At 38.1% G+C, this 115,343-nt stretch carries 91 protein-coding genes (1 of these 91 running past the window's edge); 47 read left to right on the plus strand and 44 right to left on the minus strand.

Going from position 1 to position 115,343, the window contains the following annotated elements; all coding sequences use genetic code 11:
- Positions 1–95: 95 nt before the first annotated feature.
- From KO513_RS16735 to KO513_RS16780, 10 genes are all read right to left on the minus strand, one after another.
- On the minus strand, positions 96–632 hold the full coding sequence (locus KO513_RS16735) for a conjugal transfer protein TraO (RefSeq protein ID WP_215914412.1): 537 nt from the start codon (positions 630–632) through the stop codon (positions 96–98).
- Entirely contained in the window at positions 629–1,642 is a 1,014-nt protein-coding gene (locus KO513_RS16740) for a DUF4138 domain-containing protein (protein WP_215914413.1), read from the minus strand. The genes KO513_RS16735 and KO513_RS16740 overlap by 4 nt, the downstream gene beginning before the upstream one ends.
- A 922-nt stretch (positions 1,643–2,564) precedes the next feature.
- Positions 2,565–2,867: a hypothetical protein gene (locus KO513_RS16745; protein ID WP_215914414.1), complete on the minus strand. Its 303-nt coding sequence runs from the start codon at positions 2,865–2,867 to the stop codon at positions 2,565–2,567.
- A 490-nt stretch (positions 2,868–3,357) separates the two neighbouring features.
- A complete protein-coding gene (locus KO513_RS16750; protein WP_215914415.1) occupies positions 3,358–3,852 on the minus strand; it encodes a hypothetical protein in 495 nt (164 codons plus the stop codon).
- Entirely contained in the window at positions 3,839–4,801 is a 963-nt protein-coding gene (locus KO513_RS16755; protein WP_215914416.1) for a hypothetical protein, read from the minus strand. Before KO513_RS16755 ends, KO513_RS16750 begins: the two co-directional genes overlap by 14 nt.
- Before the next feature lie 48 nt (positions 4,802–4,849).
- Entirely contained in the window at positions 4,850–5,239 is a 390-nt protein-coding gene (gene tssD, locus KO513_RS16760) for a type VI secretion system tube protein TssD (RefSeq protein ID WP_215914417.1), read from the minus strand.
- A gap of 138 nt (positions 5,240–5,377) precedes the next feature.
- Positions 5,378–6,736, minus strand: coding sequence for a DUF5458 family protein (locus KO513_RS16765; RefSeq protein ID WP_215439443.1), 1,359 nt, complete (start codon positions 6,734–6,736; stop codon positions 5,378–5,380).
- Between the two features lie 6 nt (positions 6,737–6,742).
- Positions 6,743–7,195 carry a hypothetical protein gene (locus tag KO513_RS16770; protein WP_215439441.1) on the minus strand — a complete coding sequence of 151 codons (453 nt, stop codon included), beginning with the start codon at positions 7,193–7,195 and terminating at the stop codon, positions 6,743–6,745.
- Positions 7,196–7,507: 312 nt separating this feature from the next.
- Positions 7,508–7,897, minus strand: coding sequence for a type VI secretion system tube protein TssD (gene tssD / locus KO513_RS16775; RefSeq protein ID WP_215439439.1), 390 nt, complete (start codon positions 7,895–7,897; stop codon positions 7,508–7,510).
- Positions 7,898–8,325: 428 nt separating this feature from the next.
- Positions 8,326–9,345, minus strand: a complete 1,020-nt coding sequence (locus KO513_RS16780) for a PKD domain-containing protein (RefSeq protein ID WP_215914418.1) — start codon at positions 9,343–9,345, stop codon at positions 8,326–8,328.
- A 55-nt stretch (positions 9,346–9,400) separates the two neighbouring features.
- Between KO513_RS16780 and KO513_RS16785 the strand changes: the two genes are divergently transcribed.
- The 20 genes from KO513_RS16785 to KO513_RS16880 all read left to right on the plus strand — a co-directional run bounded on the left by KO513_RS16785 (position 9,401) and on the right by KO513_RS16880 (position 35,872).
- On the plus strand, positions 9,401–10,027 hold the full coding sequence (locus tag KO513_RS16785; protein WP_215439436.1) for a C40 family peptidase: 627 nt from the start codon (positions 9,401–9,403) through the stop codon (positions 10,025–10,027).
- 2 nt (positions 10,028–10,029) lie between these two features.
- Positions 10,030–10,935 carry a hypothetical protein gene (locus KO513_RS16790; protein ID WP_215914419.1) on the plus strand — a complete coding sequence of 302 codons (906 nt, stop codon included), beginning with the start codon at positions 10,030–10,032 and terminating at the stop codon, positions 10,933–10,935.
- Between the two features lie 6 nt (positions 10,936–10,941).
- Entirely contained in the window at positions 10,942–11,808 is an 867-nt protein-coding gene (locus KO513_RS16795; protein ID WP_215914420.1) for a TssN family type VI secretion system protein, read from the plus strand.
- A 10-nt stretch (positions 11,809–11,818) separates the two neighbouring features.
- Positions 11,819–12,961: a hypothetical protein gene (locus tag KO513_RS16800; protein WP_215914421.1), complete on the plus strand. Its 1,143-nt coding sequence runs from the start codon at positions 11,819–11,821 to the stop codon at positions 12,959–12,961.
- An 8-nt stretch (positions 12,962–12,969) separates the two neighbouring features.
- The gene (gene tssO, locus KO513_RS16805; protein ID WP_215439428.1) at positions 12,970–13,479 is read left to right on the plus strand and encodes a type VI secretion system TssO; all 510 of its coding nucleotides are present in this window, start codon (positions 12,970–12,972) and stop codon (positions 13,477–13,479) included.
- 7 nt (positions 13,480–13,486) lie between these two features.
- Positions 13,487–15,952 carry an AAA family ATPase gene (locus tag KO513_RS16810; protein WP_215914422.1) on the plus strand — a complete coding sequence of 822 codons (2,466 nt, stop codon included), beginning with the start codon at positions 13,487–13,489 and terminating at the stop codon, positions 15,950–15,952.
- A 58-nt stretch (positions 15,953–16,010) separates the two neighbouring features.
- The gene (locus KO513_RS16815) at positions 16,011–16,442 is read left to right on the plus strand and encodes a GPW/gp25 family protein (protein WP_215914423.1); all 432 of its coding nucleotides are present in this window, start codon (positions 16,011–16,013) and stop codon (positions 16,440–16,442) included.
- A 62-nt stretch (positions 16,443–16,504) separates the two neighbouring features.
- On the plus strand, positions 16,505–18,364 hold the full coding sequence (locus tag KO513_RS16820) for a type VI secretion system baseplate subunit TssF (protein ID WP_215914424.1): 1,860 nt from the start codon (positions 16,505–16,507) through the stop codon (positions 18,362–18,364).
- Positions 18,365–18,667: 303 nt separating this feature from the next.
- Positions 18,668–20,479 carry a type VI secretion system Vgr family protein gene (locus KO513_RS16825; RefSeq protein ID WP_215914425.1) on the plus strand — a complete coding sequence of 604 codons (1,812 nt, stop codon included), beginning with the start codon at positions 18,668–18,670 and terminating at the stop codon, positions 20,477–20,479.
- A gap of 20 nt (positions 20,480–20,499) precedes the next feature.
- The gene (locus KO513_RS16830; RefSeq protein ID WP_215914426.1) at positions 20,500–22,050 is read left to right on the plus strand and encodes a phospholipase effector Tle1 domain-containing protein; all 1,551 of its coding nucleotides are present in this window, start codon (positions 20,500–20,502) and stop codon (positions 22,048–22,050) included.
- Entirely contained in the window at positions 22,050–23,120 is a 1,071-nt protein-coding gene (locus KO513_RS16835; protein ID WP_215914427.1) for a DUF2931 family protein, read from the plus strand. The genes KO513_RS16830 and KO513_RS16835 overlap by 1 nt, the downstream gene beginning before the upstream one ends.
- 27 nt (positions 23,121–23,147) lie before the next feature.
- Positions 23,148–24,035, plus strand: a complete 888-nt coding sequence (locus tag KO513_RS16840) for a hypothetical protein (protein ID WP_215914428.1) — start codon at positions 23,148–23,150, stop codon at positions 24,033–24,035.
- Entirely contained in the window at positions 24,028–24,717 is a 690-nt protein-coding gene (locus KO513_RS16845; protein ID WP_215914429.1) for a PAAR-like protein, read from the plus strand. The genes KO513_RS16840 and KO513_RS16845 overlap by 8 nt, the downstream gene beginning before the upstream one ends.
- Entirely contained in the window at positions 24,714–26,201 is a 1,488-nt protein-coding gene (locus tag KO513_RS16850; RefSeq protein WP_215914430.1) for a hypothetical protein, read from the plus strand. Before KO513_RS16845 ends, KO513_RS16850 begins: the two co-directional genes overlap by 4 nt.
- 13 nt (positions 26,202–26,214) lie before the next feature.
- Positions 26,215–26,793: a hypothetical protein gene (locus tag KO513_RS16855; protein WP_215914431.1), complete on the plus strand. Its 579-nt coding sequence runs from the start codon at positions 26,215–26,217 to the stop codon at positions 26,791–26,793.
- Between the two features lie 133 nt (positions 26,794–26,926).
- Entirely contained in the window at positions 26,927–27,469 is a 543-nt protein-coding gene (locus KO513_RS16860; protein ID WP_215914432.1) for a hypothetical protein, read from the plus strand.
- A gap of 406 nt (positions 27,470–27,875) precedes the next feature.
- The gene (locus KO513_RS16865) at positions 27,876–29,651 is read left to right on the plus strand and encodes a type VI secretion system Vgr family protein (RefSeq protein WP_215914433.1); all 1,776 of its coding nucleotides are present in this window, start codon (positions 27,876–27,878) and stop codon (positions 29,649–29,651) included.
- A gap of 11 nt (positions 29,652–29,662) precedes the next feature.
- Positions 29,663–30,997 (plus strand): hypothetical protein, encoded by a 1,335-nt coding sequence (locus KO513_RS16870; RefSeq protein WP_215914434.1) that lies wholly within the window; start codon positions 29,663–29,665, stop codon positions 30,995–30,997.
- 152 nt (positions 30,998–31,149) lie between these two features.
- Positions 31,150–35,328, plus strand: a complete 4,179-nt coding sequence (locus KO513_RS16875; protein ID WP_215914435.1) for a DUF6531 domain-containing protein — start codon at positions 31,150–31,152, stop codon at positions 35,326–35,328.
- Position 35,329: 1 nt separating this feature from the next.
- Positions 35,330–35,872, plus strand: coding sequence for an SMI1/KNR4 family protein (locus KO513_RS16880; RefSeq protein WP_215914436.1), 543 nt, complete (start codon positions 35,330–35,332; stop codon positions 35,870–35,872).
- Positions 35,873–36,027: 155 nt separating this feature from the next.
- On the opposite strand, the gene KO513_RS16885 is transcribed toward KO513_RS16880, so the two are convergent.
- Positions 36,028–37,458 (minus strand): right-handed parallel beta-helix repeat-containing protein, encoded by a 1,431-nt coding sequence (locus tag KO513_RS16885; protein WP_215914437.1) that lies wholly within the window; start codon positions 37,456–37,458, stop codon positions 36,028–36,030.
- A gap of 135 nt (positions 37,459–37,593) precedes the next feature.
- On the opposite strand from KO513_RS16885, the gene KO513_RS16890 reads away from it, so the two are divergent.
- A complete protein-coding gene (locus KO513_RS16890) occupies positions 37,594–37,992 on the plus strand; it encodes a DUF3592 domain-containing protein (RefSeq protein WP_215914438.1) in 399 nt (132 codons plus the stop codon).
- 155 nt (positions 37,993–38,147) lie between these two features.
- Here KO513_RS16890 and KO513_RS16895 read toward each other — a convergent pair whose 3' ends face one another.
- A complete protein-coding gene (locus tag KO513_RS16895) occupies positions 38,148–39,143 on the minus strand; it encodes a DUF4138 domain-containing protein (protein ID WP_215914439.1) in 996 nt (331 codons plus the stop codon).
- Between the two features lie 302 nt (positions 39,144–39,445).
- Between KO513_RS16895 and leuC the strand changes: the two genes are divergently transcribed.
- The 5 genes from leuC to leuB all read left to right on the plus strand — a co-directional run bounded on the left by leuC (position 39,446) and on the right by leuB (position 44,679).
- On the plus strand, positions 39,446–40,861 hold the full coding sequence (leuC, locus tag KO513_RS16900) for a 3-isopropylmalate dehydratase large subunit (RefSeq protein ID WP_215914440.1): 1,416 nt from the start codon (positions 39,446–39,448) through the stop codon (positions 40,859–40,861).
- A 39-nt stretch (positions 40,862–40,900) separates the two neighbouring features.
- Entirely contained in the window at positions 40,901–41,497 is a 597-nt protein-coding gene (gene leuD, locus KO513_RS16905) for a 3-isopropylmalate dehydratase small subunit (protein ID WP_215914441.1), read from the plus strand.
- 137 nt (positions 41,498–41,634) lie between these two features.
- On the plus strand, positions 41,635–43,149 hold the full coding sequence (locus KO513_RS16910) for an alpha-isopropylmalate synthase regulatory domain-containing protein (protein ID WP_215914442.1): 1,515 nt from the start codon (positions 41,635–41,637) through the stop codon (positions 43,147–43,149).
- 55 nt (positions 43,150–43,204) lie between these two features.
- Entirely contained in the window at positions 43,205–43,552 is a 348-nt protein-coding gene (locus KO513_RS16915; protein WP_215914443.1) for a four helix bundle protein, read from the plus strand.
- A gap of 71 nt (positions 43,553–43,623) precedes the next feature.
- Positions 43,624–44,679 (plus strand): 3-isopropylmalate dehydrogenase, encoded by a 1,056-nt coding sequence (leuB, locus tag KO513_RS16920; RefSeq protein ID WP_215914444.1) that lies wholly within the window; start codon positions 43,624–43,626, stop codon positions 44,677–44,679.
- A gap of 108 nt (positions 44,680–44,787) precedes the next feature.
- Here leuB and KO513_RS16925 read toward each other — a convergent pair whose 3' ends face one another.
- From KO513_RS16925 to pxpA, 11 genes are all read right to left on the minus strand, one after another.
- Positions 44,788–45,987, minus strand: coding sequence for an MFS transporter (locus KO513_RS16925; RefSeq protein ID WP_215914445.1), 1,200 nt, complete (start codon positions 45,985–45,987; stop codon positions 44,788–44,790).
- Between the two features lie 278 nt (positions 45,988–46,265).
- A complete protein-coding gene (locus KO513_RS16930; protein WP_215914446.1) occupies positions 46,266–47,846 on the minus strand; it encodes an NADP-dependent glyceraldehyde-3-phosphate dehydrogenase in 1,581 nt (526 codons plus the stop codon).
- A gap of 150 nt (positions 47,847–47,996) precedes the next feature.
- Complete coding sequence (gene ilvA / locus KO513_RS16935; RefSeq protein WP_215914447.1) at positions 47,997–49,247, minus strand: threonine ammonia-lyase IlvA; 1,251 nt, start codon at positions 49,245–49,247, stop codon at positions 47,997–47,999.
- Between the two features lie 76 nt (positions 49,248–49,323).
- On the minus strand, positions 49,324–50,799 hold the full coding sequence (gene ilvC, locus KO513_RS16940; RefSeq protein ID WP_215914448.1) for a ketol-acid reductoisomerase: 1,476 nt from the start codon (positions 50,797–50,799) through the stop codon (positions 49,324–49,326).
- A 97-nt stretch (positions 50,800–50,896) separates the two neighbouring features.
- A complete protein-coding gene (ilvN, locus tag KO513_RS16945; protein ID WP_215439386.1) occupies positions 50,897–51,424 on the minus strand; it encodes an acetolactate synthase small subunit in 528 nt (175 codons plus the stop codon).
- Between the two features lie 129 nt (positions 51,425–51,553).
- The gene (locus KO513_RS16950; RefSeq protein WP_371735892.1) at positions 51,554–52,135 is read right to left on the minus strand and encodes an O-methyltransferase; all 582 of its coding nucleotides are present in this window, start codon (positions 52,133–52,135) and stop codon (positions 51,554–51,556) included.
- 44 nt (positions 52,136–52,179) lie between these two features.
- The gene (gene ilvB, locus KO513_RS16955; protein ID WP_215914449.1) at positions 52,180–53,913 is read right to left on the minus strand and encodes a biosynthetic-type acetolactate synthase large subunit; all 1,734 of its coding nucleotides are present in this window, start codon (positions 53,911–53,913) and stop codon (positions 52,180–52,182) included.
- Between the two features lie 88 nt (positions 53,914–54,001).
- The gene (ilvD, locus tag KO513_RS16960) at positions 54,002–55,678 is read right to left on the minus strand and encodes a dihydroxy-acid dehydratase (protein WP_215439383.1); all 1,677 of its coding nucleotides are present in this window, start codon (positions 55,676–55,678) and stop codon (positions 54,002–54,004) included.
- Between the two features lie 435 nt (positions 55,679–56,113).
- Complete coding sequence (locus tag KO513_RS16965; protein WP_215914450.1) at positions 56,114–56,956, minus strand: biotin-dependent carboxyltransferase family protein; 843 nt, start codon at positions 56,954–56,956, stop codon at positions 56,114–56,116.
- Complete coding sequence (gene pxpB, locus KO513_RS16970) at positions 56,949–57,686, minus strand: 5-oxoprolinase subunit PxpB (RefSeq protein WP_215914451.1); 738 nt, start codon at positions 57,684–57,686, stop codon at positions 56,949–56,951. The genes KO513_RS16965 and pxpB overlap by 8 nt, the downstream gene beginning before the upstream one ends.
- A complete protein-coding gene (pxpA, locus tag KO513_RS16975; RefSeq protein WP_215914452.1) occupies positions 57,679–58,425 on the minus strand; it encodes a 5-oxoprolinase subunit PxpA in 747 nt (248 codons plus the stop codon). Before pxpA ends, pxpB begins: the two co-directional genes overlap by 8 nt.
- Before the next feature lie 380 nt (positions 58,426–58,805).
- Here pxpA and KO513_RS16980 point away from each other — a divergent pair, with 380 nt between their 5' ends.
- Both KO513_RS16980 and KO513_RS16985 read left to right on the plus strand, forming a co-directional pair.
- Entirely contained in the window at positions 58,806–59,150 is a 345-nt protein-coding gene (locus KO513_RS16980) for a hypothetical protein (RefSeq protein ID WP_353889258.1), read from the plus strand.
- A gap of 17 nt (positions 59,151–59,167) precedes the next feature.
- Complete coding sequence (locus KO513_RS16985) at positions 59,168–59,728, plus strand: hypothetical protein (RefSeq protein ID WP_215914454.1); 561 nt, start codon at positions 59,168–59,170, stop codon at positions 59,726–59,728.
- An 881-nt stretch (positions 59,729–60,609) separates the two neighbouring features.
- Here KO513_RS16985 and KO513_RS16990 read toward each other — a convergent pair.
- A complete protein-coding gene (locus KO513_RS16990) occupies positions 60,610–62,145 on the minus strand; it encodes a YifB family Mg chelatase-like AAA ATPase (protein WP_215914455.1) in 1,536 nt (511 codons plus the stop codon).
- A gap of 42 nt (positions 62,146–62,187) precedes the next feature.
- Positions 62,188–64,581 carry a penicillin acylase family protein gene (locus KO513_RS16995; RefSeq protein WP_215914456.1) on the minus strand — a complete coding sequence of 798 codons (2,394 nt, stop codon included), beginning with the start codon at positions 64,579–64,581 and terminating at the stop codon, positions 62,188–62,190.
- Between the two features lie 265 nt (positions 64,582–64,846).
- Here KO513_RS16995 and KO513_RS17000 point away from each other — a divergent pair, with 265 nt between their 5' ends.
- On the plus strand, positions 64,847–66,004 hold the full coding sequence (locus KO513_RS17000; protein WP_215914457.1) for a hypothetical protein: 1,158 nt from the start codon (positions 64,847–64,849) through the stop codon (positions 66,002–66,004).
- 82 nt (positions 66,005–66,086) lie between these two features.
- On the opposite strand, the gene KO513_RS17005 is transcribed toward KO513_RS17000, so the two are convergent.
- From KO513_RS17005 to KO513_RS17020, 4 genes are read right to left on the minus strand one after another with little or no spacing between them, the layout of a single operon-like run.
- Positions 66,087–68,054 carry a protein-disulfide reductase DsbD family protein gene (locus KO513_RS17005; RefSeq protein ID WP_215914458.1) on the minus strand — a complete coding sequence of 656 codons (1,968 nt, stop codon included), beginning with the start codon at positions 68,052–68,054 and terminating at the stop codon, positions 66,087–66,089.
- On the minus strand, positions 68,054–69,361 hold the full coding sequence (gene tilS, locus KO513_RS17010; RefSeq protein WP_215914459.1) for a tRNA lysidine(34) synthetase TilS: 1,308 nt from the start codon (positions 69,359–69,361) through the stop codon (positions 68,054–68,056). The genes KO513_RS17005 and tilS overlap by 1 nt, the downstream gene beginning before the upstream one ends.
- A 59-nt stretch (positions 69,362–69,420) precedes the next feature.
- Positions 69,421–70,716 carry an anthranilate synthase component I family protein gene (locus KO513_RS17015; RefSeq protein WP_215914460.1) on the minus strand — a complete coding sequence of 432 codons (1,296 nt, stop codon included), beginning with the start codon at positions 70,714–70,716 and terminating at the stop codon, positions 69,421–69,423.
- A gap of 12 nt (positions 70,717–70,728) precedes the next feature.
- Positions 70,729–71,262 (minus strand): NADPH-dependent FMN reductase, encoded by a 534-nt coding sequence (locus tag KO513_RS17020; protein WP_215914461.1) that lies wholly within the window; start codon positions 71,260–71,262, stop codon positions 70,729–70,731.
- Between the two features lie 218 nt (positions 71,263–71,480).
- Between KO513_RS17020 and KO513_RS17025 the strand changes: the two genes are divergently transcribed.
- Positions 71,481–72,665, plus strand: coding sequence for a heparan-alpha-glucosaminide N-acetyltransferase domain-containing protein (locus KO513_RS17025; protein WP_215914462.1), 1,185 nt, complete (start codon positions 71,481–71,483; stop codon positions 72,663–72,665).
- Between the two features lie 101 nt (positions 72,666–72,766).
- Here KO513_RS17025 and mgrA read toward each other — a convergent pair whose 3' ends face one another.
- On the minus strand, positions 72,767–73,777 hold the full coding sequence (gene mgrA / locus KO513_RS17030) for an L-glyceraldehyde 3-phosphate reductase (RefSeq protein WP_215914463.1): 1,011 nt from the start codon (positions 73,775–73,777) through the stop codon (positions 72,767–72,769).
- A 213-nt stretch (positions 73,778–73,990) separates the two neighbouring features.
- On the opposite strand from mgrA, the gene KO513_RS17035 reads away from it, so the two are divergent.
- Positions 73,991–74,218, plus strand: coding sequence for a CDGSH iron-sulfur domain-containing protein (locus tag KO513_RS17035; RefSeq protein WP_215439353.1), 228 nt, complete (start codon positions 73,991–73,993; stop codon positions 74,216–74,218).
- A gap of 54 nt (positions 74,219–74,272) precedes the next feature.
- Here the strand turns inward: KO513_RS17035 and lpdA are convergent, their stop codons facing one another.
- Positions 74,273–75,679: a dihydrolipoyl dehydrogenase gene (gene lpdA / locus KO513_RS17040; RefSeq protein ID WP_215914464.1), complete on the minus strand. Its 1,407-nt coding sequence runs from the start codon at positions 75,677–75,679 to the stop codon at positions 74,273–74,275.
- Between the two features lie 131 nt (positions 75,680–75,810).
- On the opposite strand from lpdA, the gene nhaC reads away from it, so the two are divergent.
- The 10 genes from nhaC (at position 75,811) to ribB (ending at position 86,187) form a co-directional block, all read left to right on the plus strand.
- Positions 75,811–77,292, plus strand: a complete 1,482-nt coding sequence (nhaC, locus tag KO513_RS17045; RefSeq protein ID WP_215914465.1) for a Na+/H+ antiporter NhaC — start codon at positions 75,811–75,813, stop codon at positions 77,290–77,292.
- 236 nt (positions 77,293–77,528) lie between these two features.
- Positions 77,529–78,173, plus strand: a complete 645-nt coding sequence (locus KO513_RS17050) for a peroxiredoxin (protein ID WP_215439347.1) — start codon at positions 77,529–77,531, stop codon at positions 78,171–78,173.
- Between the two features lie 92 nt (positions 78,174–78,265).
- Positions 78,266–78,580 carry a thioredoxin family protein gene (locus KO513_RS17055; RefSeq protein WP_215439345.1) on the plus strand — a complete coding sequence of 105 codons (315 nt, stop codon included), beginning with the start codon at positions 78,266–78,268 and terminating at the stop codon, positions 78,578–78,580.
- Complete coding sequence (locus KO513_RS17060) at positions 78,561–78,818, plus strand: DUF6952 family protein (protein WP_215439343.1); 258 nt, start codon at positions 78,561–78,563, stop codon at positions 78,816–78,818. The genes KO513_RS17055 and KO513_RS17060 overlap by 20 nt, the downstream gene beginning before the upstream one ends.
- A 175-nt stretch (positions 78,819–78,993) precedes the next feature.
- Positions 78,994–79,500 carry a thiol peroxidase gene (tpx, locus tag KO513_RS17065; RefSeq protein ID WP_215439341.1) on the plus strand — a complete coding sequence of 169 codons (507 nt, stop codon included), beginning with the start codon at positions 78,994–78,996 and terminating at the stop codon, positions 79,498–79,500.
- Positions 79,493–79,861 (plus strand): diacylglycerol kinase, encoded by a 369-nt coding sequence (locus KO513_RS17070; protein WP_215439339.1) that lies wholly within the window; start codon positions 79,493–79,495, stop codon positions 79,859–79,861. Before tpx ends, KO513_RS17070 begins: the two co-directional genes overlap by 8 nt.
- Before the next feature lie 540 nt (positions 79,862–80,401).
- On the plus strand, positions 80,402–82,792 hold the full coding sequence (locus KO513_RS17075; RefSeq protein WP_215914838.1) for a DNA translocase FtsK: 2,391 nt from the start codon (positions 80,402–80,404) through the stop codon (positions 82,790–82,792).
- A gap of 26 nt (positions 82,793–82,818) precedes the next feature.
- Entirely contained in the window at positions 82,819–83,463 is a 645-nt protein-coding gene (locus tag KO513_RS17080; RefSeq protein WP_215914466.1) for a LolA family protein, read from the plus strand.
- 31 nt (positions 83,464–83,494) lie between these two features.
- On the plus strand, positions 83,495–85,048 hold the full coding sequence (locus KO513_RS17085; protein ID WP_371735995.1) for an LptF/LptG family permease: 1,554 nt from the start codon (positions 83,495–83,497) through the stop codon (positions 85,046–85,048).
- A gap of 8 nt (positions 85,049–85,056) precedes the next feature.
- Positions 85,057–86,187 carry a 3,4-dihydroxy-2-butanone-4-phosphate synthase gene (ribB, locus tag KO513_RS17090; protein WP_215914468.1) on the plus strand — a complete coding sequence of 377 codons (1,131 nt, stop codon included), beginning with the start codon at positions 85,057–85,059 and terminating at the stop codon, positions 86,185–86,187.
- A gap of 20 nt (positions 86,188–86,207) precedes the next feature.
- On the opposite strand, the gene KO513_RS17095 is transcribed toward ribB, so the two are convergent.
- The 9 genes from KO513_RS17095 to KO513_RS17135 all read right to left on the minus strand — a co-directional run bounded on the left by KO513_RS17095 (position 86,208) and on the right by KO513_RS17135 (position 104,116).
- Positions 86,208–90,245, minus strand: a complete 4,038-nt coding sequence (locus KO513_RS17095) for a hybrid sensor histidine kinase/response regulator transcription factor (protein ID WP_215914469.1) — start codon at positions 90,243–90,245, stop codon at positions 86,208–86,210.
- 63 nt (positions 90,246–90,308) lie between these two features.
- The gene (locus KO513_RS17100) at positions 90,309–92,618 is read right to left on the minus strand and encodes a GH92 family glycosyl hydrolase (protein ID WP_215914470.1); all 2,310 of its coding nucleotides are present in this window, start codon (positions 92,616–92,618) and stop codon (positions 90,309–90,311) included.
- Positions 92,619–92,631: 13 nt separating this feature from the next.
- On the minus strand, positions 92,632–94,686 hold the full coding sequence (locus KO513_RS17105; RefSeq protein ID WP_215914471.1) for a glycosyl hydrolase 115 family protein: 2,055 nt from the start codon (positions 94,684–94,686) through the stop codon (positions 92,632–92,634).
- A gap of 106 nt (positions 94,687–94,792) precedes the next feature.
- Positions 94,793–96,442, minus strand: coding sequence for a RagB/SusD family nutrient uptake outer membrane protein (locus KO513_RS17110; protein ID WP_215914472.1), 1,650 nt, complete (start codon positions 96,440–96,442; stop codon positions 94,793–94,795).
- Between the two features lie 17 nt (positions 96,443–96,459).
- Positions 96,460–99,504 carry a SusC/RagA family TonB-linked outer membrane protein gene (locus KO513_RS17115; protein ID WP_215914473.1) on the minus strand — a complete coding sequence of 1,015 codons (3,045 nt, stop codon included), beginning with the start codon at positions 99,502–99,504 and terminating at the stop codon, positions 96,460–96,462.
- Positions 99,505–99,883: 379 nt separating this feature from the next.
- The gene (locus KO513_RS17120) at positions 99,884–100,669 is read right to left on the minus strand and encodes a 3-keto-disaccharide hydrolase (protein ID WP_215914474.1); all 786 of its coding nucleotides are present in this window, start codon (positions 100,667–100,669) and stop codon (positions 99,884–99,886) included.
- Between the two features lie 121 nt (positions 100,670–100,790).
- Positions 100,791–101,981 carry a DegT/DnrJ/EryC1/StrS family aminotransferase gene (locus KO513_RS17125; RefSeq protein ID WP_215914475.1) on the minus strand — a complete coding sequence of 397 codons (1,191 nt, stop codon included), beginning with the start codon at positions 101,979–101,981 and terminating at the stop codon, positions 100,791–100,793.
- Positions 101,982–102,032: 51 nt separating this feature from the next.
- Positions 102,033–102,665, minus strand: a complete 633-nt coding sequence (locus tag KO513_RS17130; RefSeq protein ID WP_215914476.1) for a nitroreductase family protein — start codon at positions 102,663–102,665, stop codon at positions 102,033–102,035.
- 152 nt (positions 102,666–102,817) lie between these two features.
- On the minus strand, positions 102,818–104,116 hold the full coding sequence (locus KO513_RS17135; protein WP_215914477.1) for a DUF2254 domain-containing protein: 1,299 nt from the start codon (positions 104,114–104,116) through the stop codon (positions 102,818–102,820).
- A 172-nt stretch (positions 104,117–104,288) separates the two neighbouring features.
- Between KO513_RS17135 and rlmF the strand changes: the two genes are divergently transcribed.
- Both rlmF and lpxD read left to right on the plus strand, forming a co-directional pair.
- Positions 104,289–105,242 carry a 23S rRNA (adenine(1618)-N(6))-methyltransferase RlmF gene (gene rlmF, locus KO513_RS17140; RefSeq protein WP_215914478.1) on the plus strand — a complete coding sequence of 318 codons (954 nt, stop codon included), beginning with the start codon at positions 104,289–104,291 and terminating at the stop codon, positions 105,240–105,242.
- Between the two features lie 282 nt (positions 105,243–105,524).
- Positions 105,525–106,520, plus strand: a complete 996-nt coding sequence (gene lpxD, locus KO513_RS17145; protein ID WP_215914479.1) for a UDP-3-O-(3-hydroxymyristoyl)glucosamine N-acyltransferase — start codon at positions 105,525–105,527, stop codon at positions 106,518–106,520.
- 140 nt (positions 106,521–106,660) lie between these two features.
- On the opposite strand, the gene KO513_RS17150 is transcribed toward lpxD, so the two are convergent.
- The 3 genes from KO513_RS17150 to KO513_RS17160 all read right to left on the minus strand — a co-directional run bounded on the left by KO513_RS17150 (position 106,661) and on the right by KO513_RS17160 (position 111,322).
- Positions 106,661–107,302 carry a response regulator transcription factor gene (locus KO513_RS17150; protein WP_215439307.1) on the minus strand — a complete coding sequence of 214 codons (642 nt, stop codon included), beginning with the start codon at positions 107,300–107,302 and terminating at the stop codon, positions 106,661–106,663.
- A gap of 725 nt (positions 107,303–108,027) precedes the next feature.
- A complete protein-coding gene (locus tag KO513_RS17155) occupies positions 108,028–109,887 on the minus strand; it encodes a PorP/SprF family type IX secretion system membrane protein (protein ID WP_252735934.1) in 1,860 nt (619 codons plus the stop codon).
- A 172-nt stretch (positions 109,888–110,059) separates the two neighbouring features.
- On the minus strand, positions 110,060–111,322 hold the full coding sequence (locus KO513_RS17160) for a cell envelope biogenesis protein OmpA (protein ID WP_215914480.1): 1,263 nt from the start codon (positions 111,320–111,322) through the stop codon (positions 110,060–110,062).
- 367 nt (positions 111,323–111,689) lie between these two features.
- Between KO513_RS17160 and KO513_RS17165 the strand changes: the two genes are divergently transcribed.
- The 4 genes from KO513_RS17165 to KO513_RS17180 all read left to right on the plus strand — a co-directional run bounded on the left by KO513_RS17165 (position 111,690) and on the right by KO513_RS17180 (position 115,160).
- On the plus strand, positions 111,690–112,250 hold the full coding sequence (locus KO513_RS17165) for a TetR/AcrR family transcriptional regulator (RefSeq protein WP_215914481.1): 561 nt from the start codon (positions 111,690–111,692) through the stop codon (positions 112,248–112,250).
- Positions 112,251–112,304: 54 nt separating this feature from the next.
- Positions 112,305–112,751, plus strand: coding sequence for a DUF1348 family protein (locus KO513_RS17170; RefSeq protein WP_215439303.1), 447 nt, complete (start codon positions 112,305–112,307; stop codon positions 112,749–112,751).
- 202 nt (positions 112,752–112,953) lie between these two features.
- Positions 112,954–113,943 (plus strand): type I glyceraldehyde-3-phosphate dehydrogenase, encoded by a 990-nt coding sequence (gene gap / locus KO513_RS17175; protein ID WP_215914482.1) that lies wholly within the window; start codon positions 112,954–112,956, stop codon positions 113,941–113,943.
- Between the two features lie 122 nt (positions 113,944–114,065).
- Positions 114,066–115,160: an aldose epimerase family protein gene (locus tag KO513_RS17180; protein ID WP_215914483.1), complete on the plus strand. Its 1,095-nt coding sequence runs from the start codon at positions 114,066–114,068 to the stop codon at positions 115,158–115,160.
- Positions 115,161–115,186: 26 nt separating this feature from the next.
- Here KO513_RS17180 and KO513_RS17185 read toward each other — a convergent pair whose 3' ends face one another.
- A protein-coding gene (locus tag KO513_RS17185) for an SDR family oxidoreductase (protein WP_215914484.1) crosses the window boundary here: on the minus strand, positions 115,187–115,343 show its 3' portion. It continues 692 nt past the right edge of the window; only the last 157 of its 849 coding nucleotides appear in the window; its start codon lies off the right edge, out of view; it ends in the stop codon at positions 115,187–115,189.

A 115,343-nucleotide genomic window follows, 5' to 3' on the forward strand; every position in this document is an offset into this window, starting at 1 on the left:
GCATAACCAAGGAACTTTTTTGATAATGAACAACGATGAAACGTATCCTTTCTTGGATAAGACGAAAATAAAGTCTAAATCCATACCGCTCTAGATCAGTTGAAATAGTAACGGATACCCAAACCACTATAGTTCGTAAGATTACCGAAATCACTATTAACATGATAGAACTCAGAGGTCTTTATCAATAACGAAAGATGTTCCGTAAGTATAATGTCCAAATCTGCCGTAACTACACCGCCGTATATAAACTTGCTCTCCCCATCAACGGATACGATATTGCTTAACTGCAAGTTTCCGTTGTTAACCGACTCATATCCAGCCAAAGCTCCTCCTCCCAAAGAAAGTGACTGCATTTTCCTGTTTCTACTATAAACTGTTATAAAATAGGAATAACTGGCTGTTACGCTCATATATGGAATACGTACGGCTCCACTTTTATAGTTAGCATAAGTACCGTTCAAAGCTATTTGAGTATGGGTTGTTTCACTTAAGTTGGTATTATACGTTATCTCTCCTCCATAACCATCACCAAATAGCCCCCCAGATACCGAGAAAGTATTGGAATAAGTTTGAGAAAAAGCTAGTATTGGAAAACATAGCAATGAAAATATAATTGTGATATGTTTCAATTCGAGGGAGAATTAATTAATAAATAATCGAGTGGCAGTATCACCAAGTTGTCACTATTTGCATCGGCTAAAACTACAGAAATTTTTTCCTTGGCACTAATATTAAAATTTTTAAACACATAAACAACCTCATTTATGCCTTCTGGATCTATACTTTCTTGAAGATTAAAAGTGTATAGGGGGTTCATGATTTTTTCAAGTTGCCCCACTTTTGCTTTTTTAAAAAAGCTGAGCCCCGCGATATCATATTTTCTTTTTGAGTTATTCTCTATTTGCACCACAAAATACTTCTCGTTCCGATCCACCAGAATATTATTGAGCCGAACAGCAATTTTTTTGTTTTGTCTAAAACTCCGTTTAAATACGGTTTTCTGCAGATAATTATTTTCACAAAAAATGCGATAGTACTCTTCACGATCTACATCATACAAATCTTTTTCTTCCGTATCATCATTACTCATGTACACCGGTTCTTGAACAATCGTATCTTTTTGTCTTTCTGAAACATTCGTAGTTAGTGCTTCGCTTACCTTATTTTTTCGTTGATTGTTGGCTGTGACATTTTCAATAGGAATTTCATTGGTTTCCACAGTTTCTTGACTGTCATTACCAGAAGATTGCTCAACAATTTCAGGCCTCTTAGAGCTCTCTCCATTACCTGACATGGTTTTACTGATTGCTTGATCTGTTGTTAGAATAAAACTGAATTCCGGAACTTCCTCTGCATAACTCAATGCAAACGAGTAGATATAACCTTGTTCGGTAATAACCAAAAGATTGCTTGCCCTACCCTTCCTACCTTTCAGCAATCCAATGTTAGAACCACTTTCATAGCTAAAACTAAAATTTGCTGCAGGCTGAACTACCTTTTTAATAGTAGATGGAAAAAATATGGTTGTAGTTACAAAATCATTAGTTTTTACAGAAATAGGGGTCTGCGACCAAATGATGTGACTCGAAAATAACAGGCTACCCAGAAAAAAAATAAGTTTTATAGGGAACGACTTCATAAGTAGGTGTAATTTCTTTCAATGAATAATTTAGTGTCTTACACGAGAATGAAAAACACAAAAATACTAATTAACTGGACAACTACCCAAATAATCGATTAAGAGAGGGATTTAAGGGTTTTAGGTACTGTAAACCTAATATACAAGAGGAATGACACCAAAAGAAACAATTACAACACACTTTTTTAACCCAATAATCCATATTGAATACGAAGGGTTAACCTGTTGCGTAATCTAATACAATCATCCCTTCAAGTATTTTCTAGGACTTTTTTATTTATAGGCATCTATCCACAAATTTGTGCGAGGCAATTATGTTTTATTATGTTGATAACCATCACCTATATTTGAAAATAAGTCTTAACTAAACTATCAAGATCTTTGACCTTAAAAGTTATATCAATTATAATAAGGTGATATTTTAGGAATCAACCATATCAAACCAATGTACAGAAGTGAAAAACTAGCGGTTAAATATGATATCAGATAAAAAGTACCTACATTTTTCTCTTTTTTGCTTTCCATTTCAAATTCTGCCAAGTATTTTAAGTGCTTATCTTTATAATGATAAAAAAGTTCGCAGAAATATAAAAACACTAAAGCTATAATAGCAATTACTACGTTACTATTTCCAGTAAAAACCGACACCAAAATAGTTTTATCATTCACTGCATATAGAAACACGAGAGTGAGAAAAAAAAGTTGTAAGATATGTGTAAATGCCAATGTAATAGCAACTGAGGTCTTTGGAGTGCTATTTTTAGTCTCCATTGCAAAAATGTACAGGCGATAATAAATGTAACGCAAAAATTTTGGCGGGTGTAGTTTGAACAAAAAATCCACTAATATCTATAGTCAAAAATCATTTTCCTTCTGCTACGGAAAGGCAATCTCCTTTTACTACAATCTGTTGTATTTTTTTTCAATTTACGATTTCTAGATGACCTAAATCTGTATCTACCTTTTCATATGTGGCAGTATCAACTTCATTGGGTTGTTTTATGACCATTAGACTATCTCTAAAGGCCACTATTTGATACAACGGTTCTTCATTTGAATAAATAGTATTATCAAAAATATTATATTTTGAACGGAAACCCATTCCTACCTTGTATTCGATCATTTGACCCTGATTATCAAAAACCAAATAAAAATGATCCATGTCGTCACCGTCTTCCGGTGCATCGTTTGATTCTTTGATAACACCTACACCATCTATTCTCATGGTAAAGCCTAATTCCGGCTTTGAACGGCGCTCATAGTGCCAAGTTCCGTTTAAATCGATTTCTTTTTCTTAGCATGAAACAGCTAACGGAAACAATACAGCCAAAATTGCAAAATAGCGCATTTACTATTGTTTTAGCTTGTAATTACTTTATAAAATCAATCTTAAATTTTAGGCATATAATACCTGTTCTTACTTTGCATGACACTCGTAAAATACGAGCGCTAGCGTGAGGATTAACTATAATACCCAAAGATTACAGCTGCTAAAACAAGAATCAAAAAAATTATGCCTCCAATCTTTATTTCCTTTGCTACTTCTATTTTACCATCAGGTTTATGAGCTAGATTCATTTTTTTATATCAAATTTATAAATGAAAATTAACCGGAAAACACTTCCAATTGTTTGAAACATGAAAAAAGTAATCTATTATCCTCTACATTAATATTCATAATTGTTTGTACCTCTGAAAATCATTTCTATAGTTTCTCATTTAACATAAACATTATACATAACATGCTGGGTACTCGTTTTTATTTGTATGCTATCGTTGCCTCTATCTATAAATAGATAATCTCTTATGTACCCTTCAAATAACTGACTACCTTTTTTCTCAAAAGTTATATCATAAATAGGAATTATACTATCTCTGATTCTTACGAATGTATCACATTTTTTATTCTTGAATTCTTCGAAATTTTGAGATAAAGAAGTTGTTTTAGTAAAATAAAAATCAACGACATGAGTGTCGTTATTTTTTATTGTATCAAATTCTGAACGATATATTAAGTGACCTTTCAACGTATCATTTATTTGAATAGTATCCGGTAGATAATACTTCATTGCCTTATCAGTTCCAATGATTTGAAATGTTTTCTTATCTAGTACTTCTACACTTTTTGTTTGCTTTATAGTATCCCTACCGTCTCGACATCCAAAACAAATCAATAAAACTCCCAAAATGCTAATTCTAGTAATTTCCATTATCAAATTTTTCTTCAGCTAATTTTAGATTTTTTTTATTGGTAGCATTTATAAATTCCTTCAATTTACTAAGCTGTCGTTTATCAACCAGAGTATCATTGATTTCTCGATAACCAATATCATAAAACGCTCCATCCCTGTATGTCATTTTCGGAAGAATCCTTTCATAACTATATAGGGTATCGTTACTTTTCACTAATCTTATAGAATCTTGGATTTTATGTGTCAACAAATACTTTTTTTCTGATGGTGTCAAATTTCTATCGATAGTTTCTGCGACTAAATCATCATGTATATCCCTTATTGCCGTACCATGATCATAAGCCGACTTAGCATCTCGAGTTGCTCGTAACAAATGTTTAAGATAATTAGCTTTATGTGCCCAAAACTTCATAGCACCACCACCACCTGATAAAGCTGTCATATCTGAAGTATCAATAGAACCGTATATTTTACTATTCTTTCCTATTCGATTTCCAAAGTTTTCAGAAGAGTTTACACTACCTCCTATATAATAACCGCTAACCCGGTCTTCAAAATAATCCAATCTATATTCTGGCCATGGATTTTTGAAACTAACATCAATCCTCCACTTATTTTTTTTAACAAGGCTGGAATTTAAAACAGGCACTCTTTGTGCTTTTTTATTGACACCAAAAACCACAACTTCATCCAACTCATTATAACAATTTTCATCGGTAAAAGTATACCAATCTGAACCTCCACAATTACAAGGATCGTTATCTCTAAACTCTTGGTTAGACATTGCCCGTTTTAAATTTCGTTTTAAAACCGAACTCGTTCTTTTCTTTCGTTTTTCTTCACCCTCCAAACTATAATGGTTGAATTCATCAATATCCTCAGTATTAATATTTGACACCGCAACTTTTGTTTTCTGTAATGCCTTTTTTATACCGTAACGCTGAATTACATCTTCCATTCCAATCATGAGCGAAGTGTTTTTAAATTAAAATTTGAAAAGTGGCTAGCAAAGGATTTATTCTCCCCAGCTATTTTCGAAAACCATATCGCCAACCGTGATACTTTTTGCAGAAATAACCAGTGTCTTTTGCATGGGCATCTCATCTACCGCATCAAACTCTTCCTCTAGACTAACACAATACGCTTTAGAAAATTTTACCTCCTGTAGCTTAGACAAGGCGTCTCGCTTAAAAAAAACAATGGAACCATCTTTAGTTTGCTCCGGCTCCTTCATCCAGTGAAATAAATCGTATTTACCTTGCGATTCTATTGTTAATTTAATTCTACCACCTAATGGTTTACCTGCCGGCTTGCCAGTGTTATCCATAGGCTGTTTAAAATTATAGATACAATGAAGTACATTATAAATCTGTCCATCAACAGTAAGCTTTGCTAAAAATGACATAATTTTCAGGTTTTTAAAGTAGCGGGTTACTGTTTACAAGTTAACTTTTAAGCAAAAGCCTCCTTTACAAAACCCAAGTTTTTGTTTATTATTCTCTATAACAAGATCTTAGAAGATACAACTTCGTTTAGAGCTGTCTTACTGTTGTGCGTATTCTGTATCCCAATCCGTACCTTCGTCTCCTTTTTGACCATCCATTTTGATCATAAAGTTTTTAGCCGGGAAATAAGGTTTTAGGCGTACATCTAAATAAATACGGTCTTTTTGGTTCGGGTCTTGCTCAAACCTTCTAATCTCAAAATTTTCAATTAGTTTGTCCGGCCCTGTAATATCATCTAAAAACCGTACAATCTGTGATTGTATTTCATTACGAGTCTTTGTGCTAAAGTTTTCAAAAGCCCTACGGTTTAAAAAGTCCATTAATACTTTGGCCACATAATCAAACACTCGTACTACAGAATAGGTTTGAAGCCCTAAGTTATCTCCGTTAAAGAGCGTCTTGGCAGAAAAAGCCATAACCTTACCATATTCATTAACCATAGGTACAAGACCTAGGTTCTCTAGATTGGCAATTTCACTTTTTCTTAAATCAAAACTTACGCCATCTACCTCACTTAAACCACCGTGTTTTTTACCTGCGGTTACCTGAGACATTAAGGTTTTATATATTTTACCGGCAAGGGCTCCAGAAGGCGGTACGTGTACATCTTCTTCTTCGCCTACTTCTTCGTGTTTGCCACGGCCTACCAACCAGTTACAGGTCATGATAGTGTTAGACAAATACATATCTCCACTAGCCAAATTGGCACTTTCAAACATTTCCATTACATCGTCCGGCTCATCTAAATGTGCAAAATCGGTCACTAAGGTAACTTTATTATCGTGTGCTACTTTTGCCCATTTATCCACAACAGACTTAGAGCCTAAATACCCAGGAAGAACCATAAGAGAGTAGTTTTCACGAAGATCCAAACGATCATATTTAGAAACCAACTCTTCTCTTATATGATCAAAGAAACGGGTATTATCCAAATCCGTTAATTGATCTAGTTCCGCATTAATAATAGAAACATTTTTTAAAGATGGTAAATCTGTATTCTTATAGAACAAGGCTACGGAACGGTAGGACGTTTCAAGTTCACGAGTTTCCTCAAGAGCAGATTTTAAATTTTTTGTTAGTACCTGCTGCGATAAAGCTGCTTTATCATCTGCTGCCTGTACTAAATCTATGATATCATCACCAGATTTAAGTGTTTCTGACCAAAGCTCCAATTTTTTCAAGAGATCGTTACGCTCTTGTTTTTTGGTGTTTTCCGTAAGGAACATTTTCCGACGTGCCTTACGATCGGGGTTCAGATTCTGTACATCATCAATGGCAGATTCCAAAAGATCGTACCCGCCGTATTTGACAAGTCCATCCGATTTTTCTTTTATCTGTTCCGCATAAGGTTTTTCACTTAACTGTGCGGCTTTTTGGTTGTTCTGTGTATCGGCCATGTAGAATTATTTAGCGTTTTTAATTTCAGCGATTAAAGCATCTATGGTGTCGACCAAAGATTTTTTAGCGTCAGGATCTTCCAAAGCGGCCTTTAAAATCTTATTGGTCTTTAATTGCTTGATCATTTTTTTATATTGATCGCTCTCTATTTCAAGCTCTTTTAAGAAAACACTATTATTGATAATGCCTTTTTTACCGAAATCACCAAGATTTCTGAACTTCAAGGTTTCATTTACGGTACCGCCGTTCTTGTCCTCAAACGGGATTTTTAATTCGGGTTCGTAATGCTCAAAAATATCTTCAACAGTTCTAAGACCTTCCACCACTTCAGGCTTTACTGGTGCATTAGGGGTAAGTTTACCGGCAATTAAAGCCCTGTTCTGTGGAATGCTGTTTAAGGCTTCACTAGCGTCACCTTTTACCTCATTACCACCAATACCTACGTTATCAATAGCCATATTTATATATTGTTTTAAGTTTTAAATTTACTCAAAAAAATGTTATACGCAAACAAAGTACCTGAATGAGCCTGAGTAAGTTTTTTCTTTACTACGCTTCATATATCATCTACAACAAAAACACAACTAAAGCATTTTAAAACACCAAACCGGTAACGTGTTGCCATACACGGGCATTATTACTATTTAGAAATCATTTTGATCAGCTAAAAAGCAAAATATACAATTGTAAAAGCTTGGCGCATTCATTTGAAAAGTAAAAAAAAGGAGGCGTTTGCTTGCCTCCTTTTCAAAAAAATATTGCAAAATGGATTACATTACCCATTCGTTCTGGTGCTGACCACCACCAATACTCAATTCCTTAGCAGACAAAGTAAAAGTCTCCGTTAAAGGATTGGTTCCAGTAGCATCAAAATTCTCTCTGTACTTTACCATATAGGCTTCAGTAAACTTGATTTCTTTTAGGGTAGCATCCGTATCTCTTTTTGTATACGTTATAGAACCATCCTTCTTACCAAAGTTATCCATCATTAACTCAACACCAGCGGTGTCATCATTGGACTCTACAGTAACAGTAATCTTACCTCCTCTTGTAACAGAAGATGGACGACCTGTTGGATCTGTTTCTTGAAAAAGATCGTAGTTACAGTTTAAGATGTTGTACTCTTTTCCTCCTAAATTTAATTTAGCTTTAAAAGACATAAAAAATGATTTTTGCGGTAAATAATACCTGATTAAAAATTTATATAAACGTCAATAAGACGATGCTAAACTATTAAATATCTGATACTCTCCAAATATTTTTCGATAAAGTGCAAGCTTTTATAATTATTCTACAGAAAAAATAACGTAGGAAAATAGCTATTTTCAAAGAGCTAAATACAACTAATTTCTGAAGTTAAATTCACTGTAAAATTATCATCTCAACACTGAATTTTATTAAGTCTAAGCCTACCGCATTATAGGTGAAAATTCATAAAACTAACTTATTCTAAAAACCGATTCTTGGTTACGCAGAAAAGAAATTATCCAATTTTATAAAAAAACTAAATCAGCCACCATTTATCGGTTTAAACAAAATTTGTGCGTCAAATACATTTTTTATGATTGCGCTTGCTTATATGCACTCACTAAAAATTCTTCCAAAACAATCCTTTTTTGGTGCGCATATCTACAGTCATACTTTTTATGCAACCTGTTTTCTTGTCCCTGTACAGTTTAAGACTCTTAATCTCAATCTTAACATCCCTAACGGCTTTAAAGAACTGACTAACGGTAAACCGATCTCCACTTTTATTGAAAACGGGAATATTCGTTACGCAAAAATAATTCCGAATACTAATGTCATCAAGGTTTCTTACCGAGTACCTTAATAACATATCCTCTATTTCTCCACTTGAAATTTCAATATAAGGTGGTTCATCTACATTGTCCTTATCTTCAACTACAGGCTCCTCTTCTTTTGGCGCTTCCGGAATTGTAGCCAGTACATTCTCTATAGGGGCACTTGCGTTTCTGCTTCTACCAATACGCTCTTTCTTTTTTGAAGGATATACAGTTAAAATACGTTTAGCTTCATGTCTACGATCGCCATTCACGACCAATAGAATTGTTTTCTCGCCAGGAGTTTTATAAGTATATTTCTCCCTTCTGTCATTACCATCTACTGCTGCAGTTTCGCCAAAGCTCCATTGCCATGAGGTGGCAAATTTAGAATCGTTAAAAAATTCAACTTCGTCTCCTACCCTAACTTTTTTTGGTAGAACAATATTAGGTATGAGCTTTGCATCACGTATTATTTTGTCTTTGGAAATTACTATTTCACGTGAAGCTACACACTCACCGTTCATTTTTAAGGAAACGGAATATTTACCGGGTTTCTTAAATTGATGAACAACATCGGACCTATACGCTTCCGGTTCATTATCCCCAAAATTCCAAGTCCAATTAAACCCTGAAGCATCTGTACTTTTAAACTCAATCAAATCCTCTGTAGTGTAGGAATTTGAAATAATCTCAAAATCTACATTACTACAATCTACCTCACTGTTCAAACGAAAAGAAAAAAGGGCCAATCCAGCAAATAACAATACTAAAAAAGTGATAAACACGTTACTATCAAAGTGAGTTTTAATACTTTTATTATTCATAATTAATCTCTAATTTTATCCATTCTTCCTTTCAATTAAATGTACGATTTTTAATATGAAATTAAAACTGTCTTTTCTTTTAATTATTGCATTGATTACCGGTTGTGCCAATAAATCCTCGGTAGCGGGTCAAGGCGAGTATTACAGACAAGAAATGGAAAAATCAAAACGTTTAGCTGCCCAAAAAGAAGCACAAGATAACAAACAAATAGTTACTGTTGAACCTTCATATCTTAGCAAAGAACAAAGATTACATTTTTCTGAACTTTTAGAAATCCCGTACGAAGAAATTAAAAACGAAAAACTATATGCGAGTATATATGAATGGATGGACACACCTTACCTATGGGGCGGCACTACCAAAAGTGGAGTGGATTGCTCTGCGTACGTGAGGGATATTTATCAAAAAGTATATAGTTTTGAGCTCCCAAGAACTTCCATAGAACAATTTAATTTGGATATTAAAGCACACTTTTCCGGTCAAAAGTTTTTGCAGCAAGGAGATTTGCTTTTCTTTAGGTTAAAAGATGAAGATAAAGTGGTTTCCCATGTGGGCATTTACCTTCAAAACGGAAAATTTACAGGCTCAAATTCCCCTACTGGAGTTCAAATTGCTGATTTGAACTCAAAATATTGGCAAGATAGGTTCGTCTCCGGCGCACGCTTGCTAAAAAACCTTTAAAAATGACCCCCTTATCTCCAGATAAAATACGACAAGAGTTATTTGACCTTGATTTTGACCTAAAGGCCGAAACTTTTATTTCTTACTTAAATGAAGAGACCGAACTAGATATTGTACTCTCTGATTTTTTCAAAAGACGCTTTAGTAAGGACATCACCTCAATAGAAGAAAGTCTAGACAAAAAAAACACTTTAGAGGTTAAACTTAGCCGTAGAAGTTTTTACAATATTTTTCCTGAACGTTTTTTTCATCGCACCTACTCTAGTACGCCGTATGTGGAAACAATGGTTACCGATTACAACGGAAGAAAAATTGAGGAAGAAAATGCTCGAAAGTTTTTCAGCCCTCTGGAAACTGAGTTTTTCTTGCAGCGGGTTGCTATAGAATCGGCAGAAGACCTTACCTTTAAATCTTTAGGTAGCCCAGAATTAGTAGATTTTTTGTTGAATCTATGGCAGATAGACTCAAGAATTCCCGGGAGCATAGCCGCAAAGATTTTAAAGACTATGCCCTTCATGTATAAGATAGCAGGTAATTTACCGTTGTTAAAAATAGTGTTGGAAAATATTATTGAAGAACAGTTAATAATTGAGAAGGATTACGCCACAATAGCAGCGGAAACCAAACAGGAACCGTGGCAATTGGGCATAAACATGGCAACAGAAGGAAAACCGGTTACGTTTCTTCCAAAATACATTTTTATCATTAATAACATTAGAAAACCTGATAAAATAGTTGATTACATGCCAAATGGAAAAATTAATACGCTAATTCAATTCTTTTTAGAACATACATTGCCCTATGAAGCCGATTTTGAAATAAAATTTACACTGGCCGAAAAGAAAAGAAAATTTGTGATTAGTGAAGATGTATATTCCGGAAGACTTGGAGTATCCGCTACAATTTAGACCCCTATGATTGGAAGTTACCTAAAGAGATTTATAAACATAGAGGCCTTGATTCCTTTTGCGATTGTCTTGGTCTTTATTTTGTTGGCACTTGGCCTAATTGGTCGAAAAACCCCTGGGTTCAAAAAAAGAAGGAAAAAATACTACTATTATCTTGCGGCATTAATTGCGGTAATGGGTATATTTTTAGCCATTATATACAACTTAAGGCAGTCTACAGTAATGTTCCGTTATTTCTGGATGCTTGCCTTTGCTACAATTATAGGTGGGCTTCACGTGTTTTTCTATCGCTATCTCTTTGATAAATTCGATTCCAACCAGGGTCTTAAAGAATTACTTTTTGGCATAATTACCTCTTTTGCTATAATGGTTCCTGTGATCATGATTGCAGCACACTATCAAGATTTGCAGTATTTGTCCTATTATTTTTTGACGATGGCTGCATTTACAGTGCCTACTAGCTTTTTTGTACTCTATAAATATTCCGTTTCCATTCCTGTAAAGTTATATACAAAATGGTACTACCCCCTTCAGAAAAAATATGACACACCGGAGCATTACGAGCTAAAGAACATGATTATACTCAACTTCATGTTCTATAAAAACACCGAAGCCAGAAATATGACTAGCTTTAAGGCCAAAGCTCCAAAAAATATGGAGTTCGGTAGATTGTTTTATTTTTTTATTAATGATTACAATGCCAAAAAAGCAACCACAAAAATAGAACTTACTGACACGTCCGATGACCCGCACGGCTGGTATTTTTATAGCAAACCTAAGTGGTACGGGGCTTCTAAACATATTGATTCAGAGCTTACAGTAGAAGATAATAACCTAAAAGATGGCGATGTAGTCATTTGCCAACGCATATAAAAAGAACATCATGATAGAGGATATCAAAAATTTTAAAATCAATTGGGTAGATGGCATGAAAATCTCCAAGGAGCATTTTGAAAGCCTTCAAAATTTTGCCGAAAACAGCATAAAGGATGCGTATGTGGTTCGTAAAGGCAGATACGGTCATGGGTTCTTGGCTTCCTATCTTAATGGCAACAATGAATATGCTATTAATCTAGATATTCACAAAAGCCTAAAAGTAAGCATCAAAAAATTACGGGCAATTACCCCAAACGGTAACCGAATAGAAATTACGGAAAATACACCATCCGTAAAAGAAGAAATTGTTGTTGATGAATTGGCCGACAATAAGTTGGATGAAGGTTTTTTACTTATAAACTTAGATACGGAGAAAACCATACCTTTTGGAGAGCAAGACCCTAAAGAAATGCCTCCAAGGCACCCATTTTTGACCAATGGTCAATTTTTCACTTTTATTACAAGTGATGATTTGGCAAAATCAGGATTATCCGGCAACCAGTTACCGATCGCCAAAATTCATAAAGAAGGTAAAAGCCTATCCATTGCAACAGACTATATTCCTCCCAGTTTAACTCTAGGTGCTCATGAAAGTTTAGTAGACTTTTATAATGACGCCGAGAACTTTGTGAAGATGACGGAGCGAAATGCAATCTTGATCGTTCAAAAGATAATGGCCAAACAGACCGACAATCCTATTGCAGATGCCATGCACTTGGCCGTTGATAAAGCCTATGGCTATCTCGCACAACAGATTACCAAGATAAAATGGGAAGAATATGACATGCACCCTAAAGAACTTTTACAGATCATAGTAAGTTTTGCAAGAGTCTTTAAAGGAGCCGTAGATGTCTCCTCTCCACAAAACAAAGAAGAACTTTTTAATTATTTTGGAGAATGGACCGATCTAAAAGGAGGTGATTATGAAAAGATATTTACAGATGTGATCAATATGCAATACAATCATAACGATGTAAACCAAAATGTACTTTTAGCTACTGGTTTTATGAACGTTATTGATCGTTTACTTACTGTACTAACACAAGTAGATTATATTGGAAAACGAAGGGATATGGGAATTTTCGTAAATGAAAATATAGTACAGAACAAACAAGATAAATCAAACAAGCCTTCGTTTTTATCTGAATAAAACATGCTATGGAAATACTTAACAAAAAGGAAAGAACCTCTTCTTTTCTACTATTTTTATTAATGTTCGCCATAACGGTCGGTATTCTGTTTACCGCATTTTTCTACAGTTATAAACTGCCGTGGAAAGAAAATGCCGTATTACGTGAGGACAATAAAAAAATGCAATATGAATTTCTTTACCAAAAGAAATTCATAAAAGCCTTAGAGGGCGTAGACAAACAAATAGACTCTCTAGACACGGTAAAAGAAGGCTGGTTCTTTGTAGAACAATCTATCATCAAGAATTTAATAGACCTTAGAAGTGATATTCCAAAAGATTCCTTGGACGATCGCAGTATGTACGAGAATTTGGTGTTGACCTATAATAAACTTGTAGATGCCAAGAGAGATTTAAAACAGGTAGAAAGTGCAAGACATGAAATAAATGAGCTTGAGGAACAAGTCGCAGATTATGAAAAAGAAATCAGCAGACTCAATACCGCATTAGATCTTGCTAAACGTATGAACCGAAACTAACCATTGCATGAATACCGAACTAGAGAAAGCTATACACATTGCCACGCAACTTGCAGAAGAGCATCAACATGAAAGTTTTGGTCCCGCTCATTTAATAAAGGCCTCATTAAACAGAGACCTTTCTTTACTCCGTATATTACATGAAAAAGGAGTAGATGTATATTTTATTGAAGAATGGGCCGATGTTAATATGGAATCCCATCCCAAACGCACTAGTCGTACCTTATCGGTAAAGGCTAGTTCAGAGGCCAAGATGGTTTTTGTTGAAGCGGAAGAAGTACAAACCAAATTGAACAGATCTGATGTTGATCTTGTTTGTTTGTTCATATCCGCAATTACACCTGGAGTAGGCTTCAGTTTTGACCAAGTAAAATCACTGCCTGTAAGTAGTTCGGAACTGTTCGATAGTTTTTCGGCGGGAATCAACACCTCCGGAGGCTCAAACAAAAAAGCCGTCAACAGTACTAGTGACTTTACTCCGGATACGGATATCCTAAAAAAATACACCAACGATCTACTTGTTGAAGCTTCCAACGGTGATTATAATCATATCATTAATCGTGATCGTGAGTTAAAGCAAATTGCCGAGATTTTAAGCCGAAAATCCAAACCTAATGTTATGGTCCAAGGAGAGTCCGGCGTGGGCAAAACCGTTTTAATCAACAATCTGGCCCAAGAAATTTATTCCAGAAAAATTGTAGGCACCTTACAAGAAGCCAGTTTACTAGAAATAGACACTGCCGTATTACTTTCGGGTGCATCCTATAAAGGCGAGGTAGAAGATCGCTTGCAAAGCATCTTTAACGAAGCTAAAAATTTGGTAAAACCTATTTTGTTCATTGATGATTTTCATGTGTTGCTACAAGATGCAAGTGCCAGCCAAGGCATTTTAAACGTCATAAAATCGGAATTGAACAAAGGGGAAGTCATTTTGATAGGTGCAACTACTGCGGATAATTACAGGAAACACATTGCAAATGATGATGGACTCAACAGAAGGTTTGAATCTGTTACAGTGGAAGAGCCCAATTCCGAAATGGCTTTTCGCATACTAAAAAGTGTGGGGCAAACCTATACAGAGCATCATGCGCTTGATATTAATGATGAGGCCTTAAAGGAATCCATTCGTTTATCAAAACGGTATTTAAAGGAAAAAAGCCTACCAGATTCTGCCTTGGACCTGGTTGATAGAACTATGGCCGCAGCAAATGTTTCTACGCAATCTTTACCGACCGATTTGGAAGATTTGAACACCAAACTTGTTGAAATAGAGTCAGAAACTGAAAAACAACAGGAATCGGACAAAATCCAAGCTATAGATTGGGTCTATATTGAATTAAAAAACAGATTAAGCCCAATTGTAACGGGCAAATTTGATACGGAAGATAGCCTACGTTTACCTACCTATGAAAAGAAATCGGCTTACATAAAAAAAATACTTTCAGGTATAACAGACCATTCAAAAGAAAAACGAACAGCAGTAAACGAAGAAGACCTAGCAGCCATGGTTGCTGGTATTACGGGTATTCCGGCCGGTAAAGTACAGAGCCAGGAAAGAGAGCGTTTGTTAGAAATGGAAGACACGTTAAAGAAACGGGTTATTGGTCAAGATAACGCCATACAAACGGTTTCGGAAGCAATTATAGAATCTAGATCCGGACTTTCAAAAGGTGGGCAGCCCATTGGCTCATTTTTCTTTTCAGGGCCTACCGGAACAGGAAAAACGGAATTGGCAAAATCGTTGGCAGAATTTCTGTTTAACGATGAGACCGCCATTATTCGTTTTGACATGTCGGAATTTAAAGAAGAGCATTCTGCAGCATTATTATATGGAGCGCCTCCAGGATATGTCGGTTATGAAGAAGGAGGAGTTTTAGTGAACAAAATTCGCCAAAAACCGTATTCAATAGTCCTCTTTGACGAAATTGAAAAAGCCCATCAATCCGTTTTTGACGTGTTCTTACAAATTCTTGATGAAGGAAAATTAAACGATCGTTTAGGAAAGGTAGGAGACTTTTCAAATGCCGTTATCCTATTTACCTCCAACATTGGATCCGATTTTATCAGTAAGTCTATTGAAGGAGGCAAAATCCCTAAATCCAATGAATTATTGGAGATTATGTCCAATTATTTTAGACCGGAATTTTTAGGCCGTATCACTGAAATTGTGCCTTTTGCTCCAATTTCCGAAAAAAATGCCCCTTTCATTTTTGACCTCCATTTGAAAAAGGAATTATTGGTGCTCACAGAAAGATTGGGAATCACCTTGGAAATAGACAAAAAAACCAAAGACCATTTGTCTTTGGATGGGTTCTCCCCTACTTATGGGGTACGACCGTTAAAGGCCGTTATTCGAAATAAACTAAAAAGGCCGTTGTCCAAAATGATTATCTCCGGAGAGATAAAGGCACCACAAACGGTAAAAATTACGTTAAAGAAAGGTGAACTTGACTTTAAAGTAGTAAAAAAGTAGATAGATACCGTTCTATGTAGTTTAGCAAGCAGTACTAATCGTATTTGATTTTAAAACAATGGCGAAACCGTATTACCAAGCACCATTTGATTTTAAGCGTTTTTTTGAGAAAAAAGAGCTTAAAAAACTATCGCTCCAAGATTCTATTTCTCAGTTCATAAGTGTTATTATAACCACCTATTTTGAAGAATATACTTTTGATGAGCAGTTTGGCAGTGAAATATGGGAAACAGATTTTGATCTTTTGGTCAATACCAACGTTCTAAAAGAAAGAATCAAAAAGTCATTGACCAAACAAATCAAAACCTACGAAAAACGTTTGTCTAACGTAGACTTGAATATTGAATTGATGGAAAGCCTATCATCAAAGACCAATAAGGTACGTTTAAAAAAATACCTCTATATAACTATTAAGGGAACCATTGTAAAAACAGATGAACCTTTTTCGTTCAACGGAGATTATTATTTAGCTCCTTTATCCTATAAATAGATACCACGCAGTAGATGATAGCGAAAAATCCAAATTCAATTATCAGCCAAAAACATAATTAAATGAAAAGCCTTACAAAAGAAGAAATAAAAGATAGGCTTATTCGCAGGGCCGCAGATCATTGGGGTGTGGACGATATGGAAATAGAATACTCCTTTGATCCTATTGTCGGTATTCTTTTTGATGCCTGTGCACATGAGTTTGAACGTATTTCAGATACCATAAAAACGAGCCGTACCAAAGTCACGGAACGTTTGGTAGACCTCCTTACCCCAGAAATATCAGTAACCGCTAAGCCAGCGCATGCCATTATGCATGCCTTGCCTATTGATGATAAGATGGTAATCAATGAACGAAGCCAGTTCTTTCACCGAAAAAGAATGCCCTTGTTCAGAGATAGCGGAAAGGAAGATTTTAAGGATTTTTTCTTTTGCCCATCGGGTGAATTCACCGTAAACAACTGCGTACTAAATTATATTGCTTATCCCAATAAAGTGGTCTCGCACCAAAATCACCGGACCACACCTTGGCTTAAAAGTTCCGATTTTGAAGGTAGCACAGAAAACTCGAGTATTTATATTGGTATAAAGCCCGCCCCTGGTGTAAAAACTCTTGATGATTTACTGTGTTATTTTGACCTTCTAAATTTTGCAAATAAAGAGCTTTTGGTACACCACCTAGGTATTGCAGACTGGTCTATAAACGGGGAATCATTAAATGTATCCAAGGGATATGCCCAGCGAGAAATCGTTAAAGACGATTATAGCGCCTACATTAACGAAAGCATTCAAAGTAAGATTCAATTTTACGAGGAATACGTAAGAGAATTCTATAGAAATCATTTTTACACTGTAGAAGGAAGTATTGACATAAAAGGAAAGCTAAAAAAATACCCTGAAGCTTTCAAGGCCTTCATGAAGCAAAAAGATCTTGATGCCCTTACTACTCCGCTGTTATGGGTTAAAATAGAATTTTCTACAGTGGTTTCTGCCGAAATGCTGGACAATCTACATTTTCACGTGAATTGTTTTCCTGCGTTGAATAAGAAATTACACAATGTTAATAAAAGATTACAGCCCAACTTTAATATCATTCCATTGGAATCTGGAGACGATTTCTTTTTAGATGTCCAAAACGTACTGGGTGATAGCGGAAACGAATATTATGTTCGAGATAGGAACAAAAAGGATGATGCAAGACCTCAAGCCTATTTGCGTTATGGTGGTGTGAGCAGATTTGACGAACGCGATGCTTCGGAACTGTTAAATTACACGCTAGACCTACTTAAAGAAGACAGCGTAGCTTTTTCGGCCATGGGCGATGATTTTATCAATTCAAACTTAAAAGACCTTAAACAGATTGTTTCACGGATTGAGCAACAGATAGAACTGCGCAATTTCAGAAAACACAAAATTCCTTATTTAATAGTAAACCGAAATAGTGTAGAGAAGAATAGGGACAAAATTATCTTTACCGATTATTGGACGACTACAGGGGAAAAAGCGAACAAAATAAACCCTTACAGTAAATTGTTTCAGTACTCGGGAACCGCTTTTAAACCGGATACATTAGTGTTTATAACCGGTAGCTTGGGCGGTCATGACGAACCCAACCCTAGCGAGAAGATTTATGCCTATAGGGAACAGATTTTATCAAGAGGACGTATTATAACGCGGCAGGATATTATACACCATTGCTATGCCGTCTTTAAGGACGCCATTAAAAAGGTAACCGTAGAAAAAGGAGTTATGGTTTCACAGAGCAACAGCGTTGGCTATACCCCCACCACCGATATTCATATAACCCGGAGTCCAGATGCGGATTATAGCGAAACAGATTGGGAGCACTTGAAAAAGGAGTTACTTATAGGAATAAAGACCAGATCGGCCAATGTCTTGCCTTTTCGGGTTTTCTATACCTAGAAATATACAATAAGCCAATCTCCGTTTACGTTGAATATTGGTTAGTAAGATAAATTTATTGTTCTTTTCTGTTTAATATGTTACTAATTGGTGTTTGGCCAAAATGGGCAAGCCTGTAAAAAATGACTTGAAAATCAGTTGCATATTCAACAGCATTTTCGGTTCAAAAAATAATGGGATTTCTTATCTCAAAAATCAACATATACAATAAAACTTGTACGAAATACCGTTCATCGAATTCAATTCTAATTTTTTGGTAGCCCGTACAATTCTAAATATCTTAATCAGCTTAAAAACCTCCGCATGTCTAAAATTGTTGATATCAAGCTTATTTTAAACGGTAACGCTTTTCTTCCAAATTCGGGCTATTCCGTTTCCGTAGAACAAGCCATTGGCGGCCATAGTACTTTTCGTATCGCTTTTCCTGCCCATGCCACGGAGACCTATGCAGGCCCCCTTATGAAAAATGCCTTGGGCTATATCGGCAAGAAAATGTCTATTGGCCTAAATGCGGGCCAAATGGAGTTTACGGGTATTGTCACCAACGTAGACCTCCAAAAAGGAAACGGTGCAGCGGGTACCCTAGTAATTTCAGGGCATGGACCATCAGTTCTACTAGCTAATTCGGCGCAATGCTTAAGCTACGAAGAGGGCACATCGTTATCTCAAGTGGTAGAAGACACCCTAAAAGGACATTCCACCGATATTCTTAAAAAAAGCATGGGAACGGGAACGGATGTTTCGCTCCCCTATACCGTTCAATATAACGAGAGCGATCTCTCTTTCTTACAAAGGCTCTGTAGCCGTTACGGGGTTTGGCTCTACCACAACGGTAGGAATTTTTGTGTTGGAAAAGCCGATAATACCACACTTAACGGTGTTTACGGAATAGATGTACTCTCTTTCAATTTATCCACCTCGCTTAAAGAACAAATTTTTGATATTAAGGGGCACGATTGGGTAAACGACACCTTTTTGGAGGCTAGTTCAACTTCCCACGCGGCCAGTTCGTCCCACCCTTATCTTGCATCCGTAAAAGGTGAATCCGATACTTTGTTCAATAAAAAAAGTAGTTACGACTACACCATAGGCCAACATGAGTATAGTGCTCAGGGCGGCCTGGATACCGCTGCCAGAGTAAACACCTTAGGGCGGGCATCGGGCATGGTTACGGCTTCCGGTACCTCCGAACTTGTAGCATTGCGCGTAGGTGATACGCTTTCATTGAAAGGCCTTAATTTCTCGGACCCCAAAACACAGGATCCTTACGGATCTTACGATATTATAAAAGTGGTGCACCGTTTTGACCATAGCGGACATTACAGCAATTCTTTTGAGGGCGTACCAGAAGGTACGGAACACCTACCCTACTCCAACAGTTTTGCCACACCCCGATCGGGCGCACAAAGAGGTTGGGTATTGGACAATGCAGACCCGGAAGGACTGGGCCGTATCAAGGTACAGTTTCCTTGGCAAAAACCCATGGGTACCAGTACCCCTTGGATCAAGATGGTCACTCCCTACTCCGGTAGTGATAAAGGCTTTTACTTCATCCCCGAAAAGGGGGAAGAGGTCTTGGTAGGTTTCGAGGCCGATAATCCTGAAAAACCCTTTGTACTCAGCGCCGGCTTTAACAGTAGTGCCAATAGCGGTTTTGCAAACGCCGATAACAACATCAAGGCCATCAAAACAAGAAGTGGGCATATCATAGAATTGAACGATACCGATGGCGGGGAGAGTATTACGATCAAGGATAAGAATGAGAATATCATTAATATCAATACAGCGAGTAACGATATTACGATATCGGCCCATAATGACATTACCATTACCGCTGCGGAAAACTTGGCCCTGAACAGCAAGAACATGCAAATAAACGTTGAGGAAAACCTAGACATTAGCGTAGGGGCCAACAAGACCGAAAGCATTAACGAAGGCTACACCTTAATGGCCAATACCGAAGAACACCAAATTGGCGAAGACATTAAAGTCATCAGCAGCACCTACAAACAAGAGGCCCAAGAAATTACTACGGACGCCAGCGGCGGGATAACAACCAATGCCGGTGGTAAGATTACCATTGCAAGTGGTGATAGTATTGAATATGGGGAGTAATTTTTAAAATTCAAATCTAAATGTCAGAAGTAGGATTAACAGCTACAAATGCGGGTGCCGAAGGTGCAAAAAAGGCTTTAAGTGGTCTAAAAGTAACAACAGCACCTGTGCATGTTGGGGATTCTACATATGAAGAATTAATACCCGAAGAGAGTGTAAATATTACACTAGGAGTGTTTATAGATGGTACTTTAAATAATGCCAAAAATACCAAAGCTAGATTAGCGTTTGAAAAAGCAGGTAATACTACATGGGAAGGCAAAAAATATAAGGAAGCAAAAAGTAATAACAAGGTAGATGATACGGGCAGTTATGACAATGACCTCTCTAATGTTGCCCGCATGCAACCTGCTTATTTAGAAATAAAATCTGAAAAAGAGTTACAAACAAGTATCTATATTGAGGGCATTGGTACTATCAATTATGGTGCGGATGATGAAGATGGTAAAGGTTTGGGGGAAGGCCCTAACGGTATACCAGGTAAAGTAGAAAAAGCTTGCGAAATGGCGGCACAAGAAATACAGAAACTTTTAAAAAAAAGCAAGGCTAAAAAAATAAAAATACTTCGTGTCGATGTTTTCGGTTTCAGTAGAGGTGCAGCAGCAGCGCGGCATTTTATACATGTGATTACTAAAAAAATATACCAAGGTGGACGTTCACGAAAAATAATTACCGCCTACGGCAAATTAGGAGAAGAATTAAAAGTAAATGGCATTGAACAACCACTCTTATTAGAAGTTCGTTTTGCCGGGCTTTATGAGACCGTTGCCTCATATGGTAAAGAACATGTCTGGGATACCTCTCAATTAGGTTTAGACGCTGTCAGTAAAGCAAAACATACATTTCATTTAGTAGCGCAAGATGAACATCGAGAAAATTTTGTAATTACCAATATTAAAAGTACAGGGTCTAAAGGTGTAGAAAAATATATTCCAGGAGTACATTCAGATATTGGAGGAGGCTATACTAATGCTGCCGACGAAAATCATTTGGTGATTCGAAAAGGAACTACTTCAATGGATGACAAACGTTCACAGTGGGTATATAAAGCTGCTAAAACTATGCGAGACCTGCTAATTAGAGATAGCTGGTATACTTCAGATGAAATCTACATTAATAAGGGTAAACTCACTGTTGGTAAGAATAGACCCGGAGGTCACAACCATTCACTAGTTGTTAAGAGAACCGTACACTCTCAAAGCTACAGTTTTGTATCCTTACATATTATGGTAGAATATGCAAAGAAAAAACATCAATGTTTTGATGATGCTGTCATAAAAAGAGATTATTCTCTAAACGAGGAAACCAGTATTAAATTACCTGATAATACCACCTATACCGTCAATTTAAAAGCTATTAAAGCTCGTTTAGATGAACATGTTAATGAAAATGTTGCGCCTATGCGTTTTGATAATCCCAAAGATGAAAAAATGCTTAGGGCCATCCGGGCAAACTATATACATACCTCGGCACATTATAGTGATGAAATTAAAATTTTAGGAGTTTGGTACCCTCCGCACAAACCAAGAGACAGTTATTTGACCAGAGAACGTGAAGAAAATGACGGATAATGAATTTAGATAGAAACAAGCTTACAACATTTAAAAGAATAAGTCTAATTGGTCTTGTTTTTATTGCCTTCTGCTGTAAACCGAATAAAAAGGACAACATACAAACCACTAGTTCCACTATGAAAACATTTGAATGGCTACCCACGGAATCTGCCCCTAAGCATTACCCTATAGGAATTTATCAAGGTAGTTTTATAGCCGAGAACGATGACTATATTATGATTCCCAGTGGTGGTGTGGTTTCCAACGGATGGGGTAATTTTGGCTCTACCTGGGTCACCGGACCGGATTTTAAGCCCGTTCCTAACAAGTTGAAAATTATTTGGATCTCGTATACCGAAAATCAATTCTATTTTGGAGATTTTAATTTACCCAAAGACAAAATAACAGAATTATTTGAACAAGGATATATAGACGAACAAGGAAAACCACAAACTTATGATAACTTAACGGTTGGTTTGGCCCCGGGAGGTGCTGTATCCGTTTGGATTATGGGTGCGGGAGCCAGTGTAGAAATTGGGCATTACCAAGCGATAAAAACAGAAGTGGCCATGGGAGATTTTTCACCTCATTCCTCTATGAGCCGTGACGAATATGTACAAGATGTAAAAAATTATTTTTCAGATGAAACCAAAAAAGTCATAGCCCAGGAAGGGATTCCCATAGGTAAATGGACGGATTACAGGCAATCCTTTCTTTGGAAACCTACTTTTAAGCACAAGGATGACGGAGTTCTTGTAGATTTTTCTAGTGAATTTTACAACGGCGAAACTTATCTGGTACGTGTGGACAACCCCATTCTAAAAGAATTTAAGCATTACCCCCCTTCTAAAAGTTTTTGGTTTCATTGGAAGGATAAAAACAATAATGGCTACGGTGCTAAAATAAAATTTGAGGAAAAAGAAATCTGGAATGCCTTTAAAACGGTATACGATAATCCTGAAACAACACAGGCAGAATTAGTTTTGGAAATCGATAAATACAATAGTAGTTTAAAAATCAGCCTAGAGAGTACCTATGATACCATTTTAATAGAAAAGGCAGTCATTAAAATGTTTATATCCAATTAAGTATAACAGCATATATAATACCATTTAATGCTAAAAACCCAAACATCTTACGCATCTTTATTAGAGCTTAACGGAGAGCCCGTTATTCGGACGTACACGGCAGAGATCAAGAATGTGGTGGTCAAGGGCAAGAAAGTGGAACATTCTACCGTGGTAATGTTTTTTACACTCCAATTCTTGGGAACTACGGAAGAAGGTAATTTAAGATATAAAAGCAGTATCCAACGCAGATTTTTTTTAGATGATAAAAACAGGGCGATATTTAAACCTTCCAAGGCCCAAAAATTAGCACTAAACGTTGCTAAATTAAATGATGAACTGATTCTTGAAATCAGTAAAAACTATAAGTTAATCGGTATCATCAATGTAGAGGAAGTCCAAAAAAAATGGCGTAAGCTTAAGGGCGTATTACAGGAATCCTTTACCAATCTACAAACCATAATCGGTGATTTTGATTGGCAAATGAAAACCGAGAACATTCAAAAAATATATAGAAACGATAACTTCTATAACTTCTTTTTTTCCAATTTTTTCTATCAGGAGTTCAATACAGAAAAATCTCTGGAACATAAAAAGATACTTAGTAACGGTATTCATAATCTTGATGTTCCAATACTGGAGCAAAAAACGATTACCCAACAAGATTTGCTGTTCCAGAACATAACTATTTCAACCTCGGCAGAACTGGACACCATAGACAAATTATTTCCATTAGAGAAAATGAACGTGTTTCTCGGGGACCTGCTGGTGACTAAAGGCAGTAAGCATTCTTTGAATTTCAACTACGATGGCTTCTACAAGGTCAAACCCAGAATAGGTCTGATAACGGAGGGACATTTAACATATTCTTTCAGCATTAAGGATATCTATACAAAATCAACCACCATTAACTTTAATCTAGAGAAAGATGAGTAGTAAAATATATGTATTAGATGGTGCACTATTAGAATGCGACCAAGGCTTTACCCCTGCCAAGCTTAGGGTTACCGAAAATAAAAAAGTAAAGATTCAGGGTCAGTTCAAGGCTACGGATATGGATATTCAGATTCCACAGACCTTTGGCCAGTGCAAACTAAAACCTTCTGGTAGTAGTTATTTACCTTGCGTTCCCGCTCTACAGAAATGGACGAAAACCACGGAAAAAGCCACATTGGGCAAGACCAAAAAATTCTTGTTCGAAGATTCGGAGTGTATGTGCGCCACGGGGGGTATGGTCACCATATTACAACCCATGCAAATCAATACGGCCGGTAGTGTCATGGAAGAATTCAAGAATATAGCCATGACTATACCAGGAGCTATGTTGGGTAACGATAAATCTCCAAAGGTTTTAAAAAGCCATTGGATGAACGAAAGCGGAAAAGAAAAAATAGACAGTTTAGCCTATGGAGAAAAAGCTTCTATTTTTGTACAGACCGAAAATATGGATCCCGGGGAAAATATCAAGATTTCCGTAAAAGAAAAAGAAGGGCAAACAATTGATGGTGACCGAGATACCATCGTGTTCTCCGGTACGGTCAAAGCCGATGGTACGGCCGATCTAAAACCTTTTGAAACCGCTGAAGATTGGAACGATGAAAAAACCGACAATGTATGAGCACTATAACAAACCAAGAAAGTAGGGACAGGATACTTACCTTAGAGGTAGAAGCTGGCGGTAGAACTTTCGATTTTAGCAACCAAAAATTGCAAATGTCTCCAAAAGAAAATCCCGAAATTATAAAAGGCTATTGGAAAAAAGATAAAGCAGGAAATGAATTTATAAAAAAAGCGGTTCTGGGCGATACGGTATACTTTCATTTTACGACTAAAGGGTTAGAAGGTAAAGTGGTTAGTTTAAAGCTTTATGACCGTGATTTTTATTTGGGATTGGATTGGTTAGATCCAGATGACAAAAAATTTCCTGTAAGAGAAATAATAAAGACTGCTAGAATAAAAAATAACAGAGGTTTTGTTGAACTTTACTTAGATGAGGGCTGGGAAGGATTAATTGCTGACGATAAGAACTTTTTGGGATTCTCTAATGAGCAAATAGAACTATATTGGGAAGTTACTTATGAAAATAAATATAAAACAGAACTTCCTCATAAGAAAGAACATTATCTACTAGTTGAACAAAATGATAGGAGCCTCTATATTAAACCCTTTAAAGACGGGTATCATATGCCTGAGTTTTTTGATTATGACGGAAATCCTTTGGCGCATTTTCAACTAGATAAGAACAAGAGTATAGACCCACAATTTGAAGATGAAACTCAAAATCAAAAAGAAGTTTTAGAACACATGGGGGGAATCATTAAAGACCAAGCAATTGGAAGTACTACAGAGTTTTTAGAAAAAAAAATCAGTTCTGTGGCATTGGCTAGATTTGACAAAGCAACATTTGCCGCACAAAACACTCCGTATTCCCCAAATATTTTTAACGACATTTATACACAAGACCCAAAAATAATTGAGGAATTAAAACATCATGATTTTAAAAAATTAATTAAGAACAATGGCGTAAGAACTTTACAGTTTTATGGGAAAACCGGAGCAAAAATGAAAGTAGTAGGTTTTATGAAAAAAACAGGTGCTAATACTGGAACTGCAATTGATTTATTTGATTTATTTAAATTTGGTGTTAGCGATGGGTTGGATTTTGAGAACCCATTATCCTTTCCCGGTGTAGGAGGACTAGGACCTATTGGTGCAGCTTTCTCTTTATTAAATGGCGTTGCCGGTTTAATGATCAAACAATTAAAAGATGAAGATGATGCTACCTTAACTGCAGATATCCAAAGGCAAATTAATAAAGCGAAGTTTCAAGGTTTAGATGCCGCTATGGCAGAGGTAGGCAGTTGGTTCCACAGACTTAACAAATGGAAATTCAAATCAATTACGAAAAAGTCTGCCAATTTACTTTTAGAAGGAAAGTTTCGGAAAATGGACGAATTATTAGAATTTGATGACGAATTATTGGAATTTGATTACGAATTATATGATGAAAATAAGGATGTAACCTTACTTTACCGATCCGTACATAATAAAAATAAAGGCTATGAAATTGATATAATTGAAACTATATTTTTTGATATCTAATTTATAATCTTTTATGAAAAAAACAATCGTTTTAATAGTAATATCTATACTTACTGTCTGCTGTGATACATCCAAAGAACCAATTACTATAACTTTTGCGCCATCTACAGAAGATGTTTACTTACATTATAATGAGAGTTGGAATACGATATCAGCGGTAAGCATCCCATTTAATTTTGATATTGAAAACAATAGATTCAAAAAGGAACAACTGGTTCGCTTTTCTTACAACTACGGTAACGCAATGGAAGGACAACCAGTTAGATTGTTCCTAAGAAAAGATAAAAGTTTTGAGAAATTAAAAAATTCTGAAGATATTTATATTGATCGTTATAAAACCAATCCGTATAGAGTCAGGACCAAACATTATGTGGATACCACAAAATCAAAACAAGCTTTTTTTGAGCCCTATATGAAAGATATACAGCGTTTAAATCAAGATAGCTTAAACATTGGTACTGTATCGGAATTGGAAGCTAAACATAAAGAACTGCTTGACAATCTTTTACAGAACGATAGTCTTTCCTTTTTATTTTTAGATGAAAACTCTGAAACTGGCTTTAGAAAAAAGACTAAATCGGTAGAGTATTAAATGATTCCACTAGTCCGTTTGTTTATAATAAATAATTTAAAGTTTTTTCTATACTTAAAAAATATCCAAGCATCAGGAAAGAAGTAGAACTGTAGTAATTGTTCTTAATACTTAAGACTTTCAACATCCAACAATGGAAGAAATAATATTCTCTATCGTGTTATTTGCTTTGGTAACTATCACTATCAAATGGATATCAAGCTGGCAGCTAAAAAAACAAACTCGGCAGACCAAAGCTTTGTTAGAAAAACTAAAACGTATTGAGGTTAATACAGATACCATAATTGTAGATGGCATTAATTATAATGAAAGCGTACCCTTAGATGTTTATGGTACAGAGTTAAACCCAGATGATTCTACTTTTTATAGGGGGACTGGTTTAAACAACTATAGCATGAGAAAAAGGTTCCATAAACAGGAAACTATCACTAGGTTTAAATCAACCTTTTATATCCCCATCATTTACCAAAATCAGGAATACAAGTTCTCTACAAATCTGCCAATAGACCAAATAACGTTGAGAATGAAATTTTATATGCAGAAAGAAATCCCTGTTTATGTACAAGAATTTAATGGGTCAGGGAAAACCACGGGTGTTAAGTTTTTTTTGGACTTTAGATTTTTAAATGTAAAGTCGATCAATTTGGTTACCACCAACTATTACAAAGTAAAGTAACTGTAATTTAATACTGTATCTTGACATGTTTCAAAGTTAATTTATACAGCCAACACACTCTTATCTTACCGTCCAGTTAAATATAGTAAGTCCAGCCTGGCCGCTTTTAATTATTCCTCTAGTAGTTGTAATTCTTACCGCAGCGTATGACACCGGTAATAAATAAGCATAAAAGCTACCTCAATGTTTAGATAGCTTTTATAGTTTCTAGAATTAACCCAACTGTTTTTTATTTTGTTTCTTTTCCTTTTTTAAGTTTACAAATTAAAACCCACGCCATCCCTTACCCTACATTCATCCGTATGTAAAATGAGTACTTGTACGAAATGCCGTTCATCGATTTCAATTCTGATTTTTTGGTAACTCGTATAATTCTAAATACCTTAAACCGCTTAAACACAACCGCATGTCTAAAATCGTAGAGATCAAGCTTATTTTAAATGGTAATGCTTTTCTTCCAAAATCTGGTTATTCCGTTTCCGTAGAACAGGCTATAGGTGGCCATAGTACTTTCCGTATCGCTTTTCCGGCCCATGCCACAGAGACCTATGCCGGTCCTCTTATGAAAAATGCCTTGGGTTACATCGGCAAGAAAATGTCTATTGGGCTTAATTCGGGGCAAATGGAATTTACGGGTATCATCACCAATGTAGACCTTCAAAAAGGAAACGGTGCAGCAGGTACCCTTGTAATTTCAGGTCATGGACCATCCGTTTTGTTGGCCAATTCAGTACAGTGCTTCAGTTATGATGAGGGCACATCGCTATCACAAGTAGTAGAAGACACCTTAAAAGGACATTCCACCGATATTTTGAAAAAAGGCATAGGAACAGGTACCGATGTTACATTACCCTATACCGTGCAATATAACGAGAGCGACTTATCATTCTTACAAAGACTCTGTAGTCGATACGGGGTATGGCTTTATCACAACGGCCGGGATTTTTGCATAGGGCGAAAAGATAGCGCTACGCTGAATGGTGTATATGGAGTTGACGTACTTTCCTTTAACCTATCTACTTCGTTGAAAGAACAAGTTTTTGATATTAAAGGCCATGATTGGGTAAACGACACGCTTTTGGAAGCAAGTTCAACGTCCCACATAGCTAATTCATCTCATCCTTACCTCTCCCCTGTCAAAGGCGAATCGGATACTGTATTTAATAAAAAGAGTAGTTACGATTATACTATGGGCCAGCATGAATATAGCGCCCAATCCGGCCTTGATACAGCTGCTAAAGTAAACACCTTTGGAAGGGCATCGGGTATGGTTACCGCTTCAGGTACTTCTGAGATAGTAGCTTTGCGAGTAGGCGATACGCTTTCATTAAACGGACTTAATTTTTCGAACCCAAAAAACCAAGACCCTTACGGATCTTACGATATTATAAAAGTAGTGCACCGTTTTGACCATAGCGGACATTACAGCAATTCCTTTGAGGGCGTACCCGAAGGTACCGAACACTTACCCTATTCTAACAGTTTTGCTATGCCTAGAGCAGCTGATCAACGCGGGCTTGTACTAGACAATGCCGATCCTGAAGGATTAGGTAGGATAAAAGTACAGTTCCCATGGCAAAAACCAATGGCTACAACTACACCATGGATTAAAATGACTACTCCTTACGCTGGTAATGGAAAAGGGTTCTATTTTATCCCGGAAAAAGACGAAGAGGTGTTGGTAGGTTTTGAGGGAGGTAACCCTGAAAAACCCTATGTAATAAGTGCAGGCTTCAATACAAAATCTAAAAGTGATTACTATAATTCTGACAATGACCTTAAGGCAATAAAAACCCGTAGTGGGAACGAGGTTATTATGAACGATAAAGACGGGAGCGTAACCATTTCCGATGCCGATGGTAATACGGTAGTAATGAACGGAAAGGGAGAAATTACAATCTCGGCAAACAAAAAACTAACCCTCAATTCAGAGGAAATAAATATAATAGCATCCAAGACAGTCAATATAGATGGCTCAAATAATGTAAATATAAATTCTAAGGAAGTATTGGCCGACGGTACATCTAAGGTAACGGTGAATAGTGCTGCAAAAGTAGAGATGACCGCACCTAGTACCCAAGTAGAAGGCAGCGCTGAACTTAAGTTGAAAAGTGATGGTATTCTAGATGCAGATGGCACGACCATGACAAACATCAAAGGCGGACTTTTAAATCTTAATTGATACCTGGAATTATGAATAACGAGCATAATCCGGTAGCACAATTGGTAACCCGGATCCAACAGAAATGGATTTCAGAGGTAAGTCCACATGAACATATTCAATGGGTACGATGGATTATTAAGCCTGACCACGCCCGATTGTACGAGGGGTTTCTTCGTTTGGAGTCAACTCCACATGGGGTTATTCCCGATATTCCCATTGTACTTCTTAGTCCTTTTGAAGACAGCAAGTCATATAGCAAAGCGCTCTTAAAAGATTGGTTGGTCAATTTTGAAAAGGATGAAAAAGTTCAGGAACAGATAAAATCAGGAAAATTAAAATTGACCTGGAACAAGGATTATTTTCAAAACCAACTCCAGAAAGATGATGTTAATTTTGACTTACTCTTAATCGAACTGCTAGAAAATTTTCAAAAGTCGTTGCCCAATTCCAGACAGCATTTAGTTCTTTCGTTACTACCCTATACGGTACAATCAACAGAAGACTACAGAGAATGGATGAATACAATTCTTACTAGCGGTTTACCCAACAATGTTCGACTAATGGTTTTTGACCACAGTCCTGAAAATTATTTTGAACCCATACAAATAAAGCATAAGGATATAGCTAAATCGCTCATGGTTGACCTGGACCTAGAGGGTGCTACCAAAAAACTGGCCCTTTCCGGTGACCCAAACGACCCGGAAGTACAATTTAGGGAGTGCATGCTCGAAATGGGCAATAGTGCAGCAAAAAACAACAGAAAACGCCTACACCAGTGGGGCGAAAAGGGAATTGAGGTCACCCAAAAAACAGGAAATAAAGCCTCGTTTGCAACGGCACATACCGTTTATGCTGGCATGTTGTTCAATTTTAAGGAGTTTGATACAATTGACAAATTGTTGCAAAGAGCTCAGACCATAGCCAAGCAGGCCTTTTCATCGGGAGATGATTCCGTAAAGCCCATACTTTTGCAGACTTATGGTTTTATGGCGGCCAGCAAACAGCACCAAAAGGAAGTTGAGAAAGCGGCAGATTTATTTTGCCAGCAGGCTGAATTGGCCATATCTTTTAAAATGGCGCAACAAGCATTAACCGCCTACATGACCGCCTATACGCTAGTAAAGAAGAAGAATACGTTACGTTATCGGGAAATAGTGGCTAAAGCTTACAACTTTGCGCAAACCCTTACTCCCGAAGCGTTAAAAACAAGTCCCATAGGTCATATAGCCTTGGAACATCATTCGCTCTCAGACCCAAAGGTCCAAAAACAAATAGATTCCTTCATGACAGAACTGGAGGACAAAAATTGGAAAGAACAATTGGAAATGCAGGAACATAACCTTAAATCAAGTGTTTCTGCCTAATGAAGGGTCATACGAATTTTATCATACGGCTATTGCTTTTAGTGCAAGGCCAAGATTATTTCATTAATGAACAGCTTTTGCAATTCTGATAGTTTTAGGAGCAAATGCCCGATCAGTATAACAGTTTTAACTAAAGATTAAGCCCATAGAAAATGCTACTGGCCAACAAACATTTTACACCGGTTTTAGGAATAGATATTCACATCATTATTTTATTCGGTGTTCCGACGCCCCTGCCCCATCCCTTTATCGGAATGGTAATGGACCCAATGGACTATATTCCCTTTATTGGATCTACGGTAAACGTAAACAGTGTTCCTAAAGGCAATAGCCAAACAGCAGGTATTTTGGGGACTTTTTTTCATATTCCAATGGGAGGGCCATTTTTAATGGCTCCCATGATAGGCCATGATTCAGTTAACTTTTTTGGTAGTACTACGGTAAGTACGGAGGGCAACTATTTTTCCCCATCTGGCCACATGCTAATGACTTGTAATGACATTGGCCTGCCCTTAACATTGGCTCCAGGAAAAAAATTGAAGCCCATACCCAGTATGTACCTTCCCTCATCAATGACCATTCCCTTACCCATGGGCCAACCGGTTATGGTGGGTGGGCCTTATGCACCCGATCTTTTGGGTATGTTAACAGGACTGGCAATGAGCTTTGGTTTTGGTGCCCTAATGAAAGGGGTGGGTAAAAGTTTGGGCAAAGGACTAAAAAAACTGAACCATTCTGTCCTTAAAAAATTCCCGGCAACCGAAGGTTTAAGCAAAAAGCTTTGTAAAATGGGCTTTGAACCCGTGGACCTGGTAACCGGACGCATGGTGTATGATGGAGAGGATTTTAGCCTTCCGGGACCTATCCCTATTACATGGGAACGCAACTGGTATTCAGATTCAAGGTACGAAGGGTTAATGGGGCATGGTTTTCATTCAAATTATGATTTAGCCCTCCACATAGATGAAAAAGAAGATGCTTCCGTATTGCGCCTGGCAGATGGGCGGATTACAGTTATGCCAATATTAGCAATACCCGGAGAACAATATTATCACCGGAGTGAAAAGCTGACACTTACCTATATAAACCGAAATACCTATGAAGTAGAAAATCATGAGGAGGATTTGACTTATGTATACAGTAAGCGCACTCCCGCCCTATTCAAGCCTACGGAAATAAGAAATCCGGACGGCTTTAAATTGCAACTGGAATATAACGCAAGTAATGCGCTTACCCGAATAATTGATAGTGTTGGCAGAACTGTAGAGATGCGGTTGGACAATAAAAACCGAATTACCGAAATTTCTGCCGAACACCGTGGTCAATACAGAAAATTGGTCTCTTACAGATACAATAAAGAAGGTGACCTTATAGGAATTGGCGATGCTTTAGACCAGTATACTACAATGGAATATGAAAACCATTTAATGGTTAAAAAGACCGACCGTAACGGACAGGCCTTCTATTGGGAGTATGATGGTAAAAAAACAGGTGCCAAATGTATTGCCACCCGTGGCGATGGAGATATACTTTCCGGAACCTTAGAATATGGCAAGGGTAGAAATATCATTACCAATTCACTTGGTGAAACAAGCATTTATTACTTTAATGACTTGAATCTCTGCACTCAGGTCACCGACCCTATGGGCGGGCATATCTTTCATGAATACACCCCATTTATGGAACCGTACAGAGATATAGATGAAGAAGGCAACATTACAGGATACAGCTATGATGAACGTGGTAACTTGGTGGGGCTGCACAGTCCGGATGGCGCTGTAACCACTTTTGTGTACGATGAGAAAGACCGTTTGGTACTGACAAAACCACCCATTGGTGGTTCTACGGTACGCACCTTTAAAGAAGACCGCCTACATGCTATTATTTCCGCTGATGGCGGGGTAACCTCTTTTGATTATAACGAATACGGGCTTATAAACGAGGTACGTGACAATGCCGGAAACACCTCTTCCCTAGCCTACGATAAAGACTTTAACCTTTCTAAAATGGTACTGCCCAACAAAGCAGTAGCCACTTGGAAATACGATGCTTGGGGCCGTTGCCATAAAACCAAGAATGCCGCCGGACACGAACAGAATTTTGATTATGACGAGCTAGATCGGCTAAAGCAAGTGGTAGAAGCCGATAATAATGCCGTACAGTTTAAATACAACGCTTATGACGAGGTTACAGAGCTACATCAAAAAAATGGCAAGGTAAAGTTTGAATACACCCCTATGGGAAGCCTCAAAATGAGAGAAGAACGCGGGAGAAAAGTATTCTTTAATTATGATACGGAAGAACAACTACGTTACATAGACAACGAACATGGAGAGCGCTACCGCTTTAAACGCAACCCCAATGGGGAGATTATTACCGAAACCGGTTTTGATGGCCTTACCCGCATGTACCAACGCGATCGCGCGGGAAAAGTTTACCGAGTCAACCGCCCCGGTGGCAAGTTTACCGAATATGAATATGACAACAATGGTAGAATTACTAGGGCCGAACATAGTGATGGTACGTGGGAGACTTATAGTTACGACCGTAACGGCAATCTTATTGAAGCCGTTAACCAAAATAGTACCGTACAACTCATCCGCGACAATGCCGGAAGAGTTGTTGCTGAAAACCAAGACGGGCACCTTGTTGAAAGTACCTATGACAAATTAGGCAACCGGATACAAATTACAAGTAGTCTAGGCGCGGAAATAGACCTATTGCGAAACAAAATGGGCCAGATTGAAACGATGAACGCCCAGGTGAACGATATACATTCCAAAGAGAATACCGGGGTCACCCAAAAACCAAAAACATGGAGTACCAATTTCGCCTATAACAGTGTAGGCATGGAAATAGAACGCCTACTTCCGGGCGGAGTAAGGGCCGAGATGGAATATGACGAGGCTGGGCGTCCCGTACGCCAAAAAGTTAGCCGCGGCCGTAGCGAAATGCGCCATAGAACCTACAACTGGAGCGTGAACGACCGGCTTAAGATAATGGTAGACCAATTGACCAAAGGACAAGTCTCTTACACCCATGACCAGTTCGGTAATTTGGCCTCTGCCAAGTACGAGAATAATGATATGGACTATAAGCTGCCCGATGAAGTGGGCAACCTTTATAGAAGCCAAGGCAAAAGCGACCGTAAATATGGTGCAGGTGGACAATTATTAAAAGATGGCCGTACCACTTTTAAATATGACGATGAAGGTAACCTGACCGAGAAACGGACACCTAGCGGAACCGAAGTATACGATTGGTACGGCAACGGTATGCTACAAGCGGTAACCAAAACCAATGGAGAAAGAATAGAATTTGAATACGACGCCCTAGGAAGGCGTACGGCTAAAAATGTAATACCGGCACGGGCCAAGTCGAGAAGCAGCATAACGCGCTTTGTTTGGGACGGCAACGTACCGCTACATGAATGGAAGTACCCTTTAAATGACCGCCCAGAATGGATGGTAGATGAATGGGGCATGCTTACAAAGGATAAAGAAGAACCCGTTGAGAATTTAATTACCTGGGTATTTGATGAAGGCACTTTTAAACCTGCGGCCAAAATTATTGATGGAGAGCAATTCTCGATCATTACAGATTACTTGGGTACCCCCGTAGAAATGTACAACGCGCGAGGCGAAAAAACTTGGGCGGTTGAATATGATATTTACGGAAAAGTACGTAAACTTGTTGAAGGTTCTTTGGAAGATTGTCCGTTTCGTTACCAAGGGCAATATGAGGATGCAGAAACTAGGTTGTATTATAATAGATTTAGGTATTACTCTGCAGACACGGGAATATATTTATCCATAGATCCAATAGGCTTGGCCAGTAGAAATCCAAATCAATATGCTTATGTTAAGGATATAAACAATTGGTTTGATAAAATGGGGCTCAATGCCGATTACTTTCCTTTGGATACTCTTGGCAGACCAACGGGTGGAATCGCGGAAGTTAACCAATCAACTTTGGGAACTGGTACAGATGCAGGAATCAATCCTCCAGGATGGGAGGGAGGAGCCCATCCTCACCATCAACAAAGGGGTCATATTATCGCTAACAATCATGGTGGAAGTGGTACAGACGCACGAAATATAGTAACACTAACAGATGGCACCAATCATCCTGGAATGTCAAAGGTAGAGAACAAAATAACGAAACATGTTAAGGCTGGAAATACCGTTTTGGTTGAGGTAAAGCCAAATTATATAGGTAATAACTTAGTACCTGATTCAATGAGTATTTTTGCGATAGACCAAAAGGGAAATGTAGTCGCTGATACAACTATACAAAACGGGTTAAGGCAAAATACATTTTGTTGCAAATAATATGAGTTACAATTTAAAGAAAGTAAGGGACAAATTAACTCCGGGTAGCATAGAAATGCTACATAGCCATAGTTTTTTTAATGGTAGAAAATTTCCAAAGTCTTATATAGATTTTGTAGAAAATTATGGTTACGGTCTATCATGCGACCTATTTATAATTTATGTTCCAATGGAAAATTATCCCGATTCTTTTTTTATAAGAAGTCAGGAAATCATTGGCACTTATCAAGAAGTTCTTGACAACGAAGACGAACTCTGGTTCGACATGGAACCGGACTTATCATATAAAAAATTAAAAGATTTGATTCCATTTGCTATGAGTGAAAACGGACATTATCTTTTTTGGGACATAGAAAGTGAAAACTCTGAGGAATTTGATATTTATATAACAGATTTCAAAGGTTTGGGCTTTACTAAAACAGGGGGGAACTTATACGATTTCTTTGAAAAGCTAACATCTAAAAATAAGTTTAAAGAAATTTTACCTTTCACTGAAAGTTCTTTACCAGCTACCTTTGAACCCATTTATATTAATCCCCGCTAGCGCTCGCTTGTAACGAGTGCCGTACTGAGTAAGAATAAACTAAAAACAAAGCTATCTAAACATTTAGGTAGCTTTTGTATTTTTAGACGAGAACTAAAGTTGGGATATCCTGAAAGAATGGCCCAAGCAAACCCTGTAACATCACTTTACTTCTTCTAATTATCAGCTACGCAATCAAAATTGAGAACTATTGGGCTTCTCGATTCAAAATCAATATCATCCCTATAATCTATTACCTCAAAATTATGTTCGGGCCAGACGATATTGGTCGGGTTACAGGAATCATAAACAAGGCAATCTATTATTTTATTATTTCCGGTGTTTTCGGCAGTACCAAAAGCTGCGAATATTAGAGAGTTAGAGGTAGGATTCCCTCTTCCTTGACCTAACTCGTCACAAATGATTTCTTTAGCCCGAATTCTAGTGAACGTTACATTCTTAGAACCTTCTACGGATGAAACAACGCCATTACCCATCTCTAAAAAGTCCACATCCTCTACTACACCACCGTAACCGCCACGGGCACCTTCGGTATTTTGGTCCTCAAATAAAACACCCACGCCTGTTGGACTGTTATTCCCTATTATAAGACCTTTCTTTATTTCTTGCCCTGCACTTTTATAGATGCTTATATTGTCTTCTGTCCAAGCAACATCGCGATCATTGATTACAGAAAAATTCTCAAGTAAGCCGCCTATGCATTTGTCATACTGTACAAATTGCCCCCTAGGATAAGGACCTCTCATATTATGCCCTTCTATGTACGTTAATTCAGATGCATCACATTGGTTTAATCGAATTCCGGTAGAACCATCTTCAACTTTTACATTAGTAATGACCAGATTAGGGGAATTAAAGCCTTCAATACAGTTTCTGGTAAAATCCTCTAAAGGCCCTGCAGAAGGTGCATTGGTATACTTAACGTAGCAATTTTTTATGGTCAGGTTATCGGCGTTAGAAAATTTAATACCCATGTATGCTCCTGTATATTCAATAATACAATTAGAGATTACCACGCCCTTGTAGTTATTGATTTCAATACCATGCTGACTGGATGTTTTAATAAATAGATTTTCTATTTGTTCATGATCCTCGTTAACAACAATAGGCCCGGATTCTTGTAAATTAGATTTACAGAGATTACTAGTAATGTTAGGCAAAACTTTATAGGTTACCGCTGTTCCATTTTCTGCTGTTACGGTATAAGTGACTTCATTGCTAAAATCCTGCACAGCTTTTGATGCCGGACTAATATCGGCTCCAGAACTAACTGTAATTGTTGGTGTCAGTTCTTCTATGGAAAGCATTAAAGAATTGAGCGTAACATGGATGGTATTATCGTCTTCATTCAAGGTGCCGATTATGTCGGTGGAAAGCCCTTCGTTATCAACCGATTTAAAAGTGAATTCAGTAATTTTTGCCTCTCTAGCAACAACCGGTTCCTCTGGCAAATCCTCTGTTTCGCTTATTTGGTTTGGACCATCACTTTCTGTTGAGCAAGAACTAAGAGCCGATAACATTGTTATCAATACAACTAATAGTACTATTGCATTGGAGTACATCGGTTTATGTTGAATTCTTGTCATGAATCTAATTCTTAGGTTTACTTATAAAAATAGGTACATACTTAAGTAAGCGTTTAGATTAGATAACTAATAATAATTGTATTTGTTGTCTTTAAACTATACCTTGAAACCATATTTATACAAATAACAGCCCTAATGAAAATTTCCCTACTATTTCTCTTGTCCGCACTACTCTACTGGCCCTTAAGTGCACAGAACACCTCTGAAAATTGGATTGAAACCAAAGCCAAGATTACCGAAATACACAACAACATAAAGGCAAGGGGCACAAGGTCGTTTGCTACGGTTTCCTACATGGATGAAGATGGCAACCAATATAAAAGTAGGGTTGAACTGTTGGCAATCCCTTTTATTGGCACTTTAAAATCCGTAAACGATTCGGTAACGATTTATTATGATTCCGCAAATCCAACGTTAGCAAAATCTCCCGAAACCTCTTTTATACAGTCCTACGGGCTTTACCTTTTAATTGGTCTGGGTATCTTATTTTCGCTCTACAATTTCAGAAAAAAATTGGGGAGCAACGCTACTTAATACAATTGCTATTGTAGTGTATTGGGTATGGAGAAACATCATATCACAAGCTTAAAAGCCCAGTGAGTTGAAAAGTGTATAGGAAAGTTGCTTTCCCATGGAAGAATTAGTAACCTACAATTAAAACAAAACTAATTGTAGGTTATAGATACATATTACTTGCCAGGCTTAATTTGTTCCCCATTTAAACTCAACATTACAGAGCGTTCTCTACCCTCCTCTTCTTTGAGCAGCACATAAATATTCTGACCTTTGCCCAAAGCAAAATCTTTACAGATAAATACTAGATTATTGGCACTGTGGGCAGCTATGGATTCTTGTAAGTTATAAACGAACAATTCTTTCATTTCTATTTCGTGATTCCCTTTCAGTGATTTTATAAAAAACTTCAATGACTTCACTTTAAAATCGGTCCATGAATCGTTTTTAATTTCCATTACAAAATGCAAATCATTATGGTCCTTGATGATATTGTTTAGGTGCAGCCCTATTAAATTAATAGTGTTGGAGCTTTTCTTAAAGCGGGATTTTTTTAAATAACTATTTTCACAAAAAATCTGATAATAGCTTTCCCTATCCGAATTGTAGAGACTGCTTCCTGTATTTTCTGGCGTTTCGTCTTCTACAGAGTCATAGATCTCTTCCTTGGCTGGAGTCTTTTTATTTACATTTCTTTTTTCTTTGGATGTGGTGCGTGTTAACGGTTCGTTAGAGCCAGCCTCCACAACCGGCTTTTTGTTGTTGGGCTCTTCGTTATGGTCAACTACACCTTCATTTTTATTACTACTTACTGCAACAGCACTAGAACCTTTTAACGTTCCAATAGCTTGATCCGTGGCCAACACATACGTAAAGTTGTTCACCTCATTATCATATTGCAGTAAAAACGAAAAAATACTCCCATCCTTGGTAATTACGGTAAGATTACTTGTTGCTCCTTTTCTGGCTACAAGAGTGGCCATTGTTGCGTTAGGCTCATAATCAAACTTATAATGGGGAGCTGGCTCAATTACCTTCTCAATTGCCGAAGGAAAAAACAAAGTAACCGTTATACTTTCATTTACGGTAACAGGTATAGGCAAGTTGTTCGCTTTCATTGCAATTGTAGTAAACGCAATGAACAAAACAAAAAATGTATTTTTCAGCTTCATAAACAAGTAGGTTTTAAGGTAGTTTGGGATATTATACCTTGCCGTTTAGGCACGTAGCGCGTTAAAATTATAACCTCTTGTTTAGTTCTCACAATTTTTTCGTTGTCCTGATTCTTTAATTTGTTTTACCGACCAAATGCAACATTTTCATCGAAATATAATCGATAAACTACCCTAAAATAAAATTACATAACACAAAAATAATTGGGTCTTACATAAGTTGAACATCGTAATTTTAAACTACATTAATTTCTTAACAACGTCCACTTTCATTAGATTTGTGTGCTTAGAATTTAAATAAAATGAATACAAAAAAGACATTATTCGATAAAGTTTGGGATTCACATGTGGTACAACACATAGAAAATGGACCAGATGTGCTCTTCATAGACCGCCACATGGTACATGAAGTAACAAGTCCCGTTGCTTTCTTAGGTATAAAAACTAGGGGCATCCCAGTGATGTATCCTGAAAAGACGTTTGCTACGGCAGACCATAACACCCCTACCATTAACCAACATTTGCCTGTAGAGGATCCTCTATCTGCAAATCAGTTGCGTATGCTAGAGGAAAACTCCAATGAATTTGGTATTTCATATTGGGGACTTGGCCATGAAAAAAACGGTATCGTTCATGTTGTAGGGCCGGAATATGGTATTACACAACCCGGCGCTACTATCGTTTGTGGTGATTCTCACACATCTACTCACGGTGCTTTTGGGGCAATTGCCTTTGGTATCGGTACTTCGGAAGTAGAAATGGTTTTGGCCTCGCAGTGTATTATGCAGACCAAACCAAAAAGCATGCGAATTAATGTTGAAGGCAGCTTGGGTAAAGGCGTTACACCTAAAGACGTTGCACTTTATATTATCTCTCAATTAACAACTTCCGGTGCTACGGGTTACTTTGTAGAATATGCCGGTCAAGTTTTCCGTGATATGACTATGGAAGGCCGTATGACGGTTTGTAACCTTAGTATTGAAATGGGTGCCCGTGGTGGAATGATCGCTCCGGACGAAAAAACATTTGAATACGTAAAGGGAAGAGAATTTACACCAACCGGTGAAGCTTGGGACAAAGCTATGGCTTATTGGAAATCCTTACCTACCGAAGAAGGTGCTGAATTCGATAAAGAAATTACATTTAACGCTGCCGATATAGAACCGATGATTACCTATGGTACCAACCCTGGTATGGGCATCGGAATTTCTAATGGTATTCCGCAAGCGGATGCTGTAGAAGGTGGCGTTGCTACATATAAAAAATCGTTGCAGTATATGAACTTCAATGAAGGCGATAGCATGATGGGCAAACCTATCGATTTTGTTTTCTTGGGAAGTTGTACCAACGGTAGAATTGAAGATTTTAGATTATTTACCTCATTGGTAAAAGGACGCTCAAAAGCGCCTAACGTTACGGCATGGCTAGTTCCTGGCTCACACAAGGTGGAGAAAGCAATTAAAGACGAAGGTCTTTTGGCCATTTTGAACGAAGCCGGCTTTGAACTTCGCGAACCGGGTTGTTCCGCTTGTTTGGCAATGAACGACGACAAAGTTCCTGCTGGGAAATACGCGGTAAGTACTTCTAACAGAAACTTTGAAGGAAGACAAGGCCCAGGTTCCAGAACCCTATTGGCGAGTCCGTTAGTTGCAGCAGCGGCAGCTGTTACAGGAAAGGTTACCGATCCAAGGGAATTATTGGAAGTTGAAACCGCCTAAGTTTATTTATATCTAAAATCAGAATTACAATTTGAAATTATGGCATACGATAAATTCAATACTTTAAAATCATCGGCAGTACCACTTCCTATAGAGAACGTGGACACCGATCAAATTATACCGGCTAGATTCTTAAAGGCTACCGAGCGTAAAGGTTTTGGCGATAATCTTTTTAGAGATTGGCGTTATAACGGCGATGGTTCCGAAAAGAAGGATTTTGTTCTTAACAATCCTACTTACAATGGTAAAATCCTAGTTGGAGGAAAAAACTTTGGTTCAGGTTCCTCTCGTGAACATGCAGCTTGGGCTGTTTATGATTATGGGTTCCGTTGTGTGGTTTCCAGTTTCTTTGCAGATATCTTCAGAAACAACTGTCTGAATATTGGCGTGCTTCCCGTTCAGGTGAGCGCAGACTTCCTTGATAAAATATTCAAGGCGATAGAAGCTAATCCAGAAGCTACTTTTGAAGTTAGCCTACCGGAACAAGCCATTACCATAGAAGGTAGCGGAGAGTCTGAAAGCTTTGACATTAACGCATACAAAAAGGCGAATATGTTGAACGGTTTTGATGACATTGACTACCTTTTGAACATTCAGGAAGAAATCAAGGAATTTGCAGCGGATAGACCTTTATAACCTTCCATTGCAGACCTGATAAACGATTACCGCAATCTGCCGGACCATTGGAGTTTCGGCAGGTTGTTTTTTCCTTTACACCAATTACGACAATATCACCTTAATACAACTACAGTTCTAAAGAAACCCTAGAGCAAATGAAAAGAAAACTGGAAATTATGGATACCACGCTGCGCGACGGCGAACAAACCTCTGGCGTATCCTTTTCCGTTTCCGAAAAACTCACCTTGGCCAAATTACTTTTAGGCGAATTAAAAGTAGACCGTATTGAAGTAGCTTCGGCACGTGTTTCCGATGGCGAATTGGAGTCCGTTAAACAAATAGCGGAATGGGCGTCGGCAGAAAACTGTATTGATAAAGTTGAGGTTCTTACGTTTGTAGACGGTGGTGTTTCAATAGATTGGATGAAAAAGGCAGGTGCTAAAGTGCAAAACTTGCTTACCAAGGGTTCATTGAACCACCTTACCCATCAGCTTAAAAAAACTCCGGAAGAACATTTTTCAGATATTGAAAAGGCAATTGCCTTGGCTTCCAAAAATAACATTGACACCAATGTGTATCTTGAAGACTGGAGTAATGGTATGCGCACTTCCAAAGAATACGTTTTTCAATACTTGGATTTTCTTACGCAACAGCCTGTTAAACGCGTTTTACTTCCGGATACATTGGGTGTATTGACACACACCGAAACATTTGATTACATTTCGGAAATTGTAGCACGTTACCCAAATACTCATTTTGATTTTCATGGTCATAATGATTATGACCTTGGTGTGGCAAATGTTATGGAAGCGGTTAAAGCCGGTTGCCACGGACTGCACCTTACGGTAAACGGAATGGGCGAACGAGCAGGAAATGCTCCCATGGCGAGTGCCGTAGCGGTAATAAATGATTTTTTGACGGATGTTAAAATCAATGTAAACGAGTCTTCATTATATAAAGTAAGTAAACTTGTTTCTGCATTCACCGGTGTAGGCATACCGTACAACAAACCAATCGTTGGTGATAATGTATTTACACAAACCGCTGGAATACATGCGGATGGAGATAGTAAAAACAACCTTTATTTTAACGACCTTTTACCTGAAAGATTTGGCAGAAAGCGTAAATACGCTCTTGGAAAAACGTCTGGAAAAGCCAATATTCAAAAAAACCTTCAGGAACTGGGGCTCACCTTAAATGACGAGGAGCTAAAGAAGGTTACGCAACGAATTATTGAGCTGGGTGATAAAAAAGAAAAAGTTACCAAAGACGATTTACCATATATCATTTCCGATATTTTAGATAGCGGAAATCATCAACAAAAGGTTTTTATAAAATCGTATGTTCTTACCCACGCAATGGGCTTAAGACCGTCTACAACCGTTTCTTTAGAAATTAACGGAGAACTTTTGGAGGCACATGCACAAGGAGACGGGCAATATGATGCCTTTATGAACGCCCTTCGAAAACTATACGTTTCCAAAAAAATAGAATTGCCCAATTTAGTCGATTATGCTGTAAGGATTCCTCCAGGAAGTAACTCCGATGCCTTATGCGAAACCATAATTACGTGGCAGAATGGAAGTAAAGAATTAATTACCCGAGGTTTGGATTCCGATCAAACGGTATCCGCAATCAAAGCAACAGAAAAGATGCTTAATATTATTTAATCATGCCAATCGCCATACGCTAATAGCATGATTATAATTGAGAGTTGAATAAAAAATGAGGGATTATAGAAAATATAAGGTTTGGGAGTTAGGCCATGAAATAACCTTAATGGTCTATCAATTAACCAAAGATTTCCCTAAACATGAAATATATGGAATGGTAAGCCAAATGCGGAGAGCTGCATATTCAATTCCGTCCAATATTGCAGAGGGTTGCGGAAGGGAATCAGACGCTGAGTTCAAAAGATTTCTTATAATTTCACAAGGCTCGGCCAATGAATTGGAATACTTTACAGTTCTAGCGCAGGATTTAGGATATATTGAAAACCAAATTTTTTCAGACCTTAATAACAAGGTTGATAGAATCAGGAGAAGTTTAAATAATTTGATTAATAAAATTTAATTAACCTTACACACCAACAAATAGATAATATTAAATAAAGCTATTGGCGTGTAGCGTAAAGCTAAAAAAGAATGAAATTAAACATTGCACTATTGGCCGGAGATGGTATCGGCCCCGAAGTTATTGACCAAGCCGTAAAAGTTTGCGATGCTATCGCAACAAAATATAAGCACGAAATAAGCTGGAAACCTGCGTTGACAGGCGCTGCAGCTATTGATGCTGTTGGAGAGCCTTATCCAGATGAAACCCACGAAGTTTGTGCCAGTGCAGATGCCGTTCTTTTTGGAGCCATAGGTCACCCGAGATTTGATAATGACCCTTCCGCTAAGGTGCGTCCTGAGCAAGGTCTATTGAAAATGAGACAAAAACTGGGTCTTTTTGCCAATGTACGTCCCACTTTTACATTCCCTTCTTTAATTGATAAGTCGCCTTTAAAACGCGAACGTATAGAAGGTACCGATTTGATAATTCTTCGTGAGTTAACAGGTGGTGTATATTTTGGGGAGCGCGGAAGAAAAGATGATGGGAATACAGCTTTTGACACCATGACATATACTCGTGCCGAAATTCAGCGTTTGGCAAAAAAAGGTTTTGAAATGGCCATGAATCGTTCTAAACGTCTTTGTTGTGTTGATAAAGCCAACGTTTTGGAATCTTCACGTTTATGGAGAGAAACAGTACAGGCCATGGAAAAAGATTATCCTGAGGTTGAAGTTTCTTATGAATTTGTTGATGCCGTTGCAATGCGTTTGGTACAATGGCCAAAAGGATACGATGTAATCATCACTGAAAACCTATTTGGAGATATCCTAACGGATGAAGCTTCTGTAATTTCAGGTTCTATGGGATTAATGCCTTCTGCTTCCGTAGGTGAAAAAACAAAATTGTACGAGCCAATCCACGGTTCTTACCCACAAGCAGCAGGAAAGGATATCGCCAACCCATTGGCTACCGTACTTTCAGCAGCTATGCTATTTGAAGATTTCGGTCTACAGGAAGAAGCCGAGGATATCCGTCGTGTAGTGAACAAATCTTTAGCCGAAGGCATCGTAACGGAAGATCTTTCCGAAGACGCCAAATCGTACAAAACAAGTGAAGTTGGTGATTGGTTGGCAAAGAACGTTTAAGTAGATTATAATCAAAATAATACTAAAAACCTCCCAAGATTAACTTGGGAGGTTTTTTATTATCATCAATAATGTAATTTATATTTTAAACTACACAATACACTTCGCCTAACTATTATAAGCCAATTTTCTATATTTATTTGCTTTTTGCCTTCTATACACCAAAATTGAAACAGCCATAACCACGCCAATTCCGGCAAGGACTGCTCCTACAATTCCAGAATATACTACTCCAAAACCATAGGCTATTGGCAAACCGGCCAAGTAAGCACCCGAGGCATTTCCCATATTAAAAGCGCTTTGATTCATTGAAGAACCCAACATTTCATTTCCTTTTGATGTATTGATAATTGCCATCTGTATGGGTGTTGAAACCGTAAAAGAAGCCAATCCCATTAAAAAGGTCATAATCAATAATAACTGCGGGCTTGATGCAACTACCGCGTTTATCAACAATAAAATAACCATAATACTTAAACTTATAGCTACTGCCTTTAACGGTGCGAACCACTCCGCCATTTTTGCCCCCAAGAAATTACCGACTACCATACCAAGACCGGCTAAAATCATAGCATAACTAACCATATGTTCTCCCATTCCGGCAATATCGGTCACTAATGGAGCTATATAGCTATACCAAGCAAAAAATCCGCCGGTCCCAATCGTTGTCAAAGCAATAAGTGCCCATAATTCACCATTTTTTAACCCCTTGTTCTCGTTAGATCGTTCCTTAGGAAGGTCTGGCGTTATTTTTGGCATCCAAAAAAGCACACTTAAAATTGCCATAAACCCAACGATTCCAGCCATAAAGAAAGACAAACTCCAATCATAGTGATGTCCTATATACGTTCCCGTTGGTACACCAATAACGTTGGCAATTGTTAACCCGGAGAACATTACGGCAATTGCTTGAGCTGATTTTCCTGCCTTAACCAACTTACCGGCAACTACAGCACCTATTCCAAAAAAGGCTCCGTGCGGTAATCCCGACAAGAATCGAGTAATCAATAATGTGATATAACTATCCGAAAAACCGGATAGTGTATTAAATAAGGTGAACCACCCCATTAATAATAATAAAACCGTTCGTGAATTTAACTTGGCTCCTATTTTGGTTAATAACGGAGCTCCAACTACTACTCCTAGTGCATAAGCCGCAATAGAATGACCAGCTTGAGGAATGGTAATACCTAAACCTTTAGCTACATCAGGAAGAATTCCCATGATAACAAATTCCGTTAATCCAATACCAAAGCCACCAATCGCTAGGGCTATTAGCGCTTTTCTGTTTGCTGTGTTTGATTTCATAGCACACATCTTTTTAGTTAGACATAATTGTTTTGTAAGATTTGGAGCTTACATTAAAAATTAATAAAAATTTTAAGCAAAGTTATGGCGAGAAAATCAATTAAAAATATGCGCGATTATCAGATTTATGTTCATAATTACCCATAAAAAAAGAATACCCCTGTAAATAGGGGTAAAATTTTATACTTCAAACCTATGTTAGCGTTTCAGGGGAAACCTTGAAAGATATACAAAGCTACGATTGAAACCTTTGTGCTTTTGTAGTTTAAAGGGATAGATTACAATATATAATCCGTACTAACAAAGTTGGATAGTTTTGCTTCCAATAACTGCTGAATAGTCTCATTGTTTAGGTCATTATCCTTGAAGGCCACAAACGTTCTAATTGAAAATGAACGCAAAGCATCATGAACGCTCAAAGTAGCTTGAGCTGAGTCTTTTCTTCCGGTAAACGGATACATATCCGGCCCACGCTGGCAAGAACTATTCAAATTTACACGACATACCAAGTTTACCAGGGTATCTATGAGTGGCGAAAGCGCGTATACATCTTTCCCGAACAAACTCACTTGTTGGCCGTAGTTGCTTTCGGCCATATCGTTTAACGGTTCTTCAATATCCGAGAAGGAAAGTACGGGTACAATAGGACCAAACTGCTCTTCTTGATACACCCTCATATCTTTTGTAACTGGGTATAAAACTGCTGGCCATATATAATTATCAAACCGCTGGCCTCCTTTTTTGTTCTTTATTTTTGCTCCTTTGGTAACAGCGTCGTCTATCAACTCTTGAATATAATCCGGTTTTCCAGGCTCTGGCAAAGGGGTCAGCTTCACCCCATTGTCCCATGGATTTCCAAATTTTAAAACATCTACCCGTTTGGCATAACGTTTTAAAAACTCCTCCCTTATATCTTCGTGTACATAAATTACTTTAAGTGCCGTACAACGCTGCCCATTAAAGGATAAGGTACCTGCAATACATTCATCAATAGTTAAATCTAAATCGGCATCGGGCAGAATAATTGCCGGATTCTTAGCCTCTAACCCTAAAACCAATCGAAGTCTGTTACTCTTAGGATGTTGTTCCTGTAATGCATTGGCAGATTTACTATTCCCTATGAGCGCAAGGACATCTACTTTTCCCGTTTTCATGATAGGTGCCGCCACTGCCCTACCTCTACCAAAAATAATATTCACCACCCCTTTTGGAAAGGAAGATTGAAAAGCTTCCAACAATGGAGTAATCAACAAGACCCCATGTTTTGCAGGTTTAAAAATAGTGGTATTCCCCATGATTATAGCGGGAATAAGTAAGGCAAAGGTTTCGTTTAAAGGATAGTTGTAAGGTCCTAAACACAATACTACACCCAACGGACCTCTCTTTATATGAGCATAAACTCCATCTTGCTTTTGAAACTTAGCGGAGTTACGGTCTAACTGTTTGTATTCTTCTATTGTATCGTTTATATAGTCTACGGTACGATCAAACTCTTTTTGACTATCAGGTAAAGATTTCCCAATTTCCCACATCAGAAGTTTTACAATGATTTCCCTCTTAGTCTTCATTTGGCGCACGAAATTTTCCATGCACTCAATACGGTCCTTTACATGCATAGTTGGCCATACTCCTTGTCCTCTACTAAAAGCTTTCATGGCCCCGTCCAAAGCCTCGATTGCTTCCGGTTCCCCCATATCTGGAATAGTACCCAATAATGTAGGCTTGTATTCTTCTGTAGACGATATAGTTGAGTATACTTCGGTAGTATTACCGGACCACGTTTTTAGTTCGCCATTTACCAAATACTTTCTTTGGTCTATTGTATTGTCTATTTGGTATTCTTCGGGTATTGCTTTCATTTTAGGAATGGTTTATTATAGTCATGTAAACTACCTCTAAGAAAGTAGTTATAACGAAAATACATAATTAACAAATTAGATAAGGTTATGAAAATTTTAAATAAGCCTAGCTTTTCAGATTTTCATAAAAGAGTCGCAAATTGTGAAACCCTAGACCAAATATTGAAAAAGGTCTGGTTTATCATTTAGATAATCGCCATAAAAATTATTGGCTTTCATACGCTGCACCAATGGTTTTAAGTCTTCCGGACTTTTCAATTCAATACCTACAATAGCCGGGGCATTTTCTCTACTGGATTTTTTAGAGTATTCAAAGTGGGTAATATCATCGTCAGGACCTAAAATCTCGGCCACAAATTCTTTTAAAGCACCTGGTCTTTGCGGAAACCTAACTATAAAATAATGCTTAAGCTGACCATAAAGTAGTGCACGCTCTTTGATTTCTGCAGTTCTGGTGATATCATTGTTGCTTCCACTAAGAATACAAACTACATTTTTCCCTTTTATTTCTTCAGCAAAACCATCTAAGGCAGCAATGGTCAAAGCTCCTGCAGGCTCAACCACAATAGCATCCCTATTGTAAAGGTCCAGAATGGTTTGGCATACTTTACCTTCTGCAACGGTAACCATTTCATGGAGTCCGTTCTTACAGATTTCAAAAGTAAGATTGCCCACTTTCTGCACTGCAGCACCATCAATAAACTTGTCAATTTTAGAAAGCTCTGTGTTCTTATTGTTTTCTATGGAAGTTTTCATAGAGGGCGCCCCTTCCGGTTCTACCCCTATAATTTTGGTATTGGGAGATAGTTCTTTAAAAACACCTATCAATCCTGAGGCCAGTCCACCACCACCTATTGCAGCAAAAATATAGTCTATCGACTCTTTGGATTGTTCCAATAATTCCAAACCCACAGTACCTTGCCCCTCTATTACCTTAGGGTCATCGAAAGGATGAATGAACGTTTTTGAATTGTTTTCGCAGAACGTTTTAGCGCTCTTGGAAGAATCATCAAAAGTATCTCCTTCCAAAACAACCGTTACCCACTCACCACCAAACATTTTGGTTTGTTCAATCTTCTGCTTAGGAGTTACGGAAGGCATATATACCGTACCCTGAATCTTTAAGTGATTGCATGCAAAAGCTACTCCCTGCGCATGGTTTCCAGCACTGGCACAAACAATTCCGTTTTGTCTTTCCTTTTCCGAAAGCGAACTTATCTTATTGAACGCTCCACGAATTTTATACGAACGTACCCTGTGCAAATCTTCTCTTTTCAGTAGAACATTGGCATCATACATTTTGGATAGACGTATGCTGGACATTAAAGGCGTAACCGTGGCCACTTGGGCAATAGTTTCTGCTGCCCTTCTTACATCAGATATATTTGGAAAATAGGTCATATTAAAAAACCCTGTCTAGAATTTTAATTCCCCATAATAAGGAAGATAAAATAACCGGACAGGGTTGTTCTATTAATTATACAATAGGCTTCATAGCCGTCATAGAGGCACGAAGTCTTGCTCCTACGATTTCTACTGGGTGCTCACGAAGTATCTTGTTAACCGTAATTAATTTTGCGTTATCTACACCGTTACCTTTGTCACCGGCATACGCCTTACCAATTACGTCCGTATCTATTTTCTTCATGAAATCGGTCAATAATGGTTTACACGCATGATCGAACAAATAACAACCGTACTCAGCTGTATCTGAAATCACTCGGTTCATTTCAAACAATTTCTTTCTTGCGATTGTATTGGCAATCAACGGAGTTTCATGCAATGACTCATAATAAGCAGACTCACCAATGATTCCAGATTCCGTCATACTTTCAAAAGCCAACTCAACGCCAGCTCTAACCATAGCTATCATTAACACACCGTTATCATAAAACTCTTGTTCAGAGATGTTATCATCACCTGCCGGAGTTTTTTCAAAAGCGGTTTCACCCGTTGCAGCACGCCAAGTCAATAAGTTTTTATCGTCATTGGCCCAGTCTTCCATCATGGTTTTAGAGAAATGACCGGTCATAATATCGTCCATATGTTTTTGGAAAAGTGGACGCATGATATCTTTTAATTCTTCCGAAAGTTCAAAAGCCTTAATTTTTGCAGGATTGGACAAACGGTCCATCATGTTGGTAATACCCCCGTATTTCATTCCTTCGGTAATGGTTTCCCATCCGTATTGAATCAATTTAGAAGCGTAACCGGCATCTATACCTTTCTCGATCATTTTATCGAAACAAAGGATACTTCCTGTTTGCAACAATCCACAAAGGATAGTTTGCTCACCCATTAAATCCGACTTTACTTCCGCTACAAAAGAAGACTCAAGAACACCAGCTCTATGTCCACCTGTACCTGCGGCATATGCTTTAGCTTGCTCCAAACCTTTACCTTCTGGGTCATTCTCTGGATGAACGGCAATTAAAGTAGGTACGCCAAAACCTCTTTTATATTCTTCACGTACCTCAGAACCTGGACTCTTTGGCGCTACCATTATTACAGTAAGATCTTCACGAACCTGAGTACCTTCTTCAACAATGTTAAAACCGTGAGAATAGGATAACGTAGCTCCCTTTTTCATTAATGGCATTACTGCACCAACCACAGCAGTATGCTGCTTGTCCGGAGTTAGGTTGATAACCACATCGGCACTAGGAATCAATTCTTGGTAAGTACCAACGGTAAATCCGTTTTCGCTAGCGTTTAAAAAGGATTGTCTTTTTTCTTTAATTGCAGCATCACGCAAGGCATAAGCGATATCCAAACCTGAATCGCGCATATTTAGACCTTGGTTCAAACCTTGGGCTCCACAACCAACAATAACTATTTTTTTTCCTTTTAAAGCTGATACACCATCTGCGAATTCTGAAGCATCCATGAACCTACACTTGCCCAATTGCGTCAGTTGATCTCTTAATGATAATGTATTAAAGTAATTTGCCATTTTTCAATCGTGTTTTTCAAATTCCGTCCAAAGTTATACCAGTATAGCTTTTGACCCGAATCCTTTATTAAATTAATTATTGATTTTTATTTAGTTATTAGTCTTGATAAAATTCTTTTAGCAAAGCGGTAATCTGCATTTCTTCTTTAGAAACCGAAATACGCCCAGAACGTACAAACTGCATAATACCAAAGGGCTTCAGTTGATCGTACATTTCATTGATTTCGTTTCTCCTGCCCGATTTTGCAATTACAAAAAAGTCTCTGGCAACCGTAACGATCTGCGAATTGTTATCTTTTATAATATTCTGAATCTGTCTTTCATCAAAAAGTAGATTAGAAGCAATCTTGAATAGAACCGATTCTTGATAAATGGTTTCCTCATCTGTATGATAAAAGGCTTTTATTACCTCTATCTGTTTCTCTATTTGCCCTACGATGTTACGCGTCCACTTCTCGGTAGTATGCACAACTATCGTAAACTTAGAAACACCTTCTATTTCTGATTTTGAAACATTTAAGCTCTCTATATTAATGTGTCTCTTTAAGAATATACCAGAAATTCTATTCAGTAAACCCACATTGTTTTCCGAATATACCGATATGGTAAACCATTGTTTTTCCATTGTTCAATTTAATAGGGTTTTATCGAGCGCAGCCGATAACTAACATTGTATTTTTTTAACCTCTCAACTGCACTTGAGAGCGGATTTTCTTTTAGAACAACCCATTATTTTCACTCACAAACACTTTTACTAACTGGTTCTTACCGCAAGAACCAACCCTGTAGACCAGTTTAATTTGGTAAGTGTAAAGTCTTTTCTATTTTCCAAATAAGCCAATAAACGCGCCACATTATCCTCATGCCCTTCCGGCCAATTGGGTTGAGCGGTCATATCATCAATCACATAAAAACCACCCACTTTTACCAAATCTAAAACTTCATCAATTTCGCTGTATTTTCCCGGCCACGCATCGGCAAAAACTAAATCGAATTTTTCACCCGTATAGTTTTTTATCCATTCCGAACCGTCTTCACAACACAATTGAACTCTTTTATCAGACTCAAAATAGTCTTTGACAATAGAGATCAACTTTGGGTCATTATCTACCGAAATTAATTTAGACTCAGCATCCATACCATCTACCATCCAAGATAGACTCAACCCTATTCCCGTACCCAATTCCAAAAAGCTTCCTTTTCGCTTAGAGGATACCAGCGTTTTTAACAATGTACCTATGTACACATCCGAAGGCATGGTAAAACCAATTTCTTCCGACTTTTGTTCGATTTTCTGATGGATTGCAGGTTTATCCTGTATGTTGGAATCTATCACTTCTTTAGCTTATAAATGTTTCGTGTTCGCCTATCTTAAATCTGTTATTTTAAACGAACCTCAGAAACTGATGCCCCAGAAGGAATCATAGGGAATACATTGTCTTCTTTCTCTACTTTTACTTCTAAGAAATATGGTCCTTTAGAGGCAATCATCTCCTTAACGGCAGTTGTAAGTTCCTCTCGGGTGCTTACTCTTTTTGCCTCTATACTATAACCTTCGGCAATCTTAACAAAATCCGGATTGGTCATAATAGTTGAAGCATATCTCCTATCAAAGAAAAGCTCTTGCCACTGGCGTACCATACCCAAGTGATCATTGTTCAATACCACTATTTTTACAGGTACGTTATGCTGAAAGATTACACCAAGCTCCTGAATGGTCATTTGATAGCCACCATCACCAATGATAGCGACCACCTCACGCTCCATAGCTCCCATTTTGGCACCAATTGCCGCTGGAAGGGCAAAACCCATGGTTCCTAACCCACCTGAAGTAATGTTACTTTTAGTCTGTTTAAACTTCGCATAGCGACAACCAATCATTTGATGTTGCCCTACATCTGTTACGATTACAGCTTTCTGCTCAGATTCTACATTTATTTGCTCAATAACCTCACCCATAGTCAACCCTTCTTTAGTAGGGTGAATATCGTTTTTGATTACCTGATCAAATTCAATTTTATACAATTTCTCAAACTCATTGCGCCAAGCTTCATGCTTGTTCTCCTTGATCAAGGGCAACAATAGACCCAAAGTCTCTTTTGAATTCCCCAAAACCGCCACATCTGCATGAACGTTCTTGTTTATCTCAGCTTTATCAATTTCAAAGTGAATTACTTTAGCCTGTTTGGCGTAAGTTTCCAGATTACCAGTTACACGATCATCAAAACGCATACCTATGGCAATGAGAACATCACATTCGTTCGTTAACATATTGGGTGCATAGTTACCATGCATACCCACCATACCCACATTTAGAGGGTGCTCATTATCCATGGCCGAAGCCCCCATTATGGTCCATGCTGCCGGCACGCCGGACTTTTCAACCAAAGCTTTCAACTCTTCTTCCGCTTTACCCAAAATAACACCTTGACCCCAAACAATAAGCGGTTTTTTAGCGTTATTTATAAGTTGGGCCGCAGCTTCTATAGATTCAACTTTTGGTTTAGGCTCGGGGTTGTAACTACGTACAGCAGTACACTTTTCATAACTGAACTCGAACTCATCAATCTGTGCATTTTTGGTAATATCAACCAACACCGGACCCGGTCTACCCGACCTGGCAATGTAAAATGCCTTAGCCATTATTTCAGGAATTTCAGAAGCTTCGGTTATCTGGTAATTCCATTTAGTAACCGGTGTAGAAATCCCGATAATATCAGTTTCCTGAAAAGCATCCGACCCCAACAAATGACGGGTAACCTGCCCTGTAATACACACCATTGGCGTAGAATCTATCTGAGCATCGGCCAATCCCGTAACAAGGTTTGTAGCCCCAGGTCCGGACGTAGCCATAGCCACACCCACTCTACCGGAAACCCTAGCATACCCCTGTGCCGCATGCGTAGCACCTTGTTCATGACGGGTTAATATATGGGTAAGTTTATCCTGAAACTTGTATAATTCATCATAAACGGGCATAATGGCTCCACCTGGATAACCATATAGCAAATCCACTCCTTCAGCCAACAAACAATGTATAATGGCTTCTGCACCACTAATCTTAAGCTTTGTTTTCTTTGGGTTCACTTCGGTTTTTATTTTAACTGTTTCCATAGGTCTTCATTCCTTATAATAGCTAATTTGCAGAGACCTCTCTGCTCTTGGTTTCTCATCACATTTTCAAGAAACCCTTTCATGTTCATTAAAACTCATCAGTTACGCAACCTTGCGCAGCAGATGACACAGATCGTGCATATTTATACAATACTCCTTTTTTAAACTTCAACTCAGGTTCTACCCAAGATTCTTTACGCTTTGCCAATTCCTCATCCGAAACCTCAACATTAATTGAATTGGTCTCCGCGTCAATCGTAATAATATCACCATCTTCTATTAAGGCAATGTTACCTCCTTCTTGTGCTTCAGGCGAAATATGCCCAACCACAAAACCGTGTGTACCACCGGAGAAACGACCATCTGTAATAAGAGCTACATCTTTACCAAGACCCGCTCCCATAATAGCAGCCGTAGGCTTAAGCATTTCCGGCATACCAGGACCACCCTTTGGACCTTCATAACGAATAACCACAACATCTCCTTTTTTGACATAACCGGTACGAATACCGTCATTAGCCGCATATTCCCCATTAAAAACTTTAGCCGTTCCTTTAAAGAGTAAACCTTCCTTACCAGTTATTTTTGCTACAGAACCATTTTTAGCAAGATTTCCGTACAACATACGCAAATGCCCCGTAGCCTTAATAGGGTTATCCAAAGGCATAATTACATCTTGCCCTTCTTCCAAATCGGGAACTTCCTCTAGGTTCTCCGCCAAAGTTTTTCCGGTTACGGTCATACAGTCCCCGTGAAGCAATCCATTTTTCAAAAGATATTTTAAAACAGCAGGTATACCACCTACCCTATGAACATCTTCCATTAAATATTTACCACTTGGTTTTAAATCTGCTATAAACGGAGTAGTGTCACTAATATGTTGGAAATCCTGAAGCGTAAAATCTATATCCGCAGCTCTTGCTATTGCCAAGAAGTGCAATACAGCGTTGGTAGACCCCCCCATTATAGTAACTAAACGGATAGCATTTTCTAAGGATTTACGTGTAACGATATCCAAAGGTTTAATATCCTTTTCTATAAGAATGCGCATTTGCTTACCAGCAGCAATACACTCCTCTTCTTTATTACTACTGATTGCAGGGTTTGAAGAATTGTAAGGCAAGGACATACCCAAAGCCTCTATTGCAGAAGCCATAGTATTAGCGGTATACATACCACCACAGGCACCCGCACCCGGAATAGATTTTTTAATGATACTTCTATATTCGGGCTCTTCCATAGTACCCGCAACTTTCTCGCCCCATGCCTCAAAAGCGGAAACGATATCTAATTTCTTACTGTTATGACATCCTGATGCTATAGTACCACCGTACACCAAAATTGAAGGACGATTTAAACGCAACATAGCCATTAACGCACCAGGCATGTTTTTATCGCAACCTACTACGGTAACAAGACCATCATAGGACATACCCTGAACAACGGTCTCCATAGAATCTGCAATGATATCTCTTGATGGAAGTGAAAAACGCATACCCGGAGTTCCCATTGAAATACCATCACTAACTCCAATAGTATTAAAAATAAGGCCAACCGTTTCTTTTGAATTGACACCCTCTTTTACCAACTTGGCCAAATCGTTCAAGTGCATATTACAAGGGTTGCCCTCGTAACCGGTACTTGCGATACCAATTAATGGTTTGCTAAAATCTTCATCTTTAAAACCTATTGCATAAAGCATTGCTTGTGCAGCTGGTTGTGTTGAATCTTGTGTTACGTTTTTACTGTATTTATTCAGTTCCATTAAGCGCTATATAATTGGTTGTTCAGTTTACAATATGTACTCTTTACATTCAAAGGTATTGTTTTCTTTATTTTGGTATTTGCCGTGTGTCTTTCGTATCTAAATCCAATAGTTAAAAAAAATATATAAAATATTGATTAACAGATTTTTAACCAATATATTTTATCATATTCAATTCACATTAATTCATCAAAATACATCATTAAATTTGTCTCTTATCAACGGTTTTCTCAATACCAGGGCTTCAATAACAAAAAAAGGCCTGTATCGAATCAATTGGATACAGGCCTTTCTAAACAATGAAAAACTGCATCACCCCCTTACGAGAATGACGTTTACGACAACAATTGTATGTGTGTTTGTTTTCATTGGAACAATATTAATCAAAAAGATAGGGTTTAACAATAAATTATTCGCAGAAATAACACCGATTATTTATGAATTTAATTTAAACTGAATTTCGTCTCCATATTTTTTTTGCGCCAGTATTGACAGGGCTTTGTCCAAGAGCTGCAGTACGCGAGGGTACCCCCCAGTAGTCTGCCCATCTTTCATTAATAATATGAGTTTACCGGACGGTGTTAACTGAACCGTACCAGGAAGCGTGGCCGATGTAATCATTGAAGTCTGAATGCCCTCAATTTTTTCCTCTAGCTGATAAGCCATTCTATTATTTTCGTTGGATATGCTAAACTTTTTAGCGAACAACATTTCCAATTGTCTATCCGAAAGGCTTTCATACTCAGGCCCTCGGGTAACCTTTAAATCCGTTTCGCTTAGAAAAGAATCCACCTTTAACTTACTTATCCTAGGTTCAAAATGAGAACAGGCGTCATATTCCACCTCATCCCCATCTACAAAATGATTCTTTTGGGTTACCGAGGAAAAGAGCGACCGGCTACCTAAAACCACCGGCGTTTTAAAGCCCTCTTTTACGGCAAGGTAGCTACGAAAACCTTTTTCGAGTTTTCCGTAAGAAAGAATATCTCCTTTATTCACTTTCAACACCTCGTAATTACCTACGGGTTCATTATTTAGAGTTGCCGAAAGCAAAGCTCCCCCCATACTAACATAGGTTTCTTTTTCAAACAACAAAGTAGGTCCGGTCATGGTTATTTCCAATACGGCAGCATCATCTTCATTATCCAAAAGCTGATTCACCTTTCTGGCCGAAAATGCATCCATATAACCCGCCACGGGCACTCCCTTGTTCAAATACCCATATCTACCGCTATCTTGGACCGTAGTAAAAAGTCCTGATTTGAGAATCTTAAGCATTTACTATAATTTTTTCAAGTTTATAAATGCCTACTTCGTTTTCTATCTTATGCAAATCATATTCAGCCTTTGTTATTTCATAGAATTGAACCTGGTCACCCACACTTACAAAACAAGGTTCTTCCGCCATGGGATCGAACATAGGTACAGGGCAGTTCCCCACAATATTCCAACCTCCCGGTGAATCTTGAGGATAAATTCCTGTTTGTTTACCCGCCAGACCTACGGACCCCTTTATAACCTTTGAACGTGGTTGAGGCCTTCTGTTAAACTCCAAAACCTGAGGGAGCCCTCCTAAATAGGTGAACCCAGGTAGAAAACCAATTCCGAAAACGGTATACACATGAGTCGTATGAAGGCTCACTATTTCCGTAACGGACAGACCGGATTTTTGAGAAATTTCTTTTAAATCAATACCAAAACCTTCATCATAACAGACGGGAAGGCGCCACAAAACCTGTTCGCGCGCTACTGCTTTAATATCCTCTTTGTACCAACTAAGCAGCTTGGTTTTTAACTCAACAAAATTTATAGGTTCTTTTCTATAGATAAGGGCTACCGAGTTATAGGCCGGTACTATTTCCCAATCTTTATCCTTTAAGCAACACTCTTTAAGGTATTGGGTAAATTGAAGTATATCTTCAAGAATAGCTACATCTACCCTACCAGGCCACTCTAACAAAATTGCATGGATACCAAAGGGCCGTATTGAAATGGAGTACTTATTCACTTTTTAAATAAATGTTATGGTTGGGTAATTCTTTAGTAAGATACAATACTATTTCTAATGCCGATGGAGTATCTCCGTGAATACAAAAAGTATCTACCAAAATTGATGGTTCAGTTTCTCCCATAGTTCTCACTCTATTAAACTTTGCTATTTTAACCACATGTGCTAAAACTTTTTCTTTATCAATTATTAGCGCATTTGGTTTTTGCCTGGAAACCAAACTTAAATCTGGTTCATAGTTACGGTCTGCAAACGCTTCGTACTTTATCTTAAAACCTAACTCCACAGCCTCTTTTGCGATTGCCGAACCATATGGCGCATAAACAGACACCTCATCTTTATATTTTTCAATAGATTTTAAAAAACAAAGTGCCAAGGAGCTATCTTTTGCTATGTCATTATAAAGCGCTCCATGAGGCTTAATGTGACTTAGTCTTGCTTCCTCCGTCTTTATAACCTCAACCAAACTTTGCACCTGAAACTTTATGTTCTCTATAAGTACTTTGGCATCCATTTTCATGGAAGATCGTCCAAAATTAGACCTGTCCGGATATGAGGGATGAGCCCCAATAGCCACATTATGTGCTTTAGCCAGCCGTACTACTTGAGTCATAGTCTCCTTATCCCCCGTGTGACCTCCACACGCAATATTACAGGAAGACAATAGAGGTAACAGCTCATTTTCATTACCAACACCTTCGCCCATATCAGAATTTAAATCAATATAAGTATTTGCCATTTTGGAATTTCTAATTTCGAAAATACTGATAAACTTTAAGACTTCCTGTCAGAAACGACCTTCTATTAACGCACAAAACAATTACCAACACTTCTTTCGCAACCCCTCATTTCACCACAGTTTTAACATTTTTTAATGCCGTTTATCTAAAAAATTGCAGTTCATCTAAAACTAGGGTGCCGTATATCGAGTCTACATAATATCCAGAAAAATTACGGGTTATTATTATCCCAAATCGAACTTCCCCCTCATTTTAATCGGGGCCTAATTGACCTACTGAAATGAATTGTTTAGAATGTAATAGAAAACTTGGTTATACAGATCACAAACACTCAATGGACCTTCTTGGTGTTGAATTGTGTAGTGAACATAGACCAAGAATGATAAAACTAGTAGAACTTAACGATACCCCTCGTGAAGCCATACAACTATACTATGGATTAAAAGAAGCCGGAGTACCTTCTATGTTAGAATGGTGGGACGGTTCAAAATCAATAGATATTGCCATATCTAGAGTAAAACTCAATATTGAAATAGATACGGAATATCATATGATGACCCATGAACAAGCCATTAATGACCTGGAAGAAGCCATGCATTCGTTTAAAAATGGCTTTACCACCATACGAATACCCCATGTACTTATAAAATATTATCTTAAAGAAACCGTTACAAATATTCTAGGGATAATGGAAGGCTTGCGTGTACATATCAAAGCGATATAAACTTAAAACCTATTGCCATGTCAAATAATACAAAGATTTTAAAGACTCCATTGAGAATTTCAATCGCAATTTTGTTGTTGGGCATGCTATCTCGCATTTTTCATTGGCCGTACGCGTCAGAAACTATCTTCTTAGCATTTACAGCCATTTTTATCCTATATACTATTCGTTTTTGGAAAAAGGAAACCAAACTGTTTATTGATATCGTTAAAATGGTAATGGTAACCAGTTGGGCACTTAATGGGCTTTTCCGGATAGTTGACCTACCGTTTACCCTACTCTTTCAAATACTAATTGCTATCTCTTTCATCACTTGGTTTATTATGGAAGGAACCGCCTATTTTCTGGACGAGGACCGCAGACAAAAAAATAATATGGCCCGTGTACTGTGGAATTTAGCCATGGTAGTTGGAGCTCTTGCCATTATAGCCGGAAGCCTTTTGAATATGTTAAACGAATCCTATGCCATTCCGCTTCTAGCTGTAGGAATTACTATAATCATTGCTTATATTTTAAAGGACGTATTTGCCAACAACAAAGGAAAAGAAGGTCACGGCAACGGAGAGCTTCAATTGTAGTAGCATCTACATACAACTTCTTACTCAATACCACTCTTTCCCTACCTACTCGTTTTCAGAATTGAACACCAGCCTATTTAAAGCCTCTTCTTAGCTTGTCTGAAGAACTTATCTGAACTAACTACAAGACCCTTGACAGAAACATCTATTGTTCCAAACGGCTTATTATATCATTTCTCTTTTCTATCTAGATTCTTTCCAAAAAACAAAGAACACAAACTATCAATTAGAGCTCAAACCTTAGGTTGTATTGCTTAAAAAAAAGGATAAGGTGTTTTTACATTTATTCCGTTTGTGGAGCTATAAATACCGCTTACCGACATTCATGTTTTCAATCGAATTTAATCCCCTTTGCCCGATTGATAAAGGTGTCACTAGTCCATAAAAGCGTTTTATATATAAACCCAATTCTTATGAAAGAAAAAACTACTCTTAATGATTACCTTGTTTATGCTTTCTGCGCTTTTTGTTTTTTATGGTCTTTGTATGTCATCTTTTACACAACAGTTGCATAAACACCTGTAAGAACCTATATGCAATAGAATTAGTCATAGGCTACGAGGTATTAAATTTAACGCAATCACCAAATACCTCAATTATTTGTAAAAAATAACCCAAAAATTGTGGGGTTTTTCTTTGTTTAATTATCCGTGTATACTTTTATTTTTGTGAAGGAACAACAGATAAATATTCTATGAAGACAAGAGACAAACTCACTTACGCCTATGTTGCATTCAATGTAATTTTTATAATCGTAATGGCGATTTTCCTATACAAAAATCACCCGTTCTAGGAGTCCCTTAAAATTCAAGCTTAGATTATCTAGCTCCTACTCTGTTTACAGATAGGAGCTTTTTTTATTTGTACGCAGCCTAACCTAATTATCCTAACCAACCCTCTCTATCCAGGCTACGATATTGAATAGCTTCCGCTATATGAGTGCCATTTACGGCGTCTACACCTTCTAAATCAGCAATAGTACGCCCAACCTTCAAAATACGGTCATAGGCCCTTGCCGAAAGATTCAAGCGCTCCATAGCATTCTTGAGCAATTCCTTAGAAGCTTCATCCAATCTACAAAATTCCCGAATCTGTTTGGTGTTCATTTGGGCATTGTAATGCACATTAGGTAATTCGGCAAAGCGTTTGGTCTGCACTTCTCTTGCAGCAGTTACCCGTTTCCGGATTTCCACACTGCTTTCCCCTTTTCTATCTTCTGACAATTTATCAAAAGGAACCGGTGTAACTTCAATATGAATATCTATACGATCCAATAAAGGCCCGGATATCTTACTTAAATAGCGCTGCATTTCAGCGGGAGACGAAGTTACGGGTGCATCCGGGTCATTAAAGTATCCGCCCGGACTAGGGTTCATACTTGCCACCAGCATAAAACTGCTTGGATAGGTAACCGTAAAACGTGCTCTGGCAATAGTAACCTCACGGTCTTCCATGGGCTGGCGCATTACCTCTAACACCCTACGTTCAAACTCTGGCAACTCATCTAAAAACAGTACTCCGTTGTGCGATAATGAAATTTCTCCCGGTTGTGGGTAACTTCCCCCTCCAACTAATGCAGCACTACTTATTGTGTGATGTGGGTTTCTGAACGGACGCTGGCTCATCAACCCCATATTTTTTATTTTACCTACAACGCTATGAATCTTGGTAGTTTCAAGTGCCTCATGCAAGGTCATAGGTGGCAAAATAGAAGGTAATCGCTTCGCAAGCATCGTTTTTCCCGCGCCTGGAGGACCGACCAAAATAATATTATGCCCACCTGCCGCCGCAATTTCCATGGACCGCTTGATGCTTTCCTGACCTTTTACATCGGCAAAATCAAACTCCGGAAAATCAAGGGTTTTATAGAATTCTTCACGAGTATTAATGATGGTCTGCTCTAACGGCGTTCCTTTGTCAAAATATTCGATCACTTCAGATATGTTATCAACTCCAAAAACTTTTAAATCAGAAACAATAGCGGCCTCCTTGGCATTTTCCTTGGGTAGAATAAAACCTTCAAAACCCTCTTCTTGTGCCTTAATAGCGATGGGCAATGCTCCCTTTATAGGGTGGAGACTCCCGTCTAGAGAAAGTTCGCCCATGATAATGTACTTTTCTACATTATCCGACTTAATCTGTCCCGAAGCGGTTAGAATTCCTATAGCCAAAGTCAAGTCATACGCAGAACCCTCCTTTCTAAGGTCTGCCGGAGCCAAATTTAACGTTATTTTCTTGCCGGGAATTTTATAGCCATTGTTCAACAGTGCTGCCGCAATACGGTAGTTGCTTTCTTTTATTGCATTATCTGGCAACCCTACCAAGTGGTACCCAACGCCTTTATCTACATTGACTTCTACCGTGATAGTTGTTGCATCTACGCCAAAAACGGCACTTCCAAAAACTTTGGTGAGCATATTCTTTATCTATTTAAATTCTATAGTTGGCTTTTATTCAATTTAATTCTTTGGCGTTAATGTAAGTTGAGACTTTGATATGGAAAGTATCTCCTCTTTATTGAGCATCATTTTACGAAACTCTCCCTTTGCATACATTTCCGCCTGATCTTTATAATGTTCACTAAAAGGATTTCCCGATTGTCCCGTAGGCAGGATACTCATACTATTCTCAACATCCGAAAAATCTACGATCCTTCTTGTTGATGGCCCAGAACTTACCTTATTAATACCATCTTCCGTATACGGGAAATAGGTATTGTTGATAACCTCCCGAGTTCCGTTTATAGCAAACGGACCTACATTAAAAAAAGATTTTAGCGCTTCAACCTGACCTATAGGATGCCCGTGCTCAAGGGTATGCACGCTACCCCAAACCCATGTAGTTGTATCTTTTCCCAATTGATTACCAAGAGCTTGCATTGCTTCCTTAAAAGAAATGGTAACAATATAACTTTGACTTTCAGTGGTACTGGATGTATTTGTATTATCCCACCAAATAGAACCCTCTTTACCTATTATGGGCGCTATGGTTCGTTTTATAACGTGTGTATTTAAAATCTCCTCAAAAAGTGTTTCCCCTAATTCGTCCTTAAATGTATTTTTTAAAATAAAATACATCCATCTATGGTATACAGTTGCAGCTGTACTTTCCACAGGGTAATTGCCTTTCCAAGCTTTAAGGTGATCCAGAATTTGCAAATGACTATCGTTAAGACCCTCAACATTTACCTTTTTGAGCAATTGGGATACTATTTCTATATTTACAGACGAGGTGTTATCGGTTATCATATCGCCCACAGCTTCCTTGTCCCAATCGTCTTTACCCTCCAACAGTTCCTCAATTCTTCGCCCTCTATTTTCAGGCAAATAATAACCAGGGTACAATATACCAGCAATAGAATCCGGTTGATTATTAGAGGAGTACACATAGTGCCAAGGTGGATTTATCGCATGCGGATTTTTACTAAAATCCAAATATTTCTTTTCTACAGGCAGACCTTTTCCTTCCTCATATACAAATTTGGTATTCACGCTGTCCGGAATCTCATAAAGCTTAGCTGCAGCCCACCATGCTACATTATCATCGGCATCACCATAAACAATACCTAGTCCAGGGGCATGTAAATCCTCCAAAGCTTGCTTAAAATCATCCAACCCCTTGGCGTACGACATATTATAAAGTGAAGTAAGTAACTTATTTTCAACTTTAGTAAAAATCCACCACATAGAAATGGGTCTATCACCGGTAATTTGATCAGCAATACCATTTAATACCGGACCCCTATTCGTTTTTTTATAAGAAAATTGAACATTCTCAGAATCCTTCACTTTAATGTTTTTTGAGATAACCTCATAATCCTTCCACCCACTACCCTCTTTATATTTTCTTGGATCCGTTGGATGTGTTTTCTCGTAATAGAAATCCACATCGTCATTCTCGAACATGGTCATGCCATATGCCAGCTTTCGGTTATGACCCAAGATGGGATAAGGAACTCCGGCAAGATGATACCCGTATTTCTCATAATTTGGCGTACTTACATGAGCCTCGTACCAAACTGATGGTTGCGAATATCCAATATGTGGGTCGTTCGCAAAGATTACCTTCCCACTTTTGGTCTTTCCCGGTGCAATGGCCCAACCATTACTACCTTCAAACAATGGAATTGATAGTTTTTCTAGAGAAGACATCACATCTGAAATAGATTTACGTATGGAATCGTTTTTAGTATTGGGGTAGTTTTTTATCCATAACGTTGTAGTATCACTATGAACTGCCAAATCCTTTAAGTACTCAAACCCCAATTTATCCTTTATTTTACTCAATAACGGGTCCGTTTTATGAGCCATAGCAAAACTAAAAGCCATATACCCAAGGGTATTGTAGACATCCTTTAGTTCAAACGGTGTTTTTTCTAAGCCTGTTAGATAAAACTCCACGGGAGTGGGTCCTTCCTTTACAAATTCATTTACGCCATCCAAGTACGCTTGAGATAGTTGCACCGCCACATCGGATGTATTAAGTTTTGCTATAGTCTCCGTAGAATACTCATCTATTCCTAAAGCCAGAAAGAACTTATCCGTACCCAACAAGTCTTTTCCGAACACCTCTGACAAACCACCCTTTCCTATACGTCGCAAAAGCTCCATTTGCCACAATCTGTCCTGGGCATGAACATACCCAAGCGCTTTAAATGCGTCCGTATCATTTTCAGCATAAATATGAGGAATCCCATAAGTATCATAATATACCTGTACTTCTCCGGAAAGATTTTGAAGGGACTTTTCCCCATCATAGTCAGGTTTTAAATGATAGGTGAAACCTCCTATAATAACAGCTAGCACACCAATAAGAGCAAGGAAGCCCCACCCTAAGCGCTTAAGTTTTCTCATTCAAGCTAAGTTTTGACCTAATATAAGAATTATTTAGAAGGAGTATAAACCTGATGGATGAACTACTATTATGTTCTTCCAAACAGAGTTATACACTTATGAACAATACTAAAAATAGCAATATTTCAAAATTCTAAACACTATATATCTAAAAGAGAAATAATTACAATTTTTCTTCTTAATTCTTACTGAATTTGTTTGTTATTTAACATTTCTTGTTAAAAAAAGTTAATACTTTCGGGTGAAATCATAAAAAACACTAAAAATGAAAAAAAAACAAAGAAAACTTCTATCCTTCGCAATTGCCACAGGTCTAATGTTAGGTTCCTGCTCAGATGACATTATCCAAATAGATGAAACTACCGCACCTTCGGCCGTAAGTGCAAAAGCTTCAATTGAAGCACCTTCAAAAGGTCATTTTAATTTAGACTTCTCTAATGCTGTAAGAGAATTTGAGATAGACCTAAATTTATCTGCTGCAGTTGAGCCTAGTGAGTGCGGAGATACTCCATTTAATGAGGTGGCGGATTATTACAACAACTTATTAATAGATGGTTTTATCTCTGCTTGGGATGGTAATCCTGACGCCATTGAAATTATTTTAGAAGACTATTTTGCCATAAACCAAATTGCAGCGGCATACGAAAATAAGAACACTGATTACTTTGGAGCAGATGGAGAGTACACGAACTACGTAAAACAACGCACCAGAAGTCTTGAAAAGTTTTGGGATATGGGCAATTCAATAACTGTTAACGGTCAACACACAGCTACACTAGAAGATTTAGACTTTATCCGGTACATTTATGAAAATTACTCAGATGCAGCTCCAGAAGAAATTGATTATATCTTAAACATAGCAGAGACTTTTAATATAGGAAGCGACCAAATACCTGAAAATCCATTTTTTGCATCAGACGGTTTTGCTACCTCTGACAAGACAATTGTAATTGGCGACGGTATAGTAACATTACTTGAAGACACCGGTCTAGATCCCAAAGTAGTTTGGTCAAGCATTTTAGCCCATGAATGGGGACACCAAATACAATTCTTAAACTTTGACAACTGGGAGTACCCAATACCTGCATTTAGTAATACACCCGAATCTACAAGAATGACTGAACTAGAAGCTGATTTTATAACCGGTTACTATCTAACCCATAAAAGAGGCGCTACGTACAACTGGAAACGCGTTGAAGACTTTTTATCCGCCTTTTTTAATATAGGTGATTGTGGTTTTGAAAATCCTGGCCATCATGGTACGCCTGCACAACGTTTAGCCGCAGCCAAAGCTGGTTATGACTTAGCCAACGGAGCTAAGAAAAAAGGTAAGATTCTTAGTCAAGAAGCTGTACACCTCGCTTTTCTTGCAGAGTTAAACTCAATTACGAATACGGCAGCACCAAGAAGTGTCACCAGATAATTATTTTATAGTTATTTAATAAAAATGGCCGCCTCTATAGGGCGGCCTTTTTATTTTCTATACAATATGTGCAAGATAAGTTCTATTTTTCCTCGAAATTATTCAGCCCTTCTAAAAGCCATTCCCGATACACATCACTATCCGTATACTGCACTGCGGTATTTAGAATTTCCATATCGGGTGTCATCAAAACGTAGTAAGGTTGAGAAGCCGCATTAAAATTAACCGTCTGAAAAGTACCCCATTTCTGTCCTACGGTCTCAATATGTTTTACTCGGCCGGTATCATATTTAAAATCAAATTGCTCTGCCTCAAGAAGTTCCTTTCGGTCATCTACGTACAAAGAAATAAGAACGTAGTCCTCTTTTAAAATAGCATACACATCAGGTTCGCTCCAAACATTCTCTTCCATCTTCCTACAGTTCACACAGGCCCAACCGGTAAAGTCCAACAGGATAGGCTTATTTACTTTCTTTGCATGAGCTACTCCTTCATCAAAATCCTTATAACAATCTATGCCCAACGGACAGTCGCTCTCGGTTTCAAAAACACTGTAAAATGCCGGTGGCGGAAAACCACTCAAAAGCTTAAGATTAGAAAACCCTATAAGCCCCAAAAGAATATAAATTGAAAACGCGGCACTTACCAATCCAGTAACTTTTCTTCCCGCTGAAAGTTTTTGCTTTGGCCCGTCATGCGGAAACCTAAATAATCCAAAAAGATAAAGCGCAAGCAATACGATCAATACCACCCATATACCCAAGAATATTTCACGTTTTAAAATACCCCAATTGCCTACAAGGTCTGCATTGGAAAGGAATTTAAGTGCTAATGCCAGTTCTAGAAAACCTAACACCACTTTAACCGTAGTCATCCACCCACCGGATTTTGGCAATGAATTCAACCAGGCAGGGAATAATGCAAAAAGAGCAAACGGCAGAGCCAACGCCACACCAAAACCGGTCATGCCCGCTGAAAGGTTCACAGCTACATCTCCCTCTTCCAAAACGGTGCTCCCTAAGAGTCCGCCTAAAATAGGTCCTGTACATGAAAATGAAACAATGGCCAATGTTACCGCCATAAAGAAAATACCTATTACGCCACCTATTTTGGAAGAAGCTGCATCCATCTTATTTGCCCAAGAACTAGGCAAAGTCAATTCATAGTACCCGAAAAAAGAGAACGAAAAGAACACGAAAATCAAGAAAAAGGCAATGTTCAACCAAATATTGGTAGCTATGGTATTTAATATCTGGGAGTCTACCGAGTCAAAAATATGGAAAGGCAAACTGAGCAAAAAGTATATTAAAACGATAAAAAATCCATACAACAGGGCATTAATAATGCCTTTGGATTTTTTTTGCGAGTGTTTGGTAAAAAACGATACCGTAAGCGGAATCATAGGAAAAACGCAGGGCGTCAACAACGCAATTAATCCGCCTAAAAATCCTAAGCCAAAAATCATCCAAAGACCGGAACTTGCCTCACCTACCTCGTGCGTACTCCCTAAAAGCCCCTTATTTTTTAAATCGATTTTTAATGCCGAACTCAAAGATTTACTGTGTTCATCTATAGTCTTCTCCTCCTTTACAGCCACCCCTCCATCTAGAACAAAACTAAAATCTGCATCCACCGGAATACAGACCTCTTTACAAACCTGATAGAAAAAGTTGATGTCAATTTGATTGACATCCGGATTAAGTAGTTTTATTTTTTGAGTAAAAACGGCCGTTTCCTTAAAAAAGGTTTCATCTACCTCAAAAATATCACTGTACTCAACAATGGTTTCACTCTCTAAAGTTTTACCAACAAGCTCATAGTTTTCACCTGCATTTTTATAACTGAATTCACTTGGCAAGGACCCTCCTTCAGAAGTAAACTGAGAGTACATATGCCAACCTTCCGCAATGTCTCCTTTCAGAATCAACTCATAATCTGTGTCGCTAATTTTTTTTACTTCTTGAGACCATTTCACGGGATTGTCATCATCCTGGGAGAAAAGACCTAAAGAATTAAAAAACAATGCAATAAATACTATTATATATTTCATTAATTTAATATAAATTTTAAAATATCACTTGTATCTTCCTTTACCTTAAAACGCTCATCTGCCCGCCTACCTATTATCCAAACTACATCTTCACCGGAACAAAGCAACCATTGGCGCTCTTTGGAAACAACATCAATCTTTTCATCCTTAAAAAACTTGGACAGCTTTTTCTTACCCTGCATTCCTAAAGGATAAAAGTAGTCGCCATTTTTCCATTTCCTTATCGTTAACGGATACTTTAACGCTTTTTTATCTACGTACAGTGTGTGGAGCCCCTTGCTTGACAAACTATCTGCCGATTCAATTGTAATATGAATGGGCTCTAAAACTTCGGTTTGCTCTTCCGAAATAGCATAAAACTCGGTATCAACTTTCTCAGAAACTTCCGTCAACAATAAAAACTCCCTATCCTTAAGCAAGCGGTGGGTTTTAGAATAAATCTCCTTCCCGCTCATGGCAGTTATTAAATTTTTCACATCATCCCATTCCGTGAACCCATATACCTTAAACAGAGCATGTATATGTGCTGAAATAGGATTTAAATCCAATAATGCTTGAGTGGGAATACGAATTACACCTTCCATTTCTTGAAACAAGCGCGACTTCAATTCCAGAACATGGGCGTCAATAAGCGCTGCACTCTCCGAAAGGTGTTCTTGTGTTTTTGTAAAATTCTTTAAAAAAGAAGGGTTTAAATCCTTCAGCAAAGGCACAATTTCATGCCGGATTTTATTCCGAAGATATTTGGTATCCGCATTAGTGGCATCCTCTCTCCAATTTAAGTTTTGAGACTTTGCATATTCCAAAATCTGACTTCTAGAAAAACGAAGTAGCGGCCTAGATAAAGTCTCCGTTTTTTCAGGAATTCCGGACAGCCCGTCAATACCCGTCCCCCTGGAAAGGTTGATTAAAAACGTTTCCAAACTATCATCCACATGATGGGCAGTTACCAAGGTTTTAATATCATTTTCACGCATGACTTCTGCAAACCAACGATACCTAAGCTCTCTTGCGCCAACTTGAACCGAAACTTTATTTTTTTCAACGTAACTAATTGTATTAAAATTAGTTACGAAAAATTTAATATCATTAATCGATGCTAATTCTTGAACAAATTTTTCATCGCCGTTACTAGCCTCTCCCCTCAAATTAAAATTGCAGTGAGCAATGGCAAAATCCAATTTACACCTAATGCAAAGATGAACCAAAGCCACACTATCCAACCCTCCGCTACAGGCCAATAAAAACTTGGTCTTTACAAGGTTTTGAAAATTAGCTTCAATATGTTTTTGGAATTCTTCTAACACGATATAAAGGTAAGCAAGAATTAGAATTTGGAGGTCACAATGCGCATCTTTAAACAGGCTTAGCCCTCAAGGACTTCTCGCATAGCTTTTGCCTTCAGCAAACACTCCTCATACTCTTTTTCCGGAATGGCCTTTGCCGTAATGGCACCTCCCACGGAATAGGAAACGTATTTTTTGGACGCATTATAAAGAATACTTCTTATGACTACATTAAAATCGAAATCCCCATTGGGCGTAAAATACCCCACAGCACCACTGTATAACCCTCGTTTAAAAGCCTCCAAATCCTCAATAATCTTCATGGCCGATACTTTTGGGGCTCCTGTCATGCTACCCATAGGAAAGGATTCTTTGATTACATCAACGGGATTAACACCGGATGAAACTTGAGCCACCACAGTGGATATCATTTGATGTACTTGTTGAAAGGTATAGACCTCACAAAGCTCTTCAACTACCACACTACCTTTTAGGGCACTTTTAGACAAGTCGTTACGGACCAAGTCTACGATCATTATATTTTCAGCTCTTTCTTTAGGGTCGGTTTTAAGGGCATTTACTAGCTTATCATCTTCCTCCGGCTGTTTGGCTCGTTTAGAAGTCCCTTTAATAGGTTGCGAAATTAACTTCCCCGCTTCTTTACGTAAATAACGCTCTGGAGAGGCCGAAAGCAAATACTGGTCATAGACCTTTAAAAAAGATGCAAAAGGCGCTTCTGATATCTTATTTAGCTTTTGATAGGTCTTATAAGGGTTGATTTGCGTGTCTTCTGCATAGAATTCTTGACAGAAATTTGCTTCGTAAATATCACCCCGATGAATATGGGACAACATTTTACCTACTTGTTTAAAATATTCGTCCTTAAAAATGCGGAGCTTTATTTTGATGTTTTCCGTCACCAAGATGCTTTCCTTCTCGTGAATTCCATCGGAAATCAAGTCAAAATCGGACTGTATTTCATCATCAACCATCCGCAGATATTCAAAAACCACGGTACTCCCGGTTATCTTAATGATTTTCTTCGGTTGAAAAAAGAACAACTCCGCAAACCCTAGTCCATCGTGATTTTTAGATGACAGACGCTCCACATCATTCTTAAGGTCGTAAGAGAGATAACCAAAAATATAATCTTTGGCCCTATCTTGAAACTCCCTTAATTTTTCAAAAGCCTTTTCGCTATCAGTTTTAATGGTCGTTAAGGCATCTACAGCCAGTAAAGCATCAAAGGAGCTGTACTTGCTATTGTGTCCATTGCCATCCAACCACACCACTTCTTCAAACTGTTGCGCCCAAAGCAATAGGTCCTCCTTAAACTTTTTAATTTCAGAAACCGTGAACGTAGTAGAAATACGCAAATGAAAGAGACTTTAGAATTTACTTAAAAACTGGTCTACAGCAGCGCGGTGTGCCTTAGCAAGCTCAGTATTCGTTATACCTTTCCCCTCCGTAAAATTTTCTTGATAAGAAGGTAAAGAAAAAGTAGCGGCTATTTGAGCTCCAAATCTAGGCAAAACCTTTTCCGTGGTTTCCAAAGCTGTCATACCTCCTCTTTGCCCTCCTGAGGTAGACATCAACAACACAGGTTTATCCTCTAAAAACTTACGCTCAACACGTGACAACCAGTCTGTTAAATTCTTAAAATAAGCTGAAGGACCACTGTTATGCTCATTAACCGAGATAATGATGCCATCTGCCTTGACAATGTCATTTTTAAGCTCTACCAATGAGTTTGAATATCCATTTTCTCTTTCATAATCCTCACTGAACATAGGGAAAGGAAAGTTCACCATATTCAATAATTGAACATTATAACCCTCAATAAGAGAGACGGTGTGCTTTACCAATTGATAATTTATTGATTTAGAGGAATTGCTTCCTGCGAATGCTAATAGCGTTGCCATAATTAGTAGTTAGATGTGTTTTAGCGAAAATATAGCAAATAGAGTTGAATTGCGAGTATTTTATCTAATTTTGCAGCGCAAACATCCAAACTAACTGTATTACAAGTATATATGACAGTTACTCCTATTAACAAAGGAGCAGTACAACGAACAGAAGTACTAAAATGCAAAGTTTTAAGTTTTAATGATGCTTTTGCCAACTATTGATCGTATTTGCAGTGGAAAATAAGACAGCAAGATTGTTTTTTATTGATGCCATGAGGGCATGGGCCATTCTAATGATGCTCCAAGGGCATTTTATAGATGGATTGCTAGACCCTGTTTATAGAGATGGGTCCAATACGGCTTTTTCTATTTGGAAGTACTTTAGAGGCATTACCGCTCCCGTATTCTTTACGGTTTCAGGGTTTATCTTCACCTATCTTTTAATTAAAGGCGATAAAACCGGACTTCAGAACCCTAGGGTAAAAAAGGGCGTGAAAAGAGGGCTTGAACTCTTGTTTATTGGGTATTTATTGCGAACGAACCTTCTAGGTCTTCTACAAGGAAAAATTTATGATTCCTTCTACCTGATCGATGTACTGCATTGTATAGGACTTTCTTTACTTGGGATCATTGGTGTCTATCTATTCACTGAAAAACGAAAGAAGTTTGTTTTCCCAACTATACTGTTAAGTGCAACCTTGGTTTTATTCATATTTGAACCCACTTACAAGACCTGGGAATTCTCATTTTTACCGGATGCCTTTGCCAATTACCTAACGAAAAGCAACGGTTCTGTTTTTACCATTCTCCCATGGTTTGGCTATGCTTCATTTGGAGCTTTTTTATCGGTTGTTTTTACGAAGTTTAAAAACTTGAAATATTTATATTTCATAGCCATTCCTCTTTTTGCCGCAACAGGGGCTACATCAATAGCCTACTCATCCGATTTGTTTTTACTCGCATCAAAACATACAGGTTTACAGCTTTTTGCAAACATTTATTTCAACAATTACTTATTCATAAGACTAGGTGATGTACTGCTTGTTTTTAGCGTATTTATGCTATTTAGAAGCCTACTTAGAAACAAGAGTATTTTAAAAATTGGACAAAGCACCCTATCAATTTACATCATACATTTTATTATTCTATACGGCACATTTACAGGATTAGGACTATATCGGTTTTTACACCATTCCCTTTCTCCTGTAACCGTTATTTTAGGAGCCTTAACGTTTATGGTCGTCTGTACTTATTCCGCTCTTGTTTATGAAGAAAATAAGGAGCAGATAAAACTAAGAATTACCACTGCCCTAAGATTTGTTTTGACCAAAATAGAAATTACTTCAATCTATATATTTCAAATTTCAAAAAGTAGATTTTTTAGATTCTTAAGGAGAGTTGGTTTGGCTAAGAATTAATTTCTGCCATCTTTAAAATAAAAGAAAAAAATCCGAGTTTATAGCTCGGATTCTTTTTCTTTTGAACAGCAAAGCATTGCGCTGTTCAGTTTAACGATACACTACGAATTTGCATTGATCACCTTCATCTCTTCTTCCGTAAACGTTAAATTACCCAACGCTTTTACATTCTCTTTTAGTTGACCAGCAGAACTCGCCCCCACCAATACAGAAGAAATAGCCGGTCTGTTCAAAAGCCAGGCAATGGCCATTTGAGATAGCTTTTGGCCTCGCTTATCCGCAAGATCCACCAAATTTTTAATCTTATCCAGTTTTTTTTCTACTTGTTCCCTATCCAGGTAGGTCAGATTTTTTGCTGCTCTAGAGTCATCCGGCACACCATTTACATACTTGTTGGTAAGCATTCCCTGTGCCAAAGGAGAAAAAGCAATGCAGCCCACTCCATTATCCTCTAAAGTATCTAGCAGCCCATCTTCTACCCACCTATCAAAAATTGAATACCTAGCTTGGTGCAGCACAAACGGAACCTTTAACTCCTTTAATAACGCAGCTGCTTCTGCCGTTTCTTTAGGCTGATAGTTGGAAATACCCACGTAAAGAGCCTTTCCTTGACGAACAATATCCGCAAGAGCAACCATAGTTTCTTCCAAGGGTGTATCCGGATCAGGCCTGTGGTGATAAAAAATATCAACATAATCCAATCCCATTCTTTTTAAACTCTGATCTATACTGGCCATTAGATACTTTCTAGAACCCCAATTGCCGTAAGGCCCGGGCCACATATCAAATCCCGCTTTAGAAGCTATGAACATCTCATCTCTATACCCTTTAAAGTCTTTCTTAAAAAGCACTCCAAAATTTTCTTCTGCCGAACCATAAGGAGGTCCATAATTATTGGCCAAATCAAAATGAGTAATACCTAAATCGAACGCTGTTCTTAAAATTTCCCTAGCGTTATGCTGATTATCTATAAAACCGAAGTTATGCCACAAACCAAGGGAAATAGCGGGCAGCAAAACACCACTCTTTCCACAGCGATTGTATTTCATTGTGTCATACCTCTTAGAATCTGCAGTGTATTCGGTAATACCTGACTTGTCATTTATATGCATTGAAAAATGTTTTAATTACTAAACCCTAAAGCTACATAGAAATTACGAATGGAGATATCACAACTTAGAACCGAATCCATAAAAACAATATCGACCTTACACATCCGAAGCAATAGGTTATTAGGACTGAATCAAAATAGACGGTAAAACATAAACCCTTGAAAGGATTCTACTATTTTTATCTCTTCATCTAAAAACAAAACAATAGCAAACATGAGCGACAAAAAGTTTACCCCCGTTAAATTGGCATTGGAAAAAGATAAGAGATATGCCTGGTGTACCTGCGGCCATTCCGAAACGAATGTTTTTTGCGATGGCTCTCATAAACAACACCAGAAACCCGGCTCTTTAGTTTTTCAAGTTGATGAAGATAAAGACGCCAGAATCTGCACTTGCAAGCTTACAAGCAACCCACCTTATTGTGATGGAAGCCACAAATAAAAAAATCCCGTCTAGAAGTTAGACGGGATTTTTTTTTACAATACTTTGTGAATTCTAAATATGCAATGCACGGTTATCCGTAGCGGCAAGAGCAGCTTCTTTTACCGCTTCGGCAAAAGTAGGATGTGCATGACTCATTCTAGAGATATCTTCAGCAGATGCACGGAATTCCATAGCAGTAACCGCTTCGGCAATTAAATCCGCACTACGGGCACCAATCATATGAACCCCTAAAACTTCGTCCGTTTTCTTATCGGCCAATATTTTTACAAACCCGTCCAAATCCATACTGGCACGAGAGCGACCTAAAGCACGCATTGGAAACTGCCCCACTTTGTATGCTACACCAGCTTCTTTAAGTTCTTCTTCCGTTTTACCAACAGAAGCAACTTCTGGCCAAGTGTAAACCACACCTGGAATCAAGTTATAATCTATATGAGGTTTTTGACCTGCCAATTGTTCGGCAACCAAAGTTCCCTCTTCTTCTGCTTTATGGGCCAACATGGCACCACGAATAACATCTCCAATAGCGTAGATGTTAGAAGCAGAAGTTTGTAAATGGTCGTTCACCTCTACTTTGCCTCTAGAATCCAATTTAACACCAGCGGCTTCAACGTTCAATCCATCGGTATAAGGTCTTCTACCCACAGCAACCAAACAGTAGTCGCCTTTCAACTCTATCTCCTGACCTTTTTTATCATTGGCCTTAACTACAACCTCGTCTCCGCTTCTCTCAACGGACTTCACTTTACTGGAAAGGTTGAATTTTACCTTTTGCTTCTTTAAAACCTTGGTCAATTCTTTGGAAAGCGAAGCATCCATAGTAGGAATAATGCGATCCATATATTCAACTACGGCAACATCCGCGCCAAGACGCTTGTAAACTTGACCGAGCTCTAAACCAATAACCCCTCCACCTATAATAATCAAGTGCTTAGGTATCTCTTTTAACGTTAAGGCCTCTGTAGACGTAATTATGCGCTCTTTATCTATTTTTATGAAAGGAAGCGTAGATGGTTTACTTCCTGTAGCTATAATTGTATTTTTAGCTTCAATGGTTTCCGTAGTCCCATCATTTTTCTTGATATTGATATGTGTAGCGTCCTTAAAACTACCCAATCCTTCAAAAACATCAATTTTATTTTTGTCCATCAAAAACTTGACCCCATCACACGTCTGTTTTACAACAGCCGCCTTTCTGGCGATCATCTGCTCCAAGTTTACCTTTATCTCGCCTGGAATATCAATTCCGTGATCCGAAAAATGTTTAATGGCATCCTCGTAATGGTGAGAAGAATCCAATAAAGCTTTAGATGGTATACAACCTACATTAAGGCAGGTTCCTCCTAAAGTACTGTACTTTTCTATTATTGCTGTTTTCAACCCCAATTGTGCGCAACGAATAGCCGCCACATATCCTCCTGGTCCTGAGCCAATAATGGCCACATCGTATGAACTCATAAAATTTTCTTTGAATTTGAAATACAAAATTAATACTATTTTCCGGTTTAAGGTACCCTTTATCGATTTATACAAAAGTTGCACAAACCCCATCAAAATTGTAATATTACCTAATAGCTAAACCGTTATTAATGACAAACCAAAATTCAGGGGAGCACAGAGAGAACGAAAACATCGTTAAAAACAAAGAATTAAATATCTGGGAAGCACTCACCCCCGTTATAGTCCTAGTAGCCATGCTGGCCTATAATGTTTATGTATTTGGAGATGATGCGCTTAGCGGATCCAACCAATTTATTCTCCTCTTGGGAGGCGCCGTTGCCGCCATTGTAGGTGTAATGAACAAGGTATCTTACAAGCAAATGATGGCAGAGGTAGCAGAAAACCTGAAATCTACCACCGGAGCATTGCTCATTTTACTAATGGTAGGAGCATTAGCGGGTTCTTGGCTTATAAGTGGTATCATTCCCGCTATGATCTATTACGGGCTTCAGATTCTCAATCCCACTATATTTTTAGCTGCAAGTGTCATTATCTGCGCCATTATATCCATTGCCACAGGAAGCAGCTGGACTACTTCCGCAACAGTAGGCATAGCCCTTATAGGTATTGGCGAAGCACTGGGCATACCATTAGGAATGACCGCCGGCGCCGTATTGTCCGGAGCCTATTTTGGGGACAAACTATCTCCTCTTAGTGACACTACCAACCTAGCACCTGCCATGGCGGGCGGAGAGCTTTTTGAACATATTAGATATATGCTCTACACCACAGTGCCAACGGTTAGCGTTACCTTAATCTTTTTTATCATATTAGGATTTTCAATTGAAACGAAAGGGGCCGCGGATATTGATTCCATTTTAACCTCTATTAATTCCGCTTTCACCATTACACCTTGGCTTTTTCTTGTACCTATAGCCGTAGTAGTTCTAATCGTTAAGAAAACTCCGCCATTGGCCGCCCTGCTCATAGGAACTTTATTGGGAGCAATATTCGCCCTTATTTTCCAACCCGATGTTGTAGCAGGTATTACGGAGGCAAAGACACTTACATTCAAATCAGGTTACGAAGGCGTCATTAAAGCCATAACCGTTCAAACCTCCGTACCAACGGATAACGCTGCACTTAACGACCTATTCTCATCAAAAGGAATGACAGGAATGATGGGTACCATTTGGCTCATTATCTGCGCCATGGTTTTTGGTGGTATTATGGATGGTATTGGCGCATTGGACCGTATTACAAAATCCTTATTAAAAATGGCAAAAACTACATTCGGGCTTTTTGCCAGTACCGTAGGAAGCTGTTTGGCATTGAATATTACCGCATCAGACCAGTACCTTGCCATTGTTGTTCCCGGTAAAATGTTCAGCAAGGCCTATGCCGATAAAAATTTGGCCCCTGAAAACTTAAGCCGAACTTTAGAGGATTCCGGAACGGTAACTTCCGTTCTTGTTCCTTGGAACACCTGTGGAGCATATCATAGTAGTGTTCTTGGAGTTGGAACCGCGGAGTACGCCCTTTTTGCCGTTTTCAATTGGCTGAGTCCAATTATGACGCTTATTTTTGCTGCATTACAGATCAAATTAAAGCAACTGACTACATCGTCTTAAAAAAATAAAGATTTCTTAAAATCGCCTAAATGTGAATATCAAAATAACAAGTCATTAAATTGAGAATTTGGTAATTTAAGCTGTTTGATTTTACTGATTTAACACTTTATGTCAAATGAAATACATCGCATCTACAATACTTATTCTTCTATCAATTTTTTAAATACACATTACTTTTATCGCCATAATATTGATGTAATTTTGTAATCAAATTGAAACATTAAAAACTATATCATATGGCTTTTGTAGGTAAAAAATTCCCCAATCTGAGTGTAAACGCAATGAACGATTTGGGAGACACATTCAAATTGAACGTTTTAGAGGAAGCTCAAAAAAACAACAAGAAGGTTGTTCTTTTCTGGTACCCGAAGGACTTTACATTTGTTTGCCCAACTGAATTGCACGCTTTTCAGGCTGCTTTAGGTGAATTCGAAAAAAGAAATACATTGGTAATTGGTGCGTCTTGCGATACCGCAGAGGTTCACTTTGCTTGGTTAAGCACAGACAAAGATAACGGTGGTATTGAAGGTGTTACATATCCTCTATTAGCGGACAGTAACCGTAACCTTGCCTCCACTTTAGGTATTTTGGACATTACTGATGAGCAGTACAATGAAGAAACCGGTGTTGTTACTGTTGAAGGAGACAATGTAACCTACCGTGCAACATACCTTATTGATGAAGAGGGTACTGTTTTCCATGAAGGCATCAACCATATGCCATTAGGTAGAAACGTAAACGAGTACCTACGCCTTATTGATGCTTATACACATGTACAGGAAAAAGGTGAGGTTTGTCCAGCAAACTGGGAAGAAGGAAAAGAAGCAATGACCGCTGATAGAAAAGGTGTTGCCGAATACCTTTCTGCACATAGCAACTAAATAATTGCTTTAGTTACAAGTTAACCGCTTGTACAATTAGTGCAAGCGGTACTTTTTCAACTTAAATAGTATAAATTTTAAAACCTTTAGATATGGTATTGGAATTGGAACAAGACAATCTGCAAGAAATCATAGCAGAGAAGAAAAATGTAGTAGTACAATATTCTGCCGGATGGTGTGGCAACTGCCGTATCATGAAGCCTAAATTCAAGAAAGAAGCTTCTGCTAACGAAGATTTTACTTTTGTTATAGCCGATGCCGAGAAATTCCCTGAAAGTCGAAAATTGGCTAATGTAGACAACTTGCCTACTTTTGCCACTTTCACCAATGGAGAGTTTAAAAATCAAGTACAAACGAACAAATATGATGTTCTAAAAGAATTGATCAGTGAAGCTTCCAGTAATTAAGCACTTAACAAATTTCATTGAAGAGAACGATGAGGATTTTGTTATTGAAACCATTGAGACCTTAGAAGCATTGACCGAAGTGCCTTCTCTAAAGGACGAGGAACTTGATGTTATTGGTGAACTTATATCCAATATGTACGGCGCTCTAGAAGTACAGAAAGGTATTAAAGCAGGTAAACCGCAGAAGGAAGCCTTGAACGAATTTATGCAACGTGTAATGGGCTCTATAGACAAATAGAACACCCCATTTTACAACGATTTAAAGTGAAGTAACTATTGATTTTTTAAACGAATCAATTAAGTTGTTTCACTTTTTTCATTTTATACGTTTTCATAAACCACATTTATCATATGCAGCACCTTTAATTAGCTATAATTTTATATTTTCACAGCGAATCTAAATAGAACATATCATGGCAACAGTAACCTTAAAAGGAAACGAAATACATACTTTAGGAAATCTTCCTGCAAACGGAAGCAAAGCTCCTAGCTTTACATTAACAAAAAGCGACCTTTCACCTGCATCTCTTTCTGACTACTCCGGAAAAAGAGTGGTTTTAAATATTTTTCCTAGTGTAGACACGGGTACTTGTGCCCAGTCCGTTAGACAGTTCAACCAAGAAGCTGCCGAACTGGACAATACCGTAGTTCTATGCGTGTCCAAAGACTTACCTTTTGCCCAAGCCCGTTTTTGTGGCGCTGAGGGTATTAAGAATGTAGAAATGTTATCTGATTTCCGTGACGGAAGTTTTGGTAAAGACTACGGAGTTGCCTTCTCAGATGGCCCCCTAGCCTCTTTATTATCTAGATCGGTAGTGGTACTTAATGAATCCGGTGAAGTAATTCATACGGAACAAGTTACCGAAACGGTAGATGAGCCCAACTACAAAGCGGCTCTTGAAGCTTTAGCCGATGCCTAAAGAAGAGTCGTTTGCAGTAAACAGAATAAAAAGTGTGGGCTTCGCTTTGCGTGGAGCCCTTCTTTTGGTTAGGACGGAGGCCAGTATAAAAATCCAGGTATTTTTGGCCATTGCCGTTACTATTGCCGGATTTTATTACGAAATCTCTGCTACGGAATGGATTTTTCAAGTCTTTGCCATTTCTATGGTCGTAGGCATTGAAGGGGCCAATACGGCCATAGAAAAATTGTGTGATTTTATTCATCCGGATTTTGATGAAAGAATCGGTTTTATTAAAGATGTAGCCGCTGGCGCCGTAATGCTTGTATCCATTGGAGCAATTATTGTTGGCTGTATTATCTATATACCAAAAGTATTCTAGTCCCTATTTCATCTGCATTTACAATTCTGTTTGGTTGCAATTTTCCATGTTACAATACCAAACCCATCACACACCTGTATTAAACGGAAGACTCCCAAATCAGCCAAAAACCATTCCTTCAACAAATATTTTCATCGCTGTAGCTAGCTACTTATGATTCCAAAATGATGTTTCAAAAATTTTAAATCTCGTATTTCCCTACCCTATCCCCAATCAAACGACCTTATAAAATTTGTTGCTACAAAAATCAGTAATTAAGTAGTTTAAGACTCTGCAGGTTATCGATAAGACCCCACAGAACAACATAATCCAGAAAAACCCGTTAAAAACAAAAAAGGACAAATTAGATAGTAAAAAGCTATGTTCAATAGCATACGGAAAGCAGTTTTCATTAGGGCTTTCAAGGGCGAAAAATCAAGTATCAAAAAAACCATAACCCCCTTTAGGGAGTATGTACTTTATAAAAACGAAAAGACTTTTCACAATCCCTACTTTGAAAACTTCGTAATACGTATTTTTGCATCCAGTGGAAAAAAAGTAATGGCCAAAAAGAAAACAACGACAACCAAAAAAAAGACGCCCACCAAGAAGGCTAGTCTTAAGGTATCCAAAAAGAACAAGATTATTTTAGGAAGCCTACTGATACTTTTCAGTATGGCACTATTTTTCTCATTTGTGTCCTTTTATTTCACTTGGCAGGATGACCAAAGCTTATTATCAGAATTTGCCAATAGAAATGAACAAGCCAAAAACCTGCTCAATAAGTTTGGGGCCAGTGTAAGCCACTTTTTTGTTTACAAAGGTTTTGGTGTGGCTTCTATTATCTTAACAGTTCTAGTTTGTATTACGGGGCTACACCTGTTCTTAAGCTTGGAGAAAAAAGGGCTTCTAAAAAAATGGATATGGGGTCTGGTCTTTATGATTTGGATATCTATTGCCCTAGGTTTTCTAGCAGACACCAAACCCTTATTGGGCGGACTTGTAGGCTATGAAATGAACGACTTTTTAAGGGATTACACAGGTAATATAGGTGTGGTACTTATTCTTCTTTTTGGCCTGGTATTCATATTAGTGCGTTTCTTCCATTTTACTCCTGAAGGAATGGCCCAGTTTTTCCGCAAAAAGACATCAACCTTAAAATCTGAATTAGAATCTACAACAAAAGAAGCATCCGATACGGTTAGAGATGTAAAGGAATCCATTAAAAAGACAGAAAAGGAAGAACCTATAGTACTTGACACATACACGCATAAAAAAGACATTCCGCCTTTAAAAAAGGAAGAGGTTCCTTTAGATGATTTTGAAGTTACCGTTCCCGTAGAAGAAGAAACCACAGATGAACTTTCTATGGAAGTAGAGAAGATTGTGGAAGAGCAAGAAGAAACTGATAATATTGCGGATAAACTAGTGGAGGATTTTGGTGAATTTGACCCTACCCTAGAATTAGGCAACTATAAATTCCCCACCATGGAACTGTTGGACCAGCACGGTGTAACAGGTGGTATCACCATAAACCAAGAAGAACTTGAGGAAAACAAAAATAAAATTGTAGATACCCTTAAGAACTACAAAATTGGTATTTCTCAAATCAAGGCTACCATTGGTCCAACCGTAACCCTTTACGAAATAGTTCCCGAAGCCGGTGTACGAATATCCAAGATTAAGAACCTAGAAGATGATATTGCCCTTTCGCTTGCTGCTCTGGGTATACGTATTATTGCACCTATTCCAGGAAAAGGAACCATTGGTATTGAAGTGCCCAACAAAAATGCGACAATCGTTTCTATGCGTTCGGTCATAGCTTCCAGTAAATTCCAAAAAGCGGAAATGGAACTGCCCATTGCTTTTGGAAAAACCATTAGCAACGAAACTTTTGTTGTAGACTTGGCAAAAATGCCCCACCTTTTAATGGCTGGTGCTACAGGTCAAGGTAAATCCGTGGGATTAAACGCGGTGCTTACCTCGCTTCTTTACAAAAAGCATCCGGCCGAGGTAAAGTTTATCTTGGTAGATCCTAAAAAAGTGGAACTTTCCATCTATAATAAAATAGAAAGACACTTTCTTGCGAAATTACCAGATTCTGAAGAAGCCATCATTACAGATAATGCAAAGGTTATCAATACCTTGAACTCCCTTTGTATAGAGATGGATGACCGATACGAGTTATTAAAGCATGCCCAAGTACGTAACTTAAAAGAGTACAACGTAAAATTCAAGGCCCGAAAGCTTAACCCCAATGACGGACATAAATTCTTACCGTACATTGTATTGGTGATAGATGAATTTGCAGATTTAATCATGACCGCGGGCAAAGAAGTAGAAACCCCTATTGCGCGTCTTGCCCAATTGGCTCGGGCTATTGGTATTCATTTGATTATTGCTACGCAACGTCCTTCGGTAAACGTTATAACGGGTATTATAAAAGCAAATTTTCCCGCCAGGATTGCGTTTAGGGTAACCTCTAAAATAGATTCAAGAACTATTTTAGATGCACAAGGAGCTGATCAGCTTATTGGTCGTGGAGATATGCTCTATACGCAAGGAAACGATGTTACCCGTATTCAGTGTGCTTTTGTAGACACCCCAGAAGTAGCCAAAATAACAGAATATATAGGTTCGCAACGCGCCTATCCAAATGCCCATGAACTGCCAGAATATTCGGGCGAGGATTCTGGCACAAGTATTGATGTTGATATAGCGGACAGGGATGCCCTCTTCCGTGATGCCGCCGAAGTAATTGTTACGGCGCAACAAGGTTCCGCATCTTTGATCCAAAGAAAAATGAAATTGGGTTACAACCGTGCAGGTCGTATCGTAGACCAGTTGGAAGCGGCTGGAATTGTAGGTCCTTTTGAAGGAAGTAAAGCACGCCAGGTTCTAGTACCTGACCTTGTAGCCCTTGATCAATTGCTGAGCAACGAACGCTCCTAATTAGAACTATTAACTTAAACAATAAAATGAAAAAGATTATTCTAGTATTTACCCTTGTGTTACTTTCAAACGTAACTTTTGCCCAAAATTCAGAAAAAGCAAAAGCCCTATTAGAAGATGTATACACCAAGGTTAAAAGCTATGACAATATTTACGTAGATTTTAAATACGTACTTAACAATTCAGAAGCAGGTATAAATCAAGAAACACGTGGTGAAGTTACTTTACAAGGAGATAAGTTTATTGGTAACTTCTTTGGCACTACACTATTGTATGACGGCTCTAAAGTCTATACCATTATTCCAGAGAACGAAGAAGTGACCATAGAAGACAAATCTGACGATGGCAGTGCACTGACCCCTGCTAAAATGTTAACGTTCTACAGAGAAGGCCATAATTACGAAATGGATATCCTTCAAAACGTAAACGGAAGAAAAATACAGTATGTAAAGCTTACCCCTATTGATACAGATTCTGAAATAAAGACCATTTTATTGGGTATTGATGCGGAAACAAAGCATATTTACAAATTGATAGAAACCGGTAAAAATGGTACCACTACGACCATTACCGTTAATTCTTTCAAAACTAATCAACCTTTGTCAAAAACCTTATTTACTTTTGACGAGGCCAAGTACAAAAATGACGGGTACTACATAGTAAGAAACTAATATTACCACATTGAGAATTCTAGACCGATATATATTATCGCGGTTCCTTTATAATTTTTTGAGTTCGTTCGTAATATTGATGTTCATCTTCATATTTCAGACGATATGGTTGTTCATTGATGACTTTGCCGGGAAAGGTCTGGATATGGGTATTATTGGGAAGTTTTTCTTCTATATGATGCCCAGTTTAACGGAAAAGGTACTCCCGCTTACCGTGCTTCTTGCATCGATACTTACGTTTGGAACGTTGGCCGAGAATTATGAGTTTGCCGCAATGAAAGCCTCTGGAATTTCCTTGCAGCGTTCTATGCTCAGTCTTATTATTTTTATGATAGGTCTAGGTGGCGTTACCTTTTATTTTGCGAATAGCGTTATTCCCGCATCCGAACAGAAAATCTACAATATGCGGCGTAATATAGCCAAGGTTAAACCTGCTGCAGCTATTGAAAAAGGGGTGTTTAGCGACTTTGAGGGTATGAGCATCAAAGTAGATGAAAAGTATGGTGAAAAAGACCGTTTTCTAAAAAACGTAATCATTCATCAAAAAACGCCTACTAACGTAAACAGTACGGTAATAAAAGCGAAAACCGGCGAACTTATCAGTAGCGAAGATTCGGAACTTATTCAATTGGTTCTGCGTGATGGTCATTATTATCGTGACATGGATAAGAAGAAAAGCACTGAAAAGAGAAAATACCCTTTTGCCAAAAGTAATTTTGAAATTTACCGGATGAACATTGAAATTCCGGAAATGGAACAAGATCTTGAAGAAGAGAATGTATCCAATCGTGAGAAAATGAAAAATGTTTCCCGATTGATTAAGGATATGGATTCCATTGAAAAGGATAACAAGAGAATAGTTCAAGCGTTTTCAAAAAACATTGTGTATCGTATGGGCGGTTTTATTCCGCTTTCCCCAAAAGATACTGCTGCTACGGAAAAAATGAACCTGTTGCGCCAAAAAGAAGCCTCTAGCAAGTCTATGACAACAACTGCAGTTGATACTAACACAGTACAAAATAACGAAACAGCCCAAATAGATTCGGTTACTCAAACTAGTAATGTTATTAAGTCCGAAGAAAAAACGGCTCCTAAGGAAATAATTTCACTGTTTAAAGACTGGCAGAAGGTACAGGTAATGAACTCCGCCAAAAATTCGGTTTCCAACATTATGACTTCCATTGAAGGAAAGAAACAAGAATTGAACAAGCGTTATGAAATACATAGGCGACATATTTTTTCATTACACGAAAAATATGCCTTGGCCCTTTCCTGTATTATCCTATTCTTTGTAGGTGCACCTTTGGGAGCTATTATTCGCAAAGGAGGTATAGGACTACCAATGGTAATAGCTATTTTACTTTTTCTTGTCTATTACTTTTTAGGTGTTTTTGCAGAAAATTATAGTTACAAAGGAAATATTCACCCCATTATAGGAGCATGGCTATCTTCAATGGTTATGCTACCTTTAGGCGTTTATCTAACGAGACAAGCTACGGCAGACCAAGGAATGATGAATTTTGGAAATGTCATAGACTTTTTCAAAAAACTTTTTTCAAAAAAAGACAAAACTGAAGAAGAATAAATAGCGATATGGAAAAGAAAATTCAATTGAATACTATTGAGGAAGCTATTGAAGAAATAAGAAAAGGAAAAGTCATTATCGTTGTTGATGATGAGAATCGCGAGAACGAGGGTGATTTTCTTGCCGCTGCAGAACTGGCAACACCAGAAACCGTAAACTTTATGGCCACTCACGGTAGAGGTCTTATCTGTGCCCCGTTAACCGAAGGTAGATGTAAAGAATTAGGTCTGCACATGATGGTCAATAACAATACGGACCCCATGGAAACTGCTTTTACCGTTTCTGTAGATTTACGTGGTGGCGGAGTTACTACTGGTATTTCAGCTTCGGACAGGGCCAAGACCGTACTTGCCTTAACCGATGCCAACACAAAACCACACGATTTAGCTCGCCCTGGACACATTTTTCCACTTGTAGCTAGAGAAGGTGGTGTACTGAGAAGAACAGGACATACAGAAGCTGCTATTGATTTTGCTAGATTGGCAGGCTTACAACCTGCAGGTTACATTGTAGAAATCATGAACGAAGATGGTAGTATGGCCCGTCTTCCCCAATTGGTAGAAGTCGCTAAAAAGTTTGATCTAAAAATTGTTTCTATAGAAGATTTGGTTGCCTATAGAATGGAACATGACAGCCTTATAGCTAAAAAGGAAGATTTTGACATAGACACTCGTTTTGGGAGGTTTCGTTTACGAGCGTATCAACAGACCACCAATAACCACGTACATATTGCATTGACCAAAGGTGCTTGGAGCAAATCCGAGAAAGTTTTGACTCGTATCAATTCCACTTTAGTCAACAATGATATTCTGGGAACATTGACCAATAACCCAGATGCCAAACTTGAAGATATGTTCAAGGCGATAGATAAAGAGGGAAAAGGCGCTATTGTTTTTATAAATCAAGATTCAGAATCATTAAATCTTTTATCCCGGTTGGCCGAGTTAAAAGAGCTACAAAAGAAAGGAATTCAAAAAGCACCAAAAATTGATATGGATGCCCGTGATTTTGGAATTGGGGCACAAATTCTACATGATTTGGATATTGCTAAAATGAGAATCCTATCAAACTCGCCACAAACCAAAAGAGTTGGTATTGTAGGCTATGGCCTAGAGATTGTGGAGTATGTAGCCTACTAGAGCCTGCTCTTATTTCTAATCTATTTTATTAATTGACTGGGCGGATACCCAAATTGTTTTTTAAAACAGCGACTAAAATATAAGGGATCGCTGAACCCTATTAATGTGGTTACTTCGGATACGTTGTATTTTTTGGTACGTAATAATTGTGCCGATTTTTTCAACCTAATTGTTCGCACAAATTCATTAGGTGCCAAATCTGTTAGTTCTTTTACTTTTCGGTATAATTTTGAAGAGCTCATACCCAAAGATTTACACAAAAAAGAAGTGTTTAACTGGCTGTTGCCCATATTTTCATGAATCAATTCCGTTAGATTTTCCATAAAAGATTGATCTATGGGCGAGTGTGTTAAAGTGTTTACCTGACTTTCGATTTCCTCGGAAAATCTACTTTTTAGTTCTTTTCTTGAGTTGATGATATTCTCAATTCGTGTTTTTAATAAAGCCGGATCAAAGGGTTTCACCAAATAGCCATCTGCGCCAGAGCTGTAGCCGTTTATTTTATCGTCATTGTCCGATAAGGCAGTTAATAAAATAACCGGAATATGGCTAATATCCGCATCGTTCTTCAATGCTTTACAAAATTCCAATCCGTCCTTAACCGGCATCATGATATCCGCTATGCAAATAGCAGGTTTTACGTTTAGGCAAACTTCCAATCCCTTTTCGCCATTTTCCGCTTCAAAGACCTTATAATAGTCCGATAGGAAATCCACCAAATAATTCCGTAGTTCCGCATTGTCCTCAATAATCAGAATACGCTCTTTTAAATGTGTACTCTGTATAATTTTCTTGGCTGTTATCAGTTGTGGTGAATCTTCGGTAACCTGGTTTTTCTCATATTCAAAAACTTCATCATCTCCATATGCGTTGCGACTTACAGGAAGTTTTAACGTAAATACACTTCCTTTGTTCAGTTCGCTCTCCACAGTTATAGAGCCTTTATGCAATTCTGCCAAAGCCTTAACCAAAGATAGGCCAATACCTGAACCCGTATTAAGACCGGAACTATTGGGTGCTTGATAAAAACGCGAAAATATTTTCTGCTGACTTTCTTTTGGAATTCCTATTCCGTCATCACTCACTTCAACCATTAAAAAAGCCTTCCCCTCCTCTTCTTTTACTTCTATAAAAAGATCTACATGGCCATAATTGTGGGTGAATTTTAATGCGTTGGACAGGAGATTATATAACATTTTATCATACTTGTCCCGATCAACATACCCTTCGATTGCCTCGTTTTCCGATATTAGGTTGAAGTTTATCTTTTTATCGTCCGCCAATTCTTCAAATGATCGAAAGGTATTTTGGGTATACAGAAGAATATCCGTCTTGGTAACCTTTAGGCGCAATTCCCCTGATTGGGCCCTTCTAAAATCCAACACTTGGTTTACCAGATTTAACAATCGGTTGGCGTTCTGATGAATAAGGTTATAACGACTCTGCTGAAAATAATTCCCAGAGTCCTTACCGTCCTCCATTAACTGTTTTGCGGGCCCTAAAATTAAAGTGAGCGGAGTTCTAAGTTCATGGGATATGTTGGTAAAGAAGCGCAATTTTTCATTATTCAGTTTTTCATCGCGTTCTCGTTTTACTTTTTCCATCAACCATTGTTGTTTTAAGATAATACGTTCCCTGACCTGTTTACGAATAAAATAAAAAGCCAGTGCCAGTATCAACAGTAGTATAAAGAGTGCTTTATAGGTAAACCAAAAAGGAGGAAGTATTTTAATCTGATATTCAGAAGTAGCACTCCACACCCCGTGACTGTTCATAGCCTTCACCTTGAAGACATAATCCCCCGAAAATAAATTGGTATACTGAACCGTACGCTGCCTCATATCTACGGTATTCCAGTTTTCATCAAAACCTTCTAAAATATAACTGTACCTGTTCTGTCTGCCATTTACGTAGGATGGACTAGAAAAGGTGAGCGAAAAGTTTTTGTTGGCATTTTCCAGAACCAAACTGCGGTTTAGGTTTAAGTCGGTTTTAAGTATTTCCTGTCCGTTTATTACTGAACCAATTTCAATCGCCTTGTTCTGCACCCGTATATTTGTAATTATAGGTTCTGGTGCGAACCCATTTACCGAAAGTTCTTTAGGGGAAAAGCTAATAACACCTTCTTTCCCTCCAAGGTACATATGCGTATCATCTGCAAAATAAAACCCTCTGGTACTAAAAACATCCAGCCGGTTGCCACTTTCTGTATGATAGAGTTTTAATTCTTGGGAAGTTATATCATACTTACCCAAATTATTATTGTTCATATTCAACCATAGAAAACCATCTTTCCTAGATACAAGATTTGTAATCCACCTATTTTTCACCCCATCAATATCTTCTAGGGCAGAAAAATCATCCAATGCCGGATTATAATAACACAAACCTTTACGGGTAGCTGCCCAGATTTTTCCGGTTTCATCTATAGCAATATCGCTTACATTATTATGGGGCAAACCAACCTTGTCATCAGATTGCGTTTCATACGCCTTGACTTTCATAGAAGAACGATTATAGCAAAAGACCCCTGTTTGAGTAGCGAACCAAATTCTGCCGTTCTCACTTACCTTAATAGAATTAATATCTACTCCGGGCAACAAATTACCATACGAGGACTTTACATCGTTGGTGTTTAAATCCAAAATTACGGCTCCCTCACCATGCGAAGCAATAACCATTTCGTCATTGCTCATAGGTTCAAAAGCCAAAATAGGGGCATGCTCAAAACCAACGTCAATTACCTTTTCCGTTTTTTTCTGATAATCGAAAATCAGTACTTTTCCGTTCCAAAGCCCGCAATAAAATATTTTGCCGTCCGGGGAAAACATACTGGAAATATCTTCTTGTGTACGATAAAGCGGGATATAACTTTCTCCGTTAGATATAAACAAACCATTGTGCCTGGTAGCCACAACTATCTTATTATCATACGTTTTAGAAAAATCCCGTATACGAGGAATTTGATTATCTATAAACCTGCTTATAGAGGTATTGTATTTGAACTGGTTCTCATAAGGATCATATTTGTCCAGTCCCTCTTCTGTACCTACCCAAAGTACACCTGAGGCATCAAAATAGAGTGCAGATACCAAATTATCAACCAAAGAATCATCATCCGACAATTCCGAAAAATACCAATCATAGCCTTGCTCCCGAACATCTTCAAGTTGGTCTACCCTTAGTATTCCTCCTAGAGTACCTAGCCAATACTTTCCGCTTGATGACTTTGCTACGGATATAAAATAGGGTCCTAGTTTATCCCGTACCTCGGAGTCTTCAATAAATAGATTTTGAAAACGGTCATCAGCTGTATTCAATTTGTACAGGCCATTTCTACTTCCTGCAAAAATATCCGACTTATGGTCTTCGTAAATAAAATTTAAATAAGGACTGGGTTCAATTGTGTTTTGGTCAGATAACGAATAGTGCTTTATTTGTACGATTGAGCCTAAGTTATCCAACGAAATTCTAGCTATGCCCACATTACCATAGCTACCTATCCACAAACGCCCTGTGGAATCTTCAAAAATTTCTTTTACATAGGTAAACCCATCTAAATCAACTTTACTGAAACTTTCTTTTTTAGGGTCATATAAAAACAAACCTTTATCCCTAGTACCAACCCATACCCTTTTTAAGCGGTCAATATGTACGGACCTAATTTCCTTATCCTGTATTGAGCCCGTTCTATTAGGATTCGGCAGAAAAACTTTGAACTTGTAGGTGTTTAAATCCAAAAGGGTAAGCCCATCACGCGTTCCGATCCAGAGTTGGTTTCCTTCTTTATCAAATTCCAATGCTGTTATATCATCATTGGGAATTGTATTTAATGCCGGAGTAGCACTGGTGTACGACTTAAACTCGTACCCATCAAACCGATTAAGACCAGAAAAGGTACCAAACCAAAGAAATCCCTCATTATCTTGAACAATGTGTCTTACTGAATTGTGCGAAATTCCACTGGCATCATCATAATGCTCAAATTTTAACGATTGAGCGTATAGTCCCCATAGTGAGAAGACCAACCAGAATACACACGTTAACAGATAGTTCATTGGTTTTTGCGTTGCTACTACACAATTTAAGCTTTTAAAAAACAACACCAAGATTAACCGCGTTTATTCTAGAACAGCATCCGCAGCCATTTCAAAATCTAGTGTACCTCCTTTACTAAGCAAATCATGTGTAATATTATACTCATCGTAAGCTTCCCCGTTCAATTGAATGTTTTTCACATACACATTGCCACTACTGGTACCGGGAGAATTTAGAATCAGGTTTTTACCATTTTGAAGCGTTATGCTAACCTTCTCAAAACTGGGGCTTCCAAATTCATATTTAGGGTTCTCCTCTGTTCCGCCATTCATTTGGAACAGACCTATTTTCATCAATACCGCTAAACTACCCATGAGACCTTGATCTTCATCTCCGTTATATCCCGTGGATGGGGAAAGTCCTCCAAAGACAGTACTTGTTACTTGTCGCGACCAATATTGCGTTAGGTCCGGCCTACCCAATTTATTAAATATAAATGCGGTCTGGATAGAAGGTTGGTTTCCATAATTTATAGGAATGTTTCTATACTCCGGATGCAATTCCTGTGCATGGGAATTCCCTGCCGTAAACCCCAATTTTTGGGCCGTTTTAAACTGTTGGTCTAATTTTTCTACGGCTGTCGAATTCCCTCCCATTAATTGGGCCAACCCTTCCGGGTCATGTGGCACGAACCAAGTAGATTGTGCGCCATTGGACTCTATAAATCCGTTTTCATGCTCATAGGGACTATAATCTTCCTGCCATTTGCCATCTACATCCTTAGGTCTCATCCAACCTATAGAAGTGTCAAATACATTTTTATAATTCTGCGAACGTTTTAAAAAATAGTCCACGTCTTCTTTTCTTCCCAGTTTTTTCGCCAACTGTGCCAAGGTCCAATCTTGGTAGGCATATTCCATGGTCATACTTGCCCCGTCTTGGTGTCCCCCAAATTTACCCTCAGGTATGGGGTGCGGCACATATCCATTTTTCAAATAGTACTCCAGTCCACCACCAAGTATGGTATTGTGCTCATAGCCCGCTTTTGCCATAATACCGCCGGACATATGATTTTTCTTTAAGGCTTCATAAATACCATCTAAATCTTCCGTGATGATTCCTTTTTGGATTGCCGTAACTATAAATGGGGTTGATGATGCTCCCGTCATAACATAGGTATAATTTCCGCCGGATGGCCCTCTTGGTACCATTCCGCCATCTTTATAATATTGTAACATAGAGTGGACAAATTCTTCCATAACATCAGGATACACCAAGCCCCACAGGGTGTTCAAAGTCCATTGTGCGCCCCAAAACGAATCCGAATTGTAATGATTAAATTTAGGTTTTCCATTCTTATTGAGCGGTAATTGGCCTACCCTAAAAGATTCTCCTGTATTATCCGGGTAGGCGCCATCAGCATCACTAATTATTCTGCGGCCTTGCAACGCATGCCACAAATCCGTGTAAAATCTTTTTTGAGCAATTTCAGTACCGCCCTCAACCTTTATTCGGCTCAGTAACGTGTTCCATTCTGATTGAGAGTCTTTAACTACTTGGTCAAAATCCCAGTGCTGCAATTCCGTATTGGTATTACCTTTGGCATTCTTAATTGAGGTATAGGATATACCCGCTTTCATAAGAACTTCATCTGCCCCTTCTTTCAAAAAAATCAAATAGTTTCCGGTCTGGTCATCTTTTTCTAGGGAAGCAATCTCTGTATTTAAGTCGATAGTAAAAAAAAGTTTTGTGGCCTTAGGCCTCCTACTTGTTTCTGCAATTAGCAATTCACCCTGTAACGAAGTTTCATTTACTTGTTCCAGTAGTCCATCTGTATTTTTATTGGGGCCCAGCATTCCGTTTAGATTAAAAAGTACGGCTGCCCTCTTTCCGTTTTTAGGAAAGGAATACTTGTGTAGCCCTACCCTTTTGGTACTCGTAAGCTCTACATCTATATTATATTTTTCCAGTTCCAAGGCGTGATAGCCTGGAGCTACTTTTTCTTTGTCATGGCTAAATTTTGATTTAAAATCTGTGTATATGGATTTTGCATTTGAATCATCAACGGTAACGGGCATGACGGACAGACCGGAAAGTTGCCAAGCGTGAATATGGCTAAATCCTTGAACGGTATCCACCTTATATCGGTAACCACTTCCCCAAGCACCGTCTACCTCTGTATCCGGACTTAGATTAACCATGCCAAAAGGTCTACTGGCAGATGAAAAGAAAAACCATCTTGAATTTTCAGTGTCCAATTGAGGGTAGACCAAATCCACAGGCTCTAAAGCGGTTACCTTTTGTTTGGACTCTACTTTAGTCTCGCAAGATGTGAATGCCATTATTAGCAGGAGACAGATTCCGTAGAAAGAAATTTTTGAAAATAAACTCATATAATACGTTTCTTTAACTTTTTGAATTGAGATTTGATTCAATTTGTTCCAACATTTTAAAAGTTGGAAAACCATTGTTAGGTCTTCTAATTTTAGGGTTGTACCAATTATCCCATTTTGCTGATTTATCGCCACTGTTTCTATTTTCATAGATTTCTTTTAATTGCAATTTAGCTTGAGGCAATAACGCTTTAATATCCGTAAGTAAGGCTTCATTAGGAACATCTTCATACTCCTTCTTTAAAACGGACATTTGATGCAACGTTCTTTCAAATTGAATTAAATCTTGATATAATACCGCAGGCAAATAAATATAGTCATGGAAAAAAGTCTCATTTTCTGTAGCAAGCTCAAGGCCCTTTTCAGCTTCTTTTACCGCTAGATTTATACGCTCTTGAATGACTTGTACATGTTCCAAATCATTTTCAACTCTGTTGTAATCATGAGAAACAGGTGATTTTCCCGGTCTTTGTATAGGGCTGTCCGATAGATAAGAAATGGCCTCCCTAATTTCCCAAAGGTGCTGCACATAACCAATCCGATTGGGTTGTGCCTCATGTAACAACTTCATTGAAGATACGGCCAAGGTAGCACTGTTGTCATTAAAATAGCGTTTGGTCCATTTGCTATAAAATGAAGCAGCTTCAAAATTATCAGGGTCATTACAGACCTCGGAATAGGCTTCTATATTTAGTAGAAAGGGTCTAAAATTCTGTCCGTTTACCAGGCAGAACTTATCTGCATCATAGGTACTGAACATATCCTTCATTATAGATTCTACCTTCTCTGGATAGGGATTGTGAACGGTATGGTTCAGCCAAAAACCTGCATGCATATAGGTCCCAAAGTTATAGCCGTCCGTGGTTTTTGGGAGATGCTCAAAATCTCCAAAACCATGGTCGGACCAGGCAACAATCCAATCTTTTGGCGGTCTAAAGCCATCGTTCCACATTTCCATACCGTCTGAGTAACACACCAACACTTTATCTGCATTGGGCTTGTACTCATCTACCAAATCCCCAAAAGCCTTGTAAACCTGATTGAATACTTCAATTTTACTTTCTCCACAACTACTTTCATACTCCCAATCCCATACCTGATGTCGTGGTCTAAGAATAAAAATATCTGTTTTTCTAAGTGGGGTTTCCTCTAAATAATAGCGCCAAGCTGTTAACCAATCTTCTTTATAGTCTTTCCAACAGGTAGCTTTATCTGCGGACATAGGATGTATTTGATAGCCCAGCGCAAAATCTATCGCCACCTTCATTCCTTTTTCTTGCGCGTAGTCTATCATCTTTTCAACATAGTCTACATCTACTTTATAGTCCGTTAGGTCTTGGTATTCAGGACGAATAAAAAACTCCGGTCTGCCCAACATATCAAATAATTGAATAGCGTTGTACCTGAGTCTTACCAGTGAATTTATCATCTCCGTATAACTCTCCCAATCATACTCCAACAGCTTACCCCTATAATTGGCCAGCTCATCTACATCATTCTCAAAATAACAAAGAATCGGTACTTTTGGCGGTACTATTTTCCTTTCCGAAAAGGCAAAAAGGTCAATTGCTTTCTTTTTTGGAATTTCTTTTCCCGTCCAATATTGCAATGGATCAATCTCCAAAATTTCTTGGGCATAGTCATAAATGGCATATTGGAGCCCTTGCATATCGGAACCGGCCAATACAATTATCTCTTTCCTCTTCTTACTAGTTACTTTTGACCAAATGCCACCTCTGGGACCGGGATTTTCAGTAGTAATATTTATTTTTTTGGATTGATTAAAAGTGGCTATCAAAGAATTTGACTGTGGCGTTCCTATAAGAATTGCCGGCGCTTTTTCAGGAACTATATTGATATCATTTACCACTGCCACCTCTCCCGATAACACCTTTTCCAAATCCTTTTGTAAATCTTCGGCTACATTTATCTCAGTTTTACTTACTTGCTTTCCGATAACAACATAGCAAATTGGTGATGGTTCTATGCTAAAGGAAGACAAAAGAAACAGTCCTAACAGCGAGAATAGCGCACAAAATCTTTGGCTAAATGGTAACATCTTCATCATGAATCTTAAATATACATGTACGGACTAGCGTCCTTTTAAAAAATATGGACAGGAATACCACTCCCGCCCATATTCAATCAACTCAAATTAACTAAACTCAATTATTCTAGTATCCGGGGTTCTGGGTCAAAGAACCATCCGAAAGTTCCAACTCACTAGAAGGAATAGGTCTCAAAAGATGAACGTTAGGGTCAAAAGCACCGTGATCCTGTACATGTGGATTATGGGCGTTTATACGTTCTTCCAATTTTCCCGTACGTTTTAGCACAGCCCATCTGTTGGCTTCACCCGCTAGTTCCACAGCCCTCTCATTTAGAATATCATCTATGGTCACTGATGTGTATTCATTAGCTACTCCGGTGGCACGTTCTCTAACGATATTTAAATGGGTTAATGCCGCTGAAGGATTTCCAGCACCCAAGTAAGCCTCGGCAGCCAGTAAGTGCGTCCCTGCTACCCTAAAGACAAAGGTATCGCGGGCACCATCCGTGGCTTCACTAAAAATTTCATCATCAAACTTTTTGAAAATAGGAAAGTTGGTACGTTCCGGGTTCAAAGAGTACAAATAATTTACACCAGGTACATTTTCCGGTTGTCCAAATAAATACTGATCGGGTTGGTAAACCCAGTATCTGTCCAAGCGTTCTGCCAATTCTACAGCATCCAAGGCCACTTTAGGGTAGTATACAATTGTATCTCCGGCTACAATTGGATCAGGCCCTTCCGGCTCATCCCCATCTGCAAGTATGGCCCTGTGTAGTGTTGCTTCGTCCCTGCTATCATTATCCGCAAGTAGGGAATAGAAAAACGGAGTAGGCATTGCATTAAAATCACTAAAACCATAGGGAGTTGTAGTTCTATTCACTCCTGGATAATTAGCTACCTGATTCATAAAAATGGAATGCTTGGTATTCACTTGATCAGTAGCAAGCCCATTGGTACCCCATTGAATAGCGAACAAAATCTCATCGTTTTCCTGATTGTCATATGCAAAAACTTCGGCGTAAGATTGACTTCTAATATCGTATGACCCGATTGCTTCCTCGGCAAGAGCTGCCGCAGTATTAAAATCATCCGTACTTCCGAATGAAGTATATGCCCTTGTTAAATATACCTCTGACAGTAAATGTTGAGCGGCTCTTTTCGAGAATCTACCCGTTTCAGGCTCATCTAGTAAAACTGGGATAGCGTCTTCTAAATCACTAATAATCAAATTATAAGTTTCTTCTTCCGAGCTTCTCGTATAATCCGATCGAATGCTAGTAGGTTCTTCTAAATCTAGAACCAACCCGCCATATTGTTGTACCATATTAAAGAATGCCAGAGCGCGTAACGCCTTTGCCTGAGCAATCCCATATGCTTTATCGCCCAATTTTGATTCAGACCAACTTATCTGGTTTTCGTATCGGTTAATGGCAGTATTGGCCTTGGCCACCACATTGTAATTTTTTGTCCATAAGGAGCCCCCAACACCGGAATCAAAACCAAAATAATCATTGACTGCAGAAACAGAATTCAATTCGGCTTTGACCGTAAATAAATCCGTTCCCAAAAATTGCAGATTATAGTCTTTATATACTTCCCTCAGGGTGGAATATACACCTACGACCAACTGATCGGCCGTACCTTCATCAATAAAGTTTTCACTTGTTATATCAGAAAAAATATCTTCTTCAATATAACTATCGCATGCGCTAAAAGTAATCATACCAAGTAGTACGACGCCTATGTGCTTTATTTTTATATCTAGTTTCATCTTAATTTTTTATAATGTTAAAAGGCAAGTTTAAGACCTAATAAAACTGTTTTTACCGCATAGGTCATGTTGTAAGAGTTCTGAAGCGCAGTCTCTGGATCGGGCCCCTTGTAGTCCGTAAATGTGAACGGGTTTTGTACATCCAAGGACATTTTTAATCTTGACATTCTTAACTTGTCCGCCAAAGTTTGCGGAAATTGATAACCTAAACCTATATTACCCACCCTCACAAAAGAAAGGTCTTCGTACGTCCAACCTGTATCTCCATAATCTGGAATGGGATAAGTACCATCTGGGTTGTTAGGTGTCCAATAGTTTAAGTCCAAACTATTAAAAACGGCACCGTCTCCCGATGTTGAGAAATTCTGATAGAACTCAGAATGTCCGTAAGAACCTTGTCTGGTGTACACCTGTACATTTAATTCTAAGTTTTTGTAGTTAAAAGTATTGGTCATACCCCCAATCCAATCCGGAGAGTTTTGACCTAGCAACACCTTATCATCCTGATCAATTGTTCCGTCATTGTTCTGATCAACAAATTTGTACTGACCGGGAAGGTCACCAAAACTAGCCGCCTCTGCAGCTTCGTCTACTTGCCAAATGCCAGCAACTTCAGTATTCCAGATAGCATCAACAGGTGCTCCAATTTTTAAAACTCCATGATCACCAAAGGGAATTTCATCCAAATCACCATCAATCTCTACAATTTCATTTTTGTTTTTTGTAAAGTTGAAGTTGGTTCTCCATGAAAAATTATCCGTTCTAAAATTAACCGTATTTAAAGTTACCTCTATACCGCTATTACGAACAGAACCAAAATTACCAAGAGCACTGTTATAACCGGATATGTTGGATAAGGTTCTGGCCAGAATACTACCCTCTGTTTTCTTGTTGTAATATTCAAAACCTAAACCTATTCTATTGTTGATAATAGAAAGGTCTAAACCTAAGTTGTATTCCTTTGACACTTCCCAAGTTAAATTTTCATTAGGTAAGCCAGCAACGGTCTTTCCTACACTGGCATTCTCTCCAAAAAGATAGTTTGAAGCGGAAAGAAACGCTAACGAACTGTATGCATCTACAGTACTGTCATTACCGGCCTCACCATAACTAACACGTAACTTTAGGTTGTTAAGCCAATCTGCATTTTGAAGAAAAGCTTCTTCGCTAGCTCTCCAAGCGAATGCAGCTGATGGGAAGAAATTCCACTTGTTACCAGCAGATAATTTTGAAGAACCATCATATCTTCCGGTAAACGTAAACAAATACCGATCTTTAATGGAGTAATTTAAACGACCTGCAAAGGAAGCTAAAGTTTCTTTTTGATAGAAACTACCAAAATTGCGTATATCCGTACCCCCTTCGGTATTATAGAAAAGATAGGCATCCGTATCAAAATTTCTGACCTGTATATCGCTACCTTCTTTATTGTTGTAATAAATGGAAGAAATTAAAGTGGTCTTTAAATTATGATCTGGAGCCAAATCAAAATCAAAATCCAGTATATTATCCCACGTATAAGCGGTATTAAAATCTGACTGGTAGTGAGATTGTATTCTACTAGGATCGTTACGCGATGATTTGGTCAAAAGGCCTCGGTACTCACCAAAACGTTGCGAAGTTATATTAGGCGCAAACTGTGTTTTAAAGTTCAACCATTTTGTAGGCTTATAGTTTAAAAATACGTTTGCGATTACATCTAAAGTCTTTGTGTTTAACCTCCAAGCCCCTTCTGCATCATAAGTTGGGTGAACGAAACGAAGATCTTGATCATCTGGAAACAAAATAGGTTCTCCGTCCGAATCGAAAGGGTTTACGGTTGGTGCCAAACGAAGCGTACTTCTAAACAGTTCCCTACTACCTTCTTCACGCTCCGCAAATGCTAAATAGGCCTTCACACCCACTGTAACCTTGTCCGAAACTTTCTTTGAAACTGAAGCACTTATGTTGTACCGTTCGTATCCCTCAATTCCCATTACACCTTCATCACTTAAATACCCTAAAGATGCATTGTAGACCAAACCGTTAGTACCTCCGGACATTCCCAAAGTGTGACTTGTTTGAATTCCTGCTTTACGGTAAAGCTTCATCCAATCCGTATACCTGCCGTTGGCAACATTATCCGCTTCCTCATTGGAACTTTGGAATTCTGTAGAGCGGTCTATAACCACATTATTGTAATCCGCTACGGAACCATTTCCTTTCCAAGCTCTTGCCCTTAAAACATCGTCAACATATTGTACATACTCTGGACCGTCAAATAAATCGGGAACATTAGTAGCGGTACGAAGGCCAAAAGAAGAATCATATGTAAAAACGGTTTTACCTTCAATACCATTTTTAGTTGTAATGATTACAACCCCATTTGCACCTCTAGACCCATATATTGCGGTGGCCGAAGCATCTTTAAGAATATCCATTTGTTCTATATCCGCAGGATTCAACACGTTAATATCTTCAAAGAAAATACCATCTACTACGTACAAAGGTTTAGAAAGGTCATCGTTGAGATTATCACTTACCCCATCACGACTTGCATTGGTATTGGTAATTACCGTGTTACCCCTAATTTTTATGGAAAGTGGCGCCCCTGGTTTAGAACTCAACGTACGCACATCTACACCGGCAACCCTACCTTGTATGGCCTGGCCTATATCCGTTTTCTTTTGTTCCGTTAAGGTCTCCGTATCCAATGAAGCCACCGCACCGGTTAAATCGCTCTTTTTTACAGAACCATAACCAATGACCACAACTTCATCAAGGCCCGTTGAGGCTTCTACCAATTCTATGGTATATGTTGATGCGCTTCCTAGAGCAACTTCTTTGGTTTCATAACCAATATATGAAACCACTAAAATTCCATTACCATCAGCTACCGAAATCGTGAAATTTCCATCAAAATCAGATACAACACCATTACTGGTGCCTTTTACTAAAACACTGGCACCTGGCAAAGGTACATTTGCCTCATCAACAATGACACCCGAAATTTGTGTCTGTGCCCATGAAACAGTTGTCACCCCTATAAAGAGGAATGCCATTAAAAGTTTGAGTTTTTTCATTTTAATTAAGTTAGTTGAACATTAGTCCAAACCTAAGCTTCTTACCTCCCAACCTTATGGACATATTATTCAAAAACATGGATGAATCCCGCAACACCCCATGTTACAAGGGGTTAACATATATCTCAAATACTTATAAAAAACCTTCAGTTTGATAAAATTTCCATCAAATCATTGCTAATCATTCAATTTTAGAGCTCATATTTATAGAAAAAGGATTTTGCTTCCTTTATTACATGAATGCTACAACCATACAAAACTCTATCACCAACCAACCCAAATCCCCAAAAAAAAACCTCTTGAATTCATGTGAATCCAAGAGGTTTTTCAGTTTAAAAAAGACTCTAAATTACCGTCTGTTCAGACGAAAATTTGTGTTCTATAATTTTCTTAACCAAATGTTTCTGAACTGGGTTTTGTTACCATGGTCCTGCAATGAAATAACATCATCTCCATGAGCAGAAGGGTAATTATGAAGGCCTATATAATAGGTGTTTCCATTTATTACGGTATGGTTCTGAATCAAAACACCGTTATGAAGCACCGTAATTTCAGCTTTTGAATCCAATGTGCCATCTTTTTTAAACCTTGGTGCTCTGTAGATCACATCGTAAGTATTCCACTCTAATGGGCTACGCATTGCATTAACCAATGGCGCATGGTCTTTGTAAATACTTCCTGCTTGTCCGTTACGGTAGGTTCTATTATTGTACGAATCCAAAATCTGTAGCTCATATCTATTTTGTAAAAATAGACCGCTATTGCCACGTCCTTGGCTTTCTCCTTCTACCTTATCCGGTGCACTAAACTCAATATGCAACTGGCAATCACCAAATTTCATTTTTGTGCTGATACCGCCCGATCCAGGTACTACCTCAAAATGATCGTTATCAACAATTTTCCATGGTGCGGGCTTGGTATTGTCTGTTTGGCTAACCCATTGATCAAGACTACTTCCATCAAACAGAATAATGGCATCGGAAGGGGCATCGCCTAAAGTTTTTGCGGGAGTTACCACAGGGACTTCCGGTTCCCAGATTTCGGTCATTTCCGGCTTCATTGGCATTGGTGATACTTCCGGAGGAGTACTAGAATGTTTCTGTGCCGTTACTTGAAACGAAAGGGCCGCAGCGGCCAAAAAGAAAAAATATTTTTTTGAGCTCATAATGGTAATTACATTTTGTTTTGGTTCAGTATAATTTTAAAAAAACTAAATATAGTTATAACTTCTTAAAAGGAAATTTTATCTATTGAAGAAATATGTACCGTACTATTCAATTAATAGATTAAAGCCTAGAAATAACCTCTCGCATTTTTTGAGCACGTTGCTTTACCTCCTCTTGGGTCCACCCTAATTTGATTAGGCAAGAAACGGTACGACCTACCCAATGGTCCGATGTTGAAAAATCGGATTTTGAATAATCCGGTAATTGCCGGTACACTTCAGCCGGTAGTTTACCCAAGGACTTTTTCTCTATTAAGTGTTGCCATTCACGATAGTAGTGCCAATTATTATCATACCAATAAAAACAGGCGTCCACTCCTGCTTTACCAAGTTCCGCATGGGCTTTTTTTGCTGTTTGGGCATCCGGAAGAAAGAACGTTAGGAATGCATAACTCTCCTCTCCTCCTTCTGGAACTTTTCTAAATTCTACATTGGCCAAGTCTTGTAAAGCTTCCTTCAAAACCGAATAATTCTTCTTCTGAATAGCCAGAAACTCGTCCAACCTTTCTATTTGGGCCAAACCTACGGCCGCATGCAATTCTGAAATTCTATAGTTATATCCTAAAAACGGATGGGTTTCCGCTCCCCTATCTTTTCCTACATGGTCATGACCATGATCGGAATAATGATCGGCATTGGTCTTATATTCGTCGTTGTTGGTTATAACTGCACCACCTTCCCCACAAGTAACGGTTTTCACATAATCAAAAGAAAAACAACCTAAGTCTCCATAACTGCCTAAAGGTTTGTTTTCAAAAGTACCTCCTATTGCCTGACATGCATCTTCCAGCAATAACAAATTATGCGTGTCGCAAATGGACTTTAAGGCTTTTAAATCTGCCATAGAACCGCACATGTGTACAGGCATAACCACTTTTGTTCGTTCCGTTATGGCGTTTTCTACCGCTTTAGGATTCAACGCCAGAGTGTCATCTACATCAACTAAAATAGGAACGGCACCAATAGCCAAAATAGACTCAAAACTAGCCACAAAAGTAAATGTGGGCATTATGACCTCATCACCAGCTCCAACCCCAGCACTTGCCAAGGCTACCGTTAACGCCGCGGTACCACTACTCACCAACTGGGCATGTTTCACCTGCATTTTATTAGCAAGGACTTTCTCCAGTTCAAGTGCCTTCCAGTGGCCATTACGCATTCCGTCAAAACCGTAACGCATGAGCACTCCGGAATCCAATACGTCGTTTACTTGTTGGCGTTCCTTGTCTCCAAATAATTCAAATCCTGGCATATGTGTTCTAAGTGTTAGGTGTTAGGTGTTAGGTGTTAGGTAAAAAAAACATCAATTTATCTCAATGATGCTTTCTTCTATATTCTTGCGTACTTTCTTAAATTCCGAAAACATGTCATCATTAGCTCTATATCCCACGGGAAGTACCAGAACAGATGTGAGTCCGTTTTTCTTTAAATTCAGCATATCGTCATAGGCGGAAGGAATGAAACCTTCCATAGGACACGAGTCTATTTTTTCCATTGCACAGACGGTTAAAAGATTTCCCAAAGCCAAATACGCTTGGTTTTTAGACCATTGCTCTATTTCATGTACCTCTTTTTTAGAAAAATCGGCCATCATAGCATTTTTGAACGGATTTAAAATTTCATCGCTCGTTCCCCTTACCTTTCTAATCTGCTCAAAATAGCGATTAATATAATCTTCGTTTATGTCATTCTGAATACAAATAACCAAGACATGAGACGCTTGCCCAACTTGCTGTTGACCAAAAGAATGCTCTACCAGTTTATTTTGAAGGTCTTTATTGTGTATCACGGCCAAGGATATGGGCTGTAGGCCGTAAGAAGTTGCGGTAAGGTTAAAAGCTTGTTTTAATCGTTCGATTTTCTCTTCTGAAAGTATTCTTTCCGAGTCGAACTTTTTTACGGCATAACGCCACTCCAAATATTTTATAGAATCCAAATTACTTTATTTAGTTTCCGTTTTGACAGAAAATGATAATTGGCCCTATTATGGGTAGAAGCATACATACAACGGTGTACTATGTTTTCTTAGCCAATCTTTCGCAAAAATAGGATAATTATAAAACACCGCCCAATCTACTCCAACCTTGTCTAAAATTGGTTTATCCCATTTTCATAAAGCGCTAGAAGTTGGTTTTTATCGGTCTCGTTACCAATATTCGATTTAATATCCTCTTTTAGATTTTCAAGCTCCATATACACAACCTTTCTATTTTCATCCGAAATGTTGGCGCCGTTAGTTACAAAATGAAGTGCACCTATTAATTCATGCATAACGGTATTATCCTGTTTTGCATATAACCTTATGGGTTGGACCAAAGTGCGCATTAGTTCCGCAGCTGTTATACTATGATATATTAAAACGCATTTACCATTCTCTACGGGTTGTGAAGTTATATGCGGAAATTGCAGATATTTACGCAACAACCTTCCTAATTTGGCAATAGCATCAATAGCCGTTCCCGGATCGTTAATACCTGGTGACATAGCCTTTACCGCGATTTCCATTAATTTAATCATCCCTCCTACACCTTTATCATCCTCATGACGGTCAGATGAAATATCCAGACAGAACATTAGGTTTTCTATCTCCTCGTCAGAAACTGTATCCTTTACTTTTAATATGGGCATTCCTTCCCATAGATGTTTATTTAGGTATGGTAGAACCTCAATCTGATTTTCTTGTTTCTCAATTGACTTTTGAAGCAGTTTGCTATCAAATCCCCTGAAATAACCGGTCTTGTTGCTGTTTAAGACCTTCCAGCCCGAGGTATCAACATATTGCAGGGCTATTTTTTTTGTATCGGCATTCATTAAAACATTATCTGCATAAGCATTACACCTTTTAAAAATTTTATCTATTATATTCTGAATTTGAATGGCTCCTGAAATACTATGTATAAAATAAACGAACAATCCTATGCAGGTTAACGAAAGTATTGCGGCAAACATGGTAGAAAGCCCCATAGTATCCGCATCTATACCACGAGCACCCAAAGAAGTAATGATAATGATACAGTAAAGCAACGTACCAACATACATGCCTAAAATAAATTGATGTCTACTGTTAGAAACCAGTCCGGGAAGTAATCTGGGTGAAAAATTGGATGACGCCTGACTCAACACAACCATAACCATTGAAAAACTGAATACAGTAAGTGAAATTATCCCTCCAATAAAAACCGATAAAATAGAACGGGCCGTTTCATAATCCTGAATAAACAAATAAGGCACCTTATCCTTAATAGACCTTACCACTTCCCAATTTTCAACCGTTAAAGCCAAGATTGCCAGAATGACGCATAATACAGAAATAAGGACTGGATAAAAAGCAATACTCCGCAACACATGTCTATATGTTCTTTGTAAAAATTTTATAATTCTTTTCATTCTTACAGTCAGATTTTAGCGCCCTTTTTACGTTGTTGAATATTATTAAAGTAACCCAATCCAAAAAGTTGGCCCGTTATTTATATCTTGCCACTTTAACAACTAACAATATGCGTAAATATGCTATTAAATTTAGGCACTATTGAAAATCTTTATAACTCTAAAGTAAATCATGTCCTCAGAAAAATCAGCAGAAAAAGCGCGTCTACACCCTCGCAACAGAAATAGGGAACGATATGATCTAGAAGCCTTAAAAAAATCCAACCTAGAGTTAAAAAGCTTTATAAAGCCGAATAAATTCGGGGTGGAATCCATAGATTTTTCCAATCCGCGTGCGGTAAAAGTTTTGAATACAGCTTTGCTGAACCATTATTACGATATTAAAAACTGGGAATTTCCCGATGAAAATTTATGCCCTCCCATTCCCGGAAGAGCGGACTATATTCACCACATTTCAGATGCGTTGGCCAAATTTAATTTGGGAACAATACCTACTGGTGAAAAAATTTCTTGTTTTGATGTAGGTATTGGGGCCAGTTGTATCTACCCTATTATTGGAGTTACAGAATACGGTTGGCAATTCTTTGGTTCGGACATTGACCCAAAATCAATTGCATCGGCAAAGCAAATTGTTAGTTCCAACCCATCGCTCAGGGGAAAAGTTGAATGTAGATTACAAAAGAGCGCCAGGGATATCTTTCGTGGGGTTCTTTCCCCAGAACAGCAAATTGACGTGGTCATAAGCAATCCTCCTTTTCATTCTTCAATTGAGGAGGCACAAAAGGGAACACGGAGGAAAATCAAAAACCTTTCCGGAAAAAAGGTAAAAACACCAGAACTCAATTTTTCCGGGGTTGGAAACGAACTCATTTATGATGGTGGCGAGGCCAGGTTCATAGAAAATATGATATGGGAAAGTAGAAAATTAGCGCAGAGCTGTTTTCTTTTTTCAACTTTAGTATCAAAAGAATCCAACCTTAAGCGGATATATAAATTATTGGAAAAAGTTAAGGCACAAACTGTTAAAACAATCCCTATGGGAACTGGCAATAAATCTAGCCGAATTGTTGCCTGGAGCTTTCTTTCGGCTGAAGAACAAGACCAATGGCGAAAGAGTAGATGGTAACGAATATTGATCTCTAATTGATAGTTTTATCATCAACCAACTATTTTTTGACTATATTCCCGTAAAAATGTGACAAATAGCAATGTTTATCACATTGTATATTCGCTATGAATAATCAGAACACCTAGAATTGATAATTCAATGGCCAAGTCCTCTCAACATTATACTAAAGACCTGCTAAATAACTAAGAATGAATTCATAACCAACAGTAACATACTTGCTTTTAAAGCAATATTGATTTCACTTTTCTGTTTAATTAATAACTAACCAACCTTAAACCAATGACATCTTATTCAATAAGTGAAATTAACCACATTCTAAAAGGCGAATTAATTGGCTCAACCAGTCAACAAATAGAAGGTCCTGAAGAAATAAAAAAAGCGAATAAAAATCAAATTACCTTTATAGGAAATACCAAATATTCTAAATTTTGGGCTACCTCAAATGCCTGTGCGGCACTTGTATGTCCAAAATCTACCATTGAACCTGGAGATAACCGAGCCTTTATCAGGGTGAAAAATGTGGATTTGGCAATGGCCGAAATCTTAACCCTTTTCAAACCTTCTACTCCCAGTTTTGATACGGACATACATCCTACCGCCGTTATACATGAAACCGCAAAAATTGGTGATGGCTGTAAAATTGGAGCCAATTGTTACGTAGGCAAAGATGTAGAATTAGGGGCAAATGTAATTTTGTACCCTAATGTATGCGTATTTGATGAAACCTTAATTGGAGACAGTACAACAGTTTGGTCAGGAACGGTCATACGCGAACGCTGCGTTATTGGCAGTCACTGTATTTTTCATATCAATGTAAGCATCGGCGCAGATGGTTTTGGATATAGACCAAGTGATGATGGCCGAGGACTGGTGAAAATACCTCAAATAGGAAATGTAATCATTGGCAATTATGTTGAAATTGGTGCCAATTCATGTGTAGACAGGGCAAAATTCAGTGCCACTATTATTGGAGATGGTTGTAAAATTGATAACCTAGTTCAAATAGCGCATAATAGCGTTATGGGTCGTTTTTGTATAATGGCCGGACATAGCGGGCTTGCCGGATCTGTTACATTAGGAGATGGTGTTATCATTGGGGGCAGTGCTTCAATCAAAGATCACACTACTATACATTCCGGAGCAAGCGTTGGGGCCGGGTCCGGTGTCATGAACGATGTAGAAGCAGGAAAAACCGTTCTGGGCTACCCTGCACAAGATGCTAGGGATATGCTTAAAGAATGGGCATCCATAAGAAGGCTAGTAAGAAATAAATAGCATGTTTATCAGTAAAAAGAAAGCCTAATATCCAAATACAGACTTCATAAAAAAAAGCTTTACATACAAGATGTAAAGCTTTCTTTATAAGCTGGAGGTCCTCCTATTGAACCTCCAAGGAAAAGCAACTATTCCTGCTTTTATACCAGTGCATTGGAATATTCCAATTCTTGTAACTTTCTAAGCGCTTCCGATTTGGAATTGACATCTAATTTTAAATAGATGTTCTGCACGTGAAAATTGATTGCACTTGCGGTAACGAATAATTTCTCGGCAATGGTCTTATATGTGGCTCCTTGGCACAAATAATCTATTACCTGGTTTTCTCTTTCTGAGAAAAATTCATTGGATTTACGCTGAAACTTTGAAATGATTTGACTAATAATATCATTGCTCATGGTAGCGCCTTCTGACTTGATTGAGTCTAGGGCATTATAAAGGGCGCGTTCAGTCACCGGTTTGGATAGGTAGCCATTTGCGGTATTTTTGAACGCCTTTTTCACCAAGTCAAAATTGTTCTGGGCGCTGAGCATGATAATCTTTACCTTAGGATCCTTCTTTCTAAAAAGACGGATACCTTCTATGCCATTAATTTCCGGCAATGAAACCTCGGAAAAAATAATATCCGGAGAAATACGGTCGTAATCTGCCAAAGCTTCTTTAACCGAAGTATAGATTCCTTTTAAGGAATACTCCGTGTAAGAGCTAAAATACATTTCATAAGATTCATGCGATGTTACATCATTATCGATCACGATAATTTTTAAAATGTTTGATTCCATGGTAGTGGGATTTTTTGGTATCTATTGAAAACCAACAGAATACCTGGTTAAATTTGGGTTAACTATTAATAGATAATCGCTCGGTAAAGCGACATTTTTTTCAAATTTGGGCGTAAGAAGGCTCTTTCCCTGTGATTAAAAAATCAAGAGATTTTGTTATCCGTTCTTTTAAAGCTTAGAAAAAGACCTATGGTTATGACAGTATTCTGCCGGGTCTTAGTTTAAAGCTAAAACAGATATACGCGCTATACGCTGGGTGAATCGTTATGTTTTAGTGCTGTAGGTAAGGCGCTAAAACCTAAAATGATTGCTTTGAAATTTTATCTCTATCAGACGCAGAGATGTTGCACTTTTATGAAGTGATCAAGTGTGCTTTGCTTGTGGTGCTGTTGTAGGTAATAATGGTACATGGTTTGTGAGATTTGGGGATTAATAAATAGGTTACTTTTGGTATGATTATAATCAAACTTAAGAATTATTTCCTATGCGCTTACTGTATGATCGCCCATTTTCGTTAAACTACCGCTAAAGTCCCTATCTCATTGCATTATATCGGTAATTTCGTACCAATTATCGATATTTAAAAATCAAAAAAAGAGTTAAAAAAGGTGTGAAACCTATTAAAATAGTGGTAAAAAACAAAAAAAACAGCGGAGCCTCCCCCGCTGTTTATAGCCTAATTTTCTACCAAAAAATCAGGTCCCACTAACCATAAGTTAATATTGTTATTGATCTTCGTACATGTTGTTCACTACTGCAGAATGATCATCTACTTGCATAATCCATTTTTCGTCGTTGTATTTTCCGTTTAAATTGGAAACGTAAGCTGTTTTTGCATCTTCTTTATAATTATAATCTGCCAAGTATACATAGTGCAGACCGTTTTCTTTGTTGTAAAACTGTCTAGCGTTAAGACCTTGCTCCTTTAAAGTCTCCATAAAGGCATTTAAATACTTTTTGTTCTTATAAACATTGGCTATTACGTAATATCCGGACTTTACACCCACTATATCTGACTGGTTCAATATCTTGATAGGAAGCTTTACGTAATCCTTAATTTCTTTCTTATCTGCGCCTTCTTCTACAATTGGCTTTGTTTGAGTCTCTGCCACTACTTCTACAGTCTTCTCTACTTCTTTAGTACTATCTGACATTTGCGTGTCATTGGCGGCCAAGAAATCCTGTACATCATTAAATCTTGCTTCATTGTCTTGCTTAGCTATTGTTTTCTTAGAAGTATTATTTTCTGTATTTGCAGCCAAAGCCGTGTATTCTTGCGGAACAGGCTCCACATCTTCTTCAATTTGTGGTTTTAGGTTCTCTTTAATTTCTTGTTTCAATACGTCTACCAAAGACTTTAAGCGTTCTTCAAAAGCTGCATCTCTTGCGGCATCAATAGAGTCTTGTCTTAAGATCATCTCATCCAAAATCAATCTGTTTTCATAAGCCATACCGCTCATTTCATCCTCTATTTCAGTAGAAATTGTATTTTTAAAGCTTCTATTTGCCAGAGATGAATTGTTTCTTTGACTGTTCTTTTTACTCTCTTCCTTTAATCTTAAAATCTGTTCCTCATAATTTCTTACGATACGGTCTACTTTAGCATCTTCAGAACCATCTGCAAAGGTGTCCATACTAGAGCCATGGTTGTCAAAAGTATAGGCTAAGGATACCTCATGGTTCCATCCTAAATCGGCATCATCTGTCATTAAATCCTTTTCTAACAAATACCCTAAGGACATACGCTTACTAAGGTTAAAACCTAAACCTAAGGAAAGGCCATAATCATCATCAAAATTTGTTTGAAACCAACCGTAGCTAGGCAAGTCCAATAATATAGAACCTACATATCCCAATCCGCCATCCTTGTTCTTACCAACTTGAACCATTGGCATTAAACGAGCGTTGGCAAAAAGACCTCTATTGGCCAAAAACTGGTGAGAATACTGTACCGAAGCTTTTACACTCTTGGTACTTAAGTTCGTTAAAAATTCATTTGTAGTTTGGTTATATTTAAAAAGGTCAGTTGCATAAAGTCCAAAATCAAACCCGCCCAATGACAAGGTTACCCCTGGTTGTACCGCTACCTTACTTTCCTTCTTAGCATCCGAAATTTTTGTATCCGTATCTGCTACAACTATTCTATTTTGGTCTAGCCCTTCTGTATAGTAGGTTATGTTCGTGCCAAAAGTTAATCTGCTCTCATCTCCTAATTTTACGGCCGTAGCGTAATTGGCATTAAATCCAAATTCCTGAACAACCCCGGACCATTGGCTATATACACTAATTCCTAATGCAGCATGATCATTAAGTTTGTTACTAAAACCTAAAAAGTAGTTCTGATTATTATCTTCAAACGTAGCATATTGGTTTCTGTGAAGAATGTTTATGTACGATTTGTTCTCTCTAACCAACGAAAACGTTGGGTTGATCAAAAATCTGTTAAAGAACAACTGGTTGTGATAGGTGCTCTTAGTATTGATCTCTGTAACTGCTTCTTGTCCGTAGTTAGACTGCGTACCAAAGATGGCAGCTAGTAAAAGGAGCAGAAAAATTGTGTTGATATTATTTTTTTTGTGGCTCATGGTAGTGATATTTGGGATTATTGAAAACTGTGGTAATACGGTGAATTCTATAGTTTTGAAATTCGGAACTCTTGTGGTAGATGTCCGCATTTCTTAGAACATTTAGATTACCTAAATTTGGGTTATAAACCGGCGACGGTAATCGCCGGCTTTATCTTATCCCCCATTTTTATTAATCTTCCTCAAACAAATTGGAAGTGTACGTTGCTTTGGAATCTACATTAAAAGCTTCTAGCGCTCTATATTCGCCCTCGTCTTCTACGCGTCTTTTGTTGGCATAGGTGAAAGCTACTTTCTGAACCGAGGATTTATTGTTACCACGGTTAGACATTACATAGCCTTTACCATTGGCCGATGTGAACGATATGGCAAAATCATCTTCACCACTATTGATCGGGCTACCAAGATTAACGGCTAGGTCTACACTTTTTTGACCAACTTGTGTCATATAAACATCCAATCCGCCTTGGCCCTTTCTTCCTTCGGAAGCAAAGAACAATGTATTGGTGCCAACTACATTAGGATACAGGTCATCTTTTTTAGTGTTTACCTTTTGACCCAAGTTTTTGGCCACACCCATACTACCGTCTTTACGGATCGCAGATACATAAATATCATACTCACCAAAAGTTCCTGGCATATTGGAGGCAAAGAATAAACGTTTACCGTCCGATGATATAGAAGGATGCATTGCAGACGCATGTTTGGGAGCTACGGCAACTTCTTTAAGGTTCTTCCATTCACCATTTACTTTATCTGCCCTGAAGATTTTATGTACTTCTTCACTTTTGGAAAAAACACCGTACAAGGGTTTTATTTTCACTTTTTTGCTAAAGTAAGCGGTTTGTCCGTCCGGAGTTACGGCAACGGGCATCTTATACCCATTATGATCTTCGGTCTCCTCACCTAGGAAAGTCCTTAGTTCATTCTCAACTATGGTCTGGTCATCTACTATAAACTGACCGTCCTTACGTTGAAAATCTAATTCTCTATACCTTTCTGTTAAAGGTTGATCTAAAAAATTTTTAGAATTTTGTTTTTTTACTTTATAATCAGACTCAATTTGAGCGACCCAATCATTCATATCGGAACTGGTAGCTGATCCAATATTTTGATATTTGGCCATAGCGTAGTCATAACGCTTCTGATAATTCTTACTTAAAGAGCCGGTACTGCTTACTTCTTTTAACTTATCATACCAGAACAAGGCGGTATCGTAGTTTTTGTTCAAGAAGTTGGCATTACCCAAGTCTTCAAAGATGGCTTTATCCTTATATCCTTGTTTTTTAAGGTATTGATAATTTTCCATCCTCTTGTTGTTAGCCTGGTGAATCTCGGTAGCATTACTACTACTAGAATACTGAGCGTCCATAGAACTGCAACAGCACGAAAAAACGCAGGCAAAAAGCACATTGTAGGTTAGCGCATTTTTCATAATAAATTCGATTAGGGGTTAATATCTTCGACAAAGTTCTATAAAACTCTCCTATCTATACTTAGTAATAATTCATAGGTTTTCACTTAAATCGCGTTTTTTTATGTTAAAATCATCGATAAACTGCATTTTTTACGGTTCAAGAGCAAAAAAATCAGATTAAAGAACATTTTTATTACTAGTAACTACTAGTAATCTTTAAAAAAGCGTTCATATCAAAAAATCACTAAAGAACTAAAAATCAACGCAGAAAAGAACAAGTGTAAAAATTTTAACAAGTAGCATAGTGTAGCATATTAATATTTTTCCTACTTTTGTTGAAGCGTACAGACTTGTCTGTTTATAATAGTCCTGCTACCTTTAATTCATGAGAAAAGAAACCGTAAAGGATAAGATACTATTAACGGCTTGTGAATTGTTTTACAAAGACGGGTATAACCAAACAGGAATCAATAAGATTTTAAAAGTCGCCGAAGTATCAAAAGATAGTATGTACCGGCACTTTAAATCTAAAGAAGCTATTGCCGTTGCGTATTTGGAAAGGCAACACAAAATGGTGATGTCTCTTTTAAAGAGTAATATGGACAAAGAAGAGCCTGGCGCGGATGCGGTTCTTTCCATGTTTGATTTTTTAATTGACTGGTTAAAGGAATCAGGATACAGAGGATGTGGCTTTCAGAATATTTTTACGGATATCCCAAAAGATCAGAACTCTATTAAAGAGATGGTCTATATGAACAAAAATGAAATTCGACAACTTATATATAATGAATTAAACAAAGCCGAACCAAATAAGAAGGATATAAAGGAATTGAGCGATGAAATTCTAGTACTATGGGAAGGAGCTATTATTCTTTCTCAAATCCAAAAAAATAATTGGCCCATTTTGGCCGGCAGAAAAGCTTGTGAAAAATTATTAAACCGTTAAACACTATGTAAAACTATCATACAGAGCAATCTGTAGAACTAACACCAACGCATTTTGAAACAACTACTACAAAACCCACCCTTCACCCTAGAAACAGCCAAGCAAAAAGTTCATTTAATTGAAGAGACTTGGAGTACAAAAGACCCTCACCAAATTTCCATGATATACTCCATGGACTGCAATTGGTATGTTAACGAATCTACCCTTCTATCCTGCCGTAGAGAAGTTCAAGAGTTCCTTGAACGCAAATGGCAGAAAGAATTGGATTTTGAAGTAACTAAAACCTATATGGCCCATACGGATAAAAGCATAGCGGTTCAATTTGATTATGACTACAGAATTGAAAATAACAAATGGTTTTGCTCCTATGGAAACGAAATCTTTGAATTTGATGAAGAAGGACTCATAGAAAAATGTATTATGAGAATTAACCATTCCTCTATAGAAGATAGTGCAAGACCTATATCTCAAGACCTACATAATATTTTACAAGATTTATAACACATAAAATATTTTATTGAGCGCAACATTTGCATTCCTATTCTGTACTATGGAACCGTAAAACAAAACCCTGGCATTAACTTCAATTTAACGAAGAGATTGTTGGTTTCAGGGTTCATTTACGACAAACAGAGTGTAGATGACATACAATAAATAATGGCTGTCTACTAAACCTAAAAACTAATAGTATAGAAATTAGACTATGAAAAAAATAGCTATAAATGGAATGGGCCGTATTGGCCGTACCGCATTAAAAGTATTACTTGAAACTCCGGAATTAGAGGTAGTAGCCGTAAATGATATTGCCAGTATTGAGAACATTGCTTACTTATTGGAGTTTGACAGTGTTCATGGTAAATTTGAAAAATCAGTTGATTTTGAAGAGGGTAAACTTATAGTAGATGGCAACGCCATTAAATTCTTTAACGAAAGAAATCCAGAAGACCTCCCTTGGAAAGAACTGGATATAGACGTTGTAATCGAGAGTACCGGTATTTTTACTAAATATGACGATGCGGATAGGCACATCAAAGCCGGAGCCAGAACTGTGGTGCTTTCAGGTCCGGCTAAAAGTCCTGAAATACCAACTGTTGTTCACGGTGTTAACTCTGAGGATGGTAAGACCAGTATCTTTTCCTGTGCCAGTTGTACCACCAATAACATTAGCCCTATTATAGAAATTTTAGGGCGTCGTGTGGGAATTAAAAAGGCTATAATGACTACCATACATGCAGATACCAGTTCTAATGCCATGGTAGATTCTCCCAGCAAAGGGAACTTTAGAATGGGACGTTCCGGTATTAACAACCTCATACCTACCACCACGGGAGCTGCTGTAGCAACCACAAAAGCATTACCAGAATATGCGGGTAAGTTTGATGGTATGGCGGTACGTGTTCCTGTTGCGGTTGGATCTATTTCGGACATTACTATTGTAACCGAAAAAACCGTGACCGCAGAAGAAATCAATGCCATATTGGAGGAAGAAGCACAAACGGACCGTTACAAAAAGGTATTACAGACCACTTACGCGCCTTTGGTTTCTAGCGATATTATTAAAAGCCCTTATGGTTCCATTGCAGACCTTTCCCTTACCAAAGTAGTGGATGGCGATTTACTCAAAGTTTTGGCATGGTACGATAACGAATGGGGTTTCACCAATCAGATGATACGCCAAATACAGAGTTTATAAATAGAACTGAATTACTCATAATTCAATTTCAAAAAACAGGTCAAGCTTTATAGTTTGACCTGTTTTTACTTTATGCGCCTTTTTGTTTTTCGTAATTTGATGCGATTTTTAAATTTCGAATTTTGAAAAAAACACTATACATAGGAGCCTTTTTAACGTTCATCAACTTTACCGTAAAAGCACAGTCCATAGAAAAAGAACACTGGGGAACTGTAAAAGGTAAGGAGGTTTCTCTTTATACCATTACCAATGCTACGGGCATGAAAATGCAGATTATGAATATGGGCTGCATCATTACTTCGCTCTTTGTACCGGATAAAAACGGAGAACTAGACGATGTAGTTTTGGGCTTTGACAATTTGGATGATTACCTGCAAGACCACCCTAGTTTTGGTACAACCGTGGGTAGGTATGCCAATAGAATAAAAAATGCGCAGTTTGTTATGAATGATTCCGTTTATAAACTTTCTGCTAACGAAGAAGGCACTGCTATTCACGGCGGCAATGAATTTAGGGATGCCGTTTGGGACGCCAAGGTTGTCTCCAACGAAAAAGGCGATGGTTTACAGTTCCATTATTTGTCTCCAGATGGTTCTTTTGGTTTTCCAGGTAATCTTGATGTTTATGCCACTTACCTTCTGACGAAGAACAATTCAATTTATATCACCTTTGAAGCCAAAACCGATAAGGACACGCATGTAAGTATGACCAACCACAGTTATTTCAACTTGAATGGTGCCAAGGACTTAATCTATGATCATAGGGTTATGGTAGATGCAGACAGGTATACCGAATTTGATGAAGACATTACCCCTACAGGAAGATTACCCTTTTTAAAAGGTACGGCTTGGGACCTATCTAACTTTACACGAGTAGGTGATAAAGTTCATGATATTCCCCTTAACGGGTATCACCATTGCTACGCATTGAACAAAAAGAGTGATGAAATGACGAAGGCCGCTGAAGTTATAGAACCCAAATCCGGTAGAAAGCTAGAAGTATTTACCACACAGCCGGGAATAACGGTCTACGCAAGTAACGGCCTTGATAATATTACAGGAAAGTATAATATCGCTTATACACCTCACATGGCACTCTGCTTAGAGACCCAAGATTTTCCCGATGCCATGAATCATCCTAATTTTCCCTCTACCCTATTAAAACCAGGAGAAAAATATATGGAAACTATAATTTACGATTTCGGGATTGAAAAATAAAGGGAGGATATTACTATCCATTCCCTTTAACCATTCTTAAAGTAGGCTATCATTTCTTTAGGCGATTTATGCGGCCTTCCCGCAGCTTTTTCATAATCGGATGGTACATCATAAGCTCCATTTCTCATACTTTGATAAATGCCGCCTATTATTGTGCCTATAAACTCCCCTAGTGCTTCTTTA

The sequence above is a fragment of the Zobellia sp. B3R18 genome, from assembly GCF_018860715.1.
GTDB classification, from domain to species: Bacteria; Bacteroidota; Bacteroidia; order Flavobacteriales; family Flavobacteriaceae; genus Zobellia; species Zobellia russellii.

Excerpts from the sequence above, each read along its gene's own strand:
- KO513_RS16740 (WP_215914413.1), bottom strand. The coding sequence starts at position 1,642 with ATGAAGTCGTTCCCTATAAAACTTATTTTTTTTCTGGGTAGCCTGTTA.
- KO513_RS16745 (WP_215914414.1), bottom strand. The coding sequence starts at position 2,867 with ATGAGAATAGATGGTGTAGGTGTTATCAAAGAATCAAACGATGCACCG.
- KO513_RS16750 (WP_215914415.1), bottom strand. The coding sequence starts at position 3,852 with ATGGAAATTACTAGAATTAGCATTTTGGGAGTTTTATTGATTTGTTTT.
- KO513_RS16755 (WP_215914416.1), bottom strand. The coding sequence starts at position 4,801 with ATGATTGGAATGGAAGATGTAATTCAGCGTTACGGTATAAAAAAGGCA.
- tssD (WP_215914417.1), bottom strand. The coding sequence starts at position 5,239 with ATGTCATTTTTAGCAAAGCTTACTGTTGATGGACAGATTTATAATGTA.
- KO513_RS16765 (WP_215439443.1), bottom strand. The coding sequence starts at position 6,736 with ATGGCCGATACACAGAACAACCAAAAAGCCGCACAGTTAAGTGAAAAA.
- KO513_RS16770 (WP_215439441.1), bottom strand. The coding sequence starts at position 7,195 with ATGGCTATTGATAACGTAGGTATTGGTGGTAATGAGGTAAAAGGTGAC.
- tssD (WP_215439439.1), bottom strand. The coding sequence starts at position 7,897 with ATGTCTTTTAAAGCTAAATTAAATTTAGGAGGAAAAGAGTACAACATC.
- KO513_RS16780 (WP_215914418.1), bottom strand. The coding sequence starts at position 9,345 with ATGAATAATAAAAGTATTAAAACTCACTTTGATAGTAACGTGTTTATC.
- KO513_RS16785 (WP_215439436.1), top strand. The coding sequence starts at position 9,401 with ATGAAATTAAAACTGTCTTTTCTTTTAATTATTGCATTGATTACCGGT.
- KO513_RS16790 (WP_215914419.1), top strand. The coding sequence starts at position 10,030 with ATGACCCCCTTATCTCCAGATAAAATACGACAAGAGTTATTTGACCTT.
- KO513_RS16795 (WP_215914420.1), top strand. The coding sequence starts at position 10,942 with ATGATTGGAAGTTACCTAAAGAGATTTATAAACATAGAGGCCTTGATT.
- KO513_RS16800 (WP_215914421.1), top strand. The coding sequence starts at position 11,819 with ATGATAGAGGATATCAAAAATTTTAAAATCAATTGGGTAGATGGCATG.
- tssO (WP_215439428.1), top strand. The coding sequence starts at position 12,970 with ATGGAAATACTTAACAAAAAGGAAAGAACCTCTTCTTTTCTACTATTT.
- KO513_RS16810 (WP_215914422.1), top strand. The coding sequence starts at position 13,487 with ATGAATACCGAACTAGAGAAAGCTATACACATTGCCACGCAACTTGCA.
- KO513_RS16815 (WP_215914423.1), top strand. The coding sequence starts at position 16,011 with ATGGCGAAACCGTATTACCAAGCACCATTTGATTTTAAGCGTTTTTTT.
- KO513_RS16820 (WP_215914424.1), top strand. The coding sequence starts at position 16,505 with ATGAAAAGCCTTACAAAAGAAGAAATAAAAGATAGGCTTATTCGCAGG.
- KO513_RS16825 (WP_215914425.1), top strand. The coding sequence starts at position 18,668 with ATGTCTAAAATTGTTGATATCAAGCTTATTTTAAACGGTAACGCTTTT.
- KO513_RS16830 (WP_215914426.1), top strand. The coding sequence starts at position 20,500 with ATGTCAGAAGTAGGATTAACAGCTACAAATGCGGGTGCCGAAGGTGCA.
- KO513_RS16835 (WP_215914427.1), top strand. The coding sequence starts at position 22,050 with ATGAATTTAGATAGAAACAAGCTTACAACATTTAAAAGAATAAGTCTA.
- KO513_RS16840 (WP_215914428.1), top strand. The coding sequence starts at position 23,148 with ATGCTAAAAACCCAAACATCTTACGCATCTTTATTAGAGCTTAACGGA.
- KO513_RS16845 (WP_215914429.1), top strand. The coding sequence starts at position 24,028 with ATGAGTAGTAAAATATATGTATTAGATGGTGCACTATTAGAATGCGAC.
- KO513_RS16850 (WP_215914430.1), top strand. The coding sequence starts at position 24,714 with ATGAGCACTATAACAAACCAAGAAAGTAGGGACAGGATACTTACCTTA.
- KO513_RS16855 (WP_215914431.1), top strand. The coding sequence starts at position 26,215 with ATGAAAAAAACAATCGTTTTAATAGTAATATCTATACTTACTGTCTGC.
- KO513_RS16860 (WP_215914432.1), top strand. The coding sequence starts at position 26,927 with ATGGAAGAAATAATATTCTCTATCGTGTTATTTGCTTTGGTAACTATC.
- KO513_RS16865 (WP_215914433.1), top strand. The coding sequence starts at position 27,876 with ATGTCTAAAATCGTAGAGATCAAGCTTATTTTAAATGGTAATGCTTTT.
- KO513_RS16870 (WP_215914434.1), top strand. The coding sequence starts at position 29,663 with ATGAATAACGAGCATAATCCGGTAGCACAATTGGTAACCCGGATCCAA.
- KO513_RS16875 (WP_215914435.1), top strand. The coding sequence starts at position 31,150 with ATGCTACTGGCCAACAAACATTTTACACCGGTTTTAGGAATAGATATT.
- KO513_RS16880 (WP_215914436.1), top strand. The coding sequence starts at position 35,330 with ATGAGTTACAATTTAAAGAAAGTAAGGGACAAATTAACTCCGGGTAGC.
- KO513_RS16885 (WP_215914437.1), bottom strand. The coding sequence starts at position 37,458 with ATGACAAGAATTCAACATAAACCGATGTACTCCAATGCAATAGTACTA.
- KO513_RS16890 (WP_215914438.1), top strand. The coding sequence starts at position 37,594 with ATGAAAATTTCCCTACTATTTCTCTTGTCCGCACTACTCTACTGGCCC.
- KO513_RS16895 (WP_215914439.1), bottom strand. The coding sequence starts at position 39,143 with ATGAAGCTGAAAAATACATTTTTTGTTTTGTTCATTGCGTTTACTACA.
- leuC (WP_215914440.1), top strand. The coding sequence starts at position 39,446 with ATGAATACAAAAAAGACATTATTCGATAAAGTTTGGGATTCACATGTG.
- leuD (WP_215914441.1), top strand. The coding sequence starts at position 40,901 with ATGGCATACGATAAATTCAATACTTTAAAATCATCGGCAGTACCACTT.
- KO513_RS16910 (WP_215914442.1), top strand. The coding sequence starts at position 41,635 with ATGAAAAGAAAACTGGAAATTATGGATACCACGCTGCGCGACGGCGAA.
- KO513_RS16915 (WP_215914443.1), top strand. The coding sequence starts at position 43,205 with ATGAGGGATTATAGAAAATATAAGGTTTGGGAGTTAGGCCATGAAATA.
- leuB (WP_215914444.1), top strand. The coding sequence starts at position 43,624 with ATGAAATTAAACATTGCACTATTGGCCGGAGATGGTATCGGCCCCGAA.
- KO513_RS16925 (WP_215914445.1), bottom strand. The coding sequence starts at position 45,987 with ATGAAATCAAACACAGCAAACAGAAAAGCGCTAATAGCCCTAGCGATT.
- KO513_RS16930 (WP_215914446.1), bottom strand. The coding sequence starts at position 47,846 with ATGAAAGCAATACCCGAAGAATACCAAATAGACAATACAATAGACCAA.
- ilvA (WP_215914447.1), bottom strand. The coding sequence starts at position 49,247 with ATGACCTATTTTCCAAATATATCTGATGTAAGAAGGGCAGCAGAAACT.
- ilvC (WP_215914448.1), bottom strand. The coding sequence starts at position 50,799 with ATGGCAAATTACTTTAATACATTATCATTAAGAGATCAACTGACGCAA.
- ilvN (WP_215439386.1), bottom strand. The coding sequence starts at position 51,424 with ATGGAAAAACAATGGTTTACCATATCGGTATATTCGGAAAACAATGTG.
- ilvB (WP_215914449.1), bottom strand. The coding sequence starts at position 53,913 with ATGGAAACAGTTAAAATAAAAACCGAAGTGAACCCAAAGAAAACAAAG.
- ilvD (WP_215439383.1), bottom strand. The coding sequence starts at position 55,678 with ATGGAACTGAATAAATACAGTAAAAACGTAACACAAGATTCAACACAA.
- KO513_RS16965 (WP_215914450.1), bottom strand. The coding sequence starts at position 56,956 with ATGCTTAAGATTCTCAAATCAGGACTTTTTACTACGGTCCAAGATAGC.
- pxpA (WP_215914452.1), bottom strand. The coding sequence starts at position 58,425 with ATGGCAAATACTTATATTGATTTAAATTCTGATATGGGCGAAGGTGTT.
- KO513_RS16980 (WP_353889258.1), top strand. The coding sequence starts at position 58,806 with ATGATAAAACTAGTAGAACTTAACGATACCCCTCGTGAAGCCATACAA.
- KO513_RS16985 (WP_215914454.1), top strand. The coding sequence starts at position 59,168 with ATGTCAAATAATACAAAGATTTTAAAGACTCCATTGAGAATTTCAATC.
- KO513_RS16990 (WP_215914455.1), bottom strand. The coding sequence starts at position 62,145 with ATGCTCACCAAAGTTTTTGGAAGTGCCGTTTTTGGCGTAGATGCAACA.
- KO513_RS16995 (WP_215914456.1), bottom strand. The coding sequence starts at position 64,581 with ATGAGAAAACTTAAGCGCTTAGGGTGGGGCTTCCTTGCTCTTATTGGT.
- KO513_RS17000 (WP_215914457.1), top strand. The coding sequence starts at position 64,847 with ATGAAAAAAAAACAAAGAAAACTTCTATCCTTCGCAATTGCCACAGGT.
- KO513_RS17005 (WP_215914458.1), bottom strand. The coding sequence starts at position 68,054 with ATGAAATATATAATAGTATTTATTGCATTGTTTTTTAATTCTTTAGGT.
- KO513_RS17020 (WP_215914461.1), bottom strand. The coding sequence starts at position 71,262 with ATGGCAACGCTATTAGCATTCGCAGGAAGCAATTCCTCTAAATCAATA.
- mgrA (WP_215914463.1), bottom strand. The coding sequence starts at position 73,777 with ATGCATATAAATGACAAGTCAGGTATTACCGAATACACTGCAGATTCT.
- KO513_RS17035 (WP_215439353.1), top strand. The coding sequence starts at position 73,991 with ATGAGCGACAAAAAGTTTACCCCCGTTAAATTGGCATTGGAAAAAGAT.
- lpdA (WP_215914464.1), bottom strand. The coding sequence starts at position 75,679 with ATGAGTTCATACGATGTGGCCATTATTGGCTCAGGACCAGGAGGATAT.
- nhaC (WP_215914465.1), top strand. The coding sequence starts at position 75,811 with ATGACAAACCAAAATTCAGGGGAGCACAGAGAGAACGAAAACATCGTT.
- KO513_RS17050 (WP_215439347.1), top strand. The coding sequence starts at position 77,529 with ATGGCTTTTGTAGGTAAAAAATTCCCCAATCTGAGTGTAAACGCAATG.
- KO513_RS17055 (WP_215439345.1), top strand. The coding sequence starts at position 78,266 with ATGGTATTGGAATTGGAACAAGACAATCTGCAAGAAATCATAGCAGAG.
- tpx (WP_215439341.1), top strand. The coding sequence starts at position 78,994 with ATGGCAACAGTAACCTTAAAAGGAAACGAAATACATACTTTAGGAAAT.
- KO513_RS17070 (WP_215439339.1), top strand. The coding sequence starts at position 79,493 with ATGCCTAAAGAAGAGTCGTTTGCAGTAAACAGAATAAAAAGTGTGGGC.
- KO513_RS17075 (WP_215914838.1), top strand. The coding sequence starts at position 80,402 with ATGGCCAAAAAGAAAACAACGACAACCAAAAAAAAGACGCCCACCAAG.
- KO513_RS17080 (WP_215914466.1), top strand. The coding sequence starts at position 82,819 with ATGAAAAAGATTATTCTAGTATTTACCCTTGTGTTACTTTCAAACGTA.
- ribB (WP_215914468.1), top strand. The coding sequence starts at position 85,057 with ATGGAAAAGAAAATTCAATTGAATACTATTGAGGAAGCTATTGAAGAA.
- KO513_RS17095 (WP_215914469.1), bottom strand. The coding sequence starts at position 90,245 with ATGAACTATCTGTTAACGTGTGTATTCTGGTTGGTCTTCTCACTATGG.
- KO513_RS17100 (WP_215914470.1), bottom strand. The coding sequence starts at position 92,618 with ATGAGTTTATTTTCAAAAATTTCTTTCTACGGAATCTGTCTCCTGCTA.
- KO513_RS17105 (WP_215914471.1), bottom strand. The coding sequence starts at position 94,686 with ATGATGAAGATGTTACCATTTAGCCAAAGATTTTGTGCGCTATTCTCG.
- KO513_RS17110 (WP_215914472.1), bottom strand. The coding sequence starts at position 96,442 with ATGAAACTAGATATAAAAATAAAGCACATAGGCGTCGTACTACTTGGT.
- KO513_RS17115 (WP_215914473.1), bottom strand. The coding sequence starts at position 99,504 with ATGAAAAAACTCAAACTTTTAATGGCATTCCTCTTTATAGGGGTGACA.
- KO513_RS17120 (WP_215914474.1), bottom strand. The coding sequence starts at position 100,669 with ATGAGCTCAAAAAAATATTTTTTCTTTTTGGCCGCTGCGGCCCTTTCG.
- KO513_RS17125 (WP_215914475.1), bottom strand. The coding sequence starts at position 101,981 with ATGCCAGGATTTGAATTATTTGGAGACAAGGAACGCCAACAAGTAAAC.
- KO513_RS17135 (WP_215914477.1), bottom strand. The coding sequence starts at position 104,116 with ATGAAAAGAATTATAAAATTTTTACAAAGAACATATAGACATGTGTTG.
- rlmF (WP_215914478.1), top strand. The coding sequence starts at position 104,289 with ATGTCCTCAGAAAAATCAGCAGAAAAAGCGCGTCTACACCCTCGCAAC.
- lpxD (WP_215914479.1), top strand. The coding sequence starts at position 105,525 with ATGACATCTTATTCAATAAGTGAAATTAACCACATTCTAAAAGGCGAA.
- KO513_RS17150 (WP_215439307.1), bottom strand. The coding sequence starts at position 107,302 with ATGGAATCAAACATTTTAAAAATTATCGTGATCGATAATGATGTAACA.
- KO513_RS17155 (WP_252735934.1), bottom strand. The coding sequence starts at position 109,887 with ATGAGCCACAAAAAAAATAATATCAACACAATTTTTCTGCTCCTTTTA.
- KO513_RS17160 (WP_215914480.1), bottom strand. The coding sequence starts at position 111,322 with ATGAAAAATGCGCTAACCTACAATGTGCTTTTTGCCTGCGTTTTTTCG.
- KO513_RS17165 (WP_215914481.1), top strand. The coding sequence starts at position 111,690 with ATGAGAAAAGAAACCGTAAAGGATAAGATACTATTAACGGCTTGTGAA.
- gap (WP_215914482.1), top strand. The coding sequence starts at position 112,954 with ATGAAAAAAATAGCTATAAATGGAATGGGCCGTATTGGCCGTACCGCA.